This is a genomic window from Acinetobacter legionensis (assembly GCF_048551735.1).
In the GTDB taxonomy this organism is placed as follows: Bacteria; Pseudomonadota; Gammaproteobacteria; order Pseudomonadales; family Moraxellaceae; genus Acinetobacter.
This window is the reverse complement of record NZ_JBIMBV010000011.1, coordinates 1-115,343: the sequence shown is the minus strand read 5'-3', so window position 1 is coordinate 115,343 and position 115,343 is coordinate 1. Positions and strand designations below refer to the sequence as shown.

109 protein-coding genes, 3 tRNA genes and 2 pseudogenes (1 of these 114 running past the window's edge) are annotated in these 115,343 nt (G+C 37.2%); 72 read left to right on the top strand and 42 right to left on the bottom strand.

Going from position 1 to position 115,343, the window contains the following annotated elements; translation table 11 throughout:
* The 3 genes from ACG9ZL_RS11815 to nadC all read right to left on the bottom strand — a co-directional run.
* A protein-coding gene (locus tag ACG9ZL_RS11815; protein ID WP_419360123.1) for an LTA synthase family protein crosses the window boundary here: on the bottom strand, nucleotides 1–74 show its start. 1,804 nt of this gene lie to the left of the window's left edge; 74 of the gene's 1,878 nt are visible here — the first part of the coding sequence; its start codon is at nucleotides 72–74; the stop codon falls past the left edge of the window.
* A gap of 171 nt (nucleotides 75–245) precedes the next feature.
* Nucleotides 246–1,409 (bottom strand): DUF2135 domain-containing protein, encoded by a 1,164-nt coding sequence (locus ACG9ZL_RS11810; RefSeq protein WP_419360121.1) that lies wholly within the window; start codon nucleotides 1,407–1,409, stop codon nucleotides 246–248.
* Nucleotides 1,410–1,561: 152 nt separating this feature from the next.
* A complete protein-coding gene (nadC, locus tag ACG9ZL_RS11805; protein WP_419360119.1) occupies nucleotides 1,562–2,407 on the bottom strand; it encodes a carboxylating nicotinate-nucleotide diphosphorylase in 846 nt (281 codons plus the stop codon).
* Between the two features lie 489 nt (nucleotides 2,408–2,896).
* Here nadC and ampD point away from each other — a divergent pair, with 489 nt between their 5' ends.
* The gene (gene ampD, locus ACG9ZL_RS11800; protein WP_419360118.1) at nucleotides 2,897–3,469 is read left to right on the top strand and encodes a 1,6-anhydro-N-acetylmuramyl-L-alanine amidase AmpD; all 573 of its coding nucleotides are present in this window, start codon (nucleotides 2,897–2,899) and stop codon (nucleotides 3,467–3,469) included.
* 88 nt (nucleotides 3,470–3,557) lie between these two features.
* Nucleotides 3,558–5,108, top strand: coding sequence for a murein biosynthesis integral membrane protein MurJ (murJ, locus tag ACG9ZL_RS11795; RefSeq protein WP_419360116.1), 1,551 nt, complete (start codon nucleotides 3,558–3,560; stop codon nucleotides 5,106–5,108).
* A gap of 691 nt (nucleotides 5,109–5,799) precedes the next feature.
* On the opposite strand, the gene bamJ (ACG9ZL_RS11790) is transcribed toward murJ, so the two are convergent.
* The 5 genes from bamJ (ACG9ZL_RS11790) to ACG9ZL_RS11770 form a co-directional block, all read right to left on the bottom strand.
* Nucleotides 5,800–6,489 (bottom strand): BamJ family beta-barrel-assembly machinery protein, encoded by a 690-nt coding sequence (gene bamJ, locus ACG9ZL_RS11790; protein ID WP_419360115.1) that lies wholly within the window; start codon nucleotides 6,487–6,489, stop codon nucleotides 5,800–5,802.
* A 46-nt stretch (nucleotides 6,490–6,535) separates the two neighbouring features.
* The gene (gene bamJ / locus ACG9ZL_RS11785; protein ID WP_333664539.1) at nucleotides 6,536–7,243 is read right to left on the bottom strand and encodes a BamJ family beta-barrel-assembly machinery protein; all 708 of its coding nucleotides are present in this window, start codon (nucleotides 7,241–7,243) and stop codon (nucleotides 6,536–6,538) included.
* A gap of 191 nt (nucleotides 7,244–7,434) precedes the next feature.
* On the bottom strand, nucleotides 7,435–9,630 hold the full coding sequence (locus ACG9ZL_RS11780; RefSeq protein WP_419360112.1) for a polysaccharide biosynthesis tyrosine autokinase: 2,196 nt from the start codon (nucleotides 9,628–9,630) through the stop codon (nucleotides 7,435–7,437).
* Between the two features lie 21 nt (nucleotides 9,631–9,651).
* Complete coding sequence (locus ACG9ZL_RS11775) at nucleotides 9,652–10,080, bottom strand: low molecular weight protein-tyrosine-phosphatase (RefSeq protein WP_419360110.1); 429 nt, start codon at nucleotides 10,078–10,080, stop codon at nucleotides 9,652–9,654.
* 1 nt (nucleotide 10,081) lies between these two features.
* Complete coding sequence (locus ACG9ZL_RS11770) at nucleotides 10,082–11,176, bottom strand: polysaccharide biosynthesis/export family protein (RefSeq protein ID WP_419360108.1); 1,095 nt, start codon at nucleotides 11,174–11,176, stop codon at nucleotides 10,082–10,084.
* 324 nt (nucleotides 11,177–11,500) lie between these two features.
* Here ACG9ZL_RS11770 and ACG9ZL_RS11765 point away from each other — a divergent pair, with 324 nt between their 5' ends.
* Genes ACG9ZL_RS11765 through galE form a run of 14 tightly spaced genes read left to right on the top strand, consistent with a single transcriptional unit; the run spans nucleotide 11,501 to nucleotide 27,237 of the window.
* Complete coding sequence (locus ACG9ZL_RS11765) at nucleotides 11,501–12,739, top strand: MATE family efflux transporter (protein ID WP_419360144.1); 1,239 nt, start codon at nucleotides 11,501–11,503, stop codon at nucleotides 12,737–12,739.
* The gene (locus ACG9ZL_RS11760) at nucleotides 12,739–13,689 is read left to right on the top strand and encodes a glycosyltransferase family 2 protein (protein WP_419360106.1); all 951 of its coding nucleotides are present in this window, start codon (nucleotides 12,739–12,741) and stop codon (nucleotides 13,687–13,689) included. Before ACG9ZL_RS11765 ends, ACG9ZL_RS11760 begins: the two co-directional genes overlap by 1 nt.
* A gap of 31 nt (nucleotides 13,690–13,720) precedes the next feature.
* Entirely contained in the window at nucleotides 13,721–14,935 is a 1,215-nt protein-coding gene (locus tag ACG9ZL_RS11755) for an EpsG family protein (protein ID WP_419360105.1), read from the top strand.
* Nucleotides 14,936–14,948: 13 nt separating this feature from the next.
* A complete protein-coding gene (locus tag ACG9ZL_RS11750; RefSeq protein WP_419360103.1) occupies nucleotides 14,949–16,115 on the top strand; it encodes a glycosyltransferase family 4 protein in 1,167 nt (388 codons plus the stop codon).
* Nucleotides 16,112–17,248 carry a glycosyltransferase gene (locus tag ACG9ZL_RS11745; RefSeq protein ID WP_419360101.1) on the top strand — a complete coding sequence of 379 codons (1,137 nt, stop codon included), beginning with the start codon at nucleotides 16,112–16,114 and terminating at the stop codon, nucleotides 17,246–17,248. Before ACG9ZL_RS11750 ends, ACG9ZL_RS11745 begins: the two co-directional genes overlap by 4 nt.
* Entirely contained in the window at nucleotides 17,248–18,282 is a 1,035-nt protein-coding gene (locus tag ACG9ZL_RS11740; RefSeq protein WP_419360099.1) for a polysaccharide biosynthesis protein, read from the top strand. Before ACG9ZL_RS11745 ends, ACG9ZL_RS11740 begins: the two co-directional genes overlap by 1 nt.
* A 1-nt stretch (nucleotide 18,283) precedes the next feature.
* The gene (wbjC, locus tag ACG9ZL_RS11735) at nucleotides 18,284–19,396 is read left to right on the top strand and encodes a UDP-2-acetamido-2,6-beta-L-arabino-hexul-4-ose reductase (protein WP_419360097.1); all 1,113 of its coding nucleotides are present in this window, start codon (nucleotides 18,284–18,286) and stop codon (nucleotides 19,394–19,396) included.
* 11 nt (nucleotides 19,397–19,407) lie between these two features.
* The gene (gene wecB / locus ACG9ZL_RS11730) at nucleotides 19,408–20,538 is read left to right on the top strand and encodes a non-hydrolyzing UDP-N-acetylglucosamine 2-epimerase (protein ID WP_419360095.1); all 1,131 of its coding nucleotides are present in this window, start codon (nucleotides 19,408–19,410) and stop codon (nucleotides 20,536–20,538) included.
* 9 nt (nucleotides 20,539–20,547) lie between these two features.
* Nucleotides 20,548–21,741: a glycosyltransferase family 4 protein gene (locus ACG9ZL_RS11725; RefSeq protein ID WP_419360093.1), complete on the top strand. Its 1,194-nt coding sequence runs from the start codon at nucleotides 20,548–20,550 to the stop codon at nucleotides 21,739–21,741.
* A gap of 20 nt (nucleotides 21,742–21,761) precedes the next feature.
* Nucleotides 21,762–22,382 (top strand): sugar transferase, encoded by a 621-nt coding sequence (locus ACG9ZL_RS11720; RefSeq protein ID WP_419360092.1) that lies wholly within the window; start codon nucleotides 21,762–21,764, stop codon nucleotides 22,380–22,382.
* Between the two features lie 17 nt (nucleotides 22,383–22,399).
* Nucleotides 22,400–23,275 (top strand): UTP--glucose-1-phosphate uridylyltransferase GalU, encoded by an 876-nt coding sequence (gene galU, locus ACG9ZL_RS11715; RefSeq protein WP_419360090.1) that lies wholly within the window; start codon nucleotides 22,400–22,402, stop codon nucleotides 23,273–23,275.
* A 14-nt stretch (nucleotides 23,276–23,289) separates the two neighbouring features.
* Nucleotides 23,290–24,549: a nucleotide sugar dehydrogenase gene (locus tag ACG9ZL_RS11710; RefSeq protein WP_419360088.1), complete on the top strand. Its 1,260-nt coding sequence runs from the start codon at nucleotides 23,290–23,292 to the stop codon at nucleotides 24,547–24,549.
* Nucleotides 24,546–26,207 carry a glucose-6-phosphate isomerase gene (pgi, locus tag ACG9ZL_RS11705; protein ID WP_419360086.1) on the top strand — a complete coding sequence of 554 codons (1,662 nt, stop codon included), beginning with the start codon at nucleotides 24,546–24,548 and terminating at the stop codon, nucleotides 26,205–26,207. Before ACG9ZL_RS11710 ends, pgi begins: the two co-directional genes overlap by 4 nt.
* Before the next feature lie 10 nt (nucleotides 26,208–26,217).
* On the top strand, nucleotides 26,218–27,237 hold the full coding sequence (gene galE, locus ACG9ZL_RS11700) for a UDP-glucose 4-epimerase GalE (RefSeq protein ID WP_419360084.1): 1,020 nt from the start codon (nucleotides 26,218–26,220) through the stop codon (nucleotides 27,235–27,237).
* Nucleotides 27,238–27,294: 57 nt separating this feature from the next.
* Here galE and ACG9ZL_RS11695 read toward each other — a convergent pair whose 3' ends face one another.
* On the bottom strand, nucleotides 27,295–28,665 hold the full coding sequence (locus ACG9ZL_RS11695; protein ID WP_419360082.1) for a phosphohexomutase domain-containing protein: 1,371 nt from the start codon (nucleotides 28,663–28,665) through the stop codon (nucleotides 27,295–27,297).
* A 416-nt stretch (nucleotides 28,666–29,081) separates the two neighbouring features.
* On the opposite strand from ACG9ZL_RS11695, the gene ACG9ZL_RS11690 reads away from it, so the two are divergent.
* Genes ACG9ZL_RS11690 through ACG9ZL_RS11680 form a run of 3 tightly spaced genes read left to right on the top strand, consistent with a single transcriptional unit; the run spans nucleotide 29,082 to nucleotide 34,026 of the window.
* Nucleotides 29,082–30,641, top strand: coding sequence for a TolC family protein (locus ACG9ZL_RS11690; RefSeq protein WP_333667306.1), 1,560 nt, complete (start codon nucleotides 29,082–29,084; stop codon nucleotides 30,639–30,641).
* Nucleotides 30,638–32,773, top strand: coding sequence for a type I secretion system permease/ATPase (locus ACG9ZL_RS11685; RefSeq protein WP_336953797.1), 2,136 nt, complete (start codon nucleotides 30,638–30,640; stop codon nucleotides 32,771–32,773). Before ACG9ZL_RS11690 ends, ACG9ZL_RS11685 begins: the two co-directional genes overlap by 4 nt.
* Nucleotides 32,770–34,026 carry an HlyD family type I secretion periplasmic adaptor subunit gene (locus tag ACG9ZL_RS11680; RefSeq protein WP_333669461.1) on the top strand — a complete coding sequence of 419 codons (1,257 nt, stop codon included), beginning with the start codon at nucleotides 32,770–32,772 and terminating at the stop codon, nucleotides 34,024–34,026. Before ACG9ZL_RS11685 ends, ACG9ZL_RS11680 begins: the two co-directional genes overlap by 4 nt.
* Nucleotides 34,027–34,208: 182 nt before the next feature.
* On the opposite strand, the gene ACG9ZL_RS11675 is transcribed toward ACG9ZL_RS11680, so the two are convergent.
* The 3 genes from ACG9ZL_RS11675 to ACG9ZL_RS11665 form a co-directional block, all read right to left on the bottom strand.
* Nucleotides 34,209–34,284: transfer RNA gene (locus ACG9ZL_RS11675), tRNA-Gly, on the bottom strand.
* Nucleotides 34,285–34,329: 45 nt separating this feature from the next.
* Nucleotides 34,330–34,405 (bottom strand) — tRNA-Gly (locus ACG9ZL_RS11670).
* A gap of 46 nt (nucleotides 34,406–34,451) precedes the next feature.
* Nucleotides 34,452–34,524: transfer RNA gene (locus ACG9ZL_RS11665), tRNA-Gly, on the bottom strand.
* Nucleotides 34,525–34,741: 217 nt separating this feature from the next.
* Between ACG9ZL_RS11665 and ACG9ZL_RS11660 the strand changes: the two genes are divergently transcribed.
* From ACG9ZL_RS11660 to ACG9ZL_RS11645, 4 genes are all read left to right on the top strand, one after another.
* A complete protein-coding gene (locus ACG9ZL_RS11660; protein ID WP_336953796.1) occupies nucleotides 34,742–35,050 on the top strand; it encodes a BolA family protein in 309 nt (102 codons plus the stop codon).
* 18 nt (nucleotides 35,051–35,068) lie between these two features.
* Nucleotides 35,069–35,461, top strand: coding sequence for a SirB2 family protein (locus ACG9ZL_RS11655; RefSeq protein ID WP_419360080.1), 393 nt, complete (start codon nucleotides 35,069–35,071; stop codon nucleotides 35,459–35,461).
* Nucleotides 35,462–35,546: 85 nt separating this feature from the next.
* Nucleotides 35,547–36,383, top strand: a complete 837-nt coding sequence (locus ACG9ZL_RS11650; RefSeq protein WP_336953794.1) for a ParA family protein — start codon at nucleotides 35,547–35,549, stop codon at nucleotides 36,381–36,383.
* Between the two features lie 13 nt (nucleotides 36,384–36,396).
* Nucleotides 36,397–36,810: a hypothetical protein gene (locus ACG9ZL_RS11645; protein WP_336953793.1), complete on the top strand. Its 414-nt coding sequence runs from the start codon at nucleotides 36,397–36,399 to the stop codon at nucleotides 36,808–36,810.
* Nucleotides 36,811–36,878: 68 nt separating this feature from the next.
* Here the strand turns inward: ACG9ZL_RS11645 and ACG9ZL_RS11640 are convergent, their stop codons facing one another.
* Nucleotides 36,879–37,526 (bottom strand): DedA family protein, encoded by a 648-nt coding sequence (locus ACG9ZL_RS11640; RefSeq protein WP_333670074.1) that lies wholly within the window; start codon nucleotides 37,524–37,526, stop codon nucleotides 36,879–36,881.
* 196 nt (nucleotides 37,527–37,722) lie between these two features.
* Between ACG9ZL_RS11640 and ACG9ZL_RS11635 the strand changes: the two genes are divergently transcribed.
* The 3 genes from ACG9ZL_RS11635 to ACG9ZL_RS11625 all read left to right on the top strand — a co-directional run bounded on the left by ACG9ZL_RS11635 (nucleotide 37,723) and on the right by ACG9ZL_RS11625 (nucleotide 41,071).
* Entirely contained in the window at nucleotides 37,723–38,139 is a 417-nt protein-coding gene (locus ACG9ZL_RS11635; protein WP_419360078.1) for a DoxX family protein, read from the top strand.
* A gap of 295 nt (nucleotides 38,140–38,434) precedes the next feature.
* Complete coding sequence (gene guaA, locus ACG9ZL_RS11630) at nucleotides 38,435–40,003, top strand: glutamine-hydrolyzing GMP synthase (RefSeq protein ID WP_336953791.1); 1,569 nt, start codon at nucleotides 38,435–38,437, stop codon at nucleotides 40,001–40,003.
* A gap of 147 nt (nucleotides 40,004–40,150) precedes the next feature.
* The gene (locus tag ACG9ZL_RS11625; RefSeq protein WP_336953790.1) at nucleotides 40,151–41,071 is read left to right on the top strand and encodes a restriction endonuclease; all 921 of its coding nucleotides are present in this window, start codon (nucleotides 40,151–40,153) and stop codon (nucleotides 41,069–41,071) included.
* Between the two features lie 146 nt (nucleotides 41,072–41,217).
* Here ACG9ZL_RS11625 and ACG9ZL_RS11620 read toward each other — a convergent pair whose 3' ends face one another.
* Nucleotides 41,218–41,985 carry a putative porin gene (locus tag ACG9ZL_RS11620; RefSeq protein ID WP_336953789.1) on the bottom strand — a complete coding sequence of 256 codons (768 nt, stop codon included), beginning with the start codon at nucleotides 41,983–41,985 and terminating at the stop codon, nucleotides 41,218–41,220.
* A gap of 486 nt (nucleotides 41,986–42,471) precedes the next feature.
* On the opposite strand from ACG9ZL_RS11620, the gene prfB reads away from it, so the two are divergent.
* The 6 genes from prfB to ACG9ZL_RS11590 all read left to right on the top strand — a co-directional run bounded on the left by prfB (nucleotide 42,472) and on the right by ACG9ZL_RS11590 (nucleotide 47,494).
* Nucleotides 42,472–43,567, top strand: a protein-coding gene (prfB, locus tag ACG9ZL_RS11615) for a peptide chain release factor 2 (protein WP_096735380.1) whose coding sequence is annotated in 2 segments (ribosomal slippage) — nucleotides 42,472–42,543 and nucleotides 42,545–43,567 — 1,095 coding nt in all. Because the reading frame shifts where the segments join, the coding sequence is not laid out codon by codon here.
* 140 nt (nucleotides 43,568–43,707) lie between these two features.
* Entirely contained in the window at nucleotides 43,708–44,007 is a 300-nt protein-coding gene (locus tag ACG9ZL_RS11610) for an ArsR/SmtB family transcription factor (protein WP_034614967.1), read from the top strand.
* 38 nt (nucleotides 44,008–44,045) lie between these two features.
* Entirely contained in the window at nucleotides 44,046–45,104 is a 1,059-nt protein-coding gene (locus ACG9ZL_RS11605) for an alkene reductase (protein WP_419328328.1), read from the top strand.
* A gap of 29 nt (nucleotides 45,105–45,133) precedes the next feature.
* Complete coding sequence (locus ACG9ZL_RS11600) at nucleotides 45,134–45,316, top strand: hypothetical protein (RefSeq protein WP_336953787.1); 183 nt, start codon at nucleotides 45,134–45,136, stop codon at nucleotides 45,314–45,316.
* 125 nt (nucleotides 45,317–45,441) lie between these two features.
* Nucleotides 45,442–46,722, top strand: a complete 1,281-nt coding sequence (locus ACG9ZL_RS11595; protein WP_419360075.1) for a 3-deoxy-D-manno-octulosonic acid transferase — start codon at nucleotides 45,442–45,444, stop codon at nucleotides 46,720–46,722.
* 58 nt (nucleotides 46,723–46,780) lie between these two features.
* Nucleotides 46,781–47,494 (top strand): 16S rRNA (uracil(1498)-N(3))-methyltransferase, encoded by a 714-nt coding sequence (locus ACG9ZL_RS11590; protein ID WP_419360073.1) that lies wholly within the window; start codon nucleotides 46,781–46,783, stop codon nucleotides 47,492–47,494.
* Here the strand turns inward: ACG9ZL_RS11590 and ACG9ZL_RS11585 are convergent.
* Nucleotides 47,477–48,460, bottom strand: a complete 984-nt coding sequence (locus tag ACG9ZL_RS11585; protein ID WP_373868811.1) for a mechanosensitive ion channel family protein — start codon at nucleotides 48,458–48,460, stop codon at nucleotides 47,477–47,479. The genes ACG9ZL_RS11590 and ACG9ZL_RS11585 overlap by 18 nt on opposite strands.
* Nucleotides 48,461–48,932: 472 nt before the next feature.
* Entirely contained in the window at nucleotides 48,933–49,514 is a 582-nt protein-coding gene (locus ACG9ZL_RS11580) for a DUF805 domain-containing protein (protein ID WP_336953784.1), read from the bottom strand.
* Nucleotides 49,515–49,807: 293 nt separating this feature from the next.
* Between ACG9ZL_RS11580 and acs the strand changes: the two genes are divergently transcribed.
* Entirely contained in the window at nucleotides 49,808–51,751 is a 1,944-nt protein-coding gene (gene acs, locus ACG9ZL_RS11575; RefSeq protein WP_336953783.1) for an acetate--CoA ligase, read from the top strand.
* Between the two features lie 168 nt (nucleotides 51,752–51,919).
* Complete coding sequence (locus ACG9ZL_RS11570; RefSeq protein WP_336953782.1) at nucleotides 51,920–53,104, top strand: acyl-CoA dehydrogenase family protein; 1,185 nt, start codon at nucleotides 51,920–51,922, stop codon at nucleotides 53,102–53,104.
* A gap of 211 nt (nucleotides 53,105–53,315) precedes the next feature.
* On the opposite strand, the gene ampC is transcribed toward ACG9ZL_RS11570, so the two are convergent.
* From ampC to msuE, 3 genes are all read right to left on the bottom strand, one after another.
* On the bottom strand, nucleotides 53,316–54,440 hold the full coding sequence (gene ampC, locus ACG9ZL_RS11565; RefSeq protein ID WP_419360142.1) for a class C beta-lactamase: 1,125 nt from the start codon (nucleotides 54,438–54,440) through the stop codon (nucleotides 53,316–53,318).
* A 355-nt stretch (nucleotides 54,441–54,795) separates the two neighbouring features.
* A complete protein-coding gene (sfnG, locus tag ACG9ZL_RS11560) occupies nucleotides 54,796–55,914 on the bottom strand; it encodes a dimethylsulfone monooxygenase SfnG (RefSeq protein WP_004723462.1) in 1,119 nt (372 codons plus the stop codon).
* A gap of 46 nt (nucleotides 55,915–55,960) precedes the next feature.
* A complete protein-coding gene (gene msuE, locus ACG9ZL_RS11555; protein ID WP_004723461.1) occupies nucleotides 55,961–56,698 on the bottom strand; it encodes an FMN reductase in 738 nt (245 codons plus the stop codon).
* Between the two features lie 378 nt (nucleotides 56,699–57,076).
* Between msuE and ACG9ZL_RS11550 the strand changes: the two genes are divergently transcribed.
* The 4 genes from ACG9ZL_RS11550 (at nucleotide 57,077) to ACG9ZL_RS11535 (ending at nucleotide 62,815) form a co-directional block, all read left to right on the top strand.
* Entirely contained in the window at nucleotides 57,077–57,730 is a 654-nt protein-coding gene (locus ACG9ZL_RS11550) for a response regulator (RefSeq protein ID WP_004823671.1), read from the top strand.
* Between the two features lie 234 nt (nucleotides 57,731–57,964).
* Nucleotides 57,965–59,185 carry an MFS transporter gene (locus tag ACG9ZL_RS11545; protein ID WP_336953780.1) on the top strand — a complete coding sequence of 407 codons (1,221 nt, stop codon included), beginning with the start codon at nucleotides 57,965–57,967 and terminating at the stop codon, nucleotides 59,183–59,185.
* A gap of 269 nt (nucleotides 59,186–59,454) precedes the next feature.
* Entirely contained in the window at nucleotides 59,455–61,860 is a 2,406-nt protein-coding gene (locus ACG9ZL_RS11540; RefSeq protein ID WP_336953779.1) for a YgiQ family radical SAM protein, read from the top strand.
* Between the two features lie 430 nt (nucleotides 61,861–62,290).
* Nucleotides 62,291–62,815: a DUF2726 domain-containing protein gene (locus tag ACG9ZL_RS11535; protein ID WP_336953778.1), complete on the top strand. Its 525-nt coding sequence runs from the start codon at nucleotides 62,291–62,293 to the stop codon at nucleotides 62,813–62,815.
* A 61-nt stretch (nucleotides 62,816–62,876) separates the two neighbouring features.
* Here the strand turns inward: ACG9ZL_RS11535 and ACG9ZL_RS11530 are convergent, their stop codons facing one another.
* The 7 genes from ACG9ZL_RS11530 to argS all read right to left on the bottom strand — a co-directional run bounded on the left by ACG9ZL_RS11530 (nucleotide 62,877) and on the right by argS (nucleotide 70,274).
* On the bottom strand, nucleotides 62,877–63,233 hold the full coding sequence (locus ACG9ZL_RS11530; protein WP_336953777.1) for a RidA family protein: 357 nt from the start codon (nucleotides 63,231–63,233) through the stop codon (nucleotides 62,877–62,879).
* A 59-nt stretch (nucleotides 63,234–63,292) separates the two neighbouring features.
* A complete protein-coding gene (locus ACG9ZL_RS11525) occupies nucleotides 63,293–63,517 on the bottom strand; it encodes a hypothetical protein (protein WP_336953776.1) in 225 nt (74 codons plus the stop codon).
* A 69-nt stretch (nucleotides 63,518–63,586) separates the two neighbouring features.
* Entirely contained in the window at nucleotides 63,587–64,999 is a 1,413-nt protein-coding gene (creD, locus tag ACG9ZL_RS11520; protein WP_419360070.1) for a cell envelope integrity protein CreD, read from the bottom strand.
* A 113-nt stretch (nucleotides 65,000–65,112) separates the two neighbouring features.
* Complete coding sequence (gene creC / locus ACG9ZL_RS11515) at nucleotides 65,113–66,576, bottom strand: two-component system sensor histidine kinase CreC (protein ID WP_419360068.1); 1,464 nt, start codon at nucleotides 66,574–66,576, stop codon at nucleotides 65,113–65,115.
* 3 nt (nucleotides 66,577–66,579) lie between these two features.
* Nucleotides 66,580–67,299 (bottom strand): two-component system response regulator CreB, encoded by a 720-nt coding sequence (creB, locus tag ACG9ZL_RS11510; protein WP_419328320.1) that lies wholly within the window; start codon nucleotides 67,297–67,299, stop codon nucleotides 66,580–66,582.
* A gap of 445 nt (nucleotides 67,300–67,744) precedes the next feature.
* A complete protein-coding gene (locus tag ACG9ZL_RS11505; RefSeq protein WP_336953772.1) occupies nucleotides 67,745–68,338 on the bottom strand; it encodes an SPOR domain-containing protein in 594 nt (197 codons plus the stop codon).
* 145 nt (nucleotides 68,339–68,483) lie between these two features.
* On the bottom strand, nucleotides 68,484–70,274 hold the full coding sequence (gene argS / locus ACG9ZL_RS11500; protein WP_419360066.1) for an arginine--tRNA ligase: 1,791 nt from the start codon (nucleotides 70,272–70,274) through the stop codon (nucleotides 68,484–68,486).
* Between the two features lie 311 nt (nucleotides 70,275–70,585).
* Here argS and ACG9ZL_RS11495 point away from each other — a divergent pair, with 311 nt between their 5' ends.
* Together ACG9ZL_RS11495 and ACG9ZL_RS11490 are read left to right on the top strand one after the other, a co-directional pair.
* On the top strand, nucleotides 70,586–70,888 hold the full coding sequence (locus tag ACG9ZL_RS11495; RefSeq protein WP_419360064.1) for a hypothetical protein: 303 nt from the start codon (nucleotides 70,586–70,588) through the stop codon (nucleotides 70,886–70,888).
* Between the two features lie 58 nt (nucleotides 70,889–70,946).
* Nucleotides 70,947–71,216 carry a DUF2798 domain-containing protein gene (locus ACG9ZL_RS11490; RefSeq protein WP_004723447.1) on the top strand — a complete coding sequence of 90 codons (270 nt, stop codon included), beginning with the start codon at nucleotides 70,947–70,949 and terminating at the stop codon, nucleotides 71,214–71,216.
* A 5-nt stretch (nucleotides 71,217–71,221) separates the two neighbouring features.
* Here ACG9ZL_RS11490 and ACG9ZL_RS11485 read toward each other — a convergent pair whose 3' ends face one another.
* Entirely contained in the window at nucleotides 71,222–71,818 is a 597-nt protein-coding gene (locus ACG9ZL_RS11485) for a YfjT/YkfB family phage-associated protein (RefSeq protein WP_154129786.1), read from the bottom strand.
* 324 nt (nucleotides 71,819–72,142) lie between these two features.
* Between ACG9ZL_RS11485 and ACG9ZL_RS11480 the strand changes: the two genes are divergently transcribed.
* The 11 genes and pseudogenes from ACG9ZL_RS11480 (at nucleotide 72,143) to ACG9ZL_RS11430 (ending at nucleotide 84,063) form a co-directional block, all read left to right on the top strand.
* The gene (locus ACG9ZL_RS11480; RefSeq protein ID WP_419328317.1) at nucleotides 72,143–73,840 is read left to right on the top strand and encodes an NAD-dependent malic enzyme; all 1,698 of its coding nucleotides are present in this window, start codon (nucleotides 72,143–72,145) and stop codon (nucleotides 73,838–73,840) included.
* A gap of 173 nt (nucleotides 73,841–74,013) precedes the next feature.
* Nucleotides 74,014–77,340 carry a type VI secretion system Vgr family protein gene (locus ACG9ZL_RS11475; RefSeq protein WP_419360063.1) on the top strand — a complete coding sequence of 1,109 codons (3,327 nt, stop codon included), beginning with the start codon at nucleotides 74,014–74,016 and terminating at the stop codon, nucleotides 77,338–77,340.
* On the top strand, nucleotides 77,340–77,789 hold the full coding sequence (locus ACG9ZL_RS11470; RefSeq protein ID WP_199959319.1) for a hypothetical protein: 450 nt from the start codon (nucleotides 77,340–77,342) through the stop codon (nucleotides 77,787–77,789). The genes ACG9ZL_RS11475 and ACG9ZL_RS11470 overlap by 1 nt, the downstream gene beginning before the upstream one ends.
* Complete coding sequence (locus ACG9ZL_RS11465; RefSeq protein ID WP_199959317.1) at nucleotides 77,790–79,931, top strand: glycoside hydrolase family 73 protein; 2,142 nt, start codon at nucleotides 77,790–77,792, stop codon at nucleotides 79,929–79,931.
* Nucleotides 79,932–79,940: 9 nt separating this feature from the next.
* Nucleotides 79,941–80,465 carry a hypothetical protein gene (locus tag ACG9ZL_RS11460; protein WP_419360061.1) on the top strand — a complete coding sequence of 175 codons (525 nt, stop codon included), beginning with the start codon at nucleotides 79,941–79,943 and terminating at the stop codon, nucleotides 80,463–80,465.
* Between the two features lie 267 nt (nucleotides 80,466–80,732).
* On the top strand, nucleotides 80,733–81,533 hold the full coding sequence (locus tag ACG9ZL_RS11455) for a hypothetical protein (RefSeq protein WP_419360060.1): 801 nt from the start codon (nucleotides 80,733–80,735) through the stop codon (nucleotides 81,531–81,533).
* 225 nt (nucleotides 81,534–81,758) lie between these two features.
* Nucleotides 81,759–82,133 (top strand): lysozyme inhibitor LprI family protein, encoded by a 375-nt coding sequence (locus ACG9ZL_RS11450; protein WP_336953765.1) that lies wholly within the window; start codon nucleotides 81,759–81,761, stop codon nucleotides 82,131–82,133.
* A gap of 121 nt (nucleotides 82,134–82,254) precedes the next feature.
* On the top strand, nucleotides 82,255–82,779 hold the full coding sequence (locus ACG9ZL_RS11445; protein WP_336953764.1) for a hypothetical protein: 525 nt from the start codon (nucleotides 82,255–82,257) through the stop codon (nucleotides 82,777–82,779).
* Nucleotides 82,780–82,939: 160 nt separating this feature from the next.
* Nucleotides 82,940–83,355, top strand: a pseudogene (locus ACG9ZL_RS11440) (transposase family protein); the annotation flags it as partial.
* Nucleotides 83,356–83,386: 31 nt separating this feature from the next.
* A pseudogene (locus ACG9ZL_RS11435) lies at nucleotides 83,387–83,545 on the top strand (IS5/IS1182 family transposase); the annotation flags it as partial.
* A 56-nt stretch (nucleotides 83,546–83,601) separates the two neighbouring features.
* Complete coding sequence (locus ACG9ZL_RS11430; RefSeq protein WP_419360058.1) at nucleotides 83,602–84,063, top strand: hypothetical protein; 462 nt, start codon at nucleotides 83,602–83,604, stop codon at nucleotides 84,061–84,063.
* A 394-nt stretch (nucleotides 84,064–84,457) separates the two neighbouring features.
* On the opposite strand, the gene ACG9ZL_RS11425 is transcribed toward ACG9ZL_RS11430, so the two are convergent.
* The gene (locus ACG9ZL_RS11425) at nucleotides 84,458–85,378 is read right to left on the bottom strand and encodes a Dyp-type peroxidase (protein WP_419360057.1); all 921 of its coding nucleotides are present in this window, start codon (nucleotides 85,376–85,378) and stop codon (nucleotides 84,458–84,460) included.
* Nucleotides 85,379–85,540: 162 nt separating this feature from the next.
* Between ACG9ZL_RS11425 and ACG9ZL_RS11420 the strand changes: the two genes are divergently transcribed.
* Together ACG9ZL_RS11420 and ACG9ZL_RS11415 are read left to right on the top strand one after the other, a co-directional pair.
* Nucleotides 85,541–86,161: a LysE family transporter gene (locus tag ACG9ZL_RS11420; RefSeq protein WP_336953762.1), complete on the top strand. Its 621-nt coding sequence runs from the start codon at nucleotides 85,541–85,543 to the stop codon at nucleotides 86,159–86,161.
* 72 nt (nucleotides 86,162–86,233) lie between these two features.
* Nucleotides 86,234–86,854 (top strand): LysE family translocator, encoded by a 621-nt coding sequence (locus ACG9ZL_RS11415; RefSeq protein ID WP_419360054.1) that lies wholly within the window; start codon nucleotides 86,234–86,236, stop codon nucleotides 86,852–86,854.
* 37 nt (nucleotides 86,855–86,891) lie between these two features.
* On the opposite strand, the gene znuB is transcribed toward ACG9ZL_RS11415, so the two are convergent.
* From znuB to ACG9ZL_RS11400, 3 genes are read right to left on the bottom strand one after another with little or no spacing between them, the layout of a single operon-like run.
* Nucleotides 86,892–87,692 (bottom strand): zinc ABC transporter permease subunit ZnuB, encoded by an 801-nt coding sequence (gene znuB, locus ACG9ZL_RS11410; RefSeq protein ID WP_419360052.1) that lies wholly within the window; start codon nucleotides 87,690–87,692, stop codon nucleotides 86,892–86,894.
* 3 nt (nucleotides 87,693–87,695) lie between these two features.
* Nucleotides 87,696–88,496, bottom strand: coding sequence for a zinc ABC transporter ATP-binding protein ZnuC (gene znuC, locus ACG9ZL_RS11405; protein ID WP_336953759.1), 801 nt, complete (start codon nucleotides 88,494–88,496; stop codon nucleotides 87,696–87,698).
* The gene (locus tag ACG9ZL_RS11400; protein WP_336953758.1) at nucleotides 88,469–88,966 is read right to left on the bottom strand and encodes a transcriptional repressor; all 498 of its coding nucleotides are present in this window, start codon (nucleotides 88,964–88,966) and stop codon (nucleotides 88,469–88,471) included. Before ACG9ZL_RS11400 ends, znuC begins: the two co-directional genes overlap by 28 nt.
* A 138-nt stretch (nucleotides 88,967–89,104) precedes the next feature.
* Between ACG9ZL_RS11400 and ACG9ZL_RS11395 the strand changes: the two genes are divergently transcribed.
* From ACG9ZL_RS11395 to ACG9ZL_RS11350, 10 genes are all read left to right on the top strand, one after another.
* Nucleotides 89,105–89,947: a metal ABC transporter solute-binding protein, Zn/Mn family gene (locus ACG9ZL_RS11395; RefSeq protein ID WP_336953757.1), complete on the top strand. Its 843-nt coding sequence runs from the start codon at nucleotides 89,105–89,107 to the stop codon at nucleotides 89,945–89,947.
* Between the two features lie 171 nt (nucleotides 89,948–90,118).
* Complete coding sequence (locus ACG9ZL_RS11390; RefSeq protein ID WP_004723429.1) at nucleotides 90,119–90,517, top strand: ATP synthase subunit I; 399 nt, start codon at nucleotides 90,119–90,121, stop codon at nucleotides 90,515–90,517.
* A gap of 103 nt (nucleotides 90,518–90,620) precedes the next feature.
* Nucleotides 90,621–91,496, top strand: coding sequence for a F0F1 ATP synthase subunit A (gene atpB, locus ACG9ZL_RS11385; protein ID WP_336953756.1), 876 nt, complete (start codon nucleotides 90,621–90,623; stop codon nucleotides 91,494–91,496).
* An 83-nt stretch (nucleotides 91,497–91,579) separates the two neighbouring features.
* On the top strand, nucleotides 91,580–91,825 hold the full coding sequence (gene atpE / locus ACG9ZL_RS11380) for a F0F1 ATP synthase subunit C (protein ID WP_000424060.1): 246 nt from the start codon (nucleotides 91,580–91,582) through the stop codon (nucleotides 91,823–91,825).
* A gap of 39 nt (nucleotides 91,826–91,864) precedes the next feature.
* The gene (locus ACG9ZL_RS11375; protein WP_004723424.1) at nucleotides 91,865–92,335 is read left to right on the top strand and encodes a F0F1 ATP synthase subunit B; all 471 of its coding nucleotides are present in this window, start codon (nucleotides 91,865–91,867) and stop codon (nucleotides 92,333–92,335) included.
* Between the two features lie 11 nt (nucleotides 92,336–92,346).
* Nucleotides 92,347–92,883, top strand: coding sequence for a F0F1 ATP synthase subunit delta (locus ACG9ZL_RS11370; protein ID WP_004823704.1), 537 nt, complete (start codon nucleotides 92,347–92,349; stop codon nucleotides 92,881–92,883).
* A gap of 60 nt (nucleotides 92,884–92,943) precedes the next feature.
* Nucleotides 92,944–94,488, top strand: a complete 1,545-nt coding sequence (atpA, locus tag ACG9ZL_RS11365) for a F0F1 ATP synthase subunit alpha (RefSeq protein WP_004723422.1) — start codon at nucleotides 92,944–92,946, stop codon at nucleotides 94,486–94,488.
* Between the two features lie 88 nt (nucleotides 94,489–94,576).
* Nucleotides 94,577–95,446 (top strand): F0F1 ATP synthase subunit gamma, encoded by an 870-nt coding sequence (gene atpG, locus ACG9ZL_RS11360; RefSeq protein ID WP_004723421.1) that lies wholly within the window; start codon nucleotides 94,577–94,579, stop codon nucleotides 95,444–95,446.
* A gap of 26 nt (nucleotides 95,447–95,472) precedes the next feature.
* A complete protein-coding gene (gene atpD, locus ACG9ZL_RS11355) occupies nucleotides 95,473–96,867 on the top strand; it encodes a F0F1 ATP synthase subunit beta (RefSeq protein WP_004723420.1) in 1,395 nt (464 codons plus the stop codon).
* Between the two features lie 27 nt (nucleotides 96,868–96,894).
* Nucleotides 96,895–97,314 carry a F0F1 ATP synthase subunit epsilon gene (locus ACG9ZL_RS11350; protein ID WP_056518359.1) on the top strand — a complete coding sequence of 140 codons (420 nt, stop codon included), beginning with the start codon at nucleotides 96,895–96,897 and terminating at the stop codon, nucleotides 97,312–97,314.
* 99 nt (nucleotides 97,315–97,413) lie between these two features.
* Here the strand turns inward: ACG9ZL_RS11350 and ACG9ZL_RS11345 are convergent, their stop codons facing one another.
* Complete coding sequence (locus ACG9ZL_RS11345; RefSeq protein WP_419328308.1) at nucleotides 97,414–98,187, bottom strand: tRNA(His) guanylyltransferase Thg1 family protein; 774 nt, start codon at nucleotides 98,185–98,187, stop codon at nucleotides 97,414–97,416.
* Nucleotides 98,188–98,283: 96 nt separating this feature from the next.
* Between ACG9ZL_RS11345 and ACG9ZL_RS11340 the strand changes: the two genes are divergently transcribed.
* Nucleotides 98,284–98,583: a hypothetical protein gene (locus tag ACG9ZL_RS11340; RefSeq protein WP_336953754.1), complete on the top strand. Its 300-nt coding sequence runs from the start codon at nucleotides 98,284–98,286 to the stop codon at nucleotides 98,581–98,583.
* Nucleotides 98,584–98,588: 5 nt separating this feature from the next.
* Here the strand turns inward: ACG9ZL_RS11340 and ACG9ZL_RS11335 are convergent, their stop codons facing one another.
* A complete protein-coding gene (locus ACG9ZL_RS11335) occupies nucleotides 98,589–99,032 on the bottom strand; it encodes an AAA family ATPase (protein ID WP_419360049.1) in 444 nt (147 codons plus the stop codon).
* Nucleotides 99,033–99,127: 95 nt separating this feature from the next.
* Between ACG9ZL_RS11335 and ACG9ZL_RS11330 the strand changes: the two genes are divergently transcribed.
* Nucleotides 99,128–99,592: a hypothetical protein gene (locus ACG9ZL_RS11330; RefSeq protein ID WP_336953752.1), complete on the top strand. Its 465-nt coding sequence runs from the start codon at nucleotides 99,128–99,130 to the stop codon at nucleotides 99,590–99,592.
* Nucleotides 99,593–99,613: 21 nt separating this feature from the next.
* On the opposite strand, the gene ACG9ZL_RS11325 is transcribed toward ACG9ZL_RS11330, so the two are convergent.
* The 5 genes from ACG9ZL_RS11325 to ACG9ZL_RS11305 form a co-directional block, all read right to left on the bottom strand.
* The gene (locus ACG9ZL_RS11325) at nucleotides 99,614–100,228 is read right to left on the bottom strand and encodes a PM1805 family lipoprotein (protein WP_419360047.1); all 615 of its coding nucleotides are present in this window, start codon (nucleotides 100,226–100,228) and stop codon (nucleotides 99,614–99,616) included.
* 282 nt (nucleotides 100,229–100,510) lie between these two features.
* Nucleotides 100,511–101,056, bottom strand: a complete 546-nt coding sequence (locus ACG9ZL_RS11320; protein ID WP_004723411.1) for a glutathione peroxidase — start codon at nucleotides 101,054–101,056, stop codon at nucleotides 100,511–100,513.
* A 153-nt stretch (nucleotides 101,057–101,209) separates the two neighbouring features.
* Nucleotides 101,210–101,734 carry a PM1805 family lipoprotein gene (locus ACG9ZL_RS11315; protein WP_004823717.1) on the bottom strand — a complete coding sequence of 175 codons (525 nt, stop codon included), beginning with the start codon at nucleotides 101,732–101,734 and terminating at the stop codon, nucleotides 101,210–101,212.
* A 188-nt stretch (nucleotides 101,735–101,922) separates the two neighbouring features.
* Complete coding sequence (locus ACG9ZL_RS11310; protein WP_336953749.1) at nucleotides 101,923–102,669, bottom strand: helix-turn-helix domain-containing protein; 747 nt, start codon at nucleotides 102,667–102,669, stop codon at nucleotides 101,923–101,925.
* Between the two features lie 12 nt (nucleotides 102,670–102,681).
* Nucleotides 102,682–103,920 (bottom strand): MFS transporter, encoded by a 1,239-nt coding sequence (locus ACG9ZL_RS11305; RefSeq protein ID WP_336953858.1) that lies wholly within the window; start codon nucleotides 103,918–103,920, stop codon nucleotides 102,682–102,684.
* Nucleotides 103,921–104,069: 149 nt separating this feature from the next.
* On the opposite strand from ACG9ZL_RS11305, the gene ACG9ZL_RS11300 reads away from it, so the two are divergent.
* Both ACG9ZL_RS11300 and ACG9ZL_RS11295 read left to right on the top strand, forming a co-directional pair.
* Nucleotides 104,070–104,714 (top strand): TetR/AcrR family transcriptional regulator, encoded by a 645-nt coding sequence (locus ACG9ZL_RS11300; protein ID WP_336953748.1) that lies wholly within the window; start codon nucleotides 104,070–104,072, stop codon nucleotides 104,712–104,714.
* Nucleotides 104,715–104,855: 141 nt separating this feature from the next.
* Complete coding sequence (locus ACG9ZL_RS11295) at nucleotides 104,856–105,749, top strand: DMT family transporter (protein ID WP_336953857.1); 894 nt, start codon at nucleotides 104,856–104,858, stop codon at nucleotides 105,747–105,749.
* 422 nt (nucleotides 105,750–106,171) lie between these two features.
* Here ACG9ZL_RS11295 and tsaC read toward each other — a convergent pair whose 3' ends face one another.
* From tsaC to ACG9ZL_RS11280, 3 genes are read right to left on the bottom strand one after another with little or no spacing between them, the layout of a single operon-like run.
* The gene (tsaC, locus tag ACG9ZL_RS11290; protein ID WP_336953747.1) at nucleotides 106,172–106,741 is read right to left on the bottom strand and encodes an L-threonylcarbamoyladenylate synthase type 1 TsaC; all 570 of its coding nucleotides are present in this window, start codon (nucleotides 106,739–106,741) and stop codon (nucleotides 106,172–106,174) included.
* A gap of 46 nt (nucleotides 106,742–106,787) precedes the next feature.
* A complete protein-coding gene (gene dprA / locus ACG9ZL_RS11285) occupies nucleotides 106,788–107,915 on the bottom strand; it encodes a DNA-processing protein DprA (protein WP_419360045.1) in 1,128 nt (375 codons plus the stop codon).
* A gap of 23 nt (nucleotides 107,916–107,938) precedes the next feature.
* Nucleotides 107,939–109,090 carry a LysM peptidoglycan-binding domain-containing protein gene (locus ACG9ZL_RS11280; RefSeq protein WP_419360044.1) on the bottom strand — a complete coding sequence of 384 codons (1,152 nt, stop codon included), beginning with the start codon at nucleotides 109,088–109,090 and terminating at the stop codon, nucleotides 107,939–107,941.
* Nucleotides 109,091–109,213: 123 nt separating this feature from the next.
* Between ACG9ZL_RS11280 and def the strand changes: the two genes are divergently transcribed.
* The 4 genes from def (at nucleotide 109,214) to ACG9ZL_RS11260 (ending at nucleotide 112,748) form a co-directional block, all read left to right on the top strand.
* Entirely contained in the window at nucleotides 109,214–109,744 is a 531-nt protein-coding gene (gene def / locus ACG9ZL_RS11275; protein ID WP_004723400.1) for a peptide deformylase, read from the top strand.
* 69 nt (nucleotides 109,745–109,813) lie between these two features.
* On the top strand, nucleotides 109,814–110,320 hold the full coding sequence (locus ACG9ZL_RS11270; RefSeq protein ID WP_419360042.1) for a DUF2946 family protein: 507 nt from the start codon (nucleotides 109,814–109,816) through the stop codon (nucleotides 110,318–110,320).
* A gap of 70 nt (nucleotides 110,321–110,390) precedes the next feature.
* Nucleotides 110,391–112,463, top strand: coding sequence for a TonB-dependent copper receptor (locus ACG9ZL_RS11265; protein ID WP_419360040.1), 2,073 nt, complete (start codon nucleotides 110,391–110,393; stop codon nucleotides 112,461–112,463).
* A gap of 42 nt (nucleotides 112,464–112,505) precedes the next feature.
* Nucleotides 112,506–112,748: a hypothetical protein gene (locus tag ACG9ZL_RS11260; protein WP_056518382.1), complete on the top strand. Its 243-nt coding sequence runs from the start codon at nucleotides 112,506–112,508 to the stop codon at nucleotides 112,746–112,748.
* Between the two features lie 116 nt (nucleotides 112,749–112,864).
* Here the strand turns inward: ACG9ZL_RS11260 and ACG9ZL_RS11255 are convergent, their stop codons facing one another.
* Nucleotides 112,865–114,073 carry an oxygenase MpaB family protein gene (locus ACG9ZL_RS11255; RefSeq protein ID WP_419360038.1) on the bottom strand — a complete coding sequence of 403 codons (1,209 nt, stop codon included), beginning with the start codon at nucleotides 114,071–114,073 and terminating at the stop codon, nucleotides 112,865–112,867.
* An 86-nt stretch (nucleotides 114,074–114,159) separates the two neighbouring features.
* Here ACG9ZL_RS11255 and ACG9ZL_RS11250 point away from each other — a divergent pair, with 86 nt between their 5' ends.
* Entirely contained in the window at nucleotides 114,160–114,774 is a 615-nt protein-coding gene (locus ACG9ZL_RS11250; RefSeq protein WP_336953742.1) for a TetR/AcrR family transcriptional regulator, read from the top strand.
* Nucleotides 114,775–115,343: the final 569 nt, after the last annotated feature.

Below are 115,343 nucleotides of genomic sequence, written 5' to 3'. Positions count from 1 at the left end.
TGGTATAAGAAAAAAGCAAATACAGATAAAAAAGCGACAAGTAAAAACAAAACTTGTTGTTTCAAAGTCTTCATTGGCCTAATTACAGGAATGTATTGGAAGCCAAAGATTATAGGCTTATTCAGACGGCTTTTCTATGTAAAAACTGGTTGTTTTGTAAGCAAAATTAAAACTAATCAATAAAAAATAGCAAACTAAAGCATCAAAGTTGCCCAAAGAATGTAGATATCCTTTGGGCAATTTTTTTACTGGCTTACACGTTGTATCGCTTCATCATAAGTCGCGCTTGGTTTGTATTGATTTGCCAATTGGTAATGTTGCTTAGCTTGGGCATAATCTTGATTATTTTCATAGATTTTACCCATATTATAGTGAGAATAAGCTTTGGTATTGTTATTGGCTGCCAAAGCAATGGCTTTTTGATTTGCCCATAAAGCTTCTGAGGAACGATTGAGCTTTTGATAAGCAACGGCAAGATTACTATAGGTCTGGCCAACATTTGGATTGTAGTCGATAGACTGTTGATAGAGCATGGCAGCTTGTTCAATCTGGTTGTTTTGATAGGCTTTATCTGCACTTAAATTAAGTGTCTTGGCTCTTTTTTGCGCATCGGCTGAGACAGGAACAATATTTACCCGAGTGGTTTGATTTTGATAATTTGATACTGTTGAACCCACTTGGCTTGCGTTAACCGTGGTTCCTGAAATACGATTGATGTCTTGAATTTCACCTTCAGGGCTAATGCGAAATACAGTCCATAAATTCCCGGTTTGACCAGTTGGAATATAATAAGAACGAATCAGTGATTCACCCGCATACACCATGACTTTGGCTTGGCTATTGGATAAATTGGTCGTAGTTGGTTGAGTGCGATCAGAAAAGTCATGTACTGAATACACATAATATTGACCTTCTAAACGTTTATCAATCGTGACGGTTTCAGGACCATAAGAGTCGGTGTCATCCACATCCAGATTTGCAGCCAAACCTTGTTTACTGTCCCAATATACATGCTGATTTTTATAACTTAAGTGTGAATCGAGATCTAAAGGGTTTTGCCCCCAATTCAGTACAATTCGCATACTGTTGAGATCTTTGAGTACCGGACTTAAGGCGTAGGTCATGCCATCACATGGGCATTTTGCAACCAGTGTTGAATAACCTGATTTTTTGATAATCAGTAAATCATCTGAATTGTTTGTAGTATTACTATTGACTGAAGCTCGGCCACTTGTATTGGTAGAGCTTGATGCAGAGCGTTCACCATTTTTTTGCAAAATTACTTCAGCATTAGCAATATTTTGATCTTTGACTGTTGCACTTAACACATGCACATTGATTGTGTCTGCATGGCTCAGGATCGGAATAGATAATGTGAATAGTGATGAATATAAAATATGTTTTTTCATTGTTTATCTCTTTTGTTGGTACACGTAATTTGATTGTTATTTAGAAGGTCTTTTGCATAAAATTAGCTGATTATTTATTGACTCATCGTTATATTTTGTAATAAAAAAAGCAGTATATTGATACTGCTTTATGACCGAATATGATTGAGTGATTAGGCATTAAAACGCATAGATAAATCAATCGCTTTAACATCTTTAGTCAATACACCCATCGAAATATAGTCAACACCTGTTTGTGCAACTTCACTTAAATTCTCAAGGGTTATATTTCCAGAAGCTTCTAATTTACAGCGCCCTGCAACATGTTTAACCGCATCAATCATTTGTTGTTGGCTAAAATTATCTAGCATGACGATATCGGCTTTGGCTTCAAGTGCTTGATTCAGTTCATCCCATGTTTCAACTTCGACTTCAACAGGCTTACCTGGTGCGATTTGATGCGCTTTGGCAATTGCTTGAGCAATACCACCGGCAGCCATGATGTGATTCTCTTTAATTAAGAACGCATCAAATAAACCAAGGCGGTGGTTTTGACCGCCACCTACAGCAACTGCATACTTTTGTGCAATCCGTAAACCCGGCAAAGTTTTGCGTGTATCTAATAATTTGGTTGCTGTACCTTCTAGATATTTTACATATTCAGCCGTTTTGGTTGCGACTGCAGACAGGGTTTGCACAAAGTTTAATGCAGGACGCTCAACAGTCAGCAAACTACGCGCAGAACCTGCCAATTTATAAATGGTTTCATTGGCTTTGACCCAGTCACCATCATTTTTAAGCCAAGTAATTTGTACGTTTGGATCATACGCTTTGATTAGTGCATCGACCCAAGGTTGTCCTGCCAAGACCATATCTTCACGCGAAATGATCGTAGCCGTCGCTTGCTCATCTTCTGGTGTGAGTAGGGCAGTAATATCAGCATCACCAATATCTTCTTGGAGTGCTTGTTGAATATTAATTTGAATAGATTGTTCAAGCAAAGATTCAGGTATGCTCATGGATATCCCTATTTTAGTCACCCTTAAAAACTGAGCGATATATTAGCACTGTCATTGCAAGTTTGAAGAAGTTTTTATTTTATATAGATTAGGATCTGTTAACATTTCATAAATAGTTTGCGTTGTAGGTTCAAATTAAGCACGAGACGTATACATCGTAAAATATGAATGAGAATAGTGAGACTATTTTTAAGTTTCATAACGGAAACTGAGATGATTTTAGTCATAACTTGAACAAGAACAAAGCATTACTTTATTCGCAGTGAAAGTCGAAGCTGAGGACTAGAGTCTTTTTTTGCCACTACATGTTACCTTGCGAAACGATGTTTCTCATCATTTAGAATCACTAAATTTCGTATTTCGTGCCTTGTATCGCCTAAAAAATACTCGTCGTCGCAAACATAGACGAATTGTCAACAGACCCGAGAGTACACTAAAATATTGAAAATCAGCTTTATTGAAAATAGAAAAATCCTGTAGGAATAAGATATGCAATCTGCACCGCAGTTTCAGGTCGTAAATGGTCAATTGATTGGCGCAAGACAAGTCCCATCACCCAACTATAATCAACGTCCTGAAAATACAGAGATTCAGCTGATTGTGATTCACAATATTAGTTTGCCCCCTTCACAGTTCGGTGGAGGTTATATTGAACAGTTTTTTCAAAATCAACTGGATTGGTCAGTACATCCTTATTTCCAAACCATCGAGGGTATGCAGGTTTCTGCACATTTATTGATTCTACGAACTGGTGAAATTATCCAGTTTGTTAATTTTAATGATCGGGCTTGGCATGCAGGACGTTCAGCTTATCTGGGTAAAGTTGAGTGTAATGACTATTCAATTGGCATTGAACTTGAAGGAAGTGATGATCGCGATTTTGAAGCGATCCAATATCAACAACTGGTTGATGTGGTTGCCACTTTGCAACACGCTTATCCGAAAACTGATCATCATTTAACAGGGCACTCTGATATTGCTTCAGGACGAAAAACTGATCCTGGACCACATTTTCAATGGCAGCAGTTTAGAGAAAGTTTGAATCAGAAAAAATTAAGATAGAACAAGTGAAGTAAATAAGCGTCTGGTTATGATTTAACAACGCAATTTTAAGAATATTTAATTACAATAGCGACTTTATTTTAACTAGGTGAATACGATGGCGCTGTGGCGATCCACCTTTATTGTCAGTGCAATGACCATGTTGTCACGAGTCTTGGGCTTAGTCAGAGATATGGTTTTGCTCAATGTGTTTGGGGCAGGTAAGGATTTTGACACCTTTGTGGTTGCTTTTCGTATTCCCAATTTTTTCAGGCGTTTATTTGCAGAAGGGGCTTTTTCACAAGCCTTTATTCCTGTACTCACCGAATATAAAACCACAAAACTGCATGCAGAAGTACAGATTCTCATTAGTCGTGTGTTTGGCTGTTTGTTAATGGTGATGTCGTTGTTAACTTTAATCAGTATGATTATTGCGCCTGTGATCTTGTATGTCTATGCACCGGGTTTTCATAATGATCCTGCAAAATTTGATCTGGCTGTAGATATGTTTCGTTTAACGATTCCCTATCTGATGTTTATGTCATTGACTGCATTTGCCAGCAGTATTTTAAATAGTTATGGGTCTTTTGCTTCTCCAGCGTTTTCGCCTGTATTACTCAACGTGGCAATGATTGCTGGTGCTTGGTGGTTAGCCCCGCATATGGCTCAACCGATCATGGCTTTAGGCTGGGCTGTGGTTGCAGCAGGGGTTTTACAACTTGCCATTCAAATCCCTGAATTATGGAATAAAAAATTACTGATTCCACCTAAAGTTGATTTTAAACATGAAGGTGTAGATCGGATTCTAAAACTGATGTTACCCGCTTTGTTTGGTGTATCAGTCACTCAGATTAACTTATTGTTAAATACAATCTGGGCATCATTCATGCAAGATGGCTCGGTGTCATGGTTATATAGTGCTGAACGCATGACCGAGTTGCCACTTGGATTGATTGGTGTTGCCATTGGTACCGTGATTCTTCCGTCTCTTTCTGTGAGTAAAGCAGAACAAGATCAGGCCAAGTTCCGTAGAATGTTAGACTGGGCAGCTCGTGTGATTGTCTTGGTGGGTGTGCCAGCCAGTATTGCTTTGTTCATGTTATCTACGCCAATTATTCAAGCACTTTTCCAGCATGGTGCTTTTGATGCACGTGATACGCAAATGACCGCTATGGCACTGCAATGTATGAGTGGTGGTGTACTGGCATTTATGTTGATTAAAGTTTTTGCACCAGGCTTTTATGCCATTCAGGACACCAAAACCCCTGTACGTGTCGGCTTAATGGCTGTTGCAGCCAATGCGATTTTAAATATTATCTTTATTGGTATTTTTAAATTGATTGATTGGCAAGCTGAGCATATGGCCTTAGCGATTGCTTCTTCAGGTTCAGCTTTGGTCAATGCTGGGATGTTATATTTTTATTTACATAAGAAAAATATTTTCCGTTTTGGCGCGCACTGGAAAAAATTATTCCTTCAATTTGCCATAGCTAATATCGTGATGATTGGTGCGCTATGGTTTGCTTTAAATTGGTATGATGGTACAGCGTCGCAATGGCTTCGAATTCTTGAAGTTATCGGGTTATGTGTGGTGGGTATTGTAGCTTATGGTATTGCTCTGCTCGCAGCAGGTTTTAGACCAAGACATTTAAAACACTAAAATTAAGACCAATCAACAGAATATAAATGAGACAGCTTTTATTTTGAGCATCATTCATGCATAAGTGATGTATCTAGCGCATGGTGACAAGGATGTCACCATCGTGTGGGATAGAATTTAAATTCTATAGTTAACCTGTCAAAAACTCAGACACAAGAACATAATTTCTTTTAATTAATATTTTCAATTAAATCAACTAAATGGAAAAATAAATTATTTAATTATAAAAAATCTTGCAATGCCACACCTTACATTTAACGTTTAAATACCTTTGCGCAGGCGATGTCTCACTTTTCGTAGAGGATGCCAAACCTTGCGCTGCAAACAAAGCAGTGCTTTGTTTTTGCTCATGTTAGGCGAGGGGTACGTCCTGTACCCCCGCCCAACGGCGACATCCATGTCGCCCCACGGTAGGATAATCATCTATGATTCAAAAGTAAAAAAATGAATTGATAACAACAGTTTCTAAAAGTTCATATAAAAACATAAGCTTAGTTTATAATCAGTAACTTGATAGAAATCACTTGTGTGAATAATTAGCTGGTTTGACTATGAATATAAGATACAGTACTGTAAGTTTGACCAAGGAATGAATTTACGTCTATGAAATGCGATAAGATTTTTTATTAGAGCATAAAAAACATCGCAATTGAGCGATGCTTTTTATTTTTAAAACTATTTAGCATTGAAACTAAGGTAAAACTTTTAATAGTTCTACATCAAAAATTAATGTGCTGTTTGGGCCAATCGCATCACCCGCACCAATCTCGCCGTAGGCAAGTTTTGCTGGAATAAAGAAACGATATTTCGCGCCTTCTTTCATCAGTTGTAAACCTTCAGTCCATCCTTGAATTACTTGGCTAACTTGAAATTCAACAGCTTCATTCCGTGCAAAAGAACTGTCGAATACAGTCCCATCCAATAAACGACCTTCATAGTTTACAGAGACTTTAGATTTTGCAGAGGGCGATTTTCCAGTGCCTTGTTGTAAAACACTATACTGCAAACCACTTGGGCGAGTAATCACACCTGCTTTCTTCGCATTTTCTACAAGAAAAGCTTCGCCTTGTTTGGCGTTTACATCTGCAGCTTGCTTAAACTCAAGCATTTGTTTTGCTTCAGTTTGCTGTTTATATTGTGCAAGTGCTTTTGCCATTTCTTCATCAGTTAAGCTTGCTTTCTGACCCGTAGAACCTTCTTTAATCCCTTGGATAAAGGCATTTAAATTAATTTGTTTTAAGGTGTCAGCATTGGTACGGCCCATGACATAACCATAGCTATAACCCAGTTGATCTTGTTGGGAGCTTTTATTGTTAATCGGTGCTGAGAAAGCTGCTGTACTCAGCATGCTAAGACTAAGCACAATAAGTGTTTTTTTCATAATTTAAATCCAAAAAAGGAGAGTAAATCTCTCCTTTTCTTAAATGTTATTTCACTTTAACAAGTTCAACATCAAAAATTAAAGTGCTGTTTGGAGGAATCGTGCCCGGAACACCTTGTTCACCATAAGCCAATTTTGCAGGGATATATAAGGTTGCTTTTCCACCTTCTTTCATCAGTTGTAAACCTTCAGTCCAACCAGGAATCACTTGATTTAAAGGGAACTCAACGGGTTGACCACGATCATACGAACTGTCAAATACTTTGCCGTCTAACAACTGACCTTTGTAATGTACTGTGACTTGTGAAGTAGCAGCAGGCTGTTTACCTGTACCTTCTTTGGTGATTTTATATTGCAATCCTGAGGCTGTTGTTTTAACACCTTCTTTTTTCGCATTTTCAGCTAAGAATGAGTCATTTGATGAAGCTGTTTGTTTGCTTTGTTGTAATTGCTTTTGTTGCATTTCTTTTTGGAAGTCAACATACGCAGCTTGTAATTCTTCATCTGTATAGGCACGTTGTTTTTTAGCATGACCATCACGAATACCACTGATAAATGTATTCACATCGACTTCCGGTGGGGTTTGGCTCGCAACTTCATAACCAAGTGCATAACTAATTTTTTCTACAGGTTTAGCATTTTTTGACATTGAATGACTGTTTACATCAGCAGGATGTTGAGATGCATAATAAACAGGTACAAGTGCAGCACCACCTAAGATTACAGCAATTGCGATGGGTAAGGCTTTACTCATAAAAATTTCCAAATTTTAATCTTTTAAGAGGCTAATTTGATCATTAGCATAATCTGCTCAAGCATATAACTTCTTCATCGTAAACGATATAGTTATCTGATGATGACAACTAAAAATATACAGTTATATTGTTTAAAAACTCGGCACAAAAAAGCCAGATTCAATCTGGCTTTTTTGCTACTCATTCGATATCAATCATCTTTAGAGGCGGTGTAGGCATAAGCATAATTATAGCCATAATTACCTCCAGCGGTTGCTCGAACATCATTGAGAATAATACCATTCACTTTGCTTCCTGCTTGTTCAAAGCGATTGATGGTTAATTCAAGTTCTTTCATCTGAGTTTTTGCATAACGTGCAACAACAAGGTTTACACCAGCAAATTGAGAAATAATGATGCCATCCGTTACTGCCAAGATAGGCGGTGTATCGATAATAATATGATCATATTGCTGAGAAAGCTGTTCCAATAATTCGCTAAGACGATTGGAACCGAGCATTTCAGCAGCATGACTATGATTTTTACCACGTGGCAGAAAATCTAAATTGTTTACAGTGTTTGAATGAACAATACATTGTTCAATAGTGTTTTGACCTGCTAAGTACTCAGTCAAACCTGGTGAAGTGTCATGACTGAAATATTTATGTAAATAGCCTCTGCGTATATCGGCATCAATGAGTAAAACTCTTTTATTTCCTTGAGCAAAAATCGCGGCCAAATTGGTCGAGATAAATGATTTACCAATTTCTGGAGCGGGTCCTGAAATGGCAATAATATTATTTTTTGCTTTATTTAAAGCAAAGTGAATCGTAGTTCGAATGCTACGCAAGCTTTCAATGGCAATGTCTTCACTATTTTTAGCCGCAAGAATAGGAATCGACTTTTTCTTTTTCAGCAATTGTACTCGGCTTTCTTGAATCGGAGAGCGGGGTACAGTGGCATATACAGGGAGATCAAGTTCATTTTCAATACGACTTGAATCTTTAATACCCGATGAAAGCATATTACGTAGTAATGCAATCATTACTCCAATAAAGCCACCAACAAAAATGGAAAGAATTAACACAATCAATTTTCTTGGTTTAATTGGTTTAACAGGTTCTACGGCAGTATCAATGATACGAACATTACCGATTTCACCCGCTTTCACAATTTTTAATTGTTGGTAACTATTTAATAATGAGGTGTAAAGTTCGGTATTGACTTTAACATCACGATACAGTTGTAAATATAAGCGTTGGGTTTCAGGTAAACGTTTAATGGCTTGGTTAAGCTCAGTTGATTTTTTATCAATCGCAGCAAGCTGTGCATTAATTTCAGTCATCAGTGGATGATCAGGAGTATACTTCGCAGAATATTCAGCTTGTTTTTGCTTTAACTCTATCCGCATTTTCTCCAATTCAACATTTTGCTTTAGCATCAACTCTGATTCTTGAGTGACATCAACGGTATTGTATTGTTCGCGGAATTTATTAAATTTAATCTCGGATTCTTCAAGTTGCTGTTTCAACTCTGGCAGTTGCTGATCCAGAAAACTTAAGGTTTGTTTAGACTCTAAGCTTTTACGTTCAATATTCTGTTCATGGTAAACGCTCAGAATATTGTTGAGAACCTGAGTAATATGCTGTTGATCATTTCCGTTATAACTGAGGCCAATGACTCCTGTCATTTTTCCTTTTTCAGCCACCGAATAACTTGTTTGAATTAATTTGACAGCTGAAGGGAGAGAAAGTTTACTGATGGTAAAGTCTTGTTGAAAAGGATTTAAACTATTAATTTGAACCGACCACAATCCTTTATTGTCTTGAGATTGGTTAAGCTGATTGAGTGTGCCTTGAAATACAACTTGATCTTTATAAGCTAAACTAAATTGTTTCTTATCTATAAATTTTAAAGTGAGTTTTTTATCATAATAATATTCTGGAATATCTAGCTTTAAAATAGAAAAATTAGACTGATTCTTTTGAAAATCAACTGCTTTGGCACTATAGCTAAGTTTAGATTTTTCTTTGGATACTAATTTATGAAAGAAAGTATCTACATTGTCTTGAATTTGAATATCTAAATTCAAATTCTTTATCACTTTTCCAAGTACAAGCCGCGAATTTAAGATTTCTATTTCAGCATCAGCAGGAGACTTTTGCCCCAAGCCACCAGCAACATCTTTGAGTTCCCCCATAAGAGCAGCAGAGGCAGCACTTTTTCCATCTTCAACTTGAACCAGTGCATCTGTAGAATAGACAGGTGATGTTACACGTAAATAAAGTAGCGCGCAGATTAAGGATAAAATGACACAAAGCGCAATCACTTTCCATTGAGCGATTAAAGAGAAGAATAACTCTTTTAAGTCAATCGTATCATCATTAGTTTTTGAATTTTGGTTCATAGGTAAACAACTAATTAAAATTTATAGATGTGATTGCCAGTCATTGGCATAAGCTTGGATATTTTTACATGTTTCATCAAAAAAAGCTTGATCATGTTGATATGGATCTGGCACATTTTGAGCTTGCCAATGCCCTAAACGAAATACTTTTCCTTTAGCAAAAGGCCACTTTTGTTCAATATGTTGTAATTGGTTTTTACTCATCACTAGGATGAGATCAGCTTTCTTGATCAATTCTGCATTGATTTGTCGTGCAACATGTGAACGCATATCAATATTTAAACCATCCATACAAGCAATGGCTTTATTATCGGCTGAATGACCAACCATGGCAGCAAGCCCTGCGGATTCTATTTTTAGATTAGGATGGCTTTGCTTTAAAAAAAACTCTGCCATTGGGCTACGGCAAATATTGCCAACACAAACCACCAAGATGTTTTGAATCTGCATTCTATTTACCCAATTGATCAAAGCTATATAGAGCGCTTGAGAATGGAATCACTTGATTCATAATCCGTTGCCAACGGGTTAACCCTGTAGCATCAATATAAACAATATCATTTTTTTGCATGGCAAATTGATTGGCTAAGGCTAAATTACCTAAACTGCTTAAATTCAGATGATAAATTGTAGACTGCTTGGTGCTAAGGTCAGTACGCATTACATAAATACGTGCAGCACTTGCTGAAGTTGGGTTAATCCCTTCACTTTCACCAAGTACATCACTTAAGGTCATCCCTTGATCGCGAAGAGTCAACGCTTGGCTACGGCTTGATTCACCCATGACATAGAGTTTTTGATCTTGTTTAGTATTCACAAAAATCGTGTCATTGGGTTGGATTAATAATTGATGCAGAGACAATCCTTGTTTTTCGAGCTGAATGGTATTCAGATTATAGGTCTGCCCGTTTCTGATCAGTTGGATATTGGTGGTATCACCTGTTTTAGTATCTATACCACCTGCCTGACCCAATGCAGTATAAATACTGATTGGTTGGTCATTTAAAGTATATTGGCCACTACGCATGACTTGACCATTGACAAAATAACGACGTCCTTCATAAGAAAGCACGCGAACCACAACATCAGGATGTTTAAGGTATTTTGAAAATTGCTGATGTAAAAAGCGATTAGTCTCCGCTAAAGTTTTACCTGCAATACGCACTGACCCTACTAAAGGTAATTGGACATTGCCATTCGGATCAATCGGGTAACCCACAGCTTTAATGTTGGTTGCATCCTGGATTGGTGGGGTAATTTCAGGGTACGCCCAAAGCTGAATTGAAAGCACATCTCCAGCACTTAAACGATAAATATTTTGTGGGTTATTAAATAATGATACAAGATTATTTGAACTTAATTGGCTAGTTGTATTTAAAATTGGAATATTATTTTGATTCAGTTGTACAACTGAAAGTTCGGCGCCCTGATCAGTTTTATAGTGGCCTTGCTCAGGCAGATCATAGGTTTGAAGTCCTGACGTGATCGCACAACCAGAAAACGAAATCGCTAAAATTGTCAACAGTGATGTGTACGGATACTTCACATTCAAAACCCTTATTTTATATTGCGTTGTTGCTTAAAGTCTCATCTTGAAAGTGAATTGTAAGCTAAAAAAGGCAGGTTGGGTATCATAAAAATGTATGTAGGAATGTATCTAATAGCTTTTTCATTTATAAAGTCTGATACTATTGTAAACAGTTAGATTACAAGTCTAATTTGGCCAAACTATTATCATTCTAGGATCGCTCAAAAAATTCGTAAATAGTATGATTTATTAGTTAATTTATAAGCAGTCATTTCAAAGTAGTGTGAGTTAGTGAAAATATTTCAAAAATTTAAAAATAAAGTTTTCACCAACTCACTGTGGATGATGTCTGAAAAACTTATTTCTATTTTGGGTCTTATTTTTGTAACATCTTTTGTCGCTAAATATATCGGTCCTGAAAATTTTGGAAAGTTAACATTTGCTAGTTCAATTTTTGCAATCATTCAAACAGTTGCAATGTTAGGCTCTGAAAATATTATTTTTCAAAAAACAGCAAAAGACAGAAGATTGGGGGAATACATTATTGATTCGACAAAAATTATAAGAGATATAATATATTTAACTTTATCATTGTCGACTTTATTTTATATTTATTTTGTTGCAGATTATTTAACATTTGTCTTTTCAATTGCGACAAGTATTGCTATTTACTTTGCAGTGCATGATGTTTATTCAATATATTTTAATGCAACTCTCCAATCAAAAATAAATGCTTATTGTAATATTTTAGCATTAATTATTTCATTAATTATTCGATATTGTATAGCAAAATTTCAGCTTGCCATAGAGTGTTTGGGTGTTCCCATTGTTTTAATTACACTCATTCCATTTACGATTAGAAGACATTTGTATTTAAAACGAAAGCACGTTCAAGTAAGTATTACAATTGAAAAAATTAAGAGATATCGAAAGTTTATGTTGGGGATTGGACGTAAACTTGTCTTTTATTCTTTATCGGTTGCAATTTTTACAAAAACATCACAGCTTTTCCTAGGAGTAAAATCGCCACATGATCTTGGTATCTATACAGTTGCTATGACTTTGGGGAATAGTTTTTACTTTGTTTTAGTTGCAGTTATTAGTTCTTATTTTACACAGATTTATACAGAAAAAAATTTTGAAAAATGCCAAAAAATGGTCGCTAAATTAAGCTTAGTGATAATTTGTATTTGTTTATCTGTGATGCTCTTTTTTGCTATTGCAGGGAATTATATTATTCAGATGTTGTATGGTGTAGAATATGCTGGCGTCAATCAAATTTTGCTTTTTGCTGTAGTTGTTACACTGTTTTCTGGTTTATCAACTATTGCAGAAAAATATTTATTGAAATTTAATGCATATGACTATTTAAAGAAAAAAACTTTATACCTTGTTGCATTTAATATCATTTTAACAGCTCTATTTGTTTATATGTGGGGACTGTATGGCGCAATTTTTGCAATTTTGATTACAGAGGTTATGTCTTTTACTTTGTTTAATTACTTTTATCGAGATCAAATTATACTTGATACACAGAAGCGTATGTTTTTATTGTCAACATATAGAAATGAGCAGGTTTGATGGTTAAGTTAAGTGTTATTATTCCTATATATAGAGTAGAAAATTATATAATTGAATGTTTAGAAAGTGTATGCACTCAGTTAATTGATGGTGTTGAAGTTATACTTATTAATGATGGAACACCAGATAAATCAATGGAAATGGCAAAAAAATATATTGCTGAAAATTATAACTTTCATTTGGATAAGTTTATTTTTATTGATCAAGAAAATCGGGGGCAAAGTGTAGCTAGAAATAATGGAATTAAAAAATCTCATGGAGACTATATTGCTTTTTTAGATTCAGATGATATTTTAGAAAGTAACTACTTTATAGAGATTTTTAATGTTTTTAATAATTATAGTCCTGATATTATAAGATTTAGTGCTCGTAGTTTTATTAAAGACAGAAATGATAGTGCGAAATTTATAGAAGTTATACAGAATAGTTTTTTTTATAAGAAAAATTTTGAAATTTTAATAAAAATATTTAATCAGGGGGCATGGTTTCCATGGTTGAATATTTATAAGAAAGAGTTGTTTTTAAATGAATTATTTCCTTCAGAAATGTATTTTGAAGATGCTTGGTTAATGCCAAAGTTATTTATAGAGGCTAGTAATATTATGTTTTTAAAAGATAGTCTTTATTTATATCGAACCAACTTAACAAGTAGTTTGAATAACAAAAGTTCCGAAAATTTAATAAAATTGGATGAAAGCTATAAAAAAATTATTAATGAATATAGATTTAGGCTAAAGAGTAATACTTTGTATAGTAGAAGTTATGTATCTTTTTTGATGGCATATGTTAGCTTTTTAATTTCAAAAAAATCTTTTATTCAAGCTTTTAATATATCTAAACTTCGGAAAATTCCAGAAGTCGAGATAAGCCAGCTAATGAGATCAAGCAAACTTTTTTATTTTTTTGGATTATTTTTTGTTATCCTGTATAAGATTTTAGGTCGAATGTAAGCTGATTGTTTGAAGTTAAGTAGGTATGATAATGTATAATGGCAAGATTGATAAGAAAAATTTATTAAGTGGAGTTATTTTTTTTATTTCTCCACTTATTGGACTTCTTGTCGCAATGCATGGCATAAAAAAAAGACAATTAAATTTCTTTTATATACTTTTATCATTATTTTTTGCTTTAATGGTTTTAAAGAATCCACCGCTTTATGACTTAATTAGGTATTTAGACTTATTTGATTCTAGTCGGAATATCGAATTAGTATTTCACAACTATTTTTCGTTTCAGTTGGTGTCAACTGTTTTTAATGAATTAAGAATTCCTTTTTATTTTCTACCAAGTCTATTTGTTTTTTTTATTATATTTCTTCATTTGAAAGCTATTGATATTGTTTATAATTATTTTGATTGGTCTATTAAGAGACAATTATTGTTGATATTTGGGCTTGTTATTTTAATAAATCCAATTTTTGCTAGTACAGTTTTAAGAGCATATTTAGCTTCTGGGTTTTTTATGTATGGTGTTTTTTTAGTTATTTTTAAGGAGAAAAAAATAGGATATATTCTAGTACTTTTTTCTGCTTTTTTTCATCTGTCATTTGCCTATTTGATAATATTCTTTATTTTATCAAGATTTTTTAAAATTAGTAAAAATATTGCTTTTGTAGTTTCTTTATTTTCAATAATGTTTTCTTTTGTTTTTATATCATACTTGATTGATTTTATACCATTTGAATTAATAAAAATTCAATTCTCAAATTATTTAACAAATACGAATACCGGTGCAGACTCAGGTTCTGGGAATTTTCAAGCTTTTATAGTTAATTCAATCTTAGCATTAACCAATATTTGTTTTGCTTTGCTTTATTTTATGAATGTATTGCCAAAGGTTGAAAAAGCAAAGGAATATTCAAATTTTTTAAATTTTTTAATTATTTCGGGTTGCCTTGCTTCTATCAGTTTTATAGTATTTATTAGGTATTTTACTCATATAACATTGTTTTCTTATGTTTATATTGTAGTTTTTTTAGTGTTTATTAATGGTAGAAAAATTGTAAATTGTTTATTGATTTTAATTTTATGCATTAACTTTCTTTTAATAGATATTTATATTCGAAAGGATTCACTTTTAAATGGAAATCCTATAAGTATGGTTCTAATTTCTCCTTTGCAAATAATGTTTTATAGTGATGAGGAGTATAGGAAGATGCTTAAAATTGTCGATTATCAAGGTTATATTTCTAAATAAATAGAGGTAAGTTGTGATTAATATTTTGTATTTTATACCTTCTCTTACAACGTCAGGAGGGATGGAAAGAGTTTTGGTTGAAAAAGCTAATTATTTAATCGCTACAGGAATATATCATGTTGTTATAGTAACGACTGAAATGCGAGCTAATGATACAGTTTTTTTTCATTTAAATAGGGAAGTTGAAGTTGTTTTTTTGGAATTAAATTATAATGATCTTTTTTCTAAAAACTTTCTAGATAAAATAAAAGAAATTCACAAATTAAATAATAGTTATAGAAAATCAATTGAAAGTATCATCAAAAAATATTCTATTGATATTTGTATTACAATGGGTGGTAAAGAGCTAGAGTTTTTAGGTGATTTGGATTTACCTTGTAAAAAAATTTACGAAAGTCATTTCAATAAGCACTTTAGAAGTAGTTTTTTGAAAGCAAATGGTAAAATAAGTTTATTCTGGAAATTGATAGGTAAAATTCGTGATATACAGCATGATTTGCAAGCAAGGAAATTGGATAAGATAGTTGTTCTTACGCAAGTTAATTTAAATGCTTGGGGGGGAGCTTCGAATTTAGTAAAATTGATACCGAATCCATCTCCAATAATAAATAAAACAAAAAAAATTCCTAATTTGAATTCTAAGAGAGTTGTAGCAATCGGTAAGTTAGATGTTCAAAAAGGCTATGATATGCTTATAAGTGCATGGTCAAAAATATCCAATCAACATACTGATTGGAAGTTAGATATTTTTGGACATGGGGAGCTAAAGAATCAATTACAATTACAAATTGAAGATCTTGGTCTTTCTTCATCTATTTTTTTACGAGGATTGACCAAAATGGTGGAAAAAGAGTTATACGATAGTTCTTTTTTTGTAATGTCTTCTCGTTTTGAAGGGTTACCAATGGTATTAATTGAAAGTATAACTTGCGGATTGCCTATAGTTTCATTTGATTGCGAAACTGGTCCTAGTGAAATTATTGTGGATAATGATTGTGGATTGTTAGTTAAAAATGGTGATGTTGATAAGCTTGCTGAGTCAATTGAAAAAATGATATTAAATGAGGATTTACGTTATGAAATGGCTAAAAGAGCACTTAAAAAATCAGATGATTATAAAATTGGAAATATAATGAAGAAGTGGGAAGTCTTATTTCAAGAGTTGGTGGGTAGTTCATGAAAGTTTTAGTAGATGCTTCGATTTGCTCAAAAGGTGGTGGAGTACAAGTGGCTTTAGCACTGATCAATAATATTGCTCTCGACCCTGCATTTGAAGTTATATGTGTTACTTCAGAGGAAGTTGATGCTCAACTTACAAGCAAAATAAAGTTTAGCGTTAAACATTATTATCCTGAAAAAAATGAAAATATTTTTGGAAAAAAAAGACAAGGTAAAAGATTATTAAATATTGAAAAAAAACATAATCCAGATTTAGTATTTGTTGTTTTTGGCCCGTCTTATTGGAGGCCTAAAGGCAAAACTTTACAAGGATTTGCCTTGCCATTAATGGTATATCCTGATACAAGAAACAATGTTTATAAAAATAATAGAATTGAATATTTTTATCAAAAAATGCTGAATGCATATAAAGCCAGAATAATGAGAAAAAACTCAGATTATGTTGTAGTTGAAACTAATGCTTTTAAAGATCGTGTAAGTAAGTTTTTAGGTTTTAATGATTCTAAAATTTTTGTAATTGAAAATAGTTTTAATGCCAATTTCTTGAATAAAAAAAGTGAAAGAAAGAGTAAAGAAAAGTTAGAGATTCTTGTTCCTACTGCATATTATCCACACAAAAATTTAGAAATTTTAGTTGATGTTGCTTCGAATTTACTTTGTAGCGATAAAACACATATTGTTTTTAATTTTTTGATTGATGAAAAGTCAGAACATTGGATTAAAATTATTTCGGATGCAAAAAGTAAAAAAGTCGAAAACTTTTTTAATACTTTTGGTCCAGTAAATAACACGCAGATGGTTGATCTTTATGCTAAAACAGATTTTGTCTTATTACCAACATTAGCAGAAGCTTCTACCGCAGTGTATCCAGAGTCATTTATTAGTCAAAAGGTGTTGTTAACATCTAATCTGGATTTTGCAGTAGAATTGTGTGGTGAGGCTGCAGTCTACTTTGATCCATATGATGCTAAAGATATTGCTGAAAAAATTCTAGAAATAGAATCTAATGAGTCTAAACAAAAAGTATTGCTTCAAAAAGGTTTGGAACAGGTTCAAAAGTCTTATCTAACTCCTGAAAGTAAATGGTTGAAGCAAAAAGATTTAATCACAAGATTAGTTAACGAGAGTTTTTAATGTTTGAAAATAAAGTTTTATTACTCACAGGTGGTACAGGGTCATTTGGTAATGCTGTACTAAAGCGTTTTCTAGACAGTGATTTTAAAGAAATTCGTATCTTTAGTCGCGATGAAAAAAAACAAGATGATATGCGTAAAAAGTACCAATCATCTAAGCTTAAGTTTTATATCGGAGATGTCCGTGATTTTAATTCAGTTCTCAACGTAACACGTGGAGTGGATTATATTTTTCATGCTGCTGCACTCAAGCAAGTTCCTTCATGTGAGTTTTATCCTTTAGAGGCAGTTAAAACAAATGTTTTAGGTACAGAAAACTTACTCGAAGCCGCGATTCAAAATAAAGTTTCTCGAGTGGTGTGTTTAAGTACAGATAAAGCTGTTTATCCAATCAATGCTATGGGTATTTCGAAAGCAATGATGGAAAAAGTAATGGTTGCAAAATCACGTAACCTTGAAGGCACAGGGACCGTCATTTGTGGTACTCGTTATGGTAATGTTATGGCGTCTCGAGGTTCAGTTATTCCATTATTTGTTGACCAGATACGAGCAGAAAAACCAATTACGATTACAGATCCACATATGACTCGCTTCATGATGACACTTGAAGATGCAGTTGATCTTGTACTGTATGCATTTAATCATGGTCAAAATGGTGATATTTTCGTACAAAAAGCACCAGCAGCAACCATTGATACACTAGCATGTGCAATTACACAAATGCTTAATAAAAAAGACCACCAAATCAATGTGATTGGTACTCGTCATGGTGAAAAAGCTTTTGAGGCACTTCTCAGTCGAGAAGAAAAAGCATGTGCTGAAGACCTTGGAGATTATTTTAGAGTCCCAGCAGATCAGCGTGATCTAAACTATGAAAAATATATTGAAGACGGTAATACCGAAGTTGTTGAATATGAAGATTATAATTCACACAATACAACACGTTTAGATGTTGATGGTATGAAAAAATTATTGCTTAAACTTGAATTTATCCGTGATTTAACCAACGGTATTTACAAATCCCCTGAGGTTTAAAATGAAAGTTTTGATTACGGGTGCAAATGGTTTTGTTGCGAAAAATTTGATTCAATATTTATCTGAAAAAGAAAATATTGAAATATTGAAATTATATCGTGATTCAACTGAGCAAGAGTTAGAGCAATTAGTTTTAGATGCTGAATGGATTGTACATTTAGCTGGTGTAAATCGACCTAAAAACGATGGAGAATTTATAGAAGGGAATGTTTCACTTACTGAAAAAATTTGTGACATTCTACGAGAAAATAATAAAAAAACACCAATTATATTATCTTCTTCTATTCAGGCAGAAAGACACAATGTTTATGGCCAAAGCAAACTTGGTGGCGAACAAGCTTTAACCAAATTAAATCAAGAAAATGAGAATCCAATTTACATTTCTAGAATGGTCAATATTTTTGGTAAATGGTCAAAACCGAACTACAACTCAGTAGTTGCAACTTTTTGTTACAACATTGCAAATGATTTACCTATACAAATCAATGATCCAAATGGATTGATTCGATTGGTATACATTGATGATGTAGTTGAAACGATTTGGGATATTTTAAACCAAAAATATCCAGCAAATGAGCCATTTGAAATAAAACCTGAATATCAAATTTCCGTTGGGCGACTTGCTGAAACAATTTATGGATTTAAAGGTTCAAGAGAGTCTTTGATTACAGATCGAGTAGGTACAGGTTTAATTCGTGCATTGTATTCAACATACTTAAGTTTTTTTAGTCCAAAGCAGTTTGATTATACCGTAACGAAATATGGAGATAATCGTGGTGTGTTTGTAGAAATGTTGAAAACACCTGATGCGGGACAATTTTCATATTTTACAGCTCATCCAGGCATTACACGTGGTGGGCATTATCACCATACCAAGACTGAAAAATTTTTGGTCATTAAAGGTAAGGCTTTATTTAAGTTTAAAAATGTGATTACTGGTGAGTTTTATCAAATGGAAACTTCTGGTGAAGAGCCTAGAATTGTTGAAACAGTACCTGGTTGGACGCATGACATTACTAATATTGGTGGTGATGAAATGGTGGTGATGTTATGGGCAAATGAAATATTTGACCGTTCAAAACCAGATACATATGCAATGCCATTATCTAATTAAAGAGTTATTTTGTGAAAAAATTAAAATTAATGACAGTTGTAGGGACTCGCCCAGAAATTATTCGTTTATCTCGTGTGATGGCCGTATGCGATAAATATTTTGATCACGTTATTGTACATACTGGTCAAAATTATGATTATGAATTAAATGAAATTTTCTTTACGGACTTAGGTATACGTAAGCCAGATCATTTTTTAAATGCAGCAGGGGCTACTGGGGCAGAAACAATTGGTAATGTTATCATTGCAGTAGATAAGGTTCTAGAGGAAGCTCAACCTGATGCATTATTGGTATTAGGTGATACCAATAGTTGTACAGCCGTTATTCCAGCAAAGCGACGTAAAATTCCGACATTCCATATGGAAGCGGGGAACCGTTGTTTTGATATGCGAGTGCCTGAAGAGATTAATAGACGAATTGTAGATCATACTGCTGATATTAATTTGACTTATAGCACGATTGCCCGTGATTATTTGCTTGCTGAGGGTTTGCCCGCTGATCTTGTGATCAAAACAGGTAGCCCAATGTTTGAAGTATTAACTTATTATAAAGAGAAAATTCTATCTTCAAATGTATTAGAACAATTGAAGTTGAAAGAGAACGAATATTTTATTGTGAGTGCACATCGAGAAGAGAATATCAACTCAGATGAAAATTTCTTAAATTTGGTTGAAATGTTAAATGCCGTGGCGGAAAAATATAATTATCCTGTGATCGTTTCCACTCATCCTAGAACACGTAAACGTATCGAACAAATGGGCGTAAGATTTCATCCGTTAGTACAATTGTTAAAACCACTAGGTTTTAGTGATTACAATAAATTACAACTTTGTGCCAAAGCAGCTTTATCTGATAGTGGAACGATTAATGAAGAGTCTTCTATTCTAAACTTTCCAGCTCTGAATTTACGACAAGCGCATGAGCGTCCAGAAGGTATGGAGGAAGCAGCGGTCATGATGGTTGGCTTAACTTCTGAACGTATTTTGCAAGGGTTGCAGATTTTAGAATACCAAGCTAGAGGGGATGAAAGAACGCTCCGATTAGTCGAAGATTACAGTATGCCAAATGTTTCAGAAAAAATAGCACGCATTATCTTAAGTTATACAGACTATGTTAATCGTGTAATTTGGAAAAAATATTAAGGCAATTAGATGATGAAAAAGACATACTTAGTAACGGAATATTATCATTCAAATCAAAATACGACAGGATATCTATTTCATAAGTTATATATCCATTTGAAAAAGATATATGGTTCTGAGCTATGCTTGATTATCAAAGAAGACAAAAACAATGATGTTATCGATCCTGAAAGCATCATTGTTAAAGATTTGAATTTGAATAAGAAGAGTTTGATTCAAAGGTTGTTTTTTGAATTGATCATTTCTTTTCGTTTTTTGATTAAAATATTAAAAAATGTTAAAAAACAAGATATTGTGTTTACGGGAACCACACCTATTTTTCTATTGGTTGTCATTTACTTTGCTAAAAAAGTGATAGGTTTTAAATGGGTATTACTTGTTCATGATGTATTTCCTGAAAACTTAGTGGCTGCTAAGGTTTTGAAAAAGGAAAATTTTCTTTATAAAGTTTTAAAAAAAGTTTTTGATGTTTTCTATGCAACTCCTGAAAAGTTGATTGTAATTGGCCAAGATATGAAAGATTTAGTCGACACCAAAACAAATCAAAGTAATAGCGTTGTGATCCAAAATTGGATTGATGAAAATGATATTGAAGTAGAAGAAAAAAGCTCAAATGAGATATTGAAAAAATTAAATTGGGAAAATGAGTCACCAGTATTTCAATTTTTTGGTAATATTGGTCGTGTACAAGGTGTAGATAATATTATTGAAGCGATTAAGCTGATCGAACCGTCGAAGAGACCTAAATTTTTATTTATGGGGGATGGGGCGTATGTGGAACAACTTAATCACGCAATAGAAACATTAAATGATCCAAATATACGATATATTGGACCTGTGAAACAGAATGCGAAATCTAATGGATTAAATGCTGGAGATATTGCTATTGTAACTCTAGCTGATGGAATGTTGGGTTTAGGAGTGCCGAGTAAAGCTTATTTTTCAATGGCTGCTGATAAGCCTTTATTGGCAATTATGGATGAATACTCTGAAGTTGCTTGTATGATTAAAGCGCATCAAATTGGTTGGATTGTTCCACCTGAAAACCCTAAGCTTTTAGCAAAAGCTATACTAGAGATCATAGAAAACACTTCCAAAGATAATATACAATCGTCTAGAGATGTTTTAATTAATAATTATTCTGAGCCAGTAGCAATGAAAAAAATAGTAGAGGTCTTACAATATGTCTCTAATATTAAATAAGAAATTGAGGTTTTATAGTAATGAAAAGACTTGTTGATATTATTATTGCGTCAATAGCACTTTTATTACTGTCGCCTATTTTTCTTTTAGTCGCATACAAAGTACGTAAAAATTTAGGTTCCCCTATCTTCTTTTACCAAGAGCGCCCAGGAAAAGATTGTAAACATTTTAGAATGATTAAGTTCCGTTCTATGAAAGATGCATTTGATAAAAGTGGTCAACCGTTGCCTGATGATCAACGTATTACGCCTTTTGGGAAGAAGTTGCGTTCAACAAGTTTGGATGAAATGCCACAATTACTTAATGTTTTAAAAGGTGATATGAGTATTGTTGGACCACGACCGCAGCTTCCTGAATTTGTAGAACACTATACGGCTCATCAATTGCGCCGACACAATGTTAAACCAGGGATGACTGGTCTGGCCCAAGTGAGTGGACGTAATAATTTATCTTGGGAAGAAAAATTTGACTTAGATGTACAGTATGTTGAAAGACAGTCCACTTTTCTCGATTTTAAAATTATGTTTAAAACCGTTGAAGTGATGTTTAAAAAGGAAGGAATAGACTCGCCCGATCAAGCTGTTGGAGCAAGCCGTTTTTCAGGTTCAGATACAACTGATACCAAATCGACCAATCATTAATAGTGTTAAAGTAAATCATGATCAAAAAAGCCATTTTACCTGTTGCTGGATTAGGCACTCGTTTTTTACCTGCAAGTAAATCAATTCCTAAAGAAATGGTGACTGTTGTAGATCGTCCTGCAATCGAATATGTTGTTAAAGAAGCTGTAGCTGCAGGAATCGAGCAAATCATTTTAGTGACGCATTCTTCTAAAGCATCCATAGAAAATTATTTTGACCGTAATTTTGAACTGGAAACAACCTTAGAGAATAAGAAAAAGATTGATTTACTTAAAGAAATTACTGAAATTTTACCAAAATATGTCAGCGTGATTAGTGTCCGTCAACCTCAACCATTGGGTTTAGGACATGCTGTGTTATGTGCGAAATCTGTGATTGGAAATGATGACTTTGCTGTGTTATTGCCAGATGTTTTAGTGAAAGAAAAAAGTACAGAAAATGATTTAGCGCGAATGATTCATCGTTTTAATACTTCTAAAGCATCGCAAATTATGGTAGAGGCTGTGCCTGATCATCTTGTGGATCAATATGGTATTGTGGATGTTGCATCTTTACCTGTTGAGGGTGAAAGTATCATGATGAAAGGGATTATCGAAAAGCCTGCAGTTGGTAGTGCACCTTCAAATTTATCTGTAGTGGGGCGTTATGTACTGCCTGCTAAGATTATGCAGTTATTAGAACAAACGCCCAAAGGTGCGGGTAATGAAATCCAATTAACGGATGCAATTGCTGCTTTACAAAAATTAGAAAATGTCGAAGCGTATCGTATGAAAGGTCAGACTTTCGACTGTGGTAGTAAAATTGGTTATTTAAAAGCAGTGTTACACTATGGCGTGGAGCATCCTAAGTTGGGTGAAGAATTTAAACAGCTTATCAAAGAATTGAATTTATAATATTTGGATCTGATATGAATATTTGTGTATTTGGCACAACACTCCAAGCTGGCGTACTTGCTGGCTTGTTTGCTGAATATGGGCACCACGTGTATTGGTGTCCTCAAGTAGGCGCTGATCATCAATACTCAGTACATTATCAAGATCAAGATTTAAATCAACTCATTCAAAAACAGATTAAGAATAATTCAGTTCAATTGGTCGGGTTAAAACAACTTCAATTGCAAAGTGAAGTATTTTTATTTAGTTTCAATCCTTCTGAATTTGATCAAGCCAAGCATTTGGCTGAAGAGTTAAAACGCTTTCCTATCATTCATCCAAGACTGATGATCAACGGTTCTACATTCGGTTTACAGGGCACTGAAGAGCTAAAGCAAATTTTAGTGGCTGATCATTGGGCTTATTTGCCTGATACTATTCAAGAAGGCAATGCGATTCAAAGTTTTATCGACCTAAAGCAATTAATTGTGGGAGTAGATCAATCTGAAACACAGCAGATTATCAAAGAATTATTAAGACCTTTTTTTCAGTTGAAACATCAATATTTGTTTATGCCATTTTTGGATGCTGAATTTACCAAGCTGAGTATTTCAGGCATGTTGGCAACACGAATCAGCTATATGAATGATATGGCGCAAGTCGCTGAAAAATTAAATATTGATATTCATAATGTTAAACAGGGATTAGCATCCGATAGTCGAATTGGTGCATCATACTTATCTGCAGGTGTTGGTTTTGGGGGAGAAAATTTCTCCCATGATATTTTGACCTTAACTGGTACAGTGGCAGGTTCAGGGATCAAAAGCCAATTGCTGGATCAGGTTTGGAATATCAATGAACAACAAAAAGAAATTTTATTTAGAAAACTGTGGAATTACTATCAAGGGCAGTTAACAGGTAAAGTTGTGGCGATTTGGGGGGCTTCTTTTAAAGAAAATACCTCGAGTATTGAAAATTCACCGATTCATGCCATGCTTGCAGCGCTTTGGGCACAAGGAGCAATTGTCCAGTTGCATGATCCACAAGCCTTAGAACGGGTAGCAAATTTCTATGGCGAACGCGCTGATTTAATTTTATGTCATGATCAATACCAAGCCGTAGAAAATGCACATGCATTGTGTTTATTGACGGCTTGGAAGCAATATTGGAGTCCTGATTATTCACAACTTTTACAGAAAATGGCACATCCTTTGATTCTCGATGGTCGTAATATGTTAGATCCAGATTTCGTCAAAGCACAAGGTTTTGCTTATCAGGGTGTAGGGCGAGTATGACAAATTCTATATTAGATAATGATCAAAGAAAGCAGCATTTATCAGGATTGCAAAATCTTGCTACAGAACAACAGCAATTGCGCTTAACCGATTTATTTGAAAAAGATCCACAGCGTTTTGACAAGTTCTCAGTACATTTTAATCAACTGAGTTTTGATTATAGTAAACATCGTATTGACCAAAATGCATGCGATGCTCTGTTTAAATTTGCAGATTCAAAACAATTAACGCAATGGATCAAACGTTTATTTACCGAAGAATCGATCAATTATACGGAAGACCGAGCAGCAATGCATTGGGCATTGCGCTTACCGAAACATGATCAAGATTACCCTGAACTGGCTGAATTGGTACATCAACAATTAGATCGAATGTATCAGCTTGTTGAAAAAGTCCATGCAGGACAATGTCGTGGTTCGACAGGTGAAGTGATTCAAGATGTGGTCAATATCGGGGTGGGTGGTTCTGATTTGGGGCCATTGATGGTGAGTCATGCTTTATCAGATTATAAAGTCAGTACTGCTAAATCATTAAAAGTACATTTTGTTTCAACTATGGATGGTAGTCAGCTTTCTGATTTATTACATCAATTACGCCCAGAAACCACCTTATTTATTATTTCATCCAAGTCTTTTGGTACGATTGATACTTTATCCAATGCTCAAACAGTTCGTCAGTGGTTAGAAAAAGATTTGGGCACACAAAACAGTGTGATCCAACATCATTTTATTGGGGTTTCAACCAAGCCTGAGAAAATGACAGAATGGGGAATCGCAGCAGAAAACCAGTTCTTACTTTGGGATTGGGTCGGTGGTCGTTATTCGTTGTGGTCATGTATTGGTTTACCGATTGCATTGCAGATTGGTGCTGATGGGTTTAAACAATTGCTCGCAGGCGCTTATGCGATTGATCAACATTTCCAAAAAGCTTCATTTGAACAAAATATTCCAGTCTTGATGGGTTTGCTTGGGGTCTGGAATAATAATTTTTTAAATATTCAGACCCATGCAGTATTGCCTTATGATGGCCGTCTAAAATATTTTGCTTCTTATTTACAGCAACTTGAGATGGAATCCAATGGTAAGTCGATTCAAAGAAATAATGAAAAAGTTGATTTAAACACCTGTCCAATCGTTTGGGGTGAAGTGGGACCAAATGCGCAACATGCTTTTTATCAGCTTTTGCATCAAGGCACCCATGCAGTCAGTTGTGATTTCATTGCGCCAGTACAGCGTTATAACTCTAATCAATTCACCTATGCAGAAAGTGCGGAATCCTTAATTGAGCAACATCATTTAGCTTTATCCAATTGCTTGGCGCAATCACGATTATTGGCTTTTGGTAACACAGCATTAAATGCCAATGAATTATCAGATCTACCTGTATATAAACAATATGAAGGTAACCAACCAAGTTCGACATTGTTGTTACAAGAACTGAGCCCTTATAGTTTAGGGATGTTGATCGCATTGTATGAACATAAAGTGTTTGTGCAATCTGTCATTTGGAATATTAATCCATTTGACCAATGGGGTGTTGAAAAGGGCAAAGAAATTGCCAATCAATTACTCCCTATTCTCAATGGTAAAGAAAAAGACGTGTCACAACTGGATGCTTCAACACAGGGTTTAATCAAGATCTTGCTGGGTAAAGAATAGAGAAAAATTTATGACAAATATTTTAGTAACAGGCGGTGCAGGTTATATTGGATCACATACTTGTGTGGAGTTACTCGAAGCTGGGCATGAGGTTATTGTTCTAGATAATCTATCAAATAGCTCGGAAGAATCATTAAAACGTGTTCAAGCGTTGACTGGAAAAACACTGAAATTTATTCAAGGTGACATTCGCTATCAAAATGATTTAGATCAAGCCTTTTTAACCAACAAAATTGATGCTGTGATTCATTTTGCGGGTTTAAAAGCAGTGGGAGAAAGCCAAAAAATTCCACTGAATTACTTTGAGCATAATATTGCAGGATCAGTCCAGCTGGCACAAGCGATGCAAAGAGCCGGTGTTTTTAATTTGGTTTTTAGTTCATCTGCAACAGTTTATGGAGAAAGTAATCCTTCTCCCTATCAGGAAGATATGCAATTAGGTCTACCGAATAATAATTATGGCTATACTAAGTTAATCGTTGAGCAGTTATTGGAAAAGCTATCCATTGCGGATGAGCGTTGGTCGATTGCGTTATTGCGTTACTTTAATCCAGTTGGTGCGCATAAAAGTGGCCGTATTGGAGAAGATCCATTGGGTATTCCAAATAACTTAATGCCTTATTTGACTCAAGTCGCTGTAGGGCGTCGTGAAAAACTTTCGATTTTTGGAAATGATTATCCAACTCAAGATGGAACATGTGAAAGAGATTTTATCCATGTGGTCGACTTAGCAAAAGCACATGTTTTAGCTGTTGAAAATAGAATACAAAGCCAAGGCTGCCGTGCTTGGAATATTGGGACAGGTCAACCTATTTCAGTATTACAAATTAAGAGTACTTTTGAAAAAATAAATAATATCGATATAAATTCAGAATTTGTAAGCCGCCGAGCTGGTGATTTACCGAGTTTTTATGCAAATGCATCGCGAGCCAATATAGAATTAGGTTGGACGCCAAAATATACGCTTGAAGATATGTTGGCAGACAGTTGGAATTGGCAAAAGCAAAATCCAACAGGCTATCAAGTATAAATTTAACTGTAAAAAAATAGGCGCATTAAGCGCCTATTTTTTTATCGCCATTTAGAACTAACCCTGAATCAACTGAGTTAACTCATCTACATAGTCTTGCATTGGTTTAGGATTTTTATCTGCACGGCTTTCAATATTTAAGCGTAATAATGGCTCGGTATTGGATGCACGGACATTTAAACGCCATTCACCAAAATCAAGGCTAACGCCATCTGTTTGATCAATTGCAGGGTTTAGATCAGCAAAATGATCGAAGATTTTTTGAATGGTTTTTTGAGTATCTTCGACTTTAAAGTTGATTTCACCACTACACGGAAAACGTTCAATCATCCCTTCAACAAGGCTTGATAATGATTGTTGGGTTTCTGATACCACCAAAATCGCCAATAACCAAGGGATCATCCCGCTGTCACAGTAAGCAAAATCGCGAAAATAGTGATGTGCACTCATTTCTCCACCATAAGCCGCATTGTGTTCACGCATCACATCTTTAATAAAGGCATGTCCAGATTTAGATTGAACAGCAATACCATTATATTGTTCAATGATATCCAGTGTATTCCAAACTAAGCGAGGGTCATGTACGATTTTTTCACCGGCTTGTTTTAACAAGAAAGCTTGGGCTAATAATCCAACAATATAATAGCCTTCAATAAATTGACCTTTTTCGTCGAATAAGAAACAACGGTCAAAGTCGCCATCCCACGCAATTCCCATATCCGCATGATGTATTAAAACCGCATTTCGAGTGCTATCTCGATTTTCCACCAAGATTGGATTGGGAATACCATTTGGGAAAGTACCATCTGGATGATTATGGATTTTAATAAACTCTACTGGGATATTGAGCGCTTTGAACTTTTCTTCGATTGCATCAACGACATGACCCGCCGCACCATTGCCTGCATTCATCACTAGTTTAAGTGGGCGAATTTTGCTCGGATCAATATAAGTAAGTAAGTGTTCAATAAATTCAGGCAGGATATTATATTTTTTGACTGAGCCTTTTTTCTCGACTTCAATGAATTGTTCAGATTCAGCCAATGATTGGATATCTTTTAGTCCCGTATCTGCACTGATTGGTCGGGCATTTTCACGAACCAATTTCATGCCATTATAATCCATCGGGTTATGGCTTGCTGTGATTTCAATACCACCTTGAACATCGAGATGAAAAGCAGCAAAGTAAACTTCTTCTGTCCCCGTCATCCCAAGATCAAGAACATCTACCCCAGCATCATTTAAGCCCCGAATCGTTGCTTGTTTTAATGCTTCACTGGTTAAACGGATATCACAACCGATAACAATAGTTTTCGGTTGATAGATTTGACCATAAGCACGTCCTACTTTATAAGCGATTTCTTCATTTAGCTCTGTGCCCAGTTTGCCTCGAATGTCATAGGCTTTGAAACAAGTCAGTTTATTCATGTTCATCTTTATATTGTTTAAGGTTGGCTGGTAGTGAAACATCATTTTAACCTTAAAGTGTATAAGAAATTATATTGGAAGATGTAAATTTAGTTGAAGTGTGAAATTAAATAAGTGTCTACTTCATCAAGCCGAACTCTTAATATCATGTTTGATCATCCGTGATGATTTGCACATTGCCAATTTATAGCTTTTGAGATGATCTATGTGGAATCTTATAATTCATGTGATAAGAGTCACGTTTTATCATCATTACTCTTTGAATTTAAAATATTTTATTAAAGAAAATTAACTTTAAAAAGTAAAAATAAGCATTTGATTAGATTTTATAATGTGTAGAATAGAAATGAGGTAGGGAAATAATTCAAAATAATTCAATACCGATAATTAAAAGCTTTTCTAGGTGCCATTCGCGAATGTTAATAGCAAAAAAGCCCACTATATTGTTAAAAAGTTTGAGTGCTGTCAGTTTATTGGTTCTATTGCAGAACAATGGTTATACACAAGAAACAAGCTACTTAAAAAATATCAAAGAAGGTGTGACAGGTTTTATAAAACCTAAAGATGATCAGTCATTTAGAACCGTACAGCTCAAGGATTTGACCGATTTTAAATATCAACCCGATACACATATAGGCAATCAGAATCAACTGCCTATAGTAAAGCCATATACTGGACAAAAAGCATCACTCAATAATTTATATTTAGAACAAGCGCAAACAAGCAAGGCGTATTCAAGCCAAGCAAAAATCTTAAGTCTTGAAGATGCGATTCAGATTGCAGTAAAAAGAAACCCCAATATCGCTCAAACGATTTCAACATTGGCAGGACAAAATGCCAATATTGATGTGGCAAAAGCACAATATTACCCACAGTTAAAAGCGGGTATGAATACGGGTGATTTTACATCCAATGACAAAGGTCGCCAATTGTATTCAGTTGAAGCCAACCAATTGCTTTATGACTTTGGCAAAGTAAAATCCAGTGTCACCACGCAACAAAATAAATTGGCAGTTGAGCAAGCCAATGTATTAATCAGTATTGATGATATATCGACACAAACAGCGCGAGATATTTTATCCTTACTGCGCTATCGCAATATTATCAAAATAGCGCAAGATCAATTAAATGGGGTCAGTCGTTTACATGAGATTGCCCGTTTAAGAGCAGACGCAGGAATCAGCAGTAATGCCGATCCTGTACAAGCACAAAGCTATGTTGAGTACGCTCGTTCTTACTTAATTACTCAGCAAAATTTTTTAAAACAACAAGAACAAAAATTACGCACATTATTGGGTTTTGATGTGAGTCAAATGGATTTTAATATTCCTGATGAATTTGTAAAACAATCAGGTCTTTATGACGACCCTGAAATGAATACCATTCCTACGATGATTGCAGCAAAAGCAGAGATTGATGTTGCGCAGAGCCAAAAGAAACAAACCCAATTGAGTGCTTATCCCACAATTTCATTAGTAGGATCAGTCAGCAAAGCACTGAATGGTCAAAATCCAAATACTGGTTTAGAAAATGATACTGATGGTTCTGTCGGCGTGCAGATGTCCAGTAATTTTTATCAAGGTGGTGCACTGGGATCTCAAGTTAAGGCTGCAAATTTTGCTGAACAAGCGGCACGTGCAAAGTTGAATGCAACTTACCTAGATATTATGGATCAAACACAAATTGCGCGAGAAAGCATTGAAAACACAGATAAGCAGATCTGGGTTTTATTGGATCGGGAACGTTCAACAGCAAAAACTCGTGAGCTGTATGAAGAACAATATAAATTAGGTAAGCGTTCTATCTTAGATTTATTAAGTTCAGAGCAATCTTATCAAAGTTCAAGAATAGAAAGGGAAGCGGCACGCTTTGATATCTATGACACGATCGCTTTGTATATCAAGGTAACCGGTAAAAGTAGAAATGCTTATCATTTAAATAACATTCAAATTCAGGGGTTTGAAGTTCAACCATGAATACAAAAACATTAAATTATCAACCCTGGTTACAAGCGATCATTACGGTTGCTCAGCATTATCGGATGCAACCTGCTGAAGAACAAATTCGTCTGCAACTGGATTGGAATAAATACACAAATATTGATGACATGTTGTCCATTATTACCCGTCAAGTGGGTTTGAATGTTCGCAAAGCAGACTTCACCACGGATGTACTAAATCCATGGAGGTTGCCGGTTGTTGTAGAGTTTAACAATGGTCAAGTTGCGGTTATCGAGAAAGTCGACAATGAGGGTAATGCAAGCTTACAGTTAAGTGGTGATCAAGGCCTTTCACAAACTTTTAACTTGCATGAACTTCAAGCCAATGCCAGTCGTGTTTATATTTTTCGACCAGAAACATCGATTCCCGATGCACGTGTTGATGAATATATCAAACCTTATGAAAAAAGCTGGTTCTGGGACATCGTTTTAAAAGATTGGAAACGTTATACAGACATCATGGTTGCTTCGATGATTGCCAATATTTTGGCATTGGCAACCATTATTTTCTCTATGCAAGTCTATGACCGAGTTGTACCATCTCAATCTATCCCAACCTTGTGGGTGCTTGCAGGTGGGGTGTTGATTGCAGCCGTTTTTGAGTTTGTGTTACGCATTGCACGGGTTTATTTGTCAGACATTATTGGTAAACGCGCAGATCTCAAGATTTCAGACCGCGTCTTTGGTCATGCACTACGTATTCGAAATAAAGATCGTGCCCGCTCAACGGGTTCGTTCATATCACAGATTCGTGAACTCGAAGGTGTTCGTGAGTTGGTGACCTCAACAACAATCAGTGCAATTGCAGATTTACCATTTTTCTTCCTATTTTTAGCGATTTTCTGGATTATTGGCGGCAACATCTTTTGGGTGATGTTACTGGTTGTACCACTGATGATTATTCCTGGGTTCTTGGTGCAGAAAAAGTTAGCTCATTTAGCCACTGAAGGGATGCGTGAATCTGCAATTCGCAACGCAATTTTGGTCGAGGCGGTTCAAGGTATTGAGGACATCAAGTTATTACGTGCTGAAGCCAGATTTCAAAATCAATGGAATCACATGAATGAAGTGTCTGCAGATGTCAGTATGCGTCAACGTAAAATCGTGGGTTGGTTAAATGCTTGGACACAAAAAATTCAAGGACTGACCTATGCGATTGTGGTTTTAGTGGGGTGTTTTGCGGTGATGAAAGGGGATATGACCACTGGGGCATTGGTGGCGTGTTCGATTTTATCTTCACGTATGCTTGCGCCAATTTCACAAATCACAGGTGTATTAGGTCGTTGGCAACAAGCCAAAGTGGCTAAAAATGGTTTAGATGAGCTGATGCAAAAGCCAGTAGACCGTCCTGATCGAGCACAATTGATTCAGCGTAAAGTCCTCTCAGGTGATTATGATTTTAAAGGTGTGATATTTAAATATACTGAAGATGATCCACGCCCAACTTTAGTCATTCCACAGTTAAAAATTCAGGCAGGTGAAAAAGTTGCAATTCTTGGACGTAATGGGGCAGGGAAATCTAGCTTATTACAGTTACTTTCAGGAATGCAATTGCCAGTACAGGGCAAGATCAGTTTGGATGGTGTCGATCAATCTTTACTTGATCCCGATGATATTCGCCGTGATATGGCATTACTAAATCAAAACGCGCATTTGTTCTTTGGCACCATTCGTGAAAATTTAACTCTGGGTGCACCATTAGCAAGCAATGATGAAATTATCCAAGCCTTAAAAATCACCAATGCTTTAGAAATCGTGGAACAAAAAAAGGAAGGCCTAGATCATCTTATTCTTGAGGGTGGTGTGGGGTTCTCTGGAGGACAGAAACAAGCACTGTTACTCACACGATTATTGCTCCGAAATCCAAATATTGTGTTATTGGATGAACCGACTGCTTCGATTGATGATGTTTCTGAAAAAGTGTTGATCCAGCATTTAAAAGAATGGTTAGGTCATCGGACTTTAGTGGTTGCGACGCATCGTCCTGCGGTTTTGCAACTTGTTGATCGTATTATCGTTGTACATGAAGGTAAGATTATCAAAGATGGGCCACGTGATGCCATTTTGAATCCTGCCCAGCAGGCAAATGCAGGAGGGACTTCAACATGAGCCAAGAAAAAAATGACCAAAATATCACAGCTCAAGATGCTGAACCTGCTCAAGTTGATCATGTCTCCAATGTGTTACAACGGCCAACTAATCCCTCTGCATTAAAGTTTTCAGAACCGCCTTTACCGAAATCCACATTTATTATTTGGATCGTTGCAATTGGCTTGTTGGCTTTCTTAATTTGGGCTTGTGCATTTAAATTGGAAGAAGTTTCTACAGGAACGGGTAAGGTTGTTCCGTCATCAAAAGAACAGACGATTCAATCTTTAGATGGTGGTGTGTTGACCAGCTTAGATGTCAAAGAGGGAGACATTATTCAAAAGGGGCAGACGCTTGCGCAAATTGATCCTACTCGATTTGAGTCACAAGTGGGTGAAAGCCAAATGAAATTACTTGCCACACTGGCCACTGCATCACGTTTAGAAGCTGAAGTAAATGGGACAGCGATCAAGTTTCCAAAACAGGTTTTGGCCGTTCCTGCGTTAGTGAGAGAAGAAAGTGCACTGTATAGTTCGCGTCGTGCAAATTTAGACGAATCAATTACTGGTTTAAAACATGCATTATCTTTGGTTCAAAATGAATTGCAAATGACACAACCTTTGGTGGCAAAAGGCGCTGCTTCTGAAGTTGAAGTGCTACGCTTAAAACGAGATATCAATAATTTTGAAAATCAAATCAATGATAAGCGTAATGACTACTATGTAAAGTCACGTGAAGAATTGGCAAAAGCCAACGCTGATATTCAGTCATTACAGCAAGTTGTTGCTGGTCGTAATGATTCAGTGACACGCTCTACTTTTAAAGCACCAGTACGTGGTGTGGTTAAAGAAATTGCGGTGACAACCATTGGTGGCGTTATTCCACAAAATGGCAAATTGATGACTATTGTACCGATTGATGAGCAGTTATTAATTGAAGCGCGGATTTCGCCACGAGATATTGCGTTTATTCACCCTGGTCAACCTGCATTGGTAAAAATCACAGCATATGATTATTCAATTTATGGTGGCTTGGAAGGGAAAGTGACAGTGATTTCTCCTGATACCATCCGTGATGAAGTTAAACAAGATCAGTTTTACTATCGAGTCTATATTCGTACAGATAAAGATAAGTTGACCAATAAAGCGGGTAAATCCTTTTCAATAACGCCAGGTATGGTGGCAACGGTAGATATTCGTACTGGTCAAAAAACAATTATTGAATATTTGTTGAAACCATTTAACAAAGCCAAAGAGGCTTTAAGAGAAAGATAATTGCATCATGTGGTGATTATTTTAAAAAACCAATCTTCGGATTGGTTTTTTTGTGCTTTTACCGTTTTGTGATCAACACACTGATTGAGTGAATACAGCATAAAGTGTGTAAGTATATTTTGATGATTTATAAATTAATAATGCAAAAAAAGCCCCAATCTTTCGATCAGGGCTTTTAAATTTGGAGCGGGAAAGGAGACTCGAACTCCCGACCCCAACCTTGGCAAGGTTATGCTCTACCAACTGAGCTATTCCCGCGGAGTCTGTCCAATTTTTTAAATAAAAAACTGAATAAAAAAATTTTGGAGCGGGAAAGGAGACTCGAACTCCCGACCCCAACCTTGGCAAGGTTATGCTCTACCAACTGAGCTATTCCCGCGGAGTCTGTCCAATTTTTTAAATAAAAAACTGAATAAAAAAATTTGAGCGGGAAAGGAGACTCGAACTCCCGACCCCAACCTTGGCAAGGTTATGCTCTACCAACTGAGCTATTCCCGCATGCGGTGTATAATACATCAACAGATGGTAGGGTCAAGATTTTTCTGCAAAGGAAAACACTAATTGCATAAAATAAAGACATTTTTATGAAAAAAAATCAAAATTTAATTTAAAAAAATCAAATCGAACAGCAAAAGCTTTGTTGAACACTCAGCGATGCTCAAAGAATCCGCTATACTATGTCATTCATCCATTGATCGATCTCTAAGGAATCAGCATGAGTTTAGAACAACAATTGATTGAAAGTTTAAATCAACTTGAGCCATCACATTTAGAAGTGATCAATGAGTCTGCTGGTCATGGTGGGTATTTTCCTGGAAAAGAGTCGCATTTTAAGGTGATCATTGTCAGTGAACAATTTGCAGGGTTACGTTTGGTACAACGCCACCAAAAAGTGTACGCAGAAGCCAAAGACTTACTCAGTCCTGGAAAAATTCATGCCTTAGCGATCCATGCTTATCTTCCAAGTGAGTGGCAAGGTCAAGCACCAGCAAGCCCAGAATGCGCTCACGCACCTAAAGTATAAAGTGCAGAGTAATTTAAAATGGATATACATTTGCTGATCAAAATCATTCACATGACCAGTGTTGCATTATTGATACTGGTTTTTGTTTTACGCGCTTCAACATTATTTATTAGAACACACAACCAGCAGCCGAATCCTAAAGGGCGGGTGGCTTTTGTTGCCTTGCAACATCTTTCCCTCACGTTGGTTATATTTACAGGTCTAACTTTATTTATCATGAATGAGTTTAAAGTGCAGCCTTGGTTCTATGCGAAAATTATTTTGTTTATGGTTTTCCTTTCCTCACAAATAAAAGCCTATAAAAAGGATGACACTATTCTTTTGGCACAACGTCGAGCGGGTTTAGTGATTGGCGGAATTGCTTTACTTGCAACTTTAGTTTTGGTGGTGCTTAAACCAGTTTTTAGCTGATTGTTAGACATGAATTTCACACTTGGAGAGTGTCTAGGTTAAACTAGATACAAGTTTAAAAATAATGATAGCTTGGGGAACTTGTATGCTAACTCGTGTGGTATTTAACCAAAAAGGCGGTGTGGGAAAATCAAGTATTACAGTGAATCTTGCTGCGATTAGTGCATATCAGGGTTTTAAAACTCTGGTAATTGATTTAGATCCTCAAGCAAATTCAAGCCAATATCTTTTGGGTGATGACGCCACCTATTCGGCTGAAAAAACCGCATTAGAACCCAATATTGAAAATTTTTTTAATGATGTGCTGGGGAATCATCAACAAAAAGGATTGATTGGTAATGCCATTGGTAGTCTTTTAAAAACAAAAAATAAAGGTTTCGAGCAATATATTCATCGTTCACCGTTTAAAGATTTGGATGTATTACCCGCTAGTCCCACTTTAGGTGAGTTAGAGCATGCGTTAGAATCAAAGCATAAAATTTATAAGTTACGTGATGCGATTCAGACTTTAACCAGCCAATATGATCGTATTTATATTGATACACCGCCAGCATTTAACTTTTTTACCTTATCAGCACTGATCTCAGCGGAACGTGTCCTGATTCCGTTTGATTGTGATGTATTTTCAAAACGTGCATTACAGACCCTCATTGAAAATGTTATCGAAACTCAAGATGACCATAATGATCGACTTGAAATTGAAGGGATTGTGGTCAATCAATATCAAGCTCAGGCTAAATTGCCACGTGAAGTAGTACAACAGCTTAAAGATGAAGGTTTACCTGTTTTAGAAAATATGTTGCCACCTTCAGTATTAATGAAAGAATCGCATCATAAAAATCTACCATTAATTCATTTGGCTACAGATCATAAATTGACTCAAGCCTATCAATCATTGTTCAATGAGATTGATAAAAAATAATTTCGAGATCGTGATGAAATCATTGAAAATGACTTCTGTTAAATTATCAGTCGTTGCTTTAACGACAATGGTCGTATCTGCTTGTACGACGACGGTTAAACCTACATATGTATCGCCTACGCAATATCAGGCAATGAACTGTATGCAATTGAATACAGAATTTAACCGTATCCAACAATACATTAATAATGGTGTACAACCTGCGAAACGTACAGGCGTGGGTGTTGGATTAGGCGTCGGTGGTGGTTGGGGCAGCGGTGGCTGGGGTTGGGGCATTGGTCCAAGTATTTCTGTAAATTTAGGGCAATCTTCAAATACCAAAAATACTGAGCTTTCCCGATTGTATGGTGAACAAGATGCCCTTTCACAGGCAGCTCAATTTAAAAATTGTCCTTATGTCCCTAAGCGTCAGGATGTCAAAAAATAACTGTTTTGATGTTATATAAAAAGCCGATTTTAGAAATCGGCTTTTTATCACTTTTAACATAGTGTTTATTAATTGTTGGGCATTTTATTTTTATTAAAAAATTTATGACGTATATAGCCAATAATACCAGGCAAGACACTCAAAATAATGATACCGAAAACCAAATGGGTAAAATTATCTTTCACAATCGGCATATTACCGAATAAATAACCCAAAGTAATAAACGAGCCAACCCAGCAAATTGCACCGACTGCATTATAAGTTAGGAAATACTTATAATTCATGCTTCCTGCACCCGCGACAAAGGGTGCAAAAGTACGGGCAAAAGGGATAAAGCGGGCAAAAATAATGGTTTTTCCACCATGTTTTTCAAAAAATTGTGATGTTTTCAACAAGTGTTGTTTGTTGATAAATTTAGAATCAATTTCAAAAACACGAGGTCCAACATATTTCCCAATATGATAATTGAGGGTATCACCAAGAACTGCCGCAATAAATAGCAGAAGAATTAAAACCATAGGATCCATTGCACCCGTGGAGGCTGCTAAAGCACCCGCGGCAAAAAGTAAGCTATCCCCGGGCAGGAAAGGCATCACCACTAGACCTGTTTCAACAAAAATAATCAGGAATAAAATTCCATACACCCAGATACCATAATTTCTAATAAATTCAAATAGGTGTTCATCTACGTGCAAAATAAAGTCAATCAGATCCATAAGGAAGAAACTATGCGAATTGGTGCACAAATCCTAGCAGTGTGAGTTATGAAAGTCAGTATTAAAAAGTAATTTTTTAAAACTTATTATTGTTCTTAATTTGCAACGATGAGTTTAGTTTTTAAGTATTTAACTTGAAATGTTTAGTGATTAATATGTATACATCTTCAGAACGAAATACAATTTAGGTCACAGCATGTTTAATCCAAATATCGTTGTTAAAAATATTGTGAATCAACCCACCGCGAATGCGATCATTGCATTGATTGCGCGTATTCTTATGGCATATATTTTTATTGTTGCAGGCTGGGGCAAAATCACGGCTTACAGCGCAACTGTCGGTTATATGGAACCAATGGGTGTACCAGGTGCCATGTTACCTTTGACCATTCTGGTTGAGTTTGGTGGTGGTTTGGCATTGCTATTTGGTTTTCAGGCACGCTTTGCAGCATTTGGTTTAGGTATATTTAGTTTGATTACTGCGTTGTTATTTCATGGTGGTGAAGCAGATGCAATTAATTTTATGAAAAACTTTGCAATGGCAGGCGGTTTGTTTTTCTTGATGTTGCATGGTGCAGGGAAATTGAGTGTCGATCATGTAATAGAAAAATAATTTAAACATAAATACAGTTTTGAAAAGTCAGATCTCTATCTGGCTTTTGTGTGTGTTTATTTAGCGCCATTCAAATGGTTCACTTGGTGTATGCTATTTAAAAATATTCAATTCATTTTTAACAATGACTCCCAGTGAACTGATTGGCATCATTAAAGCCAAAATGAATCTATAAGCTGATTATTTAAAATGATTTTTTAGAAAGCAAAGTAACTTGATTGAATGGAGTGCGTACGGCTTATAAAAATGATAGAATATGGCGCTTATATTCGTTTGCCTGCATAGTTGTTGACTCATGACTACCAATACTCAAATTACTGAAGATCGTATCCTTATCTTGGATTTCGGTTCTCAATATAGCCAGCTTATTGCACGCCGTGTACGTGAAGCTGGTGTATATTCTGAAATGTATGCTTTTGATATGTCTGAAGAAGACATTCGCGCGTTTAATCCGAACGGTATCATCTTGTCTGGTGGTCCTGAAAGTGTGCATGAGCAAGGTAGTCCACGTGCGCCAGAAGTTGTGTTCAACTTGGGTGTACCTGTATTGGGGATCTGCTATGGTCTGCAAACCATGTCAGAACAACTTGGCGGTAAAGTAGAGCCAGGTACAGTACATGAATTTGGTTATGCTGCGGTTGACGTTTTAGTACGTGATCAATTGCTTGGTGATTTAAATGATGGTGATGACAAACTCAATGTTTGGATGAGCCACGGTGACAAAGTTTCTGCGATTCCAGCAGGCTTTAAAGTGACTGCAAGCACACCAAGCTGCCCATTTGCTGCAGTGAGTGATGAAACGCGCCGTTTCTACGGGGTGCAATTCCACCCAGAAGTGACACATACTGCCAAAGGCGCAGAATTACTGTCTAACTTCGTTCACAGCATTTGTGGTTGCCGTAATCTTTGGAATTCTGAAAACATTATTGATTTACGTGTTGAACAATTACGTGAACAAATTGGTGATCAAAAAGTTCTTTTAGGTCTTTCAGGTGGTGTTGACTCATCTGTGGTTGCAGCATTGTTGCATAAAGCAATCGGCGATCAACTGACCTGTGTATTCGTAGACAATGGCTTACTTCGTTTAAATGAAGGCGAGCAAGTGATGGACATGTTTGCGAAAAACATGGGGATCCGTGTGATTCGTGCGGATGCAGAAGAGCGTTTCTTATCTGCACTTGCTGGTGAAGTTGATCCTGAGAAAAAACGTAAAATTATTGGTCGTGAATTCATCGAAGTTTTTGCTGAAGAAGCGCGTAAGCTTGATGGCGTAAACTTCCTTGCGCAAGGTACGATTTACCCTGACGTGATTGAATCTGCGGCAACTAAAAATGGTAAAGCGCATGTGATTAAGTCACATCATAATGTGGGTGGTTTACCTGAAGATTTAGCTTTTGAATTGGTTGAGCCAATTCGTGATCTATTTAAAGATGAAGTACGTCGTTTAGGTACAACTTTAGGTTTACCACATGAAATGCTTTATCGTCATCCATTCCCTGGTCCAGGTTTGGGCGTGCGTATCTTGGGTGAAGTGAAAAAAGAATATGCTGATATTCTTCGTCTTGCTGATGACATCTTTATGCAAGAGCTTCGTGCAAGTGGTTGGTATGACAAAACTGCTCAAGCATTTGCAGTATTCCAACCTGTGAAATCGGTAGGTGTTGTAGGTGATGGCCGTCGTTATGCATGGGTCATTGCACTTCGTGCCGTGGAAACTGTTGACTTTATGACAGCTCGTTTTGCGCATCTTCCATATGAGTTGGTTGATAAAATCTCGACACGTATCATGAATGAAATTAAAGATGTTTCTCGTGTGGTGTATGACGTTTCTTCTAAACCACCAGCAACAATTGAATGGGAGTAATTCAGGGATTTCAAGAAGCGAAGCTTCTTGCCTGAATTACGCCAAGGGCTTTATACTTGGTAGAATTTGATAAATTACTTTTAAAAAGAGCACTTAGGTGCTCTTTTTTTTATATAATTGAAAAATGAAAGACCTATTAGAGTAATTATGTATACCCACTATGATTTGATGTTACCACTACTTAAAATTATGCAGTCAAATGATGTGACTTATAGTTTAAAAGAGGCGTATGAAGCCCTGATTCTTGAATTAAATTGTTCTGACGAAGAAATAAATGAAACGATGGAAGATGGTCGAAATGTTATTTTTTATCGGTTACAGTGGGCGAAAACCTATTTAAAAAAAGCTGAGTTTATTGAATATCCTCAAAAAGCACATTTTAAGTTATCTGATCTTGGTAGAAATATAAATCTCAAAAATCTCAAAAAGCTGGATCGAAAGTATCTCTCTCAATTTGATTCATTTAATGAGTTTAGAAAAATAAATCCCAAAGTTGAAAAAGAGCAAAAGAAAGAGGATATTCTGGAAATAAATTTAAGCTCAGATGAGCTGACTCCGCCAGAAATAATCACTCAACAATCTAATTTATTAAAAAATGATTTAAAGATAGATCTACTTAATTTAATTAAAAGTAACTCACCTCAATTTTTTGAAATATTAGTTGTCGATTTATTGGTTGCTATGGGCTATGGCGGCTCGCATCAAGATGCGGCCCAAGCTATTGGTAAAACAAGTGATGGTGGGATTGATGGAATTATTAGTGAAGACCGTTTAGGTCTAGATAAAATTTATATTCAAGCCAAGCGTTGGGAAAATACTGTTGGAAGACCGGATATTCAACAATTTAAAGGCGCTTTAGCAGATCAAGTTGCTAAAAAAGGGGTATTCATTACAACCTCAAATTTTAGTAAAGAGGCTGTTGAATCTGCAAAAAAATCGGGAATTGTTTTAATTGATGGAGATAAATTGACTTCTTTAATGATTGAATTTGGTTTAGGAGTTCAGGTTGAAAGAAGCTTTAATATTTATAAGATAGATCAAGATCGGTTTGATGAAGACAATTTTTAGAAGTGTCTAAAAGAATTTTAATATTCTGACATTTACTACAAATTTACTAAAACGTATTGAATTAATGATTTATACACCTATAAAAAAGCCAGTCAATTGACTGGCTTTTGTTGCTCCAAAAGAGCGATTGCTAAATAGATTTAAACTTAGAAACGGTATCCAGCACGAACGCCGTAAGTGTTGTAGTCATCACCAAAACCTACACGACCTTCTAAGCTAACATTTTGATTAAAGAATTTCTTCGCAGAAATACCCCATTCATCACGATCAGTTAAATCATTGTTGTAGTAGTCAGCACCTACACTTAAGGTCTTATCTAAATACAAGTCACCACGTACTTTGTACTCATCCAAGTCACCGAATGCACCAAAAGCTTCAAAGTTAGCGTCATATTGACCTACTTTAGTTACATATTTAGCACGTACAGTTGGGTCTGCGCCGTCATCACCATCTTTAACATCATAACCTGTCACACCAAGTGCAAGTAATAAACCAGGAGCTGGTAAATAACCCACTTCAGCGCCATAAGTTGTTACTTTATTGTCGATGTTGGTGTTATCAACTTCAAGTTCATCACGACCTACACGACCACTTACATAGAAGTCTGAGTTAGGTACGTAGTATTCAAGACCTGCACCGTATTGGCTGTCTTTTACACCATCATTTTTAGCATAATTTACATTGGCTTTTACATTACTTGCGCGATCTAAGAATGCAGCCTCATTAAGCGGTGAATTACGAGTTTGTACTGGTTTAAAATAATAAGTACCATCTACACCAAAGCTATGAGTTGCATCAAAATTATCTGGATCATTATATGTATATGAACCACCAACTTCGGCTTGGTAAGCATGTGCAGTGCCAGTTAAAGCGGCTACGGAAAAGATTGCAGATGCGATTGCTAATTTTTTCATGGAATTCGCCCCTATGAAGAATTGATTGATTTATACATGTTTGGTTACAATTTCGAGTCTAGGGCAAATATGAAAATCGTCAACCACGCTATAGTAACTGAAATGTAATATTGGTGAGTTTGTGTAACAAAATTTATTTAACTTATTGAAAATAAATGTATAAAACTTATGTTTTGTTTTATTAAAATTGTGTAGATAGTGTGGATATTGGTACGCTTTGAGTAAGGCTTGGACATAATTAGTAATAAAAAAGTATTCGGAAATTAAAATACTTTTAAGTAAATGATCAATTGTAGAGTTTATCAACACAAGCTTTGACTACGATATGACGATTTTTCTGATTGCAAAAAAATCAATGCATTTCACTTCTCTTGTTATAGCGTTATTGAGCTATAGATGGATCTATAAAATCCCATATCTCAACTTTTTCCACTCTGTGGTAGAATGCCTGCGAATTAAAAGACGTCAAATGTGAGATTAAAACTCGTGGAAATTAATCCTTATCTAGTTCAGCTAAAAGACTTAAATGACCGTGGTCTAACACTACGGGGGTATCTTTGACTACGATCTAAAGAAAGAGCGTTTAGAAGAGGTTCTCCGCGAGTTAGAAGATCCAGCGATCTGGAATGATCAAAGCCGTGCACAGGCGATGGCAAAAGAAAAAGGCGAGCTTGAAAACGTGATCAACGTTTTAGAAGGCTTGGCGACACAGCTTGATGATGCACAAGCGATGCTTGATCTTGCTGTTGAAGCAGATGATGAAAGCTTATTGGCAGATGTTCAGTCGGAATTGACTGCAGCGGAAGAAGAGTTAGCAAAACTTGAATTCCGTCGTATGTTTAGTAATCCAATGGACCCAAATCCATGTTATGTGGAAATTCAAGCGGGTTCCGGCGGTACAGAAGCACAAGATTGGGCTTCAATGCTGTTACGTATGTATATGCGTTGGATCGAACGTCATGGCTTTAAAGCAGAATTAATGGAAGAATCAGATGGTGATGTTGCAGGGATTAAATCTGCAACAATCCGTGTTGAAGGCGAGTATGCTTATGGTTGGTTACGTACCGAATCTGGCGTACATCGTTTAGTACGTAAGTCACCATTTGACTCAGGTAATCGCCGTCATACCTCATTCTCGGCAGTATTTGTATCGCCTGAAGTGGACGATAATATTGAGATTGATATTAATCCTGCTGACGTACGAACAGATACATATCGTGCATCTGGTGCAGGCGGTCAGCATATTAACAAAACTGACTCAGCAGTACGTTTGACTCACGCACCAACTGGGATTGTGGTGGCATGCCAGAATCAGCGTTCACAACATGCAAACCGTGATCATGCTTGGAAACAGTTACGTGCAAAATTGTACGAACTGGAAATGAGTAAACGTAATGAAGCTGCTCAAGCACTTGAAGATTCAAAGTCGGATATCGGCTGGGGCAGTCAGATTCGTTCATATGTACTGGATGACTCTCGTATTAAAGATTTGCGTACTGGTGTTGAGAACTCGAACACGGGTGCAGTATTGGATGGCGATCTAGATAAATTTATTGAAGCCAGCTTAAAACAAGGTCTTTAATTTAAATTTTTAACAAAAGCAAAGCTTTATTCATATTTTTGTAATATATCTAAAAAAATCGATATTAAAATCGAAAAAATACGATATATTAGATGCAAAGATGCTGAATGGAGCTTTGCTCTGAATTGAATGTGTCTAAGATGGATATTGATTTAATTTCTAAAGCATTAGCGAATCCGACTCGCCGACAAATTTTGGAATGGCTCAAGAAGCCACAACAATATTTGTCGGAAGAGCAGTGCGGTGGCTTTGGTCGTGGTGTCTGTGCAGGGAATATCGAGAAGCTCGGTAATGTCTCTCAATCTACGATGTCAAATCATTTGTCTGTTTTGCAACAGTCAGGATTAATTCAGGCCGAAAAGTATGGGCAATGGTCATATTTCTCGCGTAATGAAGCTCTCATTCAGCAATATATTGATTATCTACAAAACTCGCTTTAACGCCTGATCTCAATCAGAAAGCGAGTGATGAGGCAAATATGGCTGAACTTAACTCTCCCCTTGTACTTGGCGATCTACATTTAAAAAATCGTGTCGTGATGGCGCCTTTAACCCGTAGCCGTGCTACCGCTGATCGGGTACCCACAGCAATCATGGCTGAACACTATGCACAGCGTGCCAGTGCGGGTTTAATCATTTCTGAAGCAACAGTGATTTCTGAACAAGCCAATGGCTATTTAAATACACCAGGGCTATTTACCGATGCACAGGTTGAAGGTTGGAAGTCTGTAACCCAAGCAGTTCATGATCAAGGTGGCTTGATTGTGGCGCAGTTATGGCATGTGGGACGTGTCTCACATCCAGATCTACTCGATGGTGAAACGCCTGTATCTGCAAGTGCAATACAACAAGCAGGACAAGTCAGCTTACTACGTCCAAAACGTGAATATGTCGTGCCACGCCCTTTGGAAATCTCCGAAATTCAAACCATCACTGAACAGTTTAAACAGGCTGCAATTAAAGCCAAAGCGGCTGGTTTTGATGGCGTTGAATTACATGCAGCCAATGGCTACCTGATTGATCAATTCTTACAAAGCTCAACCAATCATCGTGAAGATGAATATGGTGGTTCTGTTGAAAACCGTGCACGTCTTTTACTTGAAGTGATGGATGCTTTAATTGAAGTATGGGGCGCAGGCCGTGTGGGCATACATTTAGCGCCTCGTGGTGATGAGCATGATATGGGTGATGCTGATCCACGTGAAACCTTTGGTTATGTCTTGGAACAATTGGGTAAGCGTAAAGTTGCGTTCTTCTTTACACGTGAATATTTAGCCGATGACAGTATCAGTGAATATATGAAACAACGTTCAAACGGTGTGCCATATATTGCCAATATGCGTTTAAGCCGTGAGGATGCCATCAAACTCTTGGCATCAGGTCAAGCAGATGCTGTGTCTTTCGGCAAGGCTTATATTGCCAATCCTGATTTGTATGAGCGTTTGATTCAAGATGCACCTTTAAATGAATTGGTGTTCGAAAATATGATTGGTTCACAAACTGCAGAAGGCTATATTGATTATCCTGCTTTAGTATAATATTGAGACTATATGCTCTGTTAGTATGCATGGAATACATTCCACATCGTATATTCAAAGGCTTAGTCTTTGAATATTTGACCACTACAGCGCTGATCCAGTGGATGGCGATATGGATATCGCCATTGGTTAAGGCGTACAACATAGTTCTTAACCAAAAACCGTTTTTCATCCCTGCAAAGCCAAGTTTTGCCAGCGTTATTGCTGGTTGATAGATCAGATTTGCTCTAGCATAAGGTCTAGTACCATGCTGACAACAAATCGTTAAATATTATTCATTAACAACTGAATATGGCTCTGTTATATTTGCCGATTCATCTATATTGAGACATTCTGCTTGGCTACTCCTTTTTGGTATAACACAGCACTTAAAATCGTTAAGCCTTTATATCAATGGCGTATCAAAAAGCGTGCGAAAGATAGCGCAGAATACCAACAAGAATGTGTTGAGAGATTTGGCCCCTTTCAAGATGTAAAGAATCAGCATGCCATTTGGTTTCATTGTGTTTCAGTCGGAGAAACCAATGCTGCTCAGCCTTTAATAGAACATTATTTAAAAGCAGGTCATAGTGTTTTAGTCACCAATACGACAAAAACAGGTCAAGCACGTGCCAAATCGTTATTCTTAAAAGCACCTTATCAAGCATTATTTCAAGCGGTATATTTGCCTGCCGATCAGCGCTATTTAGTTGCTGATTTTTATCAGAAATACCAACCCAAATTGCTGATTTTGGTTGAAACTGAACTATGGCCAAATCTTATTGACCAAGCTCAACAGTTTAAAGTGCCTTGTATTTTAGTGAATGCACGGCTTTCAGAAAAATCTGCCAAAGGCTATGCCAAAGTTCCAAGCCTAACCCGTCCAATGCTACAGAAATTAGATCAGTTATTGGCGCAAGATACTGCTACGCAACAACGATTTATAGATTTAGGTATGCCACAGGATAAAACACAAGTACTTGGAAGTATTAAATTTGATATTTCTGCACCTGAACAATTTATTCATAAAGCACAACAATTGCAGCAGCACTGGAATTTAGCAAATCGAAAAATCATCACCATCGCCAGTACACATGCACCTGAAGAAGAAAAATTATTTCTCGCATTTAAAACCTATTTAGAACAATATCCAGATTGGTTGTTGATTGTTGTTCCTCGCCATCCTGAACGTTTTGATGAGGTTTTTGCTGCTGCACAAAGTTTAAATTTAACCACACAGCGTCGTAGCTTAGAGCAAGCGATCGAGTCGAATACCCAAGTTTATTTGGCAGACAGTATGGGCGAAATGTGGCTGTGGTATGCATTGAGCCAAGCTTGTTTTGTTGGTGGATCGTTAAATGAACCCGGTGGTGGGCATAATATTTTAGAGGCTATGGTTTTAGATGTACCCACCGTAATTGGACCACATTATTTTAATTTTCAAGCGATTGTGGATGAGTTCTTACAGGCAGATGCCTTAAAAGTAGGGAAAACAGTCGATGAGGTGGTTCAGTTATTGGTGCGTTGTTTGGAAGATCAAGCTTTTGCCCAGCAGTTAAGCCAACATGCGATTGATGTTTTAAAGCGTAATAAGGGTTCTTTATACAAACATATTGCAGTGATTGATCAATATTTATAATTTATACATTGCTGATGAATAAACACCATTAGCTAAAAGTAAAACGAACCAGAATTTTATGAATATCGTCCTTCTTGATCCTCATCAAACACAAGCTGAAACTTGGACAATCAGTTCAAAAAGGCAAGTTGAACATTTGCACACACATCTTGCTGCGAAAGTCGGAGATATGCTTAAAGTTGGCGTTCGGGGTGCCAGTCGTTATTTAACTGAAATTGTTGATATTTCAGAACATACGATTTTTCTTCGACCGATTCAAGAAGAGCCTGTTCCAGCAAAATTGCCCGTAACTTTAATAGTGGCATTACCACGGCCCAAAGTTTTACGCCGTTTAATCATGGATGCGGTGACACTGGGGGTAGAAAAATTAATTTTAATTCATAGTTATCGGGTTGACAAAAGTTATTGGCAAAGTCCTTTTTTACAGCAAATTGATCATTACATCATCTTGGGATTAGAACAGGCAGGAGACACAATTGCTCCCGAAATTGAGCTATACAAACGCTTTAAACCCTTTGTTGAAGATGTCTTACCTAGCTTCATTACGCCACAGAATCCTGCTTATATTGCGCATCCGTATACCGAACAAAAAATGCCATTTGCTATCGATCATTCATGTACTGTGATCATTGGGCCTGAAGGTGGTTTTATACCTTACGAGGTAGATTTACTGATAAAAAACGGCTGCCAAGCAGTGAACTTAGGCAACCGTATTTTGCGTACTGAAACCGCGATCCCTTATGTATTGGGGCGTTTATTTAGCACGAGCTGATTCAATGTCATCCGCTGATGGATCACCGCGGTAAACTTTGACTTCCTGAACAGGATAGGGAATCGAAATATTATTATCCGCAAAGGCTTCAAGTACCCGTTCTTGAATTTCACTGATTGATGCTGCAGTAACCACTTGGGTGGTATCTACCCACCAACGAACGGTTAAATTGACAGAGAAATCCGCCAAAGCAGAAACATTCACAGTAAAGCCCGGCTGGCTTAAAATACGTTGGTCTTTATCAAGCAATTTAAGAATAATATCTTTGGCTTTCTGTACATCATCTTCATAACCAATCCCAACCACAAACTCACAACGACGGCGTTGGTAAGCGGTATTTACCGTCACGGCGCTGGTATACACAGTTGCGTTTGGAATCACGATACGTCGTCCATCAGGGGAACGTAAAAAAGTTGCACGAATTTGAATATCTTCAACAGTACCTTCCATATTGTTGACAATGATGTCATCACCAATCTTGAACGGTTCACCCAAAAGAATCAAAATTCCAGAAAGTAGATTTTGGAAAATATCTTTAAATGCAAAACCAATCGCGACCGAACCAATCCCCAAAGCACTCATCAGTTGAGCAGGAGTAAAGCCTGGAATTGCAATGACCATGGCAATTAAGAAACCAAAAAAGATAATTGCGGTACTGCCGACACGATTCAGTACCAGAACTAAATTTTGGCGCGTATAGGTACGGTTTTCGAGTGTTCTACGGACAAAGAATTTAAAAAGCTTAGACAGCAACCAGAAAATAGTGATGACGATCAGCGCAATACATAAATATGGCATACGCTCCCAAAAACCATCAACAAACTTATCGATGGTTGAGTATGCGTCTTTATATTTTTCAGTATGTTGAATCACTGTTTGTGCAGTTTTTTCGCCTGCAGAATGGATCAATTGAGTCGTGTCTTGCGCAACGGTACTCAATGCATTTGCTTCTTCAGCCACAATCATGTCCAATAAAATAATTGGCATATTTTGCCTGAAATTTCAAAGAAGTTAAGCTTTGATTACAGTTTTTCTTATGACGGACTATTAAAAATAATATTTGTGAATCAATATTCAACCCATGTTAGTGGATCATCAAGGAATGGGGTCTGTAGGCATTTCATAAATGGCTTGCGTTGTAGGTTAAAATTGAGCAGGCAAGGCATGAAACGAAGAGAATAGCGAGACTATTTTCGAGTTTCATAACGTAGGCTGAGATAATTTTAGCCACAACCCTGAGCAAGAACAAAGCACTGCTTTGTTTGCAGCGCAAGGCGCAGCGGGGGACTAGCGTGTTTTTTGCCGCTACGTCGTTACCTTGCGAAACGACGTTTCTCATCATTTAGAATGACTAAATTTCGTATTTCGCGCCTAGTATCGCCTAAAAAACACACGTAGTCGCAAACATAGACGAATTGTCAACAGACCCCAATTATCCTTAAAAATATTTAGTTCCTTTTTCAATGATTGTTGTTGGATTTTCAATTTCTCCAGTCCCCATCATAAATGACACTACGCTTAGAGAGGTCAATAAGCTGATGATAAAGCCTATTATCATGAGCCAAGCCATTAATTTTTCAATAAAAGTCGATGGGCGTGGGTGGCCAAAACGGTTGGCACGATTACAACCACGCGCAAAGAGTAAATACAGTAGAGTCAAGAATTGCACAATTGGAATCAGCAATAACAGAATAAACCAACCAGATTTATTACGATCATGCAGCCTGCGAATAATTACAACTATCATTGCATAAAAATAAAGACAGCTGAGTAAGAGGTAAGTGAACTGTCCTAATCCTGAAATCGAATTTATTGCATGTTGACTGAATTGCAGTGAATTTAAATTCACAATGCCAAAGACTAGACCGAGGGCAAGCAATGCAACAGTAAAAATGAGATGCAAGAATCCAAACCAAGCAATATAACTTAAGCGGTTAAAACGACCTTGAGTTGAAAGAGGATAATCTACCGGTGATACTTGATGCTTTGAAAAAAAAGTCGACGATTCTTGTATTTGCATGACAATCGTGTCCAGTTGAATGAGTTCGGTAAGGAAATGTTTTTTTCTGAAAAAAACCATATGCACTTCTGAATACAAATTATAAGATCAAAAAAACTCCATAGATATTGAAAATTCGAATATTTTGGCAAATGACTTAAGATTTTCCGATGGTTAAAGTGACCCCCGTGTCTACGACCAAAGCACAATTGTTAACCGAAATGCGCTATCGTAATACTGAAGACATGCAGCAAATAAAATCAAGAAAGTAGGCATACATCTCGTGATGAGGTGATACATCAAGGAAGCAGAATATGAATGAAATCTATCCAGTTCCAGAACAATTTGTAAAAACAGCAAGGACCAATGAACAAGAATACTTTGATCGTTATCAACAGTCAGTAGACCATCCAGATGAGTTTTGGGCAGAAGCTGCAAAGAAGTTAGACTGGATTAAGCCTTTCACCCAAGTAAAAAATACCAGCTACGACAAAGATAATTTTAAAATTGAATGGTTTGCAGATGGGCAACTGAATGTCAGTGCCAACTGTTTAGATCGTCATTTAAAAGAACACCCACTGAAACCAGCAATTATTTGGGAGGGGGATCATCCATCTCGTCATAAAATCATTTCTTTTGAAGAGCTACATGATGAAGTGTGTCGTTTTGCCAATGTCTTAAAGAAAAATGGAATCGGGAAAGGTGATCGAGTCATTTTGTATATGCCGATGATCCCTGAAGCGGCGATCGCCATGTTGGCCTGTACTCGAATAGGGGCAGTGCATTGTGTGGTATTTGGTGGGTTCTCTCCAGACTCATTGGCAAGTCGAATAGATGACAGTCAAGCTAAATTGGTGATTACAGCCGACCAAGGTATGCGTGGTGGTAAAACGATTCCTTTAAAAGAGAATGTAGATGCAGCATTGGCGTTGGATGGAACCACTTCCGTTGAAAAAATGATTGTGGTGCATCGAACAGGTCATCCAATAACAATGCAGGAGGGGCGTGACCTGTGGTATCACATGGAAATTATGACGGTCACAGATATCTGTCCGCCAGAACCGATGGATGCCGAAGATCCTTTATTTATTTTATATACGTCTGGATCAACAGGAAAGCCTAAAGGGGTGTTACATACTACGGGTGGTTATTTAACTTATGTAAATTCAACTTTCCGTGAAGTTTTTGATATTAAACAAGATGATGTGTTCTGGTGTACCGCAGATGTGGGTTGGATTACGGGGCATTCTTATGTGCTTTATGGACCATTATCCAATGGTACAACCACCGTCATGTCCGAAGGTATCCCACAATATCCAACATGGGCACGTACAGGTCATATTGTAGATAAGCATAACATTACCATTCTCTATACTGCACCAACAGCGATCCGCGCCATGATGCGTGAGGGTGATGCTTTTGTGCGTGAAAGTGACCGTAGCAGTTTGCGTCTATTGGGTACCGTGGGTGAGCCGATTAATCCAGAAGCATGGAATTGGTACTATACCGTTGTGGGTGAAAGCCGTTGTCCAATTGTGGATACATGGTGGCAAACTGAAACAGGTGGTATTTTAATTTCCCCACTACCTGGTGCAACTCCACTTAAACCAGGTTCGGCAACTCGTCCGTTATTTGGTGTACAACCTGCATTGGTTGATGCTGAGGGTCAAGAACTCGAAGGTGAAGCAGAAGGCAATTTGATTATTAAGAATTCTTGGCCGGGGCAAATGCGGACCATTTGGGGTGATCCTGAGCGATTTATTGAAGCGTATTTCTCAACTTATCCGGGAAGTTATTTTACTGGTGACGGTGCGCGTCGTGATAAAGATGGTTATTACTGGATTACGGGTCGTGTAGATGATGTTCTGAATGTTTCAGGTCACCGGTTGGGCACTGCTGAAATTGAAAGTGCATTGGTTGCGCATGCAAAAGTTGCTGAATCAGCAGTTGTTGGTATGCCACATGAGATTAAAGGGCAAGGGATAGCGGCCTATGTGACCTTGCAGGCGGGTGAAGCTGAAACTGAAGAATTACGTAAAGAATTGGTCAGTTGGGTACGTAAAGTGCTGGGACCTGTGGCAACACCTGATGCAATTTATTGGGCACCTGCTTTGCCAAAAACCCGTTCTGGAAAAATCATGCGACGCATTTTAAGAAAAATTGCTGCCAATGAGCTAGATAGTTTAGGCGATACTTCTACTTTGGCTGATCCAGGTGTGGTAGATCAGTTAATTACGGAGGTTAAGGCCAATTCTTAATGTTTGAAGTCTCTTGATTTTGCTAGCCAAAAGTTGAATACCGTTATAGAAATTCTAGCGGTATTTTTTGTTATTGATTTTCAAACCACAGAATAAGTAATGCAGGCATTGAGATAAGGAAATCTTACTTGATTTGATAAGCTCAAGGCACTGGGAATAAGAGTAAATATGATGAATGCACCTCAACAGGCGTTAAACCTTTCTGCTTTAACAACGGCAAAGCAATTGGCAGAACAATTTGCGCAGACTGCTGCTGAGCGTGATAAAGCAGGTGGTAATCCGAAGCTGGAACGGGATTTGATTCGTCAAAGTGGTTTATTGGGACTGTCTATTCCACAACAATATGGCGGGCAAGGAGCAAACTGGAAAACAATTTTCCAGACCATTCAAAGTATTGCACAAGTCGATAGTTCCTTAGCACATGTATATGGCTTTCATCATTTACTAATCGCCACTGTGCAGTTATTTGCTCAGCCTGAACAATATTCGTCATGGTTTGAACACACCGCCCGCAATAACTTGTTTTGGGGTAATACTTTAAACCCTTTAGATCAGCGCACGAAGGTACAACAACTCACTGAGAACGACTTTATTTTTCATGGTGATAAAAGCTTTTGCTCAGGATCAATAGATTCAGACATACTGCTTTGTTCGGGCTTTAATGATGCTGGAAAATTACTGATAGCTGTGATCCCAACATGTCGAGAAGGGGTAAGTTTTTTAGGTGATTGGAATAATATGGGGCAGCGTCAAACAGATAGCGGTACCAGTCATTTTGAACAGGTCAAAATTCACAAAGATGAGTTACTGTTAAATCCAGGACCATTAAGTACACCTTACTCCAGTTTACGACCTTTGATTGCACAATTGATTTTTGTGCATCTGTTTTTAGGCGTTGCTGAAGGTGCCTTTGACCTTGCGCGACAAACAATAAAAAGTCAGAAAGCATGGTCAACGTCTTTGGCTGAAAATGCGGTGAATGATCCGTTTAACCAGAAGCATTTTGCTGAGTTTTATGTACAGCTTGAAAGTGTACGTTTACTTGCCGATAAAGCCATTGCAGCATTGCAAACGGCTTGGAATATTGGTGAGCAATTAACAGCAGAACAACGTGGTGAAGTCTCAATTGCCATTGCGACTGCAAAAATTGCTGCAACCAATAGCTCACTGTTTATAACGCAGAATATTTTTCAAGTGATGGGTGCCAGAGCGACAACAGCCAAATTGAATTTAGATCGTTTTTGGCGAAATGTCCGTACTCAGACTTTGCATGATCCGATTGATTATAAGTATCAGGAAGTAGGGGAATGGGTATTGACTGGAAAAGTGCCCGATCCAAGTTTTTACGCTTGAACCTAAGCCGACCGATGCCATTTTATAGAAGTTCATTCTTAGCGCTTTAGCGTTGGTATTGCCTTATCTTAGATTGAAAAATCTGTGTTGGATAAGGGGTAGGTTATACCCCTACCAACAGCGACAATTATGTTGCCATGCAATAGATACAGTATGAATGATTTAACAATGTACAAAGCAAAAGCCTAGCCAGATCTGACATGTTTCAGCATCAAGGATTGGATTTTTGCTTTAAGCTATTGAGCACTTCATACGCTGCCTTAATTCGCTCAGCATTGGGGATTTTTTTGTTCATCAACATCACCAAGCCAAAGTTCTCTTGTGGAATATAAATCACATATGTCCCAAAACCATTGGTGGAGCCAGTTTTATGAAAGACTCTTGAACCAGTCTTCACGAGGGTTTTTTCAACAGGGTTGGATTGAATCACAACCCGATCAGAGTTGCTTTCTAATAGTGTGTTTAATGTTGCTGGGTAGCTGAACGATTCCCAGCCAAGGGCTTGGGTCATACCACCCATTTTAAAGTAACCAGTATGTGTCGCTAGAATTGCGGGTTTAATCGCTGCTTTGGCTTGATCTGGATTTAAGTTTAAATTTAAAAAATGTAGCATGTCCGGTAGGCTAGATTTTACACCATAGGCCTGCGCATCAAAAGCGCCAGCAGTGACCCGAAGCGGGTGATTATTTTGATCATAACCAAAGGCATAGTTGCCTTGTTGTGCTTTAGGAACTTGGACATAAGTATGTTGGAGTTCTAGTTTGGGGAAGATCACTTGTTCTAATAAAGCGCTAAAAGGCATGTTCATGGCTTTAGCGGTCGCTTCACCGAATAAGCCTATGCTTGGATTAGAATATTGTCGAAATTGACCAATCGGGTTTTTGACTTTCCAATCTTGAAAATATTTAAGTGTTTGCGCATCTGTTTTTATTTGATCAGGAAATTGCAATGGAAGATTACCACTGGTATAGGTGGCCAATTCTAAGAGTGTGACTTGATTAATGTCTGAGTTTTTTAATGTGGGTATATATTTACCGGGATGGTCTTGAAGAGAAATTTTGCCTAAATTTTGTGCATAAGTACCTGCTGTTACAGTAAAAATCTTACTGACTGAACCTAGTTCAAAAAGAGTATTTTTATTTACGGCTTTTGCATTCGCAAGTGATTGTACGCCGTAGTATTTTTCATAACTTTTTCCGTTATACAAAATACCTATTGCCATACCGGGCACTGCATAAGTTTTCATTAATGGCTGAAATGCAGTATTCATCGCAGTTTCAACCTTTATAGACGTTGCAGGTATCTCGTTGGCGTTTACATAGGTCGTCAAGCTCATGCTGCCGATGAGGACGCAAAATATCGTTTTTGTTTTATTTAAAACTACCATACCCACTTTTTCCATCTATGCTACAAAAAGGGCGTATTTTAAGGTTGAAAGAAATTTTTTCCAAGATTGCGGTTGTTGAGTATATGTATAGAACAAATACACTCGATGATTCAATAAAACAAAAAGCAAAAGTTTGCTAATTTATATAAGGATAATTGTACTGATTTATACGATTCTATTTTTTATAAATACTTTTTATTTATTCTAAAAAAAAATCCCTCAAGCCGAGTCAAGAGGGAAAGCTGCAAAGCTGTTTTAGTTATTTATTGTTGTTTTCACAGCACCATCGATGAAGAGATAAACCTTAAGCTGATTTTGCAGTAATTTGATCTTTTTGTGCTTCTTCAATTTGACGAACCAAAGGCAAGACCTTTTCACCGAAATATTCAACTTCCTCAATGAAATGTAAAAAGCCAGATAACACTAAATCTACACCTACATTTTTGAGTGCAACAATACGTTCTGCAATCTGTTGCGGTGTGCCAATCAGATTAGTTTTAAAGCCATCGTTATATTGCACCAAGTCTTCAAATGTTGATTTTGCCCAGTTACCTTCACCTTCTTTAGATGCCGCGCCCGCTTCACGGGTTGCATCGCCAAAGGCATTGACCGCTTCAACATTGGCTTGGTCAATAATCTCTTGTAGCACTGCTTTAGCTTCTTCTTCAGTGTCACGAGCAATGATAAACGCATTGACCCCAATTTTGACTGAGTGATTATTTAGCTTGGCTTTTTCACGAATATCATCGATTTGTTTTTTGAGTTCCTCAGGTGTATTGCCATTGGTAAAGTACCAATCCGAAACACGCGAAGCCATGTCACGTGCAGCACGTGAACTTCCACCTTGGAATACTTCAATATGGGGTTTCTGCAAAGGTTTTGGTTTTAAAGTGTAGTCTTTAAACTGATAATATTTACCATCAAAACTATAGTTATCTGTTGTCCAAATACCTTTTAACGTACGAATAAATTCTTCTGAACGAACATAGCGTTCATCATGTTCAGGCCATGGCTCACCAATGGCATCAAACTCGCCACGGAACCAGCCACTTACTACATTAATCGCAATACGTCCATTGGTCAGATAATCAATGGTCGCCAACTGTTTTGCGGCTAAAACCGGTTTCCAAGGTCCTGGAAGAATTGCTGCAATTACTTTTAATTTTTCAGTTTTGGCTAAAAGTGCATGACTAAAACTCACAGATTCATGTTGATTTTCAGCGCCATACCCTGCGGTAAAACGAATTTGGGTGAGGGCATATTCAAAACCACTTTTTTCGGCAGCTTGTGCCAAACGTACATTGTAGTCATAGCTCCAGTCTGTACGTTGTTCAATATTACTGACCACTAAGCCGCCACTGACATTGGGAACCCAATAGGCAAATCGAATTGCTTGACCATTATTCGATGAAAACTGTGACATATCATAACCCTCAATTTTTTATGATTTATTCATAACAAGGTTACGTTTAAGCAACCTGTGATTGTGGTGTTTTGGATTTTGCATGTAGACGAGACTCTGCAGCATCCAAGTCTGGTATCGCCGCGGAAGGAAGCACATCATCTTGCTCAATCTGTTTGTTGATGCCTAAATTTTGATTGGCTTGTTCTGTTTTGGCTTTCACCACTTCTGCTCGCTGACCTTTTGCAGGCGCCCATTCTAAAATTGGCAATGCACGTGCGACAGCTAAAGTAATACGGTCTTGGATGTGTTCACTTTTAATGGTGTACTCAGGTGTAAAGTCACGATCTGTTGCATAGACACCAATAGGCAGAGTTTGCGCTTGAAAGAAGCTAAATAATGGACGTAACTGATGCTCTAGAACTAAAGCATGACGGTCACTACCACCCGATGCAGCAAGCAATACAGGAACATCGACTAACGCTGTTTGTTCAACAAAATCAAAGAAATGTTTAAATAAACCAGTGAATGATGCACGATAAACAGGAGTTCCCACGATGAGCGCATCTGCTGCTTCTACGGCAGCTAAGTCATCTTGAACACGTTGTGGCAGTTGGTTGCGATAAATTGCGCCCCCTAATAAATGGCCTATTTCACTGAATTTAATAAAATGAACATGAATCGGTGTTGCCTGACCAAGCTCATCTAAAATCGCTTGCACTAAACTTTCGGTTTTTGAAGGGTTATTTAATCCCCCTGAAACAGCAACAATATTTAATGGTTTTTGTTGAGTATAAATAGACATGTTGGCAACCTAATAAATTGAATCTCGGAATGCCATTCATTAATCTATATTTGACGAAGCGCTGTAAAATAATGAAAAACAGATTGGTTATCTGTTTTTAAGATAAACCAGAAAGCCTTTGAGTAATGCACGATTTCCTCTTTTAAGTATTTGAAGTTAAATAATATTCTTAAAATGAATAAGTAATTCATTTTTAACTGTTTATTTTATATTTAAAAGTGATATTCAAATCTTAATTTCGATAAATGACTTAAAGATTTTAGGGAATTTTAATTAAAGCCGACAAATTATTCAAAAATTCGTTAATATTTACGTATCCTAAATAGCAATAGTGCGGTTAGAATGAAATAACTGCGCTAGAGATCTCTCGCTTCGCTTATGAATATTTTAATCGTTGATGATCATCCACTGTTTCGCCATGCGTTAATTCAGGCGGTTCGTTATAGTTTGCCACAGGCTCAAATTAGTGAAACTGCGGCTGTTAATGAATTTTATGAGCGTTTGGAAAATGGTCCAGAACCAGATCTCGTCTTGTTGGATTTAAATCTGCCAGGCGCATCGGGTTTCTCTGCATTGGTACATGTTCGTGCACAGTATCCTGCACTTCCTATTATTGTGGTTTCTGCTCACGAAGATGCATCCATTATTCAACGTGCAATTGCACATGGCGCAATGGGCTATATTCCTAAATCTGCACATCCAAGCCATATTGGGGAAGCAATTCGCCAAGTGCTGGATGGTGATATTTGGTTACCGCCAAACTTACCCGCAGCGAATATGAATTTTGACCCACGTGCCGCAGATGAAACAGCTTTAGCTGAACGTATTCAATCGTTAACACCACAACAGTTCCGTGTATTGATGATGGTTGCAGAAGGTTTATTGAATAAGCAAATTGCTTATGAACTTGATGTTTCGGAAGCGACCATTAAAGCGCATGTGACGGCAATTTTCCGTAAATTAGGTGTACAGAACCGTACTCAAGCGGTACTCGCAATCAATGCACTAAATATTGAAGAACGAAAAGTTTAAGATTTTAATGGTTAAATTTAACCTCAATATATTGAAAAATTAACAGAAGAGTGTATTAAAAAATATGCTCTTTTTTATTTTCTGATTTCTGCATTTTCTAGTGTAATTTTACTCTAAATCAAAAATTTAAAATCTATACCTGACTTGAATCATCAAAGCATTGTCTGTAATAAAACTTTAGCTTTTATCAAGAGTTAAAAATAGGCGTATACTGAACGGACATGAGGAATAATTATGTCTGAAGCACCTGAATCTACAGCTTATATTGAGTATGGCACTCGGCCTTTTATCGCAATTTTACTTTCATTGTTTTTAGCTGGCTTTGCTGTATTTTCATCATTGTACTGTGTTCAGCCGATGATGCCATTTTTGGCAAGTTTTTTTCATGTTACGCCAACCCATAGTAGTTTTCCGCTTTCATTTTCCACCATTGCCTTAGCCTTAGGGCTTCTTTTTGCAGGGTTGATTTCAGATCGTTATGGTCGTAAGCAGATCATGGCTATTTCTTTATTTTCCACAGCAAGCTTGTTATTGCTGAGTTCGTTTTTACCTTATTGGGAAATATTTCTTGCAACACGCATGATGATTGGCTTGGCTGTTAGTGGTGTCGCTTCTGTTGCAATGACCTATATTGGTGAAGAAATTGCGCAAAAAGATGTTGGCTTTGCCATGGGACTGTATATTTCAGGGACAGCAATAGGGGGAATGGGCGGGCGTTTGATTGCAGGAGTATTGCTGGATTATATCTCTTGGCAAACTGCGACGATGATTATTGGTCTACTCAATTTATTGATCGCGATTACATTTTATATTGCCTTACCGACCTCTAAACATTTTAAATCTTATCCCATTCAATTCACACGTTTTATCGAATCCTTTAAGAAAAATCTTTCTGACCCAAAACTCAGATTATTGTTTGTAGAAGGTTTTATTCTAATGGGATGCTTTGTGACCGTGTTTAATTACATGAGTTATCATCTGTTAGAAAAACCTTTTGAACTGTCGCAAACGTGGATTGGTTTAATTTCGATAGCCTATTTATCAGGCATTTATAGTTCACCTCGCGCTGCCAGTTGGAGTCGTCAATTTGGACGAGGTAAAGTGCTGATTGTGATGTTCTCAAGCATGATTCTGGGGTTATGGATTATGCTGATTCCATCACTTTGGGTGATTTTGATTGGCCTATTGATTTTCACTTTCTCATTTTTTGCCGCCCATTCCACATCAAGCAGTTGGGTATCAGTACAATCCTTACAGTATCGCGCAGTTGGCTCTTCACTTTATCTATTTTGTTATTATCTTGGTTCAAGTTTCTTGGGTAGCAGTAGTGGTTTAGTCTGGGAAAAATATGGATGGTTTGGCCTAACGGTTACGATTACTTGTGTACTTTGTATCGGGCTATTGGTGGCTTTAAAACTAAATCAAACACAGAATGATGATCAGGCAAAAGTATGAGAGACTGCGGCTAAATAGTGTTTATTTAAATAACCTTTTCTTTTCAATTTCTCCGTGCTTGTAAACAATACATCATGACGGGTAAATTTTTCTTTAACTTATGACGAATACCTTGAACATCTTAAAAAGCTATCAATAACAGACCAAATAGAAGACCAAGAGACAATGTTTACTTTTTAATCAAACAACATGAGTAAAATTCATGGTAAAATGATCAACTTTCATTTTAGATCTCTCCCGATCGCCAACTGCCAATCGAGAAACTCACCATGTCGACCGCTTATACTGCTCAGACAGCGCCTACTGCGTTGTTTGATTATGACAAATATTGGGCATCGTGCTTTGAACCAGCACCATTTTTGCCAATGTCACGCGAGGAGATGGATCAACTCGGTTGGGATAGTTGTGACTTTATCCTAGTATGTGGTGATGCCTATATCGATCATCCATCATTCTGTTCAGGAATTATTGGTCGAACGCTTGAAGCACAGGGTTTCCGTGTCGGGATTATTGCACAACCCGATTGGACTTCTGCGGAAGCGTTTAAGGTGCTAGGCAAACCGAATATTGCATGGGGTGTGACCGCTGGTAACATGGATTCTATGATCAACCGCTATACGGCTGACCGTAAAATCCGTTCTGATGATGCTTATTCACCGGATAATTTACCCAATAAACGCCCTGACCGTGCTGCAACTGTATATTGTCAGCGTTGCCGTGAAGCATTTCCTGATGTACCTGTATTATTAGGTGGTATCGAAGCATCATTACGCCGTATTGCGCATTATGATTACTGGTCAGACAAAGTTCGTCGTTCAGTACTGATGGATTCAAAAGCGGATTTATTGATGTATGGCAATGGTGAGCGTTCTGTTGTTGAAGTCATGCATCGTCTTGCCAAAGGCGAAAAAATTCATGAAATCACCGATGTTCGTGGTACTGCATTCATCGTCAACAAAATTAATCGTGTGTCTAAAGCTAAGTTTGTTGAAATTGCATCGAATGATGTCGATGCGATTGGTCGTGTTGATCCAATCATCAATCCTTATGTGATGACTGAAGATTTAGATGGTTGCGAAATAGAACAGGGTAAAGGAAATTCTTTAACCCAATACCAAAATTTCCAAAAAGAATTGGTAGCGAATCCAGTCGTTCGTGAAGGCGATCAACTGGATGAGAATACCCAGATTGTACGTTTACTGCCGGCTTCTAAAGCGATTAAACATAAATTACCACCTCGTGAATTGGCAGTGATTCGTTTGCCTGCCTTTGAAGAAGTAGCAACTGATCCAGTACTTTATGCACATACTAACCGCATTTTGCATCTTGAAACCAATCCTGGGAACGCTCGTGCATTGGTACAAAAGCATGGTGAACGTGATGTATGGTTAAATGCACCACCGATTCCATTGACTACTGAAGAAATGGATTATGTGTTTGACTTGCCTTATGCGCGTCTACCACATCCAGCTTATGGTGAAGCGCGTTTCCCTGCATTTGATATGATCAAATTCTCTGTAAACATCATGCGTGGTTGTTTTGGTGGTTGTACATTCTGTTCGATTACCGAACATGAAGGTCGTATTATTCAAAACCGTTCAGAAGAATCAATTTTACGTGAAGTTGAAAAAATTCGTGATACAGCCCCAGGTTTTACAGGCATCATTTCAGATTTAGGTGGTCCAACTGCAAACATGTACCGTTTGCAGTGTAAAGATCCTGAGATTGAAAAGAACTGCCGTAAACCTTCTTGTGTGTACCCAGGTGTATGTCAAAATTTACATACTGACCATGCGCCACTTACTCAACTTTATCGCAAAGCACGTTCATTAAAAGGCATCAAAAAGATTTTGATTGGTTCAGGCTTACGTTATGACCTTGCGGTATTGAACCCTGAGTATGTCAAAGAACTGGTTCAACATCATGTTGGCGGTTATTTAAAAATTGCACCAGAACATACCGAGAAAGGTCCATTGTCGAAGATGATGAAACCAGGAATCGGGACCTATGATCGCTTTAAACAGATGTTTGATCGTTTTAGTAAGGAAGCGGGTAAAGAACAGTATTTAATCCCGTACTTTATCGCTGCGCATCCGGGAACAACGGATTATGACATGATGAATCTTGCGATTTGGCTTAAGAAAAATGGTTTCCGTGCCGATCAGGTGCAAACCTTTTATCCGTCACCAATGGCAACTGCGACCACGATGTATCACACCGGGAAAAATCCGTTGGCCAAAGTGGCTCGTTATACCGAAAGTGTGGATATTGTAAAAGGTGAAAAGCGTCGCCGTTTACACAAAGCCTTCTTACGTTACCATGATCCAAACAACTGGCCGTTACTACGTGATGCATTACGTGAAATGGGCCGGGTAGATTTGATTGGTAATTCTAAACATCATCTGATTCCAACTTATCAACCGCAAGGAACAGAAGGGCAATATCAATCTGCGCGTAAGAAAAACTCGACTGTTGATGGTGATTCGCAAAAGCGTACTGGGGATAGTCGTAATTCGCAGGCGAAAACGCAATCGCGTCCTTCCAATACCAAAAAGCGTCCTGAACGTGGTCAAATATTGACGCAACATACTGGTTTGCCGCCGCGTGAAACGGGTGATAAAAAACCATTTGGTGGAAATGGCAAAGCAAAGTCTACATCAAAAAGTAGAGCTTAGGTGCTGTTTGAAATAGTAATAAGAGAGGATGCCTAAACATCCTTTCTTAAATCAGCAATTGAATAATAAAAATACGCTACTGTGGATAACTCTCTGTAAACTGTTGAAAACTTTAGTGTACTAAAAACACACAATTTTCAAATGTGATTGTCCTACAATAGTACTCAAAGTTCATTAAATTCAGTTGTATTCGTAAAAAATACACGGTATAAATGTGGTTAAATCAATTCATTTGGTTGAAATACTCAATGAATAATACAAATAATAGTTCAAGAAATAAGTCAAAAATGTGATTTATTTGATTATTTTGAAAAAGTAAATATTTAAATCCGTCTTGTATATTACAAAATTGAACTGATTAAAAATAGTATCTTTGATACACATGAACTGGTCTTAGACCAAATTATAATAAAGAATTAGGAAATGAAAAATGGATATGATAATCGTTGCGAGTTTGATATTACTTGCTGTCGTGATTGGTGCTAGTTATAAAGGATTGAAAAATAAGCAACAAGCAGATAGTGCTTTACGAAGAAGAGCAGTATTTAACTCACATGAACAAATTACGTTTACGCGGTTAAAAGAAATTTTACCTGAAGCCAATATCTTGGCTCATGTTTCTTTTGATGCCTTATTAACGACAAAATATTTACATACACGCCGTAAGTATCAGCAAATGTTTGCAAATTTTGTTGTGCTGGACAAAGATTATAAAGTTTTAGCGGTGATGGCTTTAGATGATATCAATGCGATTAAGCGCTCGAATCAAAATACTTATGAAGATGCTTTGTTAAGATCCGCAGGTTATCGCGTGATTCGTTATATGGGAATTCCAGAGTACCAAGATTTGCGAGAAGATTTTTTAACAGAATTTTCTGAAATGAGCCATTCGCAAATGCTGGAAGAACATGTACTGGGGAAGTTTGATCTGTACTCAAATCGCGCATATAGCTAAGCAAAAAATGCATGTTTAAACATGCATTTTTTAGTTTATTCAAAAAATTTGAGTATTGAGCTTATTCTGGTTTTACCGCAACCACCGTCATTTCAACTAAAACATCAGGTCGATAAAGTTTTGCTTCAACACAGGTTCTCGGCAGAGCCTGCATATCTGAACACCATGCATCCCAGATTTCATTCATTCCTACATAATCATTTTCAATATCTTTTAAAAAAATCATCACAGACATAATGTGTTTTTTATCTGTGCCCGCATCTGCAAGAAAACGATCAATGATATCTAAGGTCTGTTGAGTTTGCCCTTTGATATCCAAACTTAAATCCGTAGCCAATTGACCTGCCAAGTGAACTAAATTTCCCGAAATTGCGATTTCAGAAAAGCGTTTTTCTACATGCAAACGTTGTACAGTCATGATCATTCTCAAAGTTTGTTTATGCTTTAAATTTTACGTCATGATTTGCAATCTGCAAATCAACTTTGTTGCTGGTTGGTGAATGTATCTATACGAATGAGAATTTTATACTTAAAAATAATCAAACAGTTATATTCTGGGCAAATAATGAGATTGCCTAAATTTAAAAATTGAATCTGCGCGCCACGTAACTGATTTAAACAAAACGCAATTGAACAGTGCAGAGGAAAAAGTTGTTGCAATCGCTTAAAGTGCTGTTGCTCCTGAAGGATGGAAATATTCATTGTAATACCTATTATTTAGAATATATTTTTAAGCCAGTGAATAGCTTTGAGCTATTCACTGTGTCGTTATCAATTTTGCGGAGGCGTATAGGATTTGAGTTTTTGCTCAGGTTTATTGCTGATTTGATACCAGTCGATATGCCGTGTAATAAACATCACTACAGCAAGTAAAACAAATGAAATGATAGAGCCGATCAGAAAGGTTTTGCCTGAAGATTGCAACAGCATGTACATCACGGCATAAAGTGAACTTAGGATGAGGCTGAATAGGCCAGCGGCTTTAAAACCTTTCATCACATAGTATAAGTACCAGCTCATGAGCCCGACACAGGCAATTCCAGCAACGCAATAAGCCCATGCAAAGGCATAGTATTCACTGATCGAAAGGAGTAGGACAAAGAACACCACTTGAGCCATCGCCACCAAAGAATATTGAATGGGGTGAATCCGTAAGCTTTTGAGTACTTCGAAGAGAAAGAAACAAGCAAAGGTGATGATAATAATCACAATACCGTATTTAATCGCACGATCCGTTTGTGTATATACATTGACTGACTCTAAGAATTCTGTTGATAAACCAATACTTTGACTAGGTTCACCCATATAACCTGGTTCTTGTGAAAAATAACCATTACTAAACTGGCGAATACAATCATTGTTGTCGCAATCAATCAATTTGCTGATGTTTTGATGACCTAGAGCAATATTTTTCCATTGTGCGGTGAATTGTTGTTGTGTGCTGGTTTTTGCAAAGGGTAAGTTTTGTCCTGAATATTTGGTATCAGCCCAATTGCCTTTGGCCTGATAAGTGACACTACGACTGGTTGGAATTAGCGTGAATTTCCCCAGACCAGTAATATTGGCTGTCAAATCAAAAGTAAAACCATTTTGTATGGCATTGATTAATTCAGGATATGTTTTTGCAGAAACATACATAAAGTCAAAACCAGAACTGTTGCTCCCTTGCGCACTCATTTCAAAGACATAGGTTTTATTGAGCATGTTTAAGCTCGGTTGTGTATCTAAGCCGCGAGGATCATGTACAGGGAAGATAATTTCAGCTCGTTCCCATTGGTAATCTTTCTTTTCAAGTGTTGGTTTTTGGAATACACCTTTGGCCATGAGATTGGCTGTGTAGCTAATTGCTCGATAGATGGTGCGTTTATAAGTGTTGTCAGAAACATTAAAGTTGGATGACCATTGCGTGCTGTCAGCACTGATATACATCCACTGTTCCTCAGTACACAAATAGGCCACTTTCTTTTCATCGAGGCAGTTTTTTTGCTCATTGTAGGGCACGCGGATATACGGTGAAATCACGGTTTGAGGACTAATATTATTTTGTGCAATTTCTTTCAGAAATGCCCGTTGGTAATCTTGTCGTTCTGAGACCAGACTGGTAATAAAGAGTAAGCCTATCCAAAATAAGGCAACTAAAATTGCGATTGCAATAATTTTTAATGTCAGAAAGTTAGAGCGCATCACTGTTTTCCTTCGCCGTTGTTTTTTGTCAGTGTTGAGTGTGCGAAACAGCAATGTGCTTTGTTTGAGGCGTATAGGTTTTTTATATGAATTTTAAGTGAAGTTTGGCTGTGCTAAGGCAATTGAATTTTTACCAATACACCCTTTTGGTGGGGTTGTAAGATGGTGATTTCATTTCCTTGAATATTACCAATGTGAATCTGTCCATGGTGTTGTTCAATAACTTGTTTAACAATACTCAGTCCAATACCAGAACTGCGTTGCTGGCTAATCGGGCGAGGCAAGGAAAAATAAGTATCAAACACTTGCGTGAGTGCATAATCTGGAATCCATTCGCCCTCATTAAAAACCTGTAATTCTACCTGCTGGTGTGTTTGATGATGAAGCCGAATCAGGATTTTTGCTGAATCTGCGGAAAAATCTAGGGCATTATCTAAAATATTGGCAAGGGTTTGTTGAATCCAAAATCGATCTGCCCGAAGCATACAATTGGCTTCAATATCCAGTAAACACTGAATTTTTTTGGCCTGAATTTGACTGGCATGCTGGTCTAAAGTCTGTTGAATCAGTTCAGATAAATTGAAATCTTGCATTTCAATTTGATGTTTAGATTTTTCCAGACGGGTCAATAAGAGCATCCGGTCAATCAGGCTACGTAAGCGCTGGCTTTGTTCATGAATATGTGTGGCAAATTGTTGTTGATCATTTAGTGGTAAATCTTCTTGGAGTAGTTCTGCACTGGCTTGAATGGCGGTAAGCGGGCTTTTGAGTTCATGGGTCAGTGTATTGATATAGTGTTCTACATAAGCACGATCTTCAAGTTTTTCTCGCATATTTTCAACTGCTTGAGCAACTTGATTGAGTTCTTTTGCCGAACGAAAATAAGGGGTTTGATTGACAGGTGCAAGTGCTTGTGCGTATTTACGGACACGGTCAATACTGTGTTTTAGCCAATAGGCCACCAAACTGGCAAGAAACAGACTGAGTAATGTAATCCAAGCGGCTTGTTGGATCAGCTGATTTTCAGCACGCTGAATATAAGGTTGTACTGAAATATTGGGTTTTCCAATGCTGACAACGCCAATCAATTGCTGTTGTTGACCAACTTGATAATAGATTGGCGCTGCAATAAACATGGTGCTGCTATTGCTGTCCTTTTCATAACTGCGTGTAGAGCGAACGCCGTATTTTCCCTTTAAGGTCAGGTAAACATCATTCCATCGTGAGTAGTCTTGTCCTGTGGCGATACCTTGTGAGTCATAAATGACGATACCGTTGTTGTCAGTAATATAGATTTGCTGATTGATCTCATTTTTATTATGTTTCCAGATGGTGGCATTGAGTTTTCGATTCAGCGCATTTTGAATTTTTTCATCAAACTGAACAGTACTGACTTTATTTTCATAGACATCTTCAGCTACTAACATCGTGATAATATTGGCATTTTCCGCAAGGGTATCTTCTACGACCTGTCGAACATTGGGTTTTACTTGTTGATTGAAGGTATATGACATAAACCATAAACCCAGCAAGATGATCAATCCAAAGAAGAACCAAATACGAATAAAAATGGACATGGTTTATCCTTGCCTTTTTAAACTATAGCCAAAGCCTCGATGGGTTTCGATTGGATCTTGCTCGGGAGAGATCTGCTTGAGTTTATTGCGAATACTTTTGATATGTGTATCGACTGTTCTTTCTAAACTATGCTCAGGGTGTTCCCATACATGATCCATCAATTGTTGACGGCTAAACACCTGTTCAGGGCGTTGAATCAATAATTTAAGTAAGCGATATTCATAGCGGGTCAAGTGCAGTAGTGTGCCTAAATAATGGATTTGCAAAGCTTCATCATTACATTGCCAAACTTTAGACGGGGTTGTAGAAATGTGTGTGTTTGGCTGTGAGCTTTGCTGTAACTGATTTTGCATTTCCATTCTGCGCCAAATGGCTTTAATTCGAGACACAATTTCACGTGAACTAAATGGCTTGCTACAGTAATCATCTGCACCAATTTCTAAACCCACAATACGATCTATTTCGTCATCTCGTGCGGTTAAAAATAGTAGTGGTGTATGATTAAAGAGACGAATTTTTTTGCAGAGATCAAAACCATTTAAATCAGGTAATCCAACATCTAAAATAATAAAATCAAATGGTTTATTTTTAATAAAATCAATAGCTTGCAGGCTTGAGTTGGCCCAAGTGACTTGCCAGTCTTCTCGTTCAAGTGCGTAACGTAACGGCATAAGAATAGCAGCATCATCTTCTACACATAAAATCTGTTTTTTATTATTCATTGCATTTAAAAGCTCATAATCTCAATAGGAGTGTACTCAAATTGAAATAATTAGGCGAATGAATTTTCAGTGAAGTTTAGATGAACTGTTTTATTGTTTGAAATTAGCTGAATGCCTATGGATGTGGGCTTTTTTACCCATGTGAATTTCTGAGCGCCCTGTAATCTTCGGATTTGATCGTCACGCCAATCACAGGACAGCAAATCAAAAGTATTGGTGACTTTTGATATCTCGGCAACAACATGGGTAATGTATTGCGGAAAATAGATTACTCTAATTTTGATCAATTTGGGTAAGTATTTCATCAAAACATGTTTCTTTTGAGTAAAAAACACTCAGTTTATTCTGATATATAGGCAAGGTGAAAAAGACTTTGAAGAATAAAAAAGGATACCGAAGCATCCTTTTTTGTGATTTATAGATCAGGCAATGCCATAAAAAAGGATTAGCGTTTAACTACAATAGAGTCAATACCGCTATGTTGTAAGGTTTGTTGTGCAATCACTGCTGCATTTTGTGATTCATAAGGGCCTGAAATCACACGATACCAAGTTTTTCCACCTTCTGTACTTTGCATCACATCAGCAGATAAGCCATTTAAGATAATTTCAGCACGACGTGCATCAGCAGCATCAGGATCATCATAACTACGAACCTGTAGAATATATTCAGGTTGAACAGGCGTTGTGCTTTCAGCGTTTACCCCAACATTGACATTTTCAGACTGAGAAGGTGCTTCAACAATTACAGGTTGTTGTTGATTTCTGCTTTCAGGAACAGCTTGTTCAGGAATAGGGGTAACTTGTTGTTGTGGTAACAGATCATAAAAACGATAGTCTTTGTTGGTATCTTCTTGATAATGCTCAGACGTGATTTCATTTTTGGGTTGGACGGGCGCCCACGGTTTCCAGAGCATCAGTGCGACACCAAAACTTAACACGATTAAAATGACGACAAGCATCCCTAACCATTTAGGAATCAATGGTTGTTTAGGTTTGGTTGGCCTTTCTGAAACACCGCGTTGCGTTTTTCCAAACACGTGAAACCCTCTTATTATGTATTGCTTTGATCGTGTTCAAGCATAGTTTTGCATGAACACGATGTAAAGTAATGATTTATTACACACTTCAATGCTTACTTTGAGCCAGACCTGGGTCTTGGGAAAATGTAAAGCAAGTCTTGACTTACATACTTTCAGGTGCAGATACACCCAATAATTCAAGACCATTATGTAAGACTTGTTTTATATTTGCTGAAAGCAATAAACGCGCTTGAGTTAATTCGGCATCATCACCTAATACTTTATTCTCGTTGTACCAACCATGGAATAAAGCAGCAAGTTCTTTCAAATAATTACCGACTTGATGAGGTTCATAATTATTTGCAGCGCGAATAAGGACTTCAGGATAAGCCGCGAGTTTCGCTAAAATTTCAGTTTCAGCATCAAGTTCTAATTTTGCAGCAAATTGACGTGCATTTTCAGTATCAAATTGAATATTTGTTGTTGCTGCTTTTTCTAACATACGGCAAATACGAGCATGCGCATATTGAATATAATACACGGCATTATCTTTGCTTTGAGACACCGCTAAATCTAAATCGAAATCAATGTGCTGTTCAGATTTACGCATTACATAATAAAAACGTGCTGCATCATTGCCAACTTCTTTACGAAGGTCGCGTAAGGTCACGAATTGACCTGAGCGAGATGACATTTGTACCATCTCACCACCACGCCATAAGCTGACGAACTGCACTAAAAGTACAGTCAATTTAGATGAGTCATAGCCCATCGCGTCAATTGCAGCTTTAACACGTGCAATATAGCCATGATGGTCTGAACCCCAAATATCAACAAGGTCAGTAAAGCCACGTTGTAATTTATTTAAATGATAGGCAATGTCAGAGGCAAAGTACGTGGTTTGTCCATTACGACGTTTGACTACACGGTCTTTTTCATCGCCAAATTCAGTTGATTTAAACCAAATGTTGCCATCTTTTTCATAAAGAAAACCACGTTGATCTAAGGTTTGTAAGGCTTCATCAATTTTTTCAGCCAATGATGCTTCACTAAACCAGTGATTAAAGGTTACGCCAAACTCACCAAGGTCATCTTTAATATCATCTAAAATGGCATGTAATGCTGCTTGATGGAATACACGATAACCTTCACCCACTAAAGCTTGTGAGTTGTGAATTAAGCCGTCAATGTGTTTTTCTTTATCGCCTGAAATAACCACTTTATTGCCATCAGCATCAAGCTCTTCAGCATATTGCACATCTTCAGGAACATCTTTGTAAACATCAGCCACACTACGCACATAAGCATCAGCGTGTTTGTCGATGATACCTTGGGCGATTTCTTTAACGTAGTCGCCTTGATAAGCATTTTTAGGGAAAACTAAAGTTTGTCCACTTAATTCTAAATAACGTAAATAAGTTGATGTAGCGAGGATGTCCATTTGACGGCCAGCATCATTGACATAATATTCACGTTCAACTTTGGCACCTGTTGCTTCAAGTAAGTTTGCAACAGTCATACCATATGCAGCACCACGACCATGACCTACATGCAGGCTAGAGGTTGGGTTTGCAGAAACGAATTCAACCTGAATTTTCTTGGCTGCATTTGCTTGGGTTTTACCAAATTGTTCCTTTTGTGCTTGGATCTGATCCAGCACGGTAAAGCGCTGATCGGCATTTAAAAAGAAGTTGATAAAACCCGGACCCGCAATTTCAGCTTTGGCAATATCGACCACTTCAGGTAAATTTGCCAAAATTTTCTCTGCAAGATCACGTGGTTTCATACCAGCAACTTTAGCGCCCATCATGGCAATGTTTGATGCGAAATCACCGTGGCTTTGGTCTTTAGTTCGCGTTAAAACACTCGTGTTTTTCCAGTCAGATGGAAGAGTCCCTTCAGCTTGTAGGGATTGCACTGCATGATCAAGAGCTGCTTGTATGGCCGTATTCATAATCTATAGAGAAATAAATGTCGCAGAAAAACGCTAAATATAGCAAATTTTGCGCCTTTTAGGTGAATGCATTTGTATAGAATAAAACTTATTCGATAAGAAAAATGGCAGTATGCTCGATTTCACTGTGTATTGGTGTTTAGATTTCAAATGGACTTGACGGATTACACTGCTTTAATCACCGGATAAAAAAATATGTTTGTGAATTTTTTAGATCAAATTGATCATGAGAATATAGAAAAGACCAAGTTATACAGTTGTTTCTGGAGATTCAGGCCACAGACTTTGAATATTCAAATTCAGGTTATCTTATGCTAAATATGCCAAAACAAGGTCAGATCATTTTATTGTTTTGGTGGGTAGATACGACTCATTTGATTTTACGTTACGATAAGAATATCCCTACTGTCCAACAAGGTGAGTCGTGGTTGTCTTGCAATGAAGATCTGAACTTAGCATTATTTGATGTTGGTGATGACACGTGGCTCCCTTTAAATTCAATTATTTCACTCAATGAAGCAATCAATGTCATATCTGAGCTCTATGATCAGCCTTTAAATTTGTCTAATCAAATTAAATGGCAAAATGTGGCCGATGTTATGTGGAAGGATTAATTGTTTCAGGCCCATTAAAAGAATAAAATGTGTCCTGTTGGTAAACTTAGAGCGATATATGTCAAATACTCCGCCCACCATTATTGGCAATATCCCAAAACTCCCTGCAAAATTTGCAGCATGGATTATGCCGTTGTTCTTATCTTGTTTAATGAGTGGCATGGTGTCATTGATTAATATGTTGATCAATGTGGGTTTGATTAACGGATTTTGGGTCAAATGGCTTGCTGCATGGATGGTATCATGGGCTGTGGCATATCCTGTGGTTCTGATTGTTTTACCCTTAGTACGACGTTTAACCGCCGTATTTGTGGATATGCCTAAATAATGGATCTACTCTTTACATGTGACAGGCTTGCTAAGCAATTCAGCATGGCCATTTGTAAAGGTATAAAGTTTGGAATTGTTAAAGATTTTAATCACTTTGGCTTTACTCAGTGCCGTTTTAAATGTCGGCATTTTTTTCGCATTGACTAAGTCAAATGGATTGCCATAGTTTTTATTGTCGATTAAGAATTGAACCTGACCGGTTTGCGCATCATGTGCTTTAAGCAGCTCTTTACCATCTTTATCTTCAATCGCAAAACCAGACTTCTGCGAAGGAATCTTACAATTCAAACGCAAATATAGGACGTTTCCATCACTGGATTTGTTTTGTAAGGTGTAAATGCCTTGAAGATCATTTTCAATATAAACCCATTGTCCCGTGGGCATATTGATCTTCATTTGCTCTAGTTTTTCGAGGGTGGCTTTACTGACATCAACCACACCTTGTTGATCAACTTCTGGAACTTTGGCTTCGCCTAAGCCCACCATACTTTTGACTTTTTCAGTGGTTTTGGAAACACCAGAAGAGACTTTTTTTGCAGTTTGGCAGCCAGTACATGCAATGACTGTGCTAAGAAGGAGTAGAGAGATCTTTGTGTTCATTGTTATTGGTTTAGCTTCATCGTATTTTAAACAAAATAAATCTAAACCGAAAAAAAATCAATGATTGGTCAAAATTGCGTACAAATATGCAGTTGTAATGGCGGGATCATGACTCATTATTTTATGGAAAGATATTAAATTGCATAAAAACGAGAATTTGATCAGTAAAACTGAGAATAATTTATCATTCTGTAAAATACTTTGAATATCATTATCACGTATCTAAATACCCATTTAGTCAAAAATAGGCTTAAGCTTGTATCAGACCAAAGTCGTAGCTTAGCAAAAGATAGAAGCAGGCAGTCTGCTTCAATGAGAATGGAAATGCCAACGGAAACCCTGAAAAAATATCCTCTATATATTCATTATGCAGGTAATGCCTTATTAGAGCTGCCTTTATTAAATAAAGGTTCAGCCTTCACAGAAGAAGAACGAACTCAATTTAACTTACACGGTTTAATTCCTCATGTGATCGAAAGTATCGAGGAACAAAGTCAACGTTCATACCAACAGTTCTGTTCTTTCAGTGAAGCGATCAATAAGCATATTTATTTACGAAATATTCAAGACACCAATGAAACGCTGTTTTACCACCTGATTGAAAACCACTTAAGTGAGATGATGCCAATTATCTATACACCGACAGTGGGTGAAGCATGTCAACGTTTCTCCGATATTTATCGCCGTCATCGTGGAGTATTTCTTTCCTATCCTGACCGTAAATACATTGATGAAATCATTCACAACGTAAACCGTAAAAATGTCAAAGTGATTGTGATCACAGATGGTGAGCGTATTCTTGGTTTAGGTGACCAAGGTATTGGTGGTATGGGCATTCCAATTGGAAAACTATCTCTTTACACCGCATGTGGTGGCATTAGTCCTGCTTACACATTGCCGATTACCATTGATGTGGGAACCAATAATCAACAGTTATTGAATGACCCGATTTATATGGGATGGTCGCAACCTCGTATCAGCGGGGATGAATACTATGAATTTGTCGATGAAGTGATTGCTGCGGTTAAACGTCGTTGGCCAAAAGCACTGATCCAATTCGAAGATTTTGCGCAAAAAAATGCCATGCCTTTACTTGAAAAATACCGTGATAAGATTTGTTGCTTTAATGACGATATTCAAGGAACAGCCGCAGTTTGCGTCGGCACTTTAATTGCAGCGAGTAGAGCCGCAGGTAAACAGCTCAAAGACCAGAAAATTACCTTCTTAGGGGCTGGTTCCGCAGGTTGTGGTATTGCAGAACAAATTATTGCACAGATGGTTGCTGAAGGGCTGACGGATGCTGAGGCACGTGCCAAAGTATTTATGGTGGATCGTTTTGGCTTAATCACTGAAAATCAGCCAAACTTATTAGATTTCCAACGTAAACTTGCGCAGAAACCTGAAGATGTTGCACATTGGGGCAATGCTGAGGAAATCATTTCACTGCTTGATGTTGTGAAAAATGCCAAACCAACCGTATTGATCGGGGTATCCGGTCAACCAGGTTTATTTACAGAAGAAATCATTAAAACGCTGGCTGAAAACTGTGAATATCCGATTGTATTGCCTTTATCCAACCCAACTTCACGAGTTGAAGCCGTACCGGCTGATATTATTCAATGGACAGATGGTAAAGCATTGATTGCGACAGGCAGCCCATTTACACCTGTAAATTATCATGGTGAAACCTACCAGATTTCGCAGTGCAATAACTCCTATATCTTCCCTGGCATTGGTTTGGGTGTGGTAGCAGTTCAAGCAACCCGTGTTACAGACAATATGTTAATGGCTTCAAGTTCAGCTTTGGCCGATTGTTCACCGAAGTTGCAAGATATCCACGCAGATTTGTTGCCTGATTTAAATGAATTGCAGCAAGTATCTAAAATTATCGCGTTTAAAGTTGCTAAAGCGGCTATTCAAGATGGTGTAGCACCGATGATCAGTGATGAGCAATTGCTAGAAAGTATTGAACAGAACTTCTGGAAACCAGAATATCGTGACTATAAACGCGTTCCGTTCTAGAGTTTTTTGGATGTTGTAAAGAAAGGGCTATACGCCCTTTTTTATTAATCTAATTTATTATGTTGTTTATTTGGTAATTTGTAATTTTTTTATAAAAAGTAATTTAGGTATATTTATATTTTTGAACATTAGTTATAATAGTATTATACAAAATTTAACATTTAAAAAATAAAATGCTTAGAAATATTAATGCCTTACTTGAAAGTTTTGGCCTGGGACTACAAACACGAGCGATCCACGTTCAATTCTCAAATCAAGCCTTAAACAGCAGTGTATTCTTGCAATGCATACAGGGGCAACAACAGATTAATCAAGGCTTAAAGGCAGAATTACTCTGCCTTTCAACCAATGCGCATATTGCTTTAAAACAATTTATCGGGTGTCAGGTTGCAGTTGATCAAGTCACCGATTTTGGTGAATTGTACCGAACCACTGGAATTGTGACAGGGGCAAGCCAAGGGCAGAGTGATGGGGCATTAAGCGTTTATAAATTAACGCTTGAAGATGCAACCAGTCTTTGGCATAAGCGTCGTAATAGCCGTGTTTTTATGAACAAAAGTGTTCTGGAAATATCGGAAATCTTATTTAAAGAGTGGCAAGCGAAAAGCGCCTTATTTTCTGCTAGTCTAAGTCTGGACAGTAGTGGTTTAAAAAAACAATACGATATCCGTCCTTTTGTAATGCAAGCCAATGAAACGGATTATGAGTTTTTAACTCGCTTGTGGCGCAGTGAAGGTATTAACTGGTTAGTTGATGAGTCTGTACGAATTGTGCCTATTTCGGCAACGCAGATTCAGGCACAGAAATTACGTCTGATTGATGACAATACCCAATATGAGGCAATGCCTAGACGAAGTATTCGTTTCCATCGCAGTCATGCAACAGAACGCTTTGACACGATCACCAGCCTCATTGCCCAGCGCTCAATTCAATCAACAGCAATACAAGTACAACGTTGGCAAGCGGATAGCCTTTTACAAGATCAGGGCGATAGCCAGTTAAGTAATCACCAACATAGTGATCAACAAGATAATGAAACTTTAAGTTTAGAGCAGGCTTGGACAATTAGCCCAGCTTGGACCAGTGATCTCAATGGTGAAGACCAAACCACAGTTTCAAGTTCAGCTCAAGTTGATAAATTAAATACCCAACTAACACAATACCAAGAATTACAGTCCAAATACTTTACCGCAACCAGTTCAGTGCGCGATGCGCAAGTTGGCTATTGGTTTGAATTAAGAGAACACCCTGAAATTGATCAACATGATGGTTCGGATCGTGAGTTCTTAATCTTAGGTAAGACTTTTTACAATCAAAATAACTTACCTAAAGAGTTACAAGATCAGTTATCCAAGCTGCTTAATTTAAATTATTGGAACCATTTAATTAAAGACCAGCGTCAAGCCAATGAGTTGTCCTTGGTACGCCGTAGAATTCCGATCGTTCCTGAGTATAACCCTTTAGCACATAGACCTTCTGCATTTCCACAACGTGCCAAAGTGGTTGGCCCGCAAGGCGAAACGATTTATGTCGATCAATGGGGGCGAATCAAAGTTCGTTTCCTCTTCACCCGTACCGATGACAATAGTCATGATGGTGGTGCAGGTTCCAATGACAATGATACCGACTCAGCATGGGTTGATGTATTGACCTCTTGGGCGGGAGAAGGTTATGGCACAAGATTCCACCCACGAATTGGTGAAATCGTAGTTATTGATTTCTTTGATGGCAATGTCGACCGTCCATTTGTGATGGGACGTTTACATGAAGCAGAACGTCATCAAACCATGTTTGATATCAAAGGCCAGTTGCCTGATACCAAAAAACTAAGCGGTATTCGTTCATCGGAAGTGGGTGGATCAGGTTTTAACCAACTCCGCTTTGATGATACAACAGGCCAAATCAGTACGCAGCTACAAAGTAGTCATGCAGCAACACAACTTAACCTTGGGAACTTAAGCCATCCGAAAGATAAGGAAACCAGCAATGGGCGTGGTGAAGGTTTTGAGTTAAGAACCGATGCTTATGGTGCGGTGCGTGCAGGAAAAGGCATGCTTATCACAACCTATGCCCAAGAAAATGCAATTGCAGATCATTTAGAAGCAGCCCAAGCACAGTCTTTGTTGAATCAAGGGGCTGAAAGTATGAAAGTGCTAAGTGAGATTGCTGTAAAGCAACAAACGGATGCCTTGAATGTTGTCAATCGTTTGCCGAAACTGATTAATTCTTTAGAACTAAAAGGTGCAAATCAGGCTTTACAGGCAACCGTGGGTTTATTTAAAAATGCTGTAGGTAGTGATCCAATTTCGGCACTGAAAAACAGTGGTGATTTTATTGAGGACATCCAGAAATTTGGTAAAGATACCAAGAATATTGTAGATGAATTTAAAGACTTTTTTAATGATTCCAAAGAGTCGATTGAGAACTTAAAGAGTTTTATTGAAAATATTGAAGAACATGGTTCGGATGTTTTAAAAGGAAAATTAACCAGTTTAAAGGACAAGTTTGATTCAGAGCCTTTATCCGCTTTAAAAGACGTGGGTAAGGTAATTGCCAATGTTGAAATTAAGGATTTTGATTTAACCAGTGTTTGTGGAACTTTTAATAAAGGCAGCAAATTGGATGTGAATCCGATGCAGGCTTTAGGCTCCTTACAGGGCTTTATGGAAAGTTATACAAAAGACTTAGAAAATAGCGGTGATAGTGCCAAACAAGAGCAAGGTAAGATTTTTCGTCAGGCATTGATGTTACTGGCTTCACCCAATGGGATTGCATTGACAACCCCAGAAGACATTGTTTTACAAGCTTCACAAGATATTGCTGAAAGTGCGCAAGGCTCAATTAACATGAGCGCTCAAAAGAATATTGTGGGTCATGCGCAGGATAAAATTAGTTTGTTTGCAGCACAGAAAGGTTTAAGTGCTTTTGCTGCAAAAGGACCGATAAAAGTACAGGCTCAGGATGATTTGATTGAAATCATTGCGAAGAAAGTCATTAAGCTGATTGCAACTGAAGATAAGATTGAGCTCACCAGCTCTAAAGAGATTGATCTAAAAGCGGGTGGTACTCAGCTGGTGGTTAATGGTAGTGGTGTCTTTATTAAAACTGGTGGAAAGTTTGAGGTGAAATCTGGACAACAGTTGTTTACCAGTGGAGCAACGGTGAATGCGCAATTGCCGAAAATGCCTGAGAGTGGGATGTATAGTAAACGCATTGATTTAAAAAATCTTGTACCAGAAAATCTCTTGAATACAGAATTAAACTATAAAATTATTAATCAAACGAAAAAAGTAGAATATATTGGTGAATTAGATGAATTTAGGACAAATCGTTTATTTTCAGACACTTCCGATCATATAGAATTTAGATTTATTGATAGCGAAAATGGAGAAAATGGAACAATGTTTATAAGTTTATTAGATCCGGATGATGAGTTATTCAGTTGCCTAAATGAAGTTGGCAGTGAAGACGATATTGATGAAAATAATGGGGGTGAGTAATGAATAAGGTAGTATCGATTTTATTATTGTTTATAGCTAGTTCTGCTTTAGCAGCTGAAAAGTGTGATTATAAAGTTCAGTTTGATGATACGATTCCTGCAAATGTCTCCTTCATAAAATTAGGGAAAGCTAAAGGCTACACGAAATTTGAAGTTAAGCCTGATTATTTTGAAACTACTATACAGGATTGCGCTTTTAAAAATAATAAATATTATATTTTATCTAGTTCAATTACTCATCCTGCAAATACATTAGCTCAATCAATCTTGGTTGTAAGTATTTTTGATAAATTTGGAAGCTTAAATGAACATAAATTTATAAATAAAAAATGGACTTGTGAGATTGATGATGGTTTTTATAAAAAAAACAATAAATTAGAAGTCCTTTATAGTTGTGCAGATAAGTCAGAAAATTTGAAATATAATAAATATGCGACTGAGGTAAAATAAATGGCTTATACATACGAAGATAAACTAAACTTTATTTCCTCAATCTATTGTTCTGTGAGGAGGATAGCATTCAAAAAAAATGTGAGTTGGGAGACTATATTAGCTCAAGCAGCCCAAGAAACTGGATGGGGAGAAAATATATTAGTAGGTACTAATAATATATTTAATATAAAAGCAGATAGGAGTTGGAAGGGTCCTAAAAGTAAACATTTAGTCTGGGAAGATAAACCTAATGGAAAGCGTGTGCAGGAATACCATGATTTTAGAAATTATAAAGATTTTGATGAAGCAATTGAAGATAGAGTTAAATTTTTAGAAGAAAATCAAAGATATCATAAATTTTTCAGTAATGGTGTAAGAGGTATATTTGAAAGGGAAGCCCAAGCATTAGAAGATGCAGGATATGCTACACATAAAGAAAAAAATAAAGCTACGGGGAATTTTGAATTAGTATATGCAGATAAATTAATAGAAGTGTTTAGAGGACCTTCAATGAGAAGGGCGATAGCCAGAGGTGAATCTAACGGACAATGCACTATTGTGAATGCTGTATTCTTGGATGATGATAATAGCAAAGAAGCAAATAAAGAAGTTGAAATTGTTATAGATGGAAATATCAGGGTAACGAAAATCACGGATAGTAATGCGATTATTAAAGGTATAGTTGTAAAGCCAAATGGAACTATTAGCTTTAAGAAAGATAATATTATTGTTCCAGCTAAAATTCCTTCAGCTAAAGCTCCAATAAATATTAAAATTACCAAAGCATCAACTCCTATAGCTGATAAATTAGACCAACATAATGGTAGTCCTTCTAGGAGAGAAAATGCTGTAGAAACTTCAAGGCAAACGCAAACTTCTACACCAACATCAAGTGCTGATAAGGGACTGACTTCTTTTAAAATAAAATTTGTAGAAAATGATACTAATAAAAGTATTGAAAACTTTTCATATGGAATTTTTTACAAAAATAAAATGAAAGAACATGTTGCTGATAGTAAAGGTGAAGAACAGATTCGTGCAGAATCTGGTGAAAAAATAGTGATTTACGTTAAAGATTCTTTTGGAAAATTAAATCAAAAAATTGAAGAATTTAATGTTCAAGAAAATGTATTAAAAGTCATTAAAATTCCTATTAGAGAAATAAAAGTATTGGTAATGGACCACTCTTCAACAAAGGCAATGGAAAATTATCATATTATTTCAGAATATAGAGGTTCAAAGAAAAATAAATACACAAGAAATGACGGTACAATCATTTTAAAAGGCTTAGCTGGATTTGGAGTGAAATTAACTATACCTTCAGGTCAGATTGTATTGCCAGAAACATATTTTGATAATAAAGTTTTATTTTATAAGCGAGCTTTGTTTGAAAAATATGAAAAACCTATTTTGACTAAACCAACAACAACTCCACCATTAAAAACAGATGGAGATATTGTTGTTTCAAAAAATAAAACTGCCCCAATATCACAAAATGATGTGCGTGGAAATAACGGACATCCTATTAAATTAGTCAGTAAAGAAGGTACATTTGAAGTTGAAACTTATTTAGACACTACAAAAGCGCTAGCATCTAATTTAAGTTATGAAATAGTTTATAAAGGGCAATCCCGTGTTCATATCAGTGGAAGTAATGGGCGTAAATTACATAAATGTGAGATAAATCAGGAAATAAGTATAAAGTATAAAAGTGGCAATAAAATATTAATTGAGAAGTATACTGTAATTGAAAATATGTCTCCTATTAAGATTTATATAACAAAATCTAAAGGTAAATTTAATAAAGCAATTTTTGCCCAAACTTTAAGAGCAAACTCTACAGCAAAAAGTCGTGGATTATGTGCAATGTATGTACGATTAGCTTTTGAAGCAGCTGGCGGAAAAGTTAATCCTAGACCTGGTTCTGCTTATCAATATGTAAGAGTTATGCAGGAAAATGAATTTAGAGAAGTAGATAAAGAAGGATATACACCACAAATAGGTGATATATATATTATTGATAGATTTGGATCACACGTGCATGGACATATTTCTGGTTATGATGGATCTCAATGGATATCGGACTTTAGACAAAATGGAATAAATATCTATAGAGGGCGACCTGCCATTAGCTACAGAGTTTTTCGGTATTATGATTAGAGGATAAATATGCTTACTGATTTTAAAAAAATGCTATATGTAATTTTTTTAACTTTTTTTTGTTTTGGTTGTGATTCAAAACATGCTGCACATGAGTCTAAAGAAAAATTGGATTCTATAAGTAAAGAAAGTATAAACCATAATGAAGTTGATATAGTATCTTTTATTTTAAACTTTTATAAAATATATTCTCCTTTTGATTTGGGTGGAAATAACGAAAATAAATTGAGTGATTTTATATCAAAGCATGGTGATGAATTTTTAACAAAAAAATTGAAATTATTGATTTTAGAGGATATTAAATGTACGCAAGAAGGTTATGTCTGTAACTTGGATATGGACCCATTTTATAATAGTCAAGATAAAATCGTATTGTCAAATGTCACAAAGCAAAATGATAAAACTGTAAATGTTTTATTTGATAATAAAAGTAAATTAATAATTTTATTAGATTGTGATGGGAAGTGTTTGATTTCAAATATTATTTATCCAGATGGATCTAACTTGGAAGAAAAATTGAAACAGAAGGATTGAGTCAAAGAAAGAATATGATTCTAGCATTAAAAAGAGTATTAAGAATACTCTTTTTTTTAATATTTTTATAAATTTTTTGTCATAATTTTCAATGGAAAATAATAAATTATTTTGATATTAATTTTTGTAAAAAATGAGATACTTAATAATATGGTTATTATGTTTCAGGTGATTTAAATTAGATTATGAGATTACTGCTAATCATGCAAATCCAGATTCTAGGAAAAATTTTATAAAAATTATCAATAGAAAAAAGTGAGATAGAAAATGGAAAAACAGTTTAGTGTATTAATATTTTTAAGTTTATTTGTTATTACAGGTTGTAGTGCAAAATCAGTTGAAAAGGATGCGGTATTAAAATTAAAAGTTGAACGTTGTGGTTTCGATTATGATATAGAGAATTACTATTGCAAAGCAGATAAATTAGACTTATATAAGAAGAGTGTTGGAAATAAAGTGGATTTTAATAAAAATTATACGATAATTAAAATAAATGATGGAAAATATTATCGACTAGTTGCACTTAATCAGAAGGATTTAAAGGTCTACCCTTTAAATTATCAAATAGGTTATAAGTCTAAATTTGATTATTCGGTGAATAATGATAGCTTGTGTGTTACAGGCGATTTTTATGCATATAGAGATGATTACAGTCATTCAAAGTTGTGTTTTAAGGCGATAAATGGAAGTTTTGTAAAAACAAATATTTCTGAAAATTTACCCAAAAGTACTAAAGAAAGCAATTTAAAAAAGATATTAATTCCTAATGCTTCAAATTACTTCTTGAAGTGTTTAAAAAGCAACTCTGAAAGTAAATGTGAGAAGCTAAGTGATTTGGAAAATCATGTATATAGTTTGAACGATGTGAAAAATATGTCGCCAGAAATTCATACGATCTTAAGCCAGAATAAAATTAATAATTTAAATTTAGATGGAGTTAAATTTATACCAGATATAGGAGATTCACAATTTGTGATTGGTGAAAAATATCATGACACAGATAATGGATCGACGACTTTATTCTATTTGATTAAAATAAAGCCAAAGATAGAGGTTTATAATCTTTAAGAAAGCTATGCTATTGATGGTAAATATAACTTAAGCTATAAAGATTCTGCGGGGAATAATAAAAATATAAAATTAAATTAATCTATAATATTTATAGTTAATTTCTGGATGAAAAGCAGCTTCATAAAGTTGCTTTTTCATTTAAAATATAGAGAAACTTTCGATTTCGATCATATAAAATTTAAACTGAAGGCTTTCTATCTTTAATTGCTATAATGGGTGTCTATGAAAAAATTAATCTTAATATCCTTGCTGTTATTCAGTATGGGTGGTCTTGCATTTGCTCAACCTAACACTTCCTGTAAAAATGATGATGAAAGCCTCATATGTATTAGAAGTAGTTCAAAGGCTGTCACTAATGAAATGAAAAAAGTGATCCTTAATATTGAGGAATCGACTGATAATCTGCAAAAATTTCAAATATCTCAATTGAAGTGGTTAGCTTATAAAAATGCATACTGTAAAGATTTTATGGGTGAAGAAGCAACCAATGCTCAAGGCGATGGTGCAACCATAATAATTGAATCATGTTTGCTCGATATTGATAAAGCAAGACTAGACGAACTTAAACGATTAAATAAAGTTTATTTAGCTCAATAAATGAATTTTATAAGACGTATAAACCAAAGAGGTTAGATGTCTTTTGCCTTTTTATTTATGACTGTTATATCTTTTTAAGGGTTTTGGTAACTGGACTTTAATATTAATTTTGGAGTATAAAATGAAAAAAATATTTATTATATTTCTTGTTGTTTTGAATTCGATTTATATGACTAATTCGCTAGCTAAGCCAAATGATAGTGAGGAATCATGTAATACAAATAACATAGTAGCAAATAATTTTAAAAAGACATTCCCTGTGATGTTGCCTATTTCATCAAAGAGTAAATTAAAAAGAGAAAATACAATTTCCTTCTCTCAATTTTCTAATAGTTTTTTACAAAAACTTTCAGAAAATCATGGTGATTTTGTGCCATTTGGAGGAGCGATAAGATTACCAGATATTTGTAATAAAACGGTTTTTATTGCTTATTTTACTGATGAAGGAGAGGTGGAAAATTATAGTCTTAATGTATTTAAAGATGGTAAGGGACATTCTGTGAATTTTGGAACGGGATCAGAATTCTGGATTGATAAAAAATATAATATTAAGGTTAAAAGCTATGATGGTAAGTTAGCTAAAATAAACTATTATAAAATTTCTGATGATGGCATTATTATGAAAAGTAAAAGTCCTTTCAATTAGTTGTCTAAAATACTAGATATTACTTTTTTTAAAATGAAATTTAATTAATAATTTCAATGAATAGCCATAAGGAAAAAGCATCATATGTTGATGCTTTTGCTATGAGTACAAAAATTATATTAGACTTCTTGCGAAAGTATAAATTGTTTATAATAGCTTTATGAGATATGAAAATTTAACAAAGTTCGATGATATTGAGTTCAAACGTTTAGTCGGAGTGACATGTCCTTTATTTTGTAAAATGGATCTCGTTTTACAAGAGGCTGAGCGTTTTAAGAAAAAAATTTGGCCGTCCTCACAACTTAGCAATTGAAGATCAATTGTTATTAACATTGAAGTACTTATGATCTTATAGTATTCAGCTTGAATTGTCTGCTGAGTTTGCAATAGCTGAAAGCAACGTTAATCGAACCATCCAAAAAATTGAGAACTGGCTTATACAGTCTAGAGTATTTTTATTACCTAAAAGAAATCAATACATTACAGATCATGACTTTGTTATTGTGGAGGTAACAGAATCTGAGATAGAACGTCCTAAACAAAAAAATTAAGTTGTATAATGGTAAAAAGAAAAAATCCAATAGCTAATCAAACAATGACCATATAGCATATAGATTGTTATTTATATAAAGTCAGGCATTTAGTAGAAAATATGTTTTGTAGATTAAAGTAGTTTTGAGAAATAGCCACTTGATATGACAAATTAAAACGGAACTATGAAATTTCTGTTGCATTAGCTTGCATATTTTTATGGCTCCACTTGTAGGTTAAATTATGAACCCTAAATGTCAACAGATCCTAAATATTTCGAAGGAATTCAACTTGTTTAAAAGTATTTACCAAAAGATATTTATTATTATTTTCTTAAGTTTTAGCACTTATGCTGGTGCGGATAATATTAAGCGAAAAGATAAAAATAGTGATGGTTTAGATATAACGCATTTACCTTATAACTCTCAAGATCATTTGAAATGTTTGGAAAATAACTCTAAAGATAATTGCCAATCAGTAAATTTAATTTCTTCTAGTAAACTTACTCATGCTTATAATTTTATAAATTCTCAATATGGGCGTGGGGTTGTTCTACCTGAAAGTAGTGATCGGAAGTTGATAGTTATTTCGCCTTTTTTAGATGAAAGCGAAACACTTTTAAATATAAACATTGTTGATAAATTTGGAGTTGTCACAGAAAAAAGTTTATCTGAAAAAACAAAGTTTATTATAGATAAAAACTATAATTTAATTTATATCAAAAATGGAAAAACGATAAAAGAAAAATTATAAAAGTTCTGGGCTTTAATGTAAATTAGGAGCCCAGTTATTCAATGCTATTTACATTTATAGGAAGCCTATATTAAAGATCTTTCATAAATAAAAAAATGATCATGTGGAGTGAATTATATTGGTATTGAAAGTTCCTTCTCCCTATGGGAGAAGGTTAGGATGAGGGTGCTTTTATGTTGATTTATGGTTTTAAAAAGCACTTATGAAAGAAGTCTATTGATGATATTTAGTTTAGGGAAAAACCTTTTTTCTTTATTTTATTTTTGATAGTCGGCTGTTCTTAATAGAAAATGAACACCTTGATTAATGAAAAATAATATAATTTTCAGAATGTTGAGATTATTTTTTAAATTAATAAGCAGCTTTATAAAGCTGCTTATTTAATGGATTTCTATCAATCTTCCAAAATCTCTTCCAACACTTCTTCATTCGGTGCAAAGAAATAAGCACCATCCATAGGTGTTACAAAGTGCAGCAAACGGTCATGAATCCCATCGCCTTGAGTACCAAACATATTGACTAGCATACGATCAATACGGGTTAAGTCTTTGGTATAGGCAATAAAAAATAGACCTTGCTCACCTTGACCATCGCCATAAGGAAGAGAGTGGCGTAATATTTCTAATTCTTCACCTTCATTATCTTCAATGACAACACGAGCAATATGGGCATTTTCAGGTTTGTGTTCATCGTCCATCTCTATACTTTCTAATTTAGAACGACCAATCACATTTTCCTGTGCATCAACTTTTAAACGTTTCCACTTTTCAAGTTCATGTACATAACGTTGTGCGAAAATAAAAGAACCATCTTCAAAAATACCTGAATCTTCACCTAATAACGCAGTCTCAGCACGATCATCAGGGAATTGAGGATTTTCGGTACCATCAATAAACCCAGTCAGGTCACGACCGTCGAGATAACGGAAGCATACCCGTTCATCCAGAACCTCAACTTGATTTTGGATGCCATCAAAAAAGGATTGGCTAAGCGCAAAGCAAATATCTGTACGTGCAGACGCAATATGAATCAGAACATCAGCAGGAACGACTGGCATCGCAAATGCGCCTTGAATCGGTTCTAACTGCTTAAACCCTTCAGGAGTTGTGTGATAAAGTTTTGCCCAAAGTTCAGGGCCAAAAGCGATTGAGGTCTTGATTTCGGCTTCAGGATGTTGAGTGATTAGGCGATCACGTGTACTTAACAACGCATTGAGTTGTTCTTTTAAACCATCAATAGACAGATTTTTTAAATTTAAAACAATGAAACGAGCATGGTTAGAAGGTAAAGGTAGAATTACAGATTGGGCTGTCATATGGTGATGGCTCCTCAATTTTTATTTATCAATACTCTTATTGTGCATGATCAAGTAACAGCTGAATAGTAAAGTCTTATACTTTTTACCAATTAAATTAATCGAAATGTATCGTTTTAAAACCGCTATAATAGCGTGTTCAAAGTTTTCTATTCTTTTGTTATGTCGTATCAAGTCTGGTTTGCCTATATGTTGGCGTGCTGGGTGATCAGTATTTCACCTGGTGCGGGTGCGATCGCGTCTATGTCGAGCGGTCTTAATTATGGTTTTCGCCGTGGTTATTGGAATGCAATCGGTTTACAACTGGCATTGTTGGTTCAAATTGCGATTGTCGCAGCAGGTGTTGGGGTATTATTTGCAACCACACCATTGGCATTTTTCGTGGTGAAATGGTTTGGGGTTTTATATTTATTGTATTTAGCTTACATACAATGGACAACGAAAACACAGTCGATAGATATCCCGACTGAGCAACCGACAAAATCTATTCCCAAGCTGATCTTATATGGCTTTATTGTCAATATCAGTAATCCAAAAGCCATCGTCTTTTTACTTGCTGTTTTGCCACAATTTCTAGACTTGTCTAAACCACAATGGATTCAATATGTGATTATGGCAGTGACCATGATCATGATTGATTTGATAGTCATGGCTGGTTATACGGGATTGGCAGCCAAAGTGTTAAGACTATTAAAATCACCCAAACAACAAAAATATATGAACCGTACTTTTGCCGTATTGTTTAGTTGTGCCGCTGGCTTATTGAGTTTGGTTCACCAATAAAAATATAGGCGATTAACTGCTTGATATGTTAGAGATTTGATCATATAAATAAGCCATTGTTTCGAGGATGCTTTGAATTATTTAGAATTTTATCTGTATGCCATTAGTGTGATTATCATGATTGCAACGCCTGGTCCAGTCATGATCTTGGTTGCAAGTGCAGGTTTAAAAGGTGGCTACCGACAGTCTTTACTGACCATTATTGGGACAAATTTGGCCTCTTTGGTATTGATCACAGCTTCTATTTTAATTTTAAAGGGCATGTTTAGTGTCAATGAAGCACTTTTCTTGATCATTAAAGTTTTAGGATGTCTTTATATTGCCTATCTAGGTTATGGAATTCTAAAAGAAGTATTATCTCAGCAGGAGCATCAACTCAATACAATGTTGTCGCCTGTAGATGGTGGTCTTAGCAAAGGTTTTTTAGTGGGTATCTCAAATCCTAAAGATATCATTTTCTTTTCATCATTTTTTCCGCAGTTTATTCATATTCATGCTGATATAAATACCAGTCTGATTATCTTAGTCGTGACATGGATTATTTTAGATTTTCTCACGTTATCTTTGGTCTATCTGTCGTTTAATAAACTTTCTAAAAGTCAAATTTATCCAAAAATATTAGGGCTTTGTGGATTAATTCTGATTGTCATTGCTGTATATGGGTTATATGTTTCGTTAAAAAGCATAGTTTAAATATTGAGTGCGGCTAAAGATGGAAATGATTGATTCATCAAGCCATCTTTCTTACTTTCATTACACAGAAAATCACAGCAAACAGCAAAGACATGGTTAATACGATGCTTAGCCCTGTAGAGATGTTCAGGGCAGCACTTGACCATAACCCCACCGTCACACCAATTTGAGCAATCACAAACGCCCCCATCACCATTTGTTTCGGAGAGTGAGAAATAAGACGCGAAGCCAGTGCGGGGATGACCAATAATGCGCCCATCAGTAATGAACCAACGGCACGTAAAGCGAGTACGGTGAATAAAGCCAATAACAACATAAAAATTAAGCGCTGCCATTTGGCGTTTACGCCTTCACTTACTGCAATATCAGGATCAATCGCAATTTGAATTTGTGCTTGCCAGTAACGGTAGAGGACAGCTAAAGCAACAATAATCACAGTTGCAAAAATGGGTAGATCTGACCACTCAATTGTTAACAAATCGCCAAATAAATAACTTAATAATTCAGGACGTAATGCGGGTAAATGTTGAATTAACAATAGACCTGAACAGAGTAAGGTGGCAGCACATAATGCAAGTAAGGCGTCATTGGGTAAACGAGGGTCATGTAAAACCCAAAGTACAGCCACCAAGAGAATTGCAGTAAAGCTAACACCGACCCAAAGTGGTAAACTCAAAACAGCTGCTAAAGCGACACCCAGCAGGGTACCATGTGCCATGGTGTCAGCAAAAAAAGACATTCTGCGCCATAGCATTAAACAACCTAGCGGAGCGGTTAGAAACACTAAAAGTGTTCCCATAATCCATGCAGGTAACAGTAATTCTAACCATTCCATCATGGTTTAAGCTTCCGGTTCTGGGTGAATGTGTGGATGTGGGCCATGTTCACAAGTTTTGGCCGAGTCACCATGCGCACAATGATCATGATGGTGTTGGTAAAAAGCATGGTATTTTCCAAAAGTATCGCCAAACAAAGCTTGATACTCTGGATGTTGTTGAATACTGTCAGGTAAACCACTACAGCAAATGTGTTTATTTAAACAGACAACTCGCTGAGTGCCTTGCATGACCCACTGTAAATCATGAGACACGATTAAAATGGCACAACCATAACGTTGTGGCAGGCTACGCACATATTCATACAGTTCAGCTTCAGACTGGATATCTAAACCTTGCATAGGTTCATCTAAAACCAAAATATCGGGTTGGCGTAATAAAGCACGGGCCAATAAAACCCGCTGACGTTCACCACCTGAAAGTTGTTGTACTTTGGCATACTCTAATTTGGCAATACCAGTATCTCGTATGATTTCAGCTTTAATGGCCTTATCACATTTCTCAAGATCAAGTAGATCTTTAACTCTTAAAGGTAAGCTATGAGAGGGATTAAATTTTTGTGGTACATACGCCAGTTTAATTTTTTTTTGGCTGATAATTTTACCTGCATTGGGTTTTAAAATACCTAATAATACTTTGATCAGGGTTGATTTACCTGCGCCATTCGGACCAATAAGCGTGACAATTTCTTTTTCTTGTAATGAAAAATCTATATTTTTTAGAATGTCACGATCATCAATTCGGACATTAATCTGTTGCAGTTGAACGAGAGGGGAGTTTAGGCTTTGTTCGAGCACTGCTGACATATTCCTGAAATCTCAATAATACTGTGATGTGCATTGAAGTGATCTGACTTTGCTAAATGATCTAATTCTTGAATCAAACCTTTTGCTGAAGCTTCTTTCACTGTATGACATTCAGTGCAAATTAAAAATGCGGCTTGATGTCCTTCACGTGGGTGACAACAAGGGATATAAGCATTAATAGAAGTTAAACGGTGAATAAAACCTTTTTCTAAAAGAAAATCTAAGGTTCTATACACAGTAGGTGGCGCAGCTGGACGTTCTGCAGCACCTTTCATCTTGGCTAGCAGATCATAAGCACCTACAGGACCTGAGGCATTCAAAATTAATTCAAGTACTTCTTTACGTAAGGGGGTAAGGCGGGCACCTGAGGTTGCACAAAGGTTTTCTGCTTCTGATAAACGAGCTTCTACATTGAGATGATCGTGTACACCATGCAAAGTATCATGCTGTTCGTGTGAACATAAGCTCATATCAGACCTCAAAACTTGTTATTTGAATGGAAGAGAATCGCAAATATTAACATGAAGCTCTATCAACTTACGAATAGCGTAGGTATTTTTTAACTTCTGTTATACTATAACATAAATTTTTTTTGGTAATACACTCCCATGAATCGCATTATTGCCTTTTGCTTATGTGCATTATTAACTAGTGTTACTTGGGCTCAAGCGCCTTTAGTGGTATCAACTCACCCTATTTATTTGATTGCAAAAGAAATAACAGAAGGCGTGGAAGAGCCAGTTTTACTTTTGAGAAATCAAACAGGGCATGATGTGCAACTTACACCAGATAATCGTAAAACGATTATGGATGCTTCATTGGTGATTTGGCTGGGAAAAGAACATGAAGCGCCTTTGGAAAAGGTGTTGGGAGAAAATGCTAAGGCCATTTCAATACTCAATTCAGGCATTATCCAAGCGCTTCCATTAAGAAGTCCAAAAGGTATTGCACTTAAAGATACCATTGATACACATGTCTGGTTAGACCCTAACAATGCCGTACGTATTGGATTCTTTATTGCAGCCTTACGTTCACAACAACATCCTGAAAACAAAGTAGCATACTGGAATAACGCTAAGAAGTTTGCCAGTGAAATGCTGCGAGTCTCACAGAAAAGTATCAGTGCGGGTACGGCACGTCCATATTGGGCTTATCATGATGCTTACCAATATTTAGAGCGTTCATTAAACTTGAAATTTGCAGGGGCGATGACAGATGATCCACATGTTGCACCAACTGTAACCCAAATTAAGTTTTTAAATGACACGCGACCTTACAAAAAAATGTGTTTACTTGCAGAAGGCAGTGCAAGCCCGAGTCAGTACCGAAAATTGGGTGAAATTTCATTTCAAGCGGTAGACGAAACTTTGGCTAAACAACAAGATTTTGTGGTTGCATGGCAGACTTTGGCTCAACAAACACAAGCTTGCGTACTTAATGCACGGAAATGATGCAAAAAATAATCAACAATTGTTCATATGCAAAGCAACCTGTATATCGAAAAAAACACGACTAAGGTCGGGAAAAGATTGCATGTTCAGGGGTGTAACTCTATAATGCCTGCGATTAAAAACGATCATCAGCTAAACTTGTCAAGCATTTATGCTGTGAGTGGATAAAAAATGAGCCAAACTAGTCGCTTGATTGACCGACGATTAGCAAAAGCTTTGGTCTATTTGCAAGCGTTTATGATTCCTGTTTCAGCCTTGGTAGCGTGGGTCTTGAAAGACTCGACTGCGGCTCTGAGTGCAGCGTTAGGTGCACTGATATGTTGGCTTGCCAGTTGTTATTTTTCTTGGCAGTCGTTTCGAGCAGCAGGGGCACGTGCTTCAAAACAAGTTCTTTCGAACATGTATAGAGGCTTAATGGGCAAATTTGCAATTGTGATCGTTGGTTTCATTTTAATTTTATGCAATGTCAAACCGTTATCTCCGGTGGCATTGTTTTGTGGTTTTATTCTCGTTCAAGCGATGTCGTGGATTGCTCCTTTTTGGGTAGCACGACAACAAAAACGAGTATAAGCGCAGCAGAAATTGAAAATTTTTTTGGGGATTAACGAGATATCATGCAGCACGCGATATTCGTTAACTCTATTTATTATTTGACATTGACCAGGTGTGATTTATGGCTGCTGAAGAACATGCCCTGACTTCGACCGAGTATATCAAGCATCACTTGACCAATATGACCTATGGCAAAATGCCAGATGGTACTTGGAAATTGGCTGAAAGTGGTGCAGAAGCTCAACAGATGGGGTTCACTGCTATTCACTTGGATTCAATGGGTTGGTCAATTGGCCTTGGTGTGATTTTCTGTTTGATATTCTGGTGTGTAGCGAAAGCTGCAAACTCTGGTGTTCCTACCAAGTTCCAGTCTGCAATCGAAATGATTATCGAGTTTGTTGACTCAAGTGTTCGTGATACGTTTCATGGTAAATCACGTTTAATTGCACCTTTAGCCCTCACAATTTTTGTGTGGATTTTCTTGATGAATGCGATGGATTTACTTCCAGTAGATTTCATTCCGCATCTTGCAGGAATTATTGGTTCAAACGTATTTGGTATGGATCCTCACCACGTTTACTTTAAGATTGTTCCATCTACAGACCCTAACATTACCCTTGGTATGTCTTTGTCTGTATTTGCACTGATCTTGTTCTATAGTATTCGTGAAAAAGGCATCGGCGGTTTCGTTGGTGAATTGGCACTTAACCCATTTAATCCAAGTAACCCAGTTGCAAAAGCGTTATTGATTCCAGTGAACTTAATTCTAGAATTAGTAACATTCCTTGCACGTCCAATTTCATTGGCGCTCCGACTATTCGGTAACATGTATGCGGGTGAGTTAATCTTCATTCTTATCGCGTTGTTACCTTTCTGGATCCAGTGGGCGTTGTCTGTGCCTTGGGCTATCTTCCACATTCTTGTTATTACATTGCAAGCCTTCATTTTCATGATGCTAACAATCGTATACTTGAGCATGGCAAGCGAAAAACATTAATGGTATTGCCTAACTGTCATCCGGTGGTTAGGTATAATTTTTTTACTTTAATTTGGTATAAACCTAACCTCTGAGGAATTATCATGGAACTCACTTTAGGTCTAGTTGCAATTGCATCTGCTATCTTGATCGCTTTTGGTGCTTTAGGTACTGCGATTGGTTTTGGTCTTTTAGGCGGCCGTTTCCTTGAAGCTGTTGCTCGTCAACCAGAATTGGCTCCACAACTTCAAACTCGTATGTTCTTAATCGCAGGTCTTCTTGATGCTGTGCCTATGATCGGTGTTGGTATTGGCTTGTTCTTCATCTTCGCTAATCCATTTGTAGGTTAATCAGCTTAATTCCGAAATTCACTATTTGAGGAATTTGCAATGAATATCAACCTCACATTGTTTGGCCAAGCGATTGCATTTGCGATATTTGTCGCATTCTGCATGAAGTTTGTATGGCCACCACTAATCAATGCGATTAGTGAGCGTCAGCGTAAAATCGCTGATGGCTTAAATGCTGCAGAGAAAGCGAAAGCTGATCTTGCTGATGCACAAGCACAAGTTAAGCAAGAAATTGATGCGGCGAAAGCACAAGCGGCTCAATTGATCGAACAAGCGAACCGTCGTGCGGCACAATTGGTCGAAGAAGCGCGTACTCAAGCATCTGCTGAAGGTGAGCGTATTCGTCAACAAGCGAAAGATGCTGTTGACCAAGACATCAATTCTGCTCGTGAAGAATTACGTCAACAAGTTGCTGCTCTTGCAGTTGCTGGTGCAGAGAAAATTCTGAACCAACAAGTTGACGCAGAAGCTCATAATGCCATGCTGAATCAGCTGGCTGCTAAACTTTAAGAGAGGCGAATATGGCTGAATTCTTGACGTTGGCACGCCCATACGCTAAAGCAGCATTTGCTTATGCATCTGAGCAAAATGCAACTGACGCTTGGTCAAATGCATTACAACTGCTCAGTGCTGCGGTGCAAGATGAAGCATTCTCCGCTTATTTAAATCGCCCTGAGTTGACACCTGCTGAGCAGGTTGATCTTTTTGCGAAAGTTTTAGGTAATGAACAAACTGCGGCTGTGTCAAACTTTTTGACACTTCTTGCAGACAATGGCCGTTTGGCATTGTTACCTGAAATTGACACAGAATTTGAGCAACTCAAATCGCAAAATAACAACACTGTAGATGTTGTGATTGAATCCGCTTTTCCATTGGATTCAGTACAAGAACAGAAGTTGGCTCATGCGTTAGAAAAACGCTTGAACAGCGCTGTGAAAGTTACAGTTGAAGTAAATCCAGCATTGATTGCTGGTGTTGTTATTCGTGCAGGCGACCAAGTGATAGATGATTCTGCGCTTAGCAAGCTTGAAAAAATGCGGACTCGTCTTCTAGCGTAATTGTTAAAAATAACTACGTCTAAAGAAGACTGAACTTTAAAAAGATTGAGGTATAGCGCAATGCAACAACTGAATCCATCCGAGATCAGTGCGCTCATTAAACAGCGTATCGGCGATCTGGACACCAGCGCGACCGCTAAGAACGAAGGGACCATTGTTATGGTTTCCGACGGTATTGTGCGTATTCACGGCCTTGCTGATGCAATGTACGGTGAAATGATCGAATTCGACGGCGGCTTATTTGGTATGGCACTGAACCTAGAACAGGATTCAGTGGGTGCCGTTGTCTTAGGTAACTACTTAAGCCTTCAAGAAGGTCAAAAAGCTCGTTGCACAGGTCGTGTATTAGAAGTTCCGGTTGGTCCAGAACTTTTAGGCCGTGTAGTAGATGCTTTGGGTAACCCGATTGATGGTAAAGGCCCTATTGATGCAAAACTTACTGATGCTGTTGAAAAAGTAGCACCAGGTGTAATTTGGCGTCAATCAGTGGATCAACCTGTACAAACTGGTTATAAATCAGTAGATACAATGATCCCTGTTGGTCGTGGTCAGCGTGAGTTGATCATCGGTGACCGTCAAACTGGTAAAACAGCGATGGCGATCGATGCGATCATTGCTCAAAAACAATCAGGCATTAAGTGTGTATACGTTGCGATTGGTCAAAAACAATCAACAATTGCAAACGTAGTACGTAAGCTTGAAGAAACTGGCGCTATGGCGTACACAACTGTTGTAGCAGCTGCTGCAGCTGATCCTGCAGCAATGCAGTATCTTGCTCCATATGCTGGTTGTACAATGGGCGAGTACTTCCGTGACCGCGGTGAAGACGCACTTATCATTTATGATGACTTGTCTAAACAAGCTGTTGCTTACCGTCAAATTTCATTGCTTCTTCGTCGTCCACCAGGTCGTGAAGCTTATCCAGGTGATGTGTTCTATCTTCATTCACGTCTACTTGAACGTGCTTCTCGTGTATCTGCTGACTATGTTGAGAAATTCACTAATGGTGAAGTTAAAGGCCAAACTGGCTCATTAACTGCATTGCCAATTATTGAAACTCAAGCGGGTGACGTATCTGCATTCGTACCGACAAACGTAATTTCGATTACTGATGGTCAGATCTTCTTAGAAACATCATTATTCAACGCAGGTATTCGTCCTGCTGTGAACGCGGGTATCTCTGTATCGCGTGTTGGTGGTTCTGCTCAAACGAAGATCATCAAAAAATTGTCTGGTGGTATCCGTACTGCTTTGGCGCAATACCGTGAATTGGCAGCATTTGCTCAGTTCGCTTCTGACCTTGATGAAGCAACTCGTAAGCAACTTGAGCATGGTCAACGTGTAACTGAATTAATGAAGCAAAAACAATATGCTCCATATTCAATTGCTGACCAAGCTGTTTCAATTTATGCATCTAACGAAGGCTACATGGCTGACGTTGAAGTGAAGAAAATCGTAGACTTTGATACTGCGTTAATTTCTTACTTCCGTTCAGAACATGCTGCGTTAATGCAAAACATCGATGAAACTGGTAACTACGACAAAGACATCGAAGCTGCAATCAAAGCAGGTATTGAAAGCTTTAAAGCGACTCAAACTTACTAATTTCAATGTATGTTGTTGTTAGTTATGGTTTGGTTCACGGATCAACCTTCGGAAGCTCGAAAGGGCTTTCGAATACTAGGTTAAGCGTATGGCAAATTTAAAAGAAATTCGCGCCAAAGTAGCTAGTATCAAGAGCACGCAAAAGATTACTCGCGCGATGCAAATGGTAGCAGCTTCTAAGATGCGTCGTGCGCAAGAGCGCATGGCTCAGGGCCGTCCGTATGCCGAAAATATGCACCGTGTAATTGCTCATTTGGTCCAAGCGAATCCTGAATACAAACATCGCTATATGGTTGAACGCCCTGTAAAACGCGTTGGCTATATCATTGTTTCTTCAGATCGTGGTCTTGCTGGTGGTTTGAACATTAACTTGTTCAAAAAAGTCGTAAAACACGTACAACAGCAACAAGAGCAGTCAATTGAAGTTCAATTTGCTTTAATTGGTCAAAAAGCGGTTTCGTTTTTTAAAAACTACGGCGGTAAAGTACTTGGCGCAACTACGCAAGTAGGTGATGCTCCAAGTCTTGAACAGTTAACTGGTTCTGTACAGGTGATGTTAGATGCATTTGATAAAGGCGAGTTAGATCGTATTTATCTTGTGTCAAACGGCTTTGTCAATGCCATGACTCAAAACCAAAAAATCGAACAACTTGTTCCTTTAGCTGCGGCTGATACGGACGAGGATCTTAACCGCCAATATGGTTGGGATTATCTATATGAACCAGAAGCTGAAGAGCTTTTAAATGGTTTATTGGTTCGTTACATTGAGTCTATGGTTTATCAAGGTGTGATTGAAAACATCGCATGTGAGCAGTCTGCTCGTATGGTTGCAATGAAAGCTGCAACTGACAACGCAGGTGATCTTATCAAGAGCCTACAACTCATTTATAACAAGCTGCGTCAAGCCGCGATTACTCAGGAAATTTCTGAGATCGTTGGTGGTGCCGCTGCCGTTTAACATTATTTTGAATTGAGGAGACAGCAATGAGTAGCGGTCGTATCATTCAGATCATCGGCGCGGTTATCGACGTCGAGTTTGAACGCAATAGCGTTCCTAAGATCTATGACGCTCTCCAAGTTGACGGTACTGAAACTACTTTAGAAGTTCAGCAACAACTTGGTGATGGTGTAGTTCGTACCATCGCAATGGGATCTACAGAAGGTCTTAAACGTGGTCTAAACGTATCTAATACTGGTGCACCTATTTCTGTACCTGTAGGTACTGCATGTTTAGGTCGTATCATGGACGTTCTTGGTCGCCCAATCGACGAAGCTGGTCCAGTTGCGACTGAAGCGCGTTTGCCGATTCACCGTCAAGCACCTTCTTATGCTGAACAAGCTGCTTCTACTGACCTTTTAGAAACTGGTATTAAAGTCATTGACTTACTTTGCCCGTTTGCTAAAGGTGGTAAAGTTGGTTTATTCGGTGGTGCCGGTGTTGGTAAAACTGTAAACATGATGGAATTGATCAACAACATCGCGAAAGCTCACTCAGGTTTATCTGTGTTTGCTGGTGTTGGTGAGCGTACTCGTGAAGGTAATGACTTTTACCACGAGATGAAAGATTCTAACGTTCTTGACAAAGTAGCAATGGTCTACGGTCAGATGAATGAGCCACCAGGTAACCGTTTACGCGTAGCGTTAACTGGTTTGACCATGGCTGAATACTTCCGTGATGAGAAAGATGAAAACGGTAAAGGCCGTGACGTATTGTTGTTCGTTGACAACATTTACCGTTACACATTGGCTGGTACTGAAGTATCTGCTCTTTTAGGTCGTATGCCATCTGCAGTAGGTTACCAACCGACGCTTGCAGAAGAGATGGGTGTTCTTCAAGAACGTATTACATCGACTAAGTCTGGTTCGATTACATCTATCCAAGCGGTATATGTACCTGCCGATGACTTAACAGATCCATCGCCTGCAACTACATTTGCTCACTTAGATGCAACTGTAGTATTGAGCCGTGACATCGCATCTTCTGGTATTTACCCAGCGATCGACCCACTTGACTCTACTTCACGTCAGTTAGATCCACTTGTTGTTGGTGCTGAGCATTATGAAATTGCACGTTCTGTACAGAACGTATTGCAACGTTATAAAGAGCTTAAAGACATCATCGCAATCTTGGGTATGGACGAGTTAGCAGAAGAAGATAAGTTGATTGTTTACCGTGCGCGTAAAATCCAACGTTTCTTCTCTCAACCGTTCCACGTAGCTGAAGTGTTTACTGGTGCTCCTGGTAAACTTGTACCACTTAAAGAAACAATTCGTGGCTTTAAAGGTCTTCTAGCTGGTGAATACGATCACATCCCAGAACAAGCGTTCTATATGGTTGGTGGTATTGACGAAGTGATCGCTAAAGCCGAGAAGCTTTAATTAGCAACTCTAATTTAGGAGATTCACATGTCGACTATGCAATGTGATGTTGTAAGTGTTAATGAGTCTTTGTACTCAGGCACTGTGACAATGCTTATCGCAAAAGGTGCTGGCGGTGAATTGGGTATCATGCCTGGTCACGCTCCGTTAGTCACCTTACTCAAGCCGGGCGCAATTCGCGTTCTGCTTGAAAACGGTACAGAAGAGTTAATCTATGTATCTGGTGGTGTTCTAGAAGTTCAACCGCATGTTGTTACTGTGCTTGCAGATACTGCAGTTCGTGCTGACAACTTAGATGAAGCTGCAATTCTTGAAGCACGTAAAAATGCTGAACAATTGCTTGCAAATCAAAAAAGCGATTTGGACTCTGCTGCTGCTTTGGCTGCTCTTGCAGAAACTGCTGCTCAGTTGGAAACCATCCGCAAAATCAAAAACCGCGCGCTATAAGACGCAGTTTAAGATTGAAAAACCACCCGCGAGGGTGGTTTTTTTATGCGATTAATTTATGGATGGTTCAAATTTTTAACAACTCATCATGCTAGAAACTTATCCTTGGGGAGTATCCAATAAAAATTGTGTTTGTATAAATTGACTATAATCTTCACCTAAAGTTAATTCATAGTTTTTAAAAATGTGTCGACGAGTTGATACTGTCGACTGTTTAGTTTTCGGATTAAAACCACTTTTTTCAATTTCTGTCCAATATAAACCTGTGCCACGCTTTTGCCATGATGGCAATTCATTGAAGTTAATGTCACGGCTAAAGAGTAAATCATGCTTCTCTTGGCGAGATAATCCTTTTACTTGGTCGGTTGCATTTTTTATATTTTCTCCTTCCTTGCGCAACATCCAATAGCAATGTGCATTGAGTGCGTTGCGATGAGCATCTTCGTGACGCCAACGAAAATAATCTTCAACAGCTTTTGCATTGGGCAGTATACAAATTCGAGCATCAAAAGTTGCTATCTCATCATGTAACACACTGAACTTTGCACTGGCTTCTGCGGCTAAAATAGAAATGATTTTTCGTGTTTTACGATTAAAGCTATCATCTTTTAAATGAAACAGTAAGGAGATTTCATCGCTTTGTGTATAGCCATAAATAATATTAAAGCCACATTGCATTAAGTGAGCTGTTGTTTCGACCATCAAGTCCCTAAAACGGAGGTCAAAGGGCGCTTCAAATTTCCAAATATCTTTGGTGAGTTTGGTAAAGCCACGTCCATCCAAACGCACAACGATATATTGTTCTGGCGGTACACAGAAATCATAAGCTGTTTCATAAACACGTAATCGTGTATCTAGATCATCAAATCTCATGGTTAAACTTCTTCGTTATTCTCATGCTAAAGTTATATTTCATCACTGACTAGTTTTAGCATAATCTAAACAATAAAAAAGGAGATATAGAAGACAATGCACCTCATCGAACAACAAGCGCACTTTTGGGAACTTTATCAAACGCAAGATGACTACTATCTCAGTATTGCTGTAGATATGAGTTCTGTTGTTTCATGTTGGGATATTTATTTAATCGAAGTAGAAATTCTGGCGTATCACAACAAAGGTCGAATTGTGATCGAAGACTTGGCAAATTCAATTGTGGCTGAAACCTATCGTGGAGATTTTTCCAATTTAGCAGCTCGGAAAGTACCTAGAGAAATACAACAACAGATGCAAACCGCATTTAAGACATGGCGGTTGGCTCAAGATTAAATTTTTTATTCAGTTATGACAGTAATTGAAAAGCCATTATTTTCTATTATGTTTACTTTAAACAGCGCATCAAACCCTTCTGAACGATTCGGGACTTCTAATTTATAAAAGGTGGCTTTAACGCCTTTTTCAGCAATATTGGCTTTTCCCTCACGTTGTGCATTACGCTGTAAAGTACTGTCTAAATCCGTTTCAAAATAATATGAAATGACCTTGAAGCCAGCAGTTTTGGCAAGTTGAATATAACGGGCTCGATCGGCTTTACTTATGTTGGTGTTATCTATCAAGATTTTGGTTTTAGAGGCTATAGCAGCTTCAAACAGTATCTTTTCGCGATGGCGTGTTTTTAGCATATCGAGATTGATACGTAGATGTGTATGGTAAAAATACTGTTGATAAAAAGTAGATTTACCCGAAGCTTGTACGCCTGTGAATAAAATCAGTTGCATGAAACACTACAAAAATACGGTTAATCGGCTATTAAATCATGTTCATGAACTTTGCTACAATCCATTCATTGTTGTAGAAAACCAATAAACTTAAAATGAAAAAATTAGTTCAATGTCAGTATTTATTTTCTGTACTTCTACTGAGTGCTGTTTCAGCATGTCAAAGTCAATTTGTCACTAAACCTAATGCACCCACTGAAGCAAGTTTGGTGGCAAATTCAGTGGGAAATGGTTTAGAAACCGAATTAGATATCGATTATGTTGTGGCATTTAAAAATTTGAAAATGGCCTATGGGCAATGTGTTGCGTTTACTGGCGAAAAAGATTTTGTATTTACGGATAATCGACTAGAAAGAGATTTAGAAATGGGAACCTTGTTTACCCGTACAGAGGGTGGGGCGTATTTATCAAAGACCTTGGTGGAATCGATTGGAAAGAATAAAACCCGTTTAACGCTATTTTTGCCCACAAGTTATAAGTCTGCTCAAGCTCGTTTTAAGTTAGATGCTAAACGCGCGCTAGGACTAGACCCATCATGTAATGTCGCAAAGCCAAGCTAAGACTAGTCTGTTCAAATCTAATTAACTCTGCTCAGAGGCTTGTTCTGTATTTGATCTAGGGATTATCATACCTGCGAGTTTAAGCATATCTAATTGGATGGTATTCATTTGTTGTTCGATTTTCTTAAAATCAACTTTTGAAATGTCTAAATCACCGTTTAACAGTGCTGAGTTAAGCACTTGCTTATTGGCCTGTAGCACTTGTTGGCGGATACCATCAATCTCTTGGCTTTTTAAATCTAATGAAATCAATGCTGTGTTAAAGCCTTGTAGTTCACGAGTCAATGTTTTGACAGATTGTTGCAGCTCAGCTTGATTTTGCGATTGTATCGCTTGTTGTAAGTTAGCTTGGCTTTGCTGTAATTTTTCAACATAGTCACCAGTTTTCAGCTGTACGTTGGCAACATCACGTGCGATATAAAACATATTGCCTTGTTTTAAATCTTCAGTAGTTTTTGCTATTGATTGATTATTATTGTTTGAGTCGGATGTATTTTCACTTATTTGCGCAGATTCAATCGCTTGAGCGTCATCTTGTTGCCGTGATTGTTCAGCTGCTTGATTGCAGCCTAGCAGTAACATGCCTGAAATAAAAATAACAAAAGGCAAAGCCGCACCTTGTAAAAGCTTTTTCATCGTTGTCCAAAAGTAATTTAATCTGTTAAGAATTGACTATAATTTGCAAAAGTGTAGAGATTGAGGATTGTTGCAAAGGGCATACAGTCTGTAACTTTAGAGATTCATTTTTACTCAAACAAAAGCAAAAAAAGAGTGCATTTTTAGCACGCCATTGAAGGTTGTTGAAATTTAAAAATTGTGAATAAAGCTAGAGGGAGTTTTGATCGAAAATATAAAATTTTCGATCAAAACTGCAAAACATATAAATTTATTTAAAGCATAGTGCTTTTAATGCTCGATCTATTTTGCTAATTCAGCTTCAATCGCAGATGTAATTCGTGGATCATCAGCAGTGATATCTGGTGCAAAACGTGCCACGATTTCGCCATTTTTACCGATTAAGAATTTTTCAAAGTTCCAAAGGACTTCAGGTTTTGGGTTTGGTGTTAGGCCATAATCGACTAAGTCTTTCCACCAAGGGCCTTCACCAATACGCTCAGGGATTGCATGAATTAAGCTGTCATAAAGTGGATGCTTATCATCACCTGCAACTGAAATTTTAGCAAAAAGTGGGAAGTCGACATTGTACGTTAAAGAGCAAAATTGCTCGATTTCATCATTTGTTCCTGGCTCTTGTGCAAGAAAGTTATTTGCAGGAAAGCCGAGGATTTCTAAACCTTGATCTTTCTTTTCAGTATATAGTTTTTCTAAACCTTCATATTGTGGAGTAAGGCCACATTTAGATGCAACGTTAACGATTAAAAGAACTTTACCTTGATATTGATTCAAGGTCGTCGCTTCACCTTTGATGGTATTGACTGGGATGTCATAAACGGAATTGCTCATAGGGGTATCCTTAAAAATCAAAAGACAGTGATTAGAAATATGTCTAATGTTTTAGCGATATTCCAAGATTTCAGCAAGTTACATTTGTATATAAGTGTAATAAAAAAGCAGATCATACGATCTGCTTTTAAAAACTGTATCAAATTTAATCGATTATGGTGCAGCGTTTGCTTTGGCTTGAAGTGCTTGCATTTCAGTTAACAGGCTTTGTTGTAACTCAGTACCTTTCTTTTGTAGTTCCATGATTTTTTGTGGATCTGGTGAAGTCGCTAAACCAGCTTCAGACATTTCAACGCCTAGGTTATTTGACTCTTTCATTTTGTCACGTACAGATGCAACTTCAGTACTTTTAAGTGCTAAACCATCAAGATCTTTGTTGAAACCGTCCACATAAGTTTTCATTTTATCGACAACACCTTTCAGTGCATCTTTATCACCCTTTTGTGCAGCTTGCATCACTTCTGTTTGGAAGTTCAAAGCTTCTTTAGCTTTCGCTGTAGACATTGTTTGAAGTGCAGTTAAATCGCTTTTGATATCAGCAGTATTGTTGGTACTTAAGGAAACCGCAGCTGCAGCAGGTTTGCTCTCAGTTCCTGAAGCTGAATCAGCTGGTTTTTTATCACATGCAGTTAAAGCAAACGCTGAAGCACATAGTGTAGCTAGTAGTAATTTTTTCATTTATTCGAACCCTTCATTATTTAAAATTCTTATGAATTTGACGGTAATATATACAAATTCAAAAAGTTATATGCTTAATCTAGAGCATAAGATGCAAAATGCACAATTTTAAGGCAATTTTCCATAGTATTTTTGTATATAAACTTATCAATAAAGTGGAAATAGATTGTTTGAAAAATGTCCTAATCTTAAAGATTTCGCATTTGTGCTGGGGTTTGATGGGTATAACGTTTAAAAAACTCAATGAAGCTGGACGTGTGTTGATAGCCGAGATCTAAGCTAATTTTTTTAATTGAGATGCCTTGTTGGATCAATGAAATTGCATAAATAATCTTGGCGCGATTACGCCATTCAGACAGCGAAAGTTTAAGGTGCTCTTGGCTAAGTCTAAGAGCGTGCCGTTCAGTAATTTGGAAAGTATCGAGAATTTCCTGAAGGCTTTGGGGAAAGCGTGTTGTATCTGACAAATGCTCAAGAATGGGCTTGAGTGTTGGATGGTTGGTCTGCGGTAAATAATGCTCATAACACACACTATTTTGGATTTGATCCAGCAACAGTTCTAATAAGTGTTGATAATAGGGAGAGGATGGAATCCCTTGTTTCTGCTGTTCTAAAACCTCTTCAATAGTATGGCGTAAAAAAGGGCGAATACTTAAAGTCTTCGTGCTTTGGGACAAACTTTGACAAAGCCGGGGATGAATACGGATACAGATATAATGCGTCAGTTGATCATCCACAGCAGTACAACAATGTTCGGTTTGCGGTGGAATCCATAAACCATAACTTGGAGGAGATAGATAGGTTTGTTCTGCGACGTTGAGTTCTAGAGTCCCATTTAGACTCAAATTAAAATCACCCCACAAATTTGAATGGGGTGTAACCACATCATGCTTTTGGTAGAAAAATTCTTCTACAGAAATCAGCGCTGAATACATAGTTGAAAAGACTTAACTCTCACATTGGATGGCATTGTTTTCAGCTTTGGGATTATTTAATCCACGACTCAGCGTGAAGATTGAAATAAAGGCCAAAAGAATAAAACTCAATACACTATACAATAAAATGTTGGCATTAAAATGGTCAACAACATAGCCACCGATTAATGCACCTGTTGCAATCATAACTTGGAAGAAACCGACAAATAACGGCATGCCTTTTTCTACAGCTTGTGGGGCATGTAAAAACATCCAAATATTGGCAGTGGTTGGAAATGCGCCAAATGCAAAACCCCAAAGCGCTGTAAGAACAAATGCGCCTGATGTATGTATGGCAAATAAAGGAAAGCCAAAGAATACAACCGCAAAACAGATGGCAACGAATGCAAAGGTATAACGCACATTCAAATTACCGCTATAGCCAGCAAAAGCATTACCAAAGATACCTGCGATACCAAATAATAACAGTAGAGAACTGATGGTAGCGCTGTCAAAGCCTGCTGAATTTTTAAAGAATGGGGTTAGATAGCTATATGATGAAAAATGAGCTAAACCAATCAACAAAATAATAATCAAACCTTGTCTGGCTTTACTGATTCTTAGCAATGCGGGTAAGTCTTTAAAATGAATGGCGGATTCAGGTTTTAAGCTCGGGATAAATTTAATTCCCAACAGTAAAACAACGAAGCCGATGGCGGAAGTAATTCCAAATGATGTTCGCCAGCCATATGCGTCACTTAACCATGTCCCAATCGGTACACCAAGAACAGTAGCTAAAGTCACACCAGCCATGACTGTTGCTGTTGCTTTAGCAATAGGTAAATGGGTTGGCGCTAAACGACCACTTAAGGCAATTGCAGTCGCCCAGAATCCACCAATCGCAAATCCAAGAATAAAACGGCTCAGCAGTAAAATCTCAAAAGTTGATGCAATTGCAGTGATGGCATTGGCAAACACCATCGTTGCAGACAGTGCTAGAAGTAAGTAACGCCGATCTAAATTTTTGACTAGAACGGGAAGTAGTGGTGCTGCTATGGCGGCCATAATTCCTGGGAGGGTGATCATCAAACCTGCTGTACCAACAGATACTTGTAAATCACTGGAAATATTGTTGAGTACCCCAATCGGGAGAAACTCGCTGGTGACCAAAGCAAAAGCGGTAATTGCAACGGTTAATAGCGCCAACCAGCTCCCTTGGCTACTGGGGGGAATCTCAGACGACTGTGGTTCTGAAACTTCTGATTGCATCATATTCATGAAAATATATTCCTGCTGTAAAGCGAAAGTATATGGAGGTGTTTTTTAATTCATTAACGATCGTTATAAAAATAAAATATTTGATTAATTTTGTGTTGTCAATTAATTTAATAGTGTTCGTTATAAAAATATATGTGAAAGTTATGGCTGATTCTGAAAAACATGCTTTAGTCGCTGAAAAACAAGCACCTAAGCGTGGGCGTGGTCGTCCTAAATGTTTTGATGAACAACAAGCGCTACAAAAAGCTATGTTGTTGTTCTGGGAATATGGCTATGAATCCACATCGATGAGCGACTTAACCAAAGCCTTAAATCTTACTGCGCCCAGTATCTATAGTAGTTTTGGTGATAAATCACAGTTGTTTCATGCCTGTTTAGAATACTACTTAAAGCATGAGGCATGCCCTTTGGAGGTGATTTTTCAACAAGCCAAAACGGCAAAAATCGCCATTGAAATTTATTTGTATGAAAACCTTAAAAAACTGGTTCAACAGAATAAACCGACGGGTTGTATGTTGGTTACCGCAACCATGAATTGTTCACAAGAACATGCACCCATTCAGCATGATCTCTTGCTGAAAAGACAACAAGTCAAAGAAAATATTTATCAACGTTTGCAACAGGGTGTCAAAGAAGGTGATTTAAATCCCCACGCCAATATTCAGGCGATGACAGATTATTATTCAACGGTGATTCAAGGTTTAACCATGCAAGCCCGTGATGGGGTGAGTACTGAACAGTTACAAAGTGTAGTGATTTTGGCAATCAAAACTTGGGAATTATTCTAAGTTTAAAACGAATAAAATAGCATTTGTCTGAAAAGCCCTATAGATGTCTGAAATGCCATATTTAAATTTATTCCGACTTCATCGATAATTATTTCCAGATCCTATTCGATAGTCAAGATTATGTATAGCAATTCAAAACCCATGTGGTGGGCAATCAGTTTACCGATTATTGCAGTATTGATTTGGTCAATGAATATTGCAGTGACACGTTATGTTTCGGATTATATTTCGCCTGTCAGTATTAGCTTTTATCGCTGGTTAGTGGCATTTATTATTTTGACTCCATTTATGTTGCCCCAAGTGTGGAAGCAACGTCATTTGGTTAAACAACATTTTATGCAATTTGTGGTGCTGAGTGCTTTTGGTATGTTTTTGTATCAAGGTTTAGCATATAGTGCAGCGCATTACACCACAGCAACCAATATGGGCATTATCAACGCCTTTATTCCGGTATTTACCATTTTTGTTTCGATTCTTATTTTACGTGAAATTCCCAATCGCTTTGCTGTAGTCGGCAGTATCTTGTCCTTTCTCGGTTTGTTATATGTGATTGGCCGAGGGGATTTTAGCAACTTGACTCAATTGGCAGGGCACTCTGGTGATTTGATCATGGTCTTGGCCGTGTTCTTTTATGCTTTTTATGGAGTCTTTCTAAAAAAATGGCAATTGAAAGTCCCATTACTGCTGAGTCTCTATGTGCAAATTGCATTGACCTTAGTCTACCATTTACCGTTTGTAGTTTATTATGGGATTGATGCGATTAACCAAGGTAATGTTGCCAGCGTTTTATATGCAGGTATATTACCTTCTCTTGTTGCACCTTTATTGTGGATGATGGCTGTACAATATCTAGGTCCAAATCGAACCAGCATTTTTATGAATTTAATGCCAGTATTTACTGCAATCATTGCCTACTTTTGGTTGCATGAGGCTTGGACGATGTCGCATACGATTGGTGGTATTGTTATTTTAGTAGGAATAGCATTGGCACAAAAAAAGTCACTTAGTGTCAAAAAAAGTACATTATTGAGTTAAAATTCAAAGTATTTTGAGTGAAAAATGTTCATTTAAAAACTTATTTTTTACGCTTTTTAAGTATTAAATCTGAGCAAAATTTGTTTTTTAATTAGTGATTTATCTATTGAAAATGCAAATAATAAAACAAATTTAAACACTTAGTTTTATTATTGAAATTGACGTTATTTGCAATTCACTAAAATGAACAGATATTGCTCAGAAGAATATATTTGTATTCAAAAAAAAATTATAGGATAATATTTTCATCGTAGCGAATTAAGAATTTCTTAATTAAATTGTTCTACACTGAATTTTTCATACCCTCTGGATGTGTTTAACGCATCCTTTTTTATACTCAGCCAACCCTATATGTGGCTGAGTTTTTTTTGCTTTTTTATTGGCAATATTTAAACTCATGATTGAGTGATATTTTAAAGTGTTTAAGCGCGAATCACTTGTGCAGTGCATGCATCGATTATTTTACTTGGCTCGCCACTTAAACCAAGATCACCATTTAAATAATTCAATTCAGAACCAAAATATTGACTGGCTTGTTGTAAAGACCTTGCAGGTTCCAAACCTGCCGAATTTGCACTGGTCGACACAATAAAACCATTAAAGGCATTACATAAGGCAATACACAAAGGATGATTGGTTACACGAACTGCGACCTGAGCATGCTTGCCTTTAATCCATTGTGGAATTTTATCATCAGCTGGAAGTAGCCAAGTTGTTGCACGTTCTGCTCTAGAGCGTTGTGTCCATGATTGAATGATTTGTTCACGAATAATAGGGTCAATTTCTGTCAATAGATGCTCAACTTGTGAGAGTTGTCCTGCCAATAAAATGACACCTTTCTCTATAGGGCGTTGTTTAAGCCTTAAAATTTCTAAAAAAGCCTGTTCATTGAAAGGATCACAGCCTAACCCCCATACTGCCTCTGTTGGATAAGCCAAGACTTTACCTTGTTGAAGAATTTGTGCAGCTTCAGCAACTGAGGTTGTAATCATCTATGTTTACCTTGCCATTTCGTAGAATAAACTACTATTGTGAACCTTAATAACTGACTCGGCAACGTAAGTACAGCCCAGATTGTTGAATACAGTGACCCAGAAGTTCTAATTCCATGAGATCGCTTGTGAGTTGTGCTATTTTTAAATTTGAACTTTGAGCGAGGGTATCTAAATCTTGTCCAATCCAATCCAGCAACTGATATAGGTTAAATAAATGCTCAGGAATTTGTGGCATTGGGGATTGGGATTCAGGTTGTTGTGCGCAGTGCCATTGGGTTGGAAGTGCTAGATCTTCAACAATCTGTTCTGGATGGTCGACCAGAATAGCACCTTCACGAATGAGTTGATGACATCCTTGATGATGTTCTCCATAAATATGCCCAGGAATTGCAAAAATCACTTTGCCTTGTTCGGCGGCGGCTTGCGCCGTAATCAGTGAACCACTGCCGAGTTGGGCTTCTGCGACAACAACACCTAAGCTTAAACCACTCACGATTCGATTACGATAAGGAAAGTTTCGTTGAATAGGCTGAGTTTCTGGTAAGTATTCAGTTAGGATTGTTCCTGCATGTTGCAAAATTTGCTCTTGTAACTGTCTATTTTGGCTCGGATAAACCAGATCTAAGCCTGTACCGATCACGGCAATAGTTCGATGATGTTTTAGTCCACCTATGTGTGCAGCTTCATCAATTCCCAACGCTAAACCACTGGTAATAAAAAAGCCTTTTTCACTCAGATAGTAAGCAAAATCATAAGCCACTTGTTTTCCATGAGGACTTGCCTTTCGACTACCTACTATGGCGATTTGTGGTTGACTTAGATTTTGGAATGAACCTTTACCAAACAGAATAGGGGGATGATCATGATAAGGCAAAAGTTGTTGAGGGTAATGAGGATCAGTATCTAAAAGAATAAAATCAGTATGATGTTGAATTTTATCGAAGCAAACTTGAAATTTGGATTGCCCAAGCGCAGTGAGAAATTCCTTGGCTCTTTCAAGATGGTTTTTATGAATTTTAGCTTCAGACCAGCGGTTTAAATTTTCAGGTTGCAGTGCTTTTACGATAGAACCAAAATGTGTTTCTAATTTACGAAAAGCGCTGAGCGAATGTTGAACCAAATACCAAAGTCTGATGGCATCATATTGGTCATTGGATATTTGCTTCAACATATTTAAATCACATCATGAAAAACTTAATTGTCTGCAATTGCAGGCGGTTTAATTTCAGCACCCATTTTAATAGGTAAATTACTTTCCAAAATATAGGCATAGCTGAGGTGATCAAAACTCTTAAAGATCATCAGTGTACCAATTTTTTGACTTGGTAGCTTCACCGACTCTTTGGTTTTTGGGTCACGGACTGTTTCACCTTGTTGGTAAATACTAAAGACCTGTCCAGGTTTAGCACCTTGTAAGCTCCCACGGTCAATGGTGACTACACTATATTGCGCTGCTGTACCAATTGAACCTTGTACACGAACCACTTTACCGCCACTGGTGACTTCATTGGTGGTGGTTGGATAGAACAAACTTGGTAATTCGGCATCATAGCTTGGCAGGACATAATCGCCCTTACGCACTTCAGCATTATAACTTTTGGTTAACTCAAGAGTGGTTACATCATTTTCACCAGCCGCCGCAGTTGCAGAAGCAACCTCAGTTAATTCCATGCCCGCATTAAACTTTTTGCCTTCAGCATTGAGGAAAGTATAAGGTTTGCCTTCACGATAGATCCCATAACGTTGACCCACGACTAAGCCATTTCCACGCGCATAAACGGTTTGTCCTGCACCCGTAATCACACGATTATCAGCAGCACCGATGGTATAAGGAATGTTCTGTAAAGATTCAGGATTGACTACAATACTGTGTTCTAACCACGGTTGAATATCTGATAATGGAATCACTGAAATCGCATTATTTAAGGATTCAACGCGTATTTGAGGGCGTAAAGATGTCCCACCTTGATGACGACGGATAATTCCATCACAACCATCACCTTCATCTACACCAATCAGTGGGCGACCATCTAGAGTACACAACAATAATTTATCGCCAGGATAAATCCAATGTGGATTTTTAACATGCTTATTGCTTGCCCAGATTTCAGGCCAGCGCCAAGGCTTGCTTAAAAATTTCCCCGCAATATCCCATAACGTATCACCACGTTTCACCACATAGACATTGGGTGCGCTGGATTTCAGTGCAGGTGGATTGGTGTTTGGACTTGCGTGTGTGATTTCCATGTAAGTGAATCCTGCACTTAAACATAGTGTCACAGCAAGTAATTGTTTCTTGAACCCCTTGGCATGAAAGTTCGTTATGCCAGTTAAAACCTTTTTCATTATCATAATTCCTAAAATTATGTCTCTATATGCGTTATAATACGCATATTACACACATTTTTTTAATGAAGCATATTCTTCATTTAGTTTTAAGATCAATGGCATAGCAACAGAGGGTACAGTATGGCCTTATTACCTATTTTAAGTTTTCCTGATCCCCGTTTACGCACCATTGCAAAACCTGTCGATGTGGTAACTGATGAAATTCGCCAGTTAGCAGCAGACATGTTTGAAACCATGTATGAAGCGCCAGGTATTGGTCTGGCTGCTACACAGGTCGATCAGCATATTCAGCTTATCGTAATGGATCTGTCTGAAGACAAAGACCAACCTATGGTGTTCATTAACCCCAAAATAACACCGCTTACAGAAGAAACCTTATCTTATGAGGAAGGCTGTCTTTCTGTTCCTCAAATATACGATAAAGTTGAGCGTCCGTCACGAGTTAAAATTGAAGCAATTAACCTTGAAGGTCAAGCTTTTGAAGTCGAAGCGGATGATCTATTGGCGGTATGTATTCAACATGAAATGGATCACTTAAACGGTAAATTATTTGTGGATTACTTATCCCCTTTAAAGCGTCAACGTGCGCGTGAAAAAGTGGAAAAAGTGGTTCGTCAGCGTGAAAAGCAAAAAGTTCCAGCAAAACGTTGATCTGAGTCAGTTGAATTTTAAAAACTTTTAAAATTTTCCTGCAATACAAAGCCCAATTTTGTTTGGGCTTTGTTATACTCTGGCTCGAAAAATGTTGAGACGAACGTTTTGTTGAGAATAGGTTTACTGCTCGGTTTTACCGCAGTTTTTTTACAGATTGCTGTATTTTTACAGCCTTTGCTACCGAAGCAATATCAAATTGCGCCGGTCTGTGAAACTATTACTCAAGCTTTAGTACAAAGTCATTTCTACGAAAAGCATCAACATAGCACCCATCATCAACATCATTCTGCATCTTCTACACATGAAGCTGCCAGTCATGACCATCTAGTGGCCCATGCTGAGCATGCAGCGCCAGAGCAACCAAGTTCACATCATCATGATGCGGGTCACCAGTGCCAATACTGTACAGTCTATGGCAATTTGGTTTTACCTCCTGAACTTGAAGTCAAAGAAATATTAGATCGTATTCAAGTGCGACTGGTTGCATTTCAAAAAGCATTTCGACATGTCTATTTTGTATTGCAACGTTTATTTTTACTTCCTCAAGGGCGAGCCCCGCCACTTTTCGCATAAATCAAAAACTTAATTTTTAGGGTCTTCATTGACTCCAGCCTTGTTTAATTTATGATTTAAGAGAAAGAAAATGGCTCAACCTCAATTCTTTTTACAGCCTTTAGCGGCTGCGGTTTGTGTTGCTTGTTATTCTACAGTGACGTTTGCACACGATCAGGAACATGCAGCTCAACTTGCTCCAATCGTGGTTACAGCACAGTTAAATAATGATGCCAATGGTTTGATTATTCATGCTGATCCAAAACAGCCGATTCAACCTGTACCTGCCACAGATGGTGCTGATTATTTGCAAAGTATTGCAGGCTTTAATTCGATTAAAAGCGGTGGAACCAATGGAGATGTCACATTCCGCGGCATGTTTGGTTCACGGATTAAAATTTTAACAGATGGTACCGAAAATCTAGGTGCATGTCCTGCACGCATGGATGCACCTACGTCGTATATTCAACCTGAAAGTTTTGACCGTATTTCGGTGGTAAAAGGGCCTCAGACAGTCCAATATGCCAATACTGGTTCAGCAGCCACGGTGATTTTTGAACGTCAAAAACCAACCTTAACAGATGATAAAAATTATCAAGGTCAAGCCAGTGTTTTAGCTGGTTCTTTTGGACGTTTGGATCACAATATTGAAGCTGTTGTAGGTGACAGTAAAAAGTATATGCGTATCAATGCCAATCGTTCTGAGTCAAACAGCTATGAGGATGGTGATGGCAACAAAGTACCTTCTTCTTGGGAACGTTGGAATACTGATTTAGCCTTAGGCTGGACACCCGATGAAGATACGTGGGTTGAACTGACAGGTGGTAAAGCCGATGGTGAGGCTGAATACGCAGGCCGAACCATGGATGGTTCTCAATTTGTACGTGAAAGCTTAGGCTTACGTGTTGAAAAGAAGAATTTAAGCCCTGTGATTAAAAAACTCGAAGGGCAAGTGGACTATAGTTATAACGACCATATTATGGATAACTTTAGTTTACGTACTCCACCAATGACACATGATATGAATACACATCAAATGGTGTCGAATCCAATGGCAATGCAGGTGACACGCCGTACTTTAAATAGTCGTTTAGCTATGACCAGTGAATGGGATAAGCTCAGTTTAATTACTGGGGTGGATTCTCAGCTGAACAAACATGGTGGCAGTATGTCATCACCCACCATGCCATCCATGAATGTTGCATTTAGAGAGGATATGCGCTTCCAATCTTATGGTGCTTTCGGAGAAATGACCTATCGATTCAATGATGCTTATAAATTGGTGACAGGTGCACGAATTGATCAAGTTAAAATTGATGCATTAAAACTGAATGATCAACGTAAAGAAACTTTGCCAAGTGCATTTATTCGTTTAGAAAATCAATATCCTGAACATAATGCCAAATCTTATATTGGTTTAGGTTATGTGGAACGGGTTCCAGATTATTGGGAGCTATTCAGTACTGCACATGGTAATACTGGTATGTCTAAACCGACGTTTAATGATCTAAATACTGAAAAAACTTTACAGTTGGATCTCGGTTATCAATACCAACATGATGCATTGAGTGTATGGACATCAGCATATGCAGGGCTGATTAATGACTTTATTTTATTGAGTTATCATAATCATCCAAAAGCTGGAATGGGTGGGCATGATCACGGTTCTTCATTCAGTGCTGGGGCAAAAAATGTCGATGCAACTATCGCGGGTGCTGAAGCGGGGATCGGTTATCAATTTACTGATGCGATTCAAGCGGATTTAAGTGCAATGTATGCATGGGGCGAAAATACTGATACACATAAACCATTGCCACAAATTGCGCCTTTAGAAGGTCGTTTGAATTTACGTTATGTTCAAGATAAATATTCTTTAGGTTTATTATGGCGTGCAGTGGCGAAACAAGATCGTATTAGCTTAAATCAAGGTAATATTGTCGGTTACGACACTGGTGAAAGTAAAAGCTTTACCACCTTGGCATTGAATGCGTCATATAACATTCAAAAAGATCTAAATCTTGCTGTTGGTGTCGACAATGTCTTAGATAAAACCTATACCGAGCATTTAAACAAATTGGGTGTAGGTGCGGATGGTCAAGTCGGTACTCAACAATTTAATAATACAGGGCGTAATTATTGGGCTCGTATTAGCATGAAATTTTAATTGATTTAAAACTGAATTTTTACAGAAATATGAGGATGTTCTATGAGTAATGACAGTAATAAGTTGTCACCTGAAAAATCGTTTTGGGGATGGAAATTGCTGATAATCGCAATTATTTTAAGCTGTATTTTTATGGGAATCTTCTATTTGGCGATTACCAACGAGCCTGACTATATGCCAAGCCAAAAACAGAATGCAGCTCAGCAACATGATATGTCTAAGATGAGTCATGAAAGTATGCCAAACATGGATCATTCGGCTTCTGAAGCAACACATTCTCATTGATGAATGGGTAATGTGACGCGAAGTCATGTAATGTGAAACAAGGGGAGGCCAATTGGCTTCCCCTTGTTTTTTCGAGTGTTTCTATTTGATGATAAAGTGCGTTTGCTGGATAGATCTTACTGATGCATACTCGCTAACTGTTTCCCCGCATTTTGATAAAGTTTGAGTGCATATTCTTGTTCTGCACGACCATTCTGTTGCAAATATTGATCCAGTTTGTCGATATGTTTAGCACCACGGTAGAGCAGGGTGTTTTTTGCAATTAAATAAAGCGGATACCAAGCCAAAGTACGTGGCTTGAGTCCTAGGTTTTTCATTTTACGTTGCCCAATAAAAAACTGAGTAATATCCAAATGATTTTGATAGGCCTTTTTTTGCAAAAAGGAATTGAAGTGTTTGTAGTGTCGTTCAAAAGGCTCTTTGGATAAGCTGATGGCTAAAGCTTTGCTACTTTCATCGGCCTTGGGGTGGGCATAATTCATCCATTGCAGTAGTTTCCATGCGTCAGACTCTTTGCTGACTAGCCATTTTTCATCTACTCCCATTAACCAGCCTGTATATTTCCAAAAATGCATGATGGCTTCTGATTCGATTTTGCTTGGAAAAATACCAATGGCTCTGACACCGAGAAGTAACACCGCACTAAATGCGATATTGGTCATGGCTTGATCATATTGATTGATCGGCGCTCCCCAAATATCGTTATCCCAGTCTTTGGATTTATTGAGTTGATGCCGTACCAGCGAATGAATAAAACGCACATAAATGGTTGAAGTAAAACCATTATTAAAACGAGAGAAACTATCTTGTTGATTGACATCAAGCCACCATTTGTGGGTTTCAGCTAAGCGTTTCCCCGCATATTTATGTAAAGCACCCGTCATAATTAACGGTTGATTAAAACCTGGGTATTGATAACCCGTCATTAAAGCCACATCGCGTAAAATAAAAGTGCCATTTGTCCCTAAGCGATGGGTAAATTTGATTGCCGTTTCAATTTTAGCTGGATCAAGCCAAGTCGGCGCTTGTTCAACCATTTTAAAAAAATCACTTAATTCAGAGATATCATTGGGAAGTTTATCCAAACCTTGATACAGGGCTGTTTCAAAAAGTTTTCTATTTTGTCTTGGATTAGTCATTACCCAATCCATAACTTTATCCATCGCGATATCACCAGTCTGTAAGGCACGATTGAGTGAAAGATATTCGTCATAACTGGGTTGTAGCTGCTGGTCTGTAAAATAATAAAAAAGCTTAGACTTCATATTTGTTTGTGCCATGGTCTCAAATGAGGCAAGGCGTTGTGGCTTAATTAATGTTTGCATTTTGAGCATGACCTGATTATTGTTTAGTCAAACTCTAATATGAATAATTATTCGCATTCAATTCGCATTTTGGAGTAAACCGCAAGATGAGAAAACAACCACAACAACAACGTGCTCGAAATGTCGTAGATAGTATCTTGGAAGCAACTCAATTATGTGTTGCTGAATATGGCTTAATCAATGTCACCACACCCAAAATTTCAGAAAAATCAGGTGTCAGTGTTGGTTCTATCTATCAGTATTTTGGCAACAAAGAAGAAATTATTCAGGAGCTTTTAAGTCGTAAAAGTGAGCAGTTGGGACTTGCACTGAAACACATTGCGATTAGCCAAGAAGGATTGAGCTTAGAAGAAATTATTCCACTTAGTATTCAATTCGGTTTTGACATGATGAAAGCTGATGGTGGTTTTTTTATTGAAGTGTTGAAACATTGGCATGGTTATAACAATTCAGAAGCAGCAAAAGTGCTAGAAAAGCATTTCTATGAAGTGGGATTGTATGTATTTAGCCGTTTTTTTAATCATTGGAGTTTTGAAGTACTTAAAAATAAATCCTTTGTGATTATCAATAGTACGCTTTTTACAATGATGCGTTATGTCAGTCATAATAATTTTCTAATTTCAGAACAGCAGCTCAAAAAAGAATTAACTTTGATGATTCTGGCTTATTTAGAGCAAGGCGCCAGCCCTAATCCGCTTTAAGATAGTCTTTAATGGTGGTAAGGATCCATAGATTGTACTTGATCTATATAGACATACATCCAAATACAACTAAAGCTTGGTTTTATAGAACCCATTTTATAGAGTTGGTTTTATAGAGTGAGTTTTATAGTGTTGGTTTTAGCGAGTCTAATTGTTTGAGTTGGGGCAGAACATTGATCTATTTATCGGGAATTGTTGGATGCTTCTATTTAATAATAAAACTGATCTATCTCCTTATATAGATTTTAATCGCCGTATCTCTATTAAATTGTATTTATAACAATGCTAGGGGCATACAAGAGGCCGTTTTACTTGTTTTAGCGAATATATGATGGGGGTATTGGTTTTTTTATTGCTGTGTTTTTATGCAAAAAAGCAGATTTTTAAAGAAAAAATGCTGTTTTAGAGGAATAAATAAGCAAGTGATAGAAAAAATGAAAAATAATTAAAAAAAGGGGTTGTGTTGGTTTGTGAATGCTGTAGAATGCACATCCATCGGCGGTGATGTTAAATAAAACTTCTGATAAATCAGGCACTTGATTGAGTTGTTAAGATTTCGAATTGAGATT

What these genes read in the sequence shown, in the direction of transcription:
- ACG9ZL_RS11810 (WP_419360121.1), bottom strand. Translation starts at nt 1,409, where the DNA reads ATGAAAAAACATATTTTATATTCATCACTATTCACATTATCTATTCCG.
- nadC (WP_419360119.1), bottom strand. Translation starts at nt 2,407, where the DNA reads ATGAGCATACCTGAATCTTTGCTTGAACAATCTATTCAAATTAATATT.
- ampD (WP_419360118.1), top strand. Translation starts at nt 2,897, where the DNA reads ATGCAATCTGCACCGCAGTTTCAGGTCGTAAATGGTCAATTGATTGGC.
- bamJ (WP_419360115.1), bottom strand. Translation starts at nt 6,489, where the DNA reads ATGAAAAAAACACTTATTGTGCTTAGTCTTAGCATGCTGAGTACAGCA.
- bamJ (WP_333664539.1), bottom strand. Translation starts at nt 7,243, where the DNA reads ATGAGTAAAGCCTTACCCATCGCAATTGCTGTAATCTTAGGTGGTGCT.
- ACG9ZL_RS11780 (WP_419360112.1), bottom strand. Translation starts at nt 9,630, where the DNA reads ATGAACCAAAATTCAAAAACTAATGATGATACGATTGACTTAAAAGAG.
- ACG9ZL_RS11775 (WP_419360110.1), bottom strand. Translation starts at nt 10,080, where the DNA reads ATGCAGATTCAAAACATCTTGGTGGTTTGTGTTGGCAATATTTGCCGT.
- ACG9ZL_RS11765 (WP_419360144.1), top strand. Translation starts at nt 11,501, where the DNA reads ATGATGTCTGAAAAACTTATTTCTATTTTGGGTCTTATTTTTGTAACA.
- ACG9ZL_RS11760 (WP_419360106.1), top strand. Translation starts at nt 12,739, where the DNA reads ATGGTTAAGTTAAGTGTTATTATTCCTATATATAGAGTAGAAAATTAT.
- ACG9ZL_RS11755 (WP_419360105.1), top strand. Translation starts at nt 13,721, where the DNA reads ATGTATAATGGCAAGATTGATAAGAAAAATTTATTAAGTGGAGTTATT.
- ACG9ZL_RS11745 (WP_419360101.1), top strand. Translation starts at nt 16,112, where the DNA reads ATGAAAGTTTTAGTAGATGCTTCGATTTGCTCAAAAGGTGGTGGAGTA.
- ACG9ZL_RS11740 (WP_419360099.1), top strand. Translation starts at nt 17,248, where the DNA reads ATGTTTGAAAATAAAGTTTTATTACTCACAGGTGGTACAGGGTCATTT.
- wbjC (WP_419360097.1), top strand. Translation starts at nt 18,284, where the DNA reads ATGAAAGTTTTGATTACGGGTGCAAATGGTTTTGTTGCGAAAAATTTG.
- ACG9ZL_RS11725 (WP_419360093.1), top strand. Translation starts at nt 20,548, where the DNA reads ATGATGAAAAAGACATACTTAGTAACGGAATATTATCATTCAAATCAA.
- ACG9ZL_RS11720 (WP_419360092.1), top strand. Translation starts at nt 21,762, where the DNA reads ATGAAAAGACTTGTTGATATTATTATTGCGTCAATAGCACTTTTATTA.
- galU (WP_419360090.1), top strand. Translation starts at nt 22,400, where the DNA reads ATGATCAAAAAAGCCATTTTACCTGTTGCTGGATTAGGCACTCGTTTT.
- ACG9ZL_RS11710 (WP_419360088.1), top strand. Translation starts at nt 23,290, where the DNA reads ATGAATATTTGTGTATTTGGCACAACACTCCAAGCTGGCGTACTTGCT.
- pgi (WP_419360086.1), top strand. Translation starts at nt 24,546, where the DNA reads ATGACAAATTCTATATTAGATAATGATCAAAGAAAGCAGCATTTATCA.
- galE (WP_419360084.1), top strand. Translation starts at nt 26,218, where the DNA reads ATGACAAATATTTTAGTAACAGGCGGTGCAGGTTATATTGGATCACAT.
- ACG9ZL_RS11695 (WP_419360082.1), bottom strand. Translation starts at nt 28,665, where the DNA reads ATGAATAAACTGACTTGTTTCAAAGCCTATGACATTCGAGGCAAACTG.
- ACG9ZL_RS11690 (WP_333667306.1), top strand. Translation starts at nt 29,082, where the DNA reads ATGTTAATAGCAAAAAAGCCCACTATATTGTTAAAAAGTTTGAGTGCT.
- ACG9ZL_RS11685 (WP_336953797.1), top strand. Translation starts at nt 30,638, where the DNA reads ATGAATACAAAAACATTAAATTATCAACCCTGGTTACAAGCGATCATT.
- ACG9ZL_RS11680 (WP_333669461.1), top strand. Translation starts at nt 32,770, where the DNA reads ATGAGCCAAGAAAAAAATGACCAAAATATCACAGCTCAAGATGCTGAA.
- ACG9ZL_RS11660 (WP_336953796.1), top strand. Translation starts at nt 34,742, where the DNA reads ATGAGTTTAGAACAACAATTGATTGAAAGTTTAAATCAACTTGAGCCA.
- ACG9ZL_RS11655 (WP_419360080.1), top strand. Translation starts at nt 35,069, where the DNA reads ATGGATATACATTTGCTGATCAAAATCATTCACATGACCAGTGTTGCA.
- ACG9ZL_RS11650 (WP_336953794.1), top strand. Translation starts at nt 35,547, where the DNA reads ATGCTAACTCGTGTGGTATTTAACCAAAAAGGCGGTGTGGGAAAATCA.
- ACG9ZL_RS11645 (WP_336953793.1), top strand. Translation starts at nt 36,397, where the DNA reads ATGAAATCATTGAAAATGACTTCTGTTAAATTATCAGTCGTTGCTTTA.
- ACG9ZL_RS11640 (WP_333670074.1), bottom strand. Translation starts at nt 37,526, where the DNA reads ATGGATCTGATTGACTTTATTTTGCACGTAGATGAACACCTATTTGAA.
- ACG9ZL_RS11635 (WP_419360078.1), top strand. Translation starts at nt 37,723, where the DNA reads ATGTTTAATCCAAATATCGTTGTTAAAAATATTGTGAATCAACCCACC.
- guaA (WP_336953791.1), top strand. Translation starts at nt 38,435, where the DNA reads ATGACTACCAATACTCAAATTACTGAAGATCGTATCCTTATCTTGGAT.
- ACG9ZL_RS11625 (WP_336953790.1), top strand. Translation starts at nt 40,151, where the DNA reads ATGTATACCCACTATGATTTGATGTTACCACTACTTAAAATTATGCAG.
- ACG9ZL_RS11620 (WP_336953789.1), bottom strand. Translation starts at nt 41,985, where the DNA reads ATGAAAAAATTAGCAATCGCATCTGCAATCTTTTCCGTAGCCGCTTTA.
- ACG9ZL_RS11610 (WP_034614967.1), top strand. Translation starts at nt 43,708, where the DNA reads ATGGATATTGATTTAATTTCTAAAGCATTAGCGAATCCGACTCGCCGA.
- ACG9ZL_RS11605 (WP_419328328.1), top strand. Translation starts at nt 44,046, where the DNA reads ATGGCTGAACTTAACTCTCCCCTTGTACTTGGCGATCTACATTTAAAA.
- ACG9ZL_RS11600 (WP_336953787.1), top strand. Translation starts at nt 45,134, where the DNA reads ATGGAATACATTCCACATCGTATATTCAAAGGCTTAGTCTTTGAATAT.
- ACG9ZL_RS11590 (WP_419360073.1), top strand. Translation starts at nt 46,781, where the DNA reads ATGAATATCGTCCTTCTTGATCCTCATCAAACACAAGCTGAAACTTGG.
- ACG9ZL_RS11585 (WP_373868811.1), bottom strand. Translation starts at nt 48,460, where the DNA reads ATGATTGTGGCTGAAGAAGCAAATGCATTGAGTACCGTTGCGCAAGAC.
- ACG9ZL_RS11580 (WP_336953784.1), bottom strand. Translation starts at nt 49,514, where the DNA reads ATGCAAATACAAGAATCGTCGACTTTTTTTTCAAAGCATCAAGTATCA.
- acs (WP_336953783.1), top strand. Translation starts at nt 49,808, where the DNA reads ATGAATGAAATCTATCCAGTTCCAGAACAATTTGTAAAAACAGCAAGG.
- ACG9ZL_RS11570 (WP_336953782.1), top strand. Translation starts at nt 51,920, where the DNA reads ATGATGAATGCACCTCAACAGGCGTTAAACCTTTCTGCTTTAACAACG.
- ampC (WP_419360142.1), bottom strand. Translation starts at nt 54,440, where the DNA reads ATGAGCTTGACGACCTATGTAAACGCCAACGAGATACCTGCAACGTCT.
- sfnG (WP_004723462.1), bottom strand. Translation starts at nt 55,914, where the DNA reads ATGTCACAGTTTTCATCGAATAATGGTCAAGCAATTCGATTTGCCTAT.
- msuE (WP_004723461.1), bottom strand. Translation starts at nt 56,698, where the DNA reads ATGTCTATTTATACTCAACAAAAACCATTAAATATTGTTGCTGTTTCA.
- ACG9ZL_RS11550 (WP_004823671.1), top strand. Translation starts at nt 57,077, where the DNA reads ATGAATATTTTAATCGTTGATGATCATCCACTGTTTCGCCATGCGTTA.
- ACG9ZL_RS11545 (WP_336953780.1), top strand. Translation starts at nt 57,965, where the DNA reads ATGTCTGAAGCACCTGAATCTACAGCTTATATTGAGTATGGCACTCGG.
- ACG9ZL_RS11540 (WP_336953779.1), top strand. Translation starts at nt 59,455, where the DNA reads ATGTCGACCGCTTATACTGCTCAGACAGCGCCTACTGCGTTGTTTGAT.
- ACG9ZL_RS11535 (WP_336953778.1), top strand. Translation starts at nt 62,291, where the DNA reads ATGGATATGATAATCGTTGCGAGTTTGATATTACTTGCTGTCGTGATT.
- ACG9ZL_RS11530 (WP_336953777.1), bottom strand. Translation starts at nt 63,233, where the DNA reads ATGACTGTACAACGTTTGCATGTAGAAAAACGCTTTTCTGAAATCGCA.
- ACG9ZL_RS11525 (WP_336953776.1), bottom strand. Translation starts at nt 63,517, where the DNA reads ATGAATATTTCCATCCTTCAGGAGCAACAGCACTTTAAGCGATTGCAA.
- creD (WP_419360070.1), bottom strand. Translation starts at nt 64,999, where the DNA reads ATGCGCTCTAACTTTCTGACATTAAAAATTATTGCAATCGCAATTTTA.
- creC (WP_419360068.1), bottom strand. Translation starts at nt 66,576, where the DNA reads ATGTCCATTTTTATTCGTATTTGGTTCTTCTTTGGATTGATCATCTTG.
- creB (WP_419328320.1), bottom strand. Translation starts at nt 67,299, where the DNA reads ATGAATAATAAAAAACAGATTTTATGTGTAGAAGATGATGCTGCTATT.
- argS (WP_419360066.1), bottom strand. Translation starts at nt 70,274, where the DNA reads ATGAATACGGCCATACAAGCAGCTCTTGATCATGCAGTGCAATCCCTA.
- ACG9ZL_RS11495 (WP_419360064.1), top strand. Translation starts at nt 70,586, where the DNA reads ATGCTAAATATGCCAAAACAAGGTCAGATCATTTTATTGTTTTGGTGG.
- ACG9ZL_RS11490 (WP_004723447.1), top strand. Translation starts at nt 70,947, where the DNA reads ATGTCAAATACTCCGCCCACCATTATTGGCAATATCCCAAAACTCCCT.
- ACG9ZL_RS11485 (WP_154129786.1), bottom strand. Translation starts at nt 71,818, where the DNA reads ATGAACACAAAGATCTCTCTACTCCTTCTTAGCACAGTCATTGCATGT.
- ACG9ZL_RS11480 (WP_419328317.1), top strand. Translation starts at nt 72,143, where the DNA reads ATGCCAACGGAAACCCTGAAAAAATATCCTCTATATATTCATTATGCA.
- ACG9ZL_RS11475 (WP_419360063.1), top strand. Translation starts at nt 74,014, where the DNA reads ATGCTTAGAAATATTAATGCCTTACTTGAAAGTTTTGGCCTGGGACTA.
- ACG9ZL_RS11470 (WP_199959319.1), top strand. Translation starts at nt 77,340, where the DNA reads ATGAATAAGGTAGTATCGATTTTATTATTGTTTATAGCTAGTTCTGCT.
- ACG9ZL_RS11465 (WP_199959317.1), top strand. Translation starts at nt 77,790, where the DNA reads ATGGCTTATACATACGAAGATAAACTAAACTTTATTTCCTCAATCTAT.
- ACG9ZL_RS11460 (WP_419360061.1), top strand. Translation starts at nt 79,941, where the DNA reads ATGCTTACTGATTTTAAAAAAATGCTATATGTAATTTTTTTAACTTTT.
- ACG9ZL_RS11455 (WP_419360060.1), top strand. Translation starts at nt 80,733, where the DNA reads ATGGAAAAACAGTTTAGTGTATTAATATTTTTAAGTTTATTTGTTATT.
- ACG9ZL_RS11450 (WP_336953765.1), top strand. Translation starts at nt 81,759, where the DNA reads ATGAAAAAATTAATCTTAATATCCTTGCTGTTATTCAGTATGGGTGGT.
- ACG9ZL_RS11445 (WP_336953764.1), top strand. Translation starts at nt 82,255, where the DNA reads ATGAAAAAAATATTTATTATATTTCTTGTTGTTTTGAATTCGATTTAT.
- ACG9ZL_RS11425 (WP_419360057.1), bottom strand. Translation starts at nt 85,378, where the DNA reads ATGACAGCCCAATCTGTAATTCTACCTTTACCTTCTAACCATGCTCGT.
- ACG9ZL_RS11420 (WP_336953762.1), top strand. Translation starts at nt 85,541, where the DNA reads ATGTCGTATCAAGTCTGGTTTGCCTATATGTTGGCGTGCTGGGTGATC.
- znuB (WP_419360052.1), bottom strand. Translation starts at nt 87,692, where the DNA reads ATGATGGAATGGTTAGAATTACTGTTACCTGCATGGATTATGGGAACA.
- znuC (WP_336953759.1), bottom strand. Translation starts at nt 88,496, where the DNA reads ATGTCAGCAGTGCTCGAACAAAGCCTAAACTCCCCTCTCGTTCAACTG.
- ACG9ZL_RS11400 (WP_336953758.1), bottom strand. Translation starts at nt 88,966, where the DNA reads ATGAGCTTATGTTCACACGAACAGCATGATACTTTGCATGGTGTACAC.
- ACG9ZL_RS11395 (WP_336953757.1), top strand. Translation starts at nt 89,105, where the DNA reads ATGAATCGCATTATTGCCTTTTGCTTATGTGCATTATTAACTAGTGTT.
- ACG9ZL_RS11390 (WP_004723429.1), top strand. Translation starts at nt 90,119, where the DNA reads ATGAGCCAAACTAGTCGCTTGATTGACCGACGATTAGCAAAAGCTTTG.
- atpB (WP_336953756.1), top strand. Translation starts at nt 90,621, where the DNA reads ATGGCTGCTGAAGAACATGCCCTGACTTCGACCGAGTATATCAAGCAT.
- atpE (WP_000424060.1), top strand. Translation starts at nt 91,580, where the DNA reads ATGGAACTCACTTTAGGTCTAGTTGCAATTGCATCTGCTATCTTGATC.
- ACG9ZL_RS11375 (WP_004723424.1), top strand. Translation starts at nt 91,865, where the DNA reads ATGAATATCAACCTCACATTGTTTGGCCAAGCGATTGCATTTGCGATA.
- ACG9ZL_RS11370 (WP_004823704.1), top strand. Translation starts at nt 92,347, where the DNA reads ATGGCTGAATTCTTGACGTTGGCACGCCCATACGCTAAAGCAGCATTT.
- atpA (WP_004723422.1), top strand. Translation starts at nt 92,944, where the DNA reads ATGCAACAACTGAATCCATCCGAGATCAGTGCGCTCATTAAACAGCGT.
- atpG (WP_004723421.1), top strand. Translation starts at nt 94,577, where the DNA reads ATGGCAAATTTAAAAGAAATTCGCGCCAAAGTAGCTAGTATCAAGAGC.
- atpD (WP_004723420.1), top strand. Translation starts at nt 95,473, where the DNA reads ATGAGTAGCGGTCGTATCATTCAGATCATCGGCGCGGTTATCGACGTC.
- ACG9ZL_RS11350 (WP_056518359.1), top strand. Translation starts at nt 96,895, where the DNA reads ATGTCGACTATGCAATGTGATGTTGTAAGTGTTAATGAGTCTTTGTAC.
- ACG9ZL_RS11345 (WP_419328308.1), bottom strand. Translation starts at nt 98,187, where the DNA reads ATGAGATTTGATGATCTAGATACACGATTACGTGTTTATGAAACAGCT.
- ACG9ZL_RS11340 (WP_336953754.1), top strand. Translation starts at nt 98,284, where the DNA reads ATGCACCTCATCGAACAACAAGCGCACTTTTGGGAACTTTATCAAACG.
- ACG9ZL_RS11335 (WP_419360049.1), bottom strand. Translation starts at nt 99,032, where the DNA reads ATGCAACTGATTTTATTCACAGGCGTACAAGCTTCGGGTAAATCTACT.
- ACG9ZL_RS11330 (WP_336953752.1), top strand. Translation starts at nt 99,128, where the DNA reads ATGAAAAAATTAGTTCAATGTCAGTATTTATTTTCTGTACTTCTACTG.
- ACG9ZL_RS11325 (WP_419360047.1), bottom strand. Translation starts at nt 100,228, where the DNA reads ATGAAAAAGCTTTTACAAGGTGCGGCTTTGCCTTTTGTTATTTTTATT.
- ACG9ZL_RS11320 (WP_004723411.1), bottom strand. Translation starts at nt 101,056, where the DNA reads ATGAGCAATTCCGTTTATGACATCCCAGTCAATACCATCAAAGGTGAA.
- ACG9ZL_RS11315 (WP_004823717.1), bottom strand. Translation starts at nt 101,734, where the DNA reads ATGAAAAAATTACTACTAGCTACACTATGTGCTTCAGCGTTTGCTTTA.
- ACG9ZL_RS11310 (WP_336953749.1), bottom strand. Translation starts at nt 102,669, where the DNA reads ATGTATTCAGCGCTGATTTCTGTAGAAGAATTTTTCTACCAAAAGCAT.
- ACG9ZL_RS11305 (WP_336953858.1), bottom strand. Translation starts at nt 103,920, where the DNA reads ATGATGCAATCAGAAGTTTCAGAACCACAGTCGTCTGAGATTCCCCCC.
- ACG9ZL_RS11300 (WP_336953748.1), top strand. Translation starts at nt 104,070, where the DNA reads ATGGCTGATTCTGAAAAACATGCTTTAGTCGCTGAAAAACAAGCACCT.
- ACG9ZL_RS11295 (WP_336953857.1), top strand. Translation starts at nt 104,856, where the DNA reads ATGTGGTGGGCAATCAGTTTACCGATTATTGCAGTATTGATTTGGTCA.
- tsaC (WP_336953747.1), bottom strand. Translation starts at nt 106,741, where the DNA reads ATGATTACAACCTCAGTTGCTGAAGCTGCACAAATTCTTCAACAAGGT.
- dprA (WP_419360045.1), bottom strand. Translation starts at nt 107,915, where the DNA reads ATGTTGAAGCAAATATCCAATGACCAATATGATGCCATCAGACTTTGG.
- ACG9ZL_RS11280 (WP_419360044.1), bottom strand. Translation starts at nt 109,090, where the DNA reads ATGAAAAAGGTTTTAACTGGCATAACGAACTTTCATGCCAAGGGGTTC.
- def (WP_004723400.1), top strand. Translation starts at nt 109,214, where the DNA reads ATGGCCTTATTACCTATTTTAAGTTTTCCTGATCCCCGTTTACGCACC.
- ACG9ZL_RS11265 (WP_419360040.1), top strand. Translation starts at nt 110,391, where the DNA reads ATGGCTCAACCTCAATTCTTTTTACAGCCTTTAGCGGCTGCGGTTTGT.
- ACG9ZL_RS11260 (WP_056518382.1), top strand. Translation starts at nt 112,506, where the DNA reads ATGAGTAATGACAGTAATAAGTTGTCACCTGAAAAATCGTTTTGGGGA.
- ACG9ZL_RS11255 (WP_419360038.1), bottom strand. Translation starts at nt 114,073, where the DNA reads ATGCAAACATTAATTAAGCCACAACGCCTTGCCTCATTTGAGACCATG.
- ACG9ZL_RS11250 (WP_336953742.1), top strand. Translation starts at nt 114,160, where the DNA reads ATGAGAAAACAACCACAACAACAACGTGCTCGAAATGTCGTAGATAGT.